Source organism: Aeromonas sp. 25-AL00135, assembly GCF_054052385.1.
The window spans coordinates 1-82,675 of the sequence record NZ_JBSTYQ010000021.1; the positions used below are offsets into that span (position 1 = coordinate 1).

The 82,675-nt window shown below is 57.1% G+C and carries 80 protein-coding genes; 37 read left to right on the forward strand and 43 right to left on the reverse strand.

The window, feature by feature from the left end:
• The coding region (locus ACW5XC_RS17600) for an integrase core domain-containing protein (RefSeq protein ID WP_456516100.1) at positions 1–167 on the forward strand (167 nt) is incomplete at its 5' end.
• A 74-nt stretch (positions 168–241) separates the two neighbouring features.
• Here ACW5XC_RS17600 and ttcA read toward each other — a convergent pair.
• The 11 genes from ttcA to ccoN all read right to left on the reverse strand — a co-directional run bounded on the left by ttcA (position 242) and on the right by ccoN (position 10,485).
• The gene (gene ttcA, locus ACW5XC_RS17605) at positions 242–1,150 is read right to left on the reverse strand and encodes a tRNA 2-thiocytidine(32) synthetase TtcA (RefSeq protein ID WP_005336634.1); all 909 of its coding nucleotides are present in this window, start codon (positions 1,148–1,150) and stop codon (positions 242–244) included.
• 74 nt (positions 1,151–1,224) lie between these two features.
• Positions 1,225–2,172, reverse strand: coding sequence for a universal stress protein UspE (gene uspE, locus ACW5XC_RS17610; RefSeq protein WP_005345417.1), 948 nt, complete (start codon positions 2,170–2,172; stop codon positions 1,225–1,227).
• 151 nt (positions 2,173–2,323) lie between these two features.
• Positions 2,324–3,079, reverse strand: a complete 756-nt coding sequence (locus tag ACW5XC_RS17615) for an FNR family transcription factor (protein ID WP_005351934.1) — start codon at positions 3,077–3,079, stop codon at positions 2,324–2,326.
• A 68-nt stretch (positions 3,080–3,147) separates the two neighbouring features.
• The gene (locus tag ACW5XC_RS17620; RefSeq protein WP_042054997.1) at positions 3,148–3,834 is read right to left on the reverse strand and encodes a sulfite exporter TauE/SafE family protein; all 687 of its coding nucleotides are present in this window, start codon (positions 3,832–3,834) and stop codon (positions 3,148–3,150) included.
• Positions 3,818–4,006, reverse strand: coding sequence for a cbb3-type cytochrome oxidase assembly protein CcoS (ccoS, locus tag ACW5XC_RS17625; RefSeq protein WP_005336630.1), 189 nt, complete (start codon positions 4,004–4,006; stop codon positions 3,818–3,820). The genes ACW5XC_RS17620 and ccoS overlap by 17 nt, the downstream gene beginning before the upstream one ends.
• A gap of 138 nt (positions 4,007–4,144) precedes the next feature.
• A complete protein-coding gene (locus ACW5XC_RS17630) occupies positions 4,145–6,529 on the reverse strand; it encodes a heavy metal translocating P-type ATPase (RefSeq protein ID WP_042054999.1) in 2,385 nt (794 codons plus the stop codon).
• Between the two features lie 86 nt (positions 6,530–6,615).
• A complete protein-coding gene (locus ACW5XC_RS17635; protein ID WP_042055072.1) occupies positions 6,616–7,116 on the reverse strand; it encodes a FixH family protein in 501 nt (166 codons plus the stop codon).
• 140 nt (positions 7,117–7,256) lie between these two features.
• A complete protein-coding gene (ccoP, locus tag ACW5XC_RS17640; RefSeq protein ID WP_005351929.1) occupies positions 7,257–8,240 on the reverse strand; it encodes a cytochrome-c oxidase, cbb3-type subunit III in 984 nt (327 codons plus the stop codon).
• The gene (locus ACW5XC_RS17645; RefSeq protein ID WP_005336620.1) at positions 8,240–8,419 is read right to left on the reverse strand and encodes a CcoQ/FixQ family Cbb3-type cytochrome c oxidase assembly chaperone; all 180 of its coding nucleotides are present in this window, start codon (positions 8,417–8,419) and stop codon (positions 8,240–8,242) included. Before ACW5XC_RS17645 ends, ccoP begins: the two co-directional genes overlap by 1 nt.
• Positions 8,420–8,429: 10 nt before the next feature.
• Positions 8,430–9,044 (reverse strand): cytochrome-c oxidase, cbb3-type subunit II, encoded by a 615-nt coding sequence (gene ccoO / locus ACW5XC_RS17650; RefSeq protein WP_005336618.1) that lies wholly within the window; start codon positions 9,042–9,044, stop codon positions 8,430–8,432.
• Positions 9,045–9,060: 16 nt separating this feature from the next.
• The gene (gene ccoN, locus ACW5XC_RS17655) at positions 9,061–10,485 is read right to left on the reverse strand and encodes a cytochrome-c oxidase, cbb3-type subunit I (protein ID WP_005336616.1); all 1,425 of its coding nucleotides are present in this window, start codon (positions 10,483–10,485) and stop codon (positions 9,061–9,063) included.
• Between the two features lie 281 nt (positions 10,486–10,766).
• On the opposite strand from ccoN, the gene ACW5XC_RS17660 reads away from it, so the two are divergent.
• The 15 genes from ACW5XC_RS17660 to rmf all read left to right on the forward strand — a co-directional run bounded on the left by ACW5XC_RS17660 (position 10,767) and on the right by rmf (position 30,074).
• Positions 10,767–11,237: a hypothetical protein gene (locus tag ACW5XC_RS17660; RefSeq protein WP_042055073.1), complete on the forward strand. Its 471-nt coding sequence runs from the start codon at positions 10,767–10,769 to the stop codon at positions 11,235–11,237.
• A 93-nt stretch (positions 11,238–11,330) separates the two neighbouring features.
• Positions 11,331–11,789: a GAF domain-containing protein gene (locus ACW5XC_RS17665; protein WP_042055000.1), complete on the forward strand. Its 459-nt coding sequence runs from the start codon at positions 11,331–11,333 to the stop codon at positions 11,787–11,789.
• Between the two features lie 102 nt (positions 11,790–11,891).
• Positions 11,892–12,530, forward strand: a complete 639-nt coding sequence (gene proQ / locus ACW5XC_RS17670) for an RNA chaperone ProQ (protein ID WP_042055001.1) — start codon at positions 11,892–11,894, stop codon at positions 12,528–12,530.
• An 8-nt stretch (positions 12,531–12,538) separates the two neighbouring features.
• Positions 12,539–14,554 carry a carboxy terminal-processing peptidase gene (prc, locus tag ACW5XC_RS17675; RefSeq protein ID WP_005351922.1) on the forward strand — a complete coding sequence of 672 codons (2,016 nt, stop codon included), beginning with the start codon at positions 12,539–12,541 and terminating at the stop codon, positions 14,552–14,554.
• 144 nt (positions 14,555–14,698) lie between these two features.
• Positions 14,699–17,323, forward strand: coding sequence for an aminopeptidase N (gene pepN, locus ACW5XC_RS17680; RefSeq protein WP_042055003.1), 2,625 nt, complete (start codon positions 14,699–14,701; stop codon positions 17,321–17,323).
• 70 nt (positions 17,324–17,393) lie between these two features.
• The gene (locus ACW5XC_RS17685; protein WP_033136823.1) at positions 17,394–17,615 is read left to right on the forward strand and encodes a DUF2835 domain-containing protein; all 222 of its coding nucleotides are present in this window, start codon (positions 17,394–17,396) and stop codon (positions 17,613–17,615) included.
• A gap of 278 nt (positions 17,616–17,893) precedes the next feature.
• On the forward strand, positions 17,894–22,732 hold the full coding sequence (locus ACW5XC_RS17690) for an NAD-glutamate dehydrogenase (protein ID WP_042055005.1): 4,839 nt from the start codon (positions 17,894–17,896) through the stop codon (positions 22,730–22,732).
• Between the two features lie 77 nt (positions 22,733–22,809).
• Positions 22,810–23,820 (forward strand): quinone-dependent dihydroorotate dehydrogenase, encoded by a 1,011-nt coding sequence (gene pyrD / locus ACW5XC_RS17695; RefSeq protein WP_005336601.1) that lies wholly within the window; start codon positions 22,810–22,812, stop codon positions 23,818–23,820.
• A gap of 90 nt (positions 23,821–23,910) precedes the next feature.
• Positions 23,911–24,447, forward strand: a complete 537-nt coding sequence (locus tag ACW5XC_RS17700) for a cell division protein ZapC (RefSeq protein ID WP_042055006.1) — start codon at positions 23,911–23,913, stop codon at positions 24,445–24,447.
• A 365-nt stretch (positions 24,448–24,812) separates the two neighbouring features.
• Positions 24,813–25,076 (forward strand): type B 50S ribosomal protein L31, encoded by a 264-nt coding sequence (locus ACW5XC_RS17705; RefSeq protein ID WP_042055007.1) that lies wholly within the window; start codon positions 24,813–24,815, stop codon positions 25,074–25,076.
• Positions 25,077–25,202, forward strand: coding sequence for a type B 50S ribosomal protein L36 (gene ykgO, locus ACW5XC_RS17710; RefSeq protein WP_074042696.1), 126 nt, complete (start codon positions 25,077–25,079; stop codon positions 25,200–25,202).
• A gap of 139 nt (positions 25,203–25,341) precedes the next feature.
• Positions 25,342–27,519, forward strand: coding sequence for a bifunctional 23S rRNA (guanine(2069)-N(7))-methyltransferase RlmK/23S rRNA (guanine(2445)-N(2))-methyltransferase RlmL (rlmKL, locus tag ACW5XC_RS17715; RefSeq protein ID WP_042055009.1), 2,178 nt, complete (start codon positions 25,342–25,344; stop codon positions 27,517–27,519).
• A complete protein-coding gene (locus ACW5XC_RS17720) occupies positions 27,519–27,749 on the forward strand; it encodes a glutaredoxin family protein (protein ID WP_042055011.1) in 231 nt (76 codons plus the stop codon). Before rlmKL ends, ACW5XC_RS17720 begins: the two co-directional genes overlap by 1 nt.
• Before the next feature lie 73 nt (positions 27,750–27,822).
• Entirely contained in the window at positions 27,823–29,736 is a 1,914-nt protein-coding gene (gene uup / locus ACW5XC_RS17725) for an ATP-binding cassette ATPase Uup (RefSeq protein WP_042055013.1), read from the forward strand.
• A 158-nt stretch (positions 29,737–29,894) separates the two neighbouring features.
• Entirely contained in the window at positions 29,895–30,074 is a 180-nt protein-coding gene (gene rmf / locus ACW5XC_RS17730; protein WP_005315693.1) for a ribosome modulation factor, read from the forward strand.
• 84 nt (positions 30,075–30,158) lie between these two features.
• Here rmf and fabA read toward each other — a convergent pair whose 3' ends face one another.
• From fabA to ACW5XC_RS17745, 3 genes are all read right to left on the reverse strand, one after another.
• Positions 30,159–30,719 (reverse strand): 3-hydroxyacyl-[acyl-carrier-protein] dehydratase FabA, encoded by a 561-nt coding sequence (fabA, locus tag ACW5XC_RS17735; RefSeq protein ID WP_005336586.1) that lies wholly within the window; start codon positions 30,717–30,719, stop codon positions 30,159–30,161.
• A gap of 77 nt (positions 30,720–30,796) precedes the next feature.
• Entirely contained in the window at positions 30,797–32,773 is a 1,977-nt protein-coding gene (locus tag ACW5XC_RS17740) for a Lon protease family protein (protein ID WP_042055015.1), read from the reverse strand.
• Between the two features lie 49 nt (positions 32,774–32,822).
• Entirely contained in the window at positions 32,823–33,215 is a 393-nt protein-coding gene (locus tag ACW5XC_RS17745; protein ID WP_042055016.1) for a DUF3693 domain-containing protein, read from the reverse strand.
• 132 nt (positions 33,216–33,347) lie between these two features.
• Here ACW5XC_RS17745 and ACW5XC_RS17750 point away from each other — a divergent pair, with 132 nt between their 5' ends.
• From ACW5XC_RS17750 to ACW5XC_RS17760, 3 genes are read left to right on the forward strand one after another with little or no spacing between them, the layout of a single operon-like run.
• Positions 33,348–33,749 (forward strand): hypothetical protein, encoded by a 402-nt coding sequence (locus tag ACW5XC_RS17750; RefSeq protein ID WP_143182623.1) that lies wholly within the window; start codon positions 33,348–33,350, stop codon positions 33,747–33,749.
• The gene (locus ACW5XC_RS17755; protein ID WP_080771408.1) at positions 33,746–35,923 is read left to right on the forward strand and encodes a replication endonuclease; all 2,178 of its coding nucleotides are present in this window, start codon (positions 33,746–33,748) and stop codon (positions 35,921–35,923) included. Before ACW5XC_RS17750 ends, ACW5XC_RS17755 begins: the two co-directional genes overlap by 4 nt.
• A 42-nt stretch (positions 35,924–35,965) precedes the next feature.
• On the forward strand, positions 35,966–36,277 hold the full coding sequence (locus ACW5XC_RS17760) for a hypothetical protein (RefSeq protein ID WP_042055021.1): 312 nt from the start codon (positions 35,966–35,968) through the stop codon (positions 36,275–36,277).
• Here ACW5XC_RS17760 and ACW5XC_RS17765 read toward each other — a convergent pair.
• Positions 36,274–36,369, reverse strand: coding sequence for a carboxylesterase family protein (locus tag ACW5XC_RS17765; protein WP_143182622.1), 96 nt, complete (start codon positions 36,367–36,369; stop codon positions 36,274–36,276). The genes ACW5XC_RS17760 and ACW5XC_RS17765 overlap by 4 nt on opposite strands.
• Positions 36,370–36,532: 163 nt before the next feature.
• On the opposite strand from ACW5XC_RS17765, the gene ACW5XC_RS17770 reads away from it, so the two are divergent.
• From ACW5XC_RS17770 to ACW5XC_RS17790, 5 genes are all read left to right on the forward strand, one after another.
• Positions 36,533–36,769 (forward strand): hypothetical protein, encoded by a 237-nt coding sequence (locus tag ACW5XC_RS17770; protein WP_042055022.1) that lies wholly within the window; start codon positions 36,533–36,535, stop codon positions 36,767–36,769.
• A gap of 106 nt (positions 36,770–36,875) precedes the next feature.
• Positions 36,876–38,480 (forward strand): methyl-accepting chemotaxis protein, encoded by a 1,605-nt coding sequence (locus tag ACW5XC_RS17775; protein WP_042055025.1) that lies wholly within the window; start codon positions 36,876–36,878, stop codon positions 38,478–38,480.
• A gap of 11 nt (positions 38,481–38,491) precedes the next feature.
• Positions 38,492–38,824 carry a DUF2523 family protein gene (locus ACW5XC_RS17780; protein WP_052451233.1) on the forward strand — a complete coding sequence of 111 codons (333 nt, stop codon included), beginning with the start codon at positions 38,492–38,494 and terminating at the stop codon, positions 38,822–38,824.
• A gap of 42 nt (positions 38,825–38,866) precedes the next feature.
• Entirely contained in the window at positions 38,867–40,003 is a 1,137-nt protein-coding gene (locus tag ACW5XC_RS17785) for a zonular occludens toxin family protein (protein ID WP_052451235.1), read from the forward strand.
• A gap of 308 nt (positions 40,004–40,311) precedes the next feature.
• Positions 40,312–40,887, forward strand: coding sequence for a helix-turn-helix transcriptional regulator (locus ACW5XC_RS17790; protein WP_042055026.1), 576 nt, complete (start codon positions 40,312–40,314; stop codon positions 40,885–40,887).
• A gap of 147 nt (positions 40,888–41,034) precedes the next feature.
• Here the strand turns inward: ACW5XC_RS17790 and ACW5XC_RS17795 are convergent, their stop codons facing one another.
• Positions 41,035–41,235 carry a DUF3653 domain-containing protein gene (locus tag ACW5XC_RS17795; RefSeq protein WP_236317073.1) on the reverse strand — a complete coding sequence of 67 codons (201 nt, stop codon included), beginning with the start codon at positions 41,233–41,235 and terminating at the stop codon, positions 41,035–41,037.
• 259 nt (positions 41,236–41,494) lie between these two features.
• Between ACW5XC_RS17795 and ACW5XC_RS17800 the strand changes: the two genes are divergently transcribed.
• The gene (locus tag ACW5XC_RS17800) at positions 41,495–41,854 is read left to right on the forward strand and encodes a hypothetical protein (protein WP_042055027.1); all 360 of its coding nucleotides are present in this window, start codon (positions 41,495–41,497) and stop codon (positions 41,852–41,854) included.
• Positions 41,855–41,858: 4 nt separating this feature from the next.
• Here ACW5XC_RS17800 and ACW5XC_RS17805 read toward each other — a convergent pair whose 3' ends face one another.
• The 4 genes from ACW5XC_RS17805 to ACW5XC_RS17820 form a co-directional block, all read right to left on the reverse strand.
• Positions 41,859–42,128 (reverse strand): hypothetical protein, encoded by a 270-nt coding sequence (locus ACW5XC_RS17805; protein WP_143182621.1) that lies wholly within the window; start codon positions 42,126–42,128, stop codon positions 41,859–41,861.
• Positions 42,129–42,674: 546 nt separating this feature from the next.
• Positions 42,675–43,124, reverse strand: a complete 450-nt coding sequence (locus ACW5XC_RS17810; RefSeq protein ID WP_236727587.1) for a hypothetical protein — start codon at positions 43,122–43,124, stop codon at positions 42,675–42,677.
• A 262-nt stretch (positions 43,125–43,386) separates the two neighbouring features.
• Positions 43,387–44,664 carry a tyrosine-type recombinase/integrase gene (locus ACW5XC_RS17815; RefSeq protein WP_178378381.1) on the reverse strand — a complete coding sequence of 426 codons (1,278 nt, stop codon included), beginning with the start codon at positions 44,662–44,664 and terminating at the stop codon, positions 43,387–43,389.
• Positions 44,665–44,975: 311 nt separating this feature from the next.
• A complete protein-coding gene (locus tag ACW5XC_RS17820) occupies positions 44,976–45,278 on the reverse strand; it encodes a YebG family protein (protein ID WP_042055032.1) in 303 nt (100 codons plus the stop codon).
• A gap of 170 nt (positions 45,279–45,448) precedes the next feature.
• Here ACW5XC_RS17820 and ACW5XC_RS17825 point away from each other — a divergent pair, with 170 nt between their 5' ends.
• Positions 45,449–46,324 carry an esterase/lipase family protein gene (locus ACW5XC_RS17825; protein ID WP_042055034.1) on the forward strand — a complete coding sequence of 292 codons (876 nt, stop codon included), beginning with the start codon at positions 45,449–45,451 and terminating at the stop codon, positions 46,322–46,324.
• Positions 46,325–46,414: 90 nt separating this feature from the next.
• Here ACW5XC_RS17825 and ACW5XC_RS17830 read toward each other — a convergent pair whose 3' ends face one another.
• Positions 46,415–48,388: an SDR family oxidoreductase gene (locus ACW5XC_RS17830; RefSeq protein ID WP_042055036.1), complete on the reverse strand. Its 1,974-nt coding sequence runs from the start codon at positions 48,386–48,388 to the stop codon at positions 46,415–46,417.
• Between the two features lie 248 nt (positions 48,389–48,636).
• Here ACW5XC_RS17830 and ACW5XC_RS17835 point away from each other — a divergent pair, with 248 nt between their 5' ends.
• The 4 genes from ACW5XC_RS17835 to ACW5XC_RS17850 all read left to right on the forward strand — a co-directional run bounded on the left by ACW5XC_RS17835 (position 48,637) and on the right by ACW5XC_RS17850 (position 51,948).
• Positions 48,637–49,209, forward strand: a complete 573-nt coding sequence (locus ACW5XC_RS17835) for a phasin family protein (protein ID WP_005333118.1) — start codon at positions 48,637–48,639, stop codon at positions 49,207–49,209.
• A 94-nt stretch (positions 49,210–49,303) separates the two neighbouring features.
• On the forward strand, positions 49,304–50,491 hold the full coding sequence (locus tag ACW5XC_RS17840) for a patatin-like phospholipase family protein (protein ID WP_042055038.1): 1,188 nt from the start codon (positions 49,304–49,306) through the stop codon (positions 50,489–50,491).
• 1 nt (position 50,492) lies between these two features.
• Positions 50,493–51,134, forward strand: coding sequence for a TetR/AcrR family transcriptional regulator (locus tag ACW5XC_RS17845; RefSeq protein WP_005345492.1), 642 nt, complete (start codon positions 50,493–50,495; stop codon positions 51,132–51,134).
• Positions 51,135–51,159: 25 nt separating this feature from the next.
• Positions 51,160–51,948: a tetratricopeptide repeat protein gene (locus tag ACW5XC_RS17850; protein WP_042055039.1), complete on the forward strand. Its 789-nt coding sequence runs from the start codon at positions 51,160–51,162 to the stop codon at positions 51,946–51,948.
• A 115-nt stretch (positions 51,949–52,063) separates the two neighbouring features.
• On the opposite strand, the gene ACW5XC_RS17855 is transcribed toward ACW5XC_RS17850, so the two are convergent.
• Together ACW5XC_RS17855 and ACW5XC_RS17860 are read right to left on the reverse strand one after the other, a co-directional pair.
• Complete coding sequence (locus ACW5XC_RS17855) at positions 52,064–53,494, reverse strand: wax ester/triacylglycerol synthase family O-acyltransferase (RefSeq protein WP_042055041.1); 1,431 nt, start codon at positions 53,492–53,494, stop codon at positions 52,064–52,066.
• A 255-nt stretch (positions 53,495–53,749) separates the two neighbouring features.
• Positions 53,750–54,082, reverse strand: a complete 333-nt coding sequence (locus ACW5XC_RS17860) for a polyhydroxyalkanoic acid system family protein (protein WP_042055042.1) — start codon at positions 54,080–54,082, stop codon at positions 53,750–53,752.
• A gap of 259 nt (positions 54,083–54,341) precedes the next feature.
• Between ACW5XC_RS17860 and ACW5XC_RS17865 the strand changes: the two genes are divergently transcribed.
• Entirely contained in the window at positions 54,342–55,070 is a 729-nt protein-coding gene (locus tag ACW5XC_RS17865; protein WP_042055043.1) for an FFLEELY motif protein, read from the forward strand.
• A gap of 99 nt (positions 55,071–55,169) precedes the next feature.
• Here ACW5XC_RS17865 and ACW5XC_RS17870 read toward each other — a convergent pair whose 3' ends face one another.
• Genes ACW5XC_RS17870 through prpB form a run of 3 tightly spaced genes read right to left on the reverse strand, consistent with a single transcriptional unit; the run spans position 55,170 to position 58,651 of the window.
• Positions 55,170–56,615 (reverse strand): bifunctional 2-methylcitrate dehydratase/aconitate hydratase, encoded by a 1,446-nt coding sequence (locus ACW5XC_RS17870; protein ID WP_042055045.1) that lies wholly within the window; start codon positions 56,613–56,615, stop codon positions 55,170–55,172.
• Positions 56,616–56,625: 10 nt separating this feature from the next.
• A complete protein-coding gene (gene prpC / locus ACW5XC_RS17875) occupies positions 56,626–57,753 on the reverse strand; it encodes a bifunctional 2-methylcitrate synthase/citrate synthase (protein ID WP_042055047.1) in 1,128 nt (375 codons plus the stop codon).
• 10 nt (positions 57,754–57,763) lie between these two features.
• Positions 57,764–58,651 (reverse strand): methylisocitrate lyase, encoded by an 888-nt coding sequence (gene prpB, locus ACW5XC_RS17880; protein ID WP_042055048.1) that lies wholly within the window; start codon positions 58,649–58,651, stop codon positions 57,764–57,766.
• Between the two features lie 147 nt (positions 58,652–58,798).
• Between prpB and ACW5XC_RS17885 the strand changes: the two genes are divergently transcribed.
• The 4 genes from ACW5XC_RS17885 to rsmF all read left to right on the forward strand — a co-directional run bounded on the left by ACW5XC_RS17885 (position 58,799) and on the right by rsmF (position 64,194).
• Positions 58,799–59,425 (forward strand): paraquat-inducible protein A, encoded by a 627-nt coding sequence (locus tag ACW5XC_RS17885; protein WP_005345516.1) that lies wholly within the window; start codon positions 58,799–58,801, stop codon positions 59,423–59,425.
• Positions 59,409–60,011, forward strand: a complete 603-nt coding sequence (locus ACW5XC_RS17890) for a paraquat-inducible protein A (protein WP_005333132.1) — start codon at positions 59,409–59,411, stop codon at positions 60,009–60,011. Before ACW5XC_RS17885 ends, ACW5XC_RS17890 begins: the two co-directional genes overlap by 17 nt.
• A gap of 55 nt (positions 60,012–60,066) precedes the next feature.
• Positions 60,067–62,619: an MlaD family protein gene (locus tag ACW5XC_RS17895; protein WP_042055049.1), complete on the forward strand. Its 2,553-nt coding sequence runs from the start codon at positions 60,067–60,069 to the stop codon at positions 62,617–62,619.
• Positions 62,620–62,763: 144 nt separating this feature from the next.
• Positions 62,764–64,194, forward strand: a complete 1,431-nt coding sequence (gene rsmF, locus ACW5XC_RS17900; protein ID WP_042055050.1) for a 16S rRNA (cytosine(1407)-C(5))-methyltransferase RsmF — start codon at positions 62,764–62,766, stop codon at positions 64,192–64,194.
• Positions 64,195–64,420: 226 nt separating this feature from the next.
• On the opposite strand, the gene ACW5XC_RS17905 is transcribed toward rsmF, so the two are convergent.
• The 15 genes from ACW5XC_RS17905 to yceD all read right to left on the reverse strand — a co-directional run bounded on the left by ACW5XC_RS17905 (position 64,421) and on the right by yceD (position 76,605).
• Complete coding sequence (locus tag ACW5XC_RS17905) at positions 64,421–64,693, reverse strand: RepB family protein (protein ID WP_080771409.1); 273 nt, start codon at positions 64,691–64,693, stop codon at positions 64,421–64,423.
• Between the two features lie 174 nt (positions 64,694–64,867).
• The gene (locus tag ACW5XC_RS17910; RefSeq protein ID WP_143182620.1) at positions 64,868–65,896 is read right to left on the reverse strand and encodes a site-specific integrase; all 1,029 of its coding nucleotides are present in this window, start codon (positions 65,894–65,896) and stop codon (positions 64,868–64,870) included.
• A gap of 286 nt (positions 65,897–66,182) precedes the next feature.
• Positions 66,183–66,962: a TatD family hydrolase gene (locus tag ACW5XC_RS17915; RefSeq protein ID WP_042055053.1), complete on the reverse strand. Its 780-nt coding sequence runs from the start codon at positions 66,960–66,962 to the stop codon at positions 66,183–66,185.
• Between the two features lie 25 nt (positions 66,963–66,987).
• Entirely contained in the window at positions 66,988–67,935 is a 948-nt protein-coding gene (gene holB / locus ACW5XC_RS17920; protein ID WP_042055054.1) for a DNA polymerase III subunit delta', read from the reverse strand.
• Positions 67,920–68,561 (reverse strand): dTMP kinase, encoded by a 642-nt coding sequence (gene tmk, locus ACW5XC_RS17925; protein WP_042055055.1) that lies wholly within the window; start codon positions 68,559–68,561, stop codon positions 67,920–67,922. The genes holB and tmk overlap by 16 nt, the downstream gene beginning before the upstream one ends.
• Positions 68,561–69,562 (reverse strand): endolytic transglycosylase MltG, encoded by a 1,002-nt coding sequence (gene mltG / locus ACW5XC_RS17930; protein ID WP_005333156.1) that lies wholly within the window; start codon positions 69,560–69,562, stop codon positions 68,561–68,563. Before mltG ends, tmk begins: the two co-directional genes overlap by 1 nt.
• The gene (gene pabC, locus ACW5XC_RS17935) at positions 69,552–70,358 is read right to left on the reverse strand and encodes an aminodeoxychorismate lyase (protein ID WP_042055060.1); all 807 of its coding nucleotides are present in this window, start codon (positions 70,356–70,358) and stop codon (positions 69,552–69,554) included. The genes mltG and pabC overlap by 11 nt, the downstream gene beginning before the upstream one ends.
• 68 nt (positions 70,359–70,426) lie before the next feature.
• On the reverse strand, positions 70,427–71,668 hold the full coding sequence (fabF, locus tag ACW5XC_RS17940; RefSeq protein WP_005360452.1) for a beta-ketoacyl-ACP synthase II: 1,242 nt from the start codon (positions 71,666–71,668) through the stop codon (positions 70,427–70,429).
• Positions 71,669–71,750: 82 nt separating this feature from the next.
• Positions 71,751–71,987, reverse strand: a complete 237-nt coding sequence (gene acpP, locus ACW5XC_RS17945; protein ID WP_005300909.1) for an acyl carrier protein — start codon at positions 71,985–71,987, stop codon at positions 71,751–71,753.
• Between the two features lie 158 nt (positions 71,988–72,145).
• Positions 72,146–72,880: a 3-oxoacyl-ACP reductase FabG gene (fabG, locus tag ACW5XC_RS17950; RefSeq protein ID WP_005333159.1), complete on the reverse strand. Its 735-nt coding sequence runs from the start codon at positions 72,878–72,880 to the stop codon at positions 72,146–72,148.
• A 13-nt stretch (positions 72,881–72,893) separates the two neighbouring features.
• Entirely contained in the window at positions 72,894–73,829 is a 936-nt protein-coding gene (gene fabD, locus ACW5XC_RS17955) for an ACP S-malonyltransferase (RefSeq protein WP_042055062.1), read from the reverse strand.
• A 71-nt stretch (positions 73,830–73,900) separates the two neighbouring features.
• Positions 73,901–74,860, reverse strand: coding sequence for a beta-ketoacyl-ACP synthase III (locus ACW5XC_RS17960; RefSeq protein ID WP_042055063.1), 960 nt, complete (start codon positions 74,858–74,860; stop codon positions 73,901–73,903).
• Between the two features lie 7 nt (positions 74,861–74,867).
• Positions 74,868–75,887, reverse strand: a complete 1,020-nt coding sequence (gene plsX / locus ACW5XC_RS17965) for a phosphate acyltransferase PlsX (RefSeq protein ID WP_005351844.1) — start codon at positions 75,885–75,887, stop codon at positions 74,868–74,870.
• Positions 75,888–75,896: 9 nt separating this feature from the next.
• Positions 75,897–76,064 carry a 50S ribosomal protein L32 gene (rpmF, locus tag ACW5XC_RS17970; RefSeq protein ID WP_005300935.1) on the reverse strand — a complete coding sequence of 56 codons (168 nt, stop codon included), beginning with the start codon at positions 76,062–76,064 and terminating at the stop codon, positions 75,897–75,899.
• 19 nt (positions 76,065–76,083) lie between these two features.
• Positions 76,084–76,605, reverse strand: coding sequence for a 23S rRNA accumulation protein YceD (gene yceD, locus ACW5XC_RS17975; protein WP_013723766.1), 522 nt, complete (start codon positions 76,603–76,605; stop codon positions 76,084–76,086).
• Positions 76,606–76,723: 118 nt separating this feature from the next.
• Here yceD and ACW5XC_RS17980 point away from each other — a divergent pair, with 118 nt between their 5' ends.
• Positions 76,724–77,305 carry a Maf family protein gene (locus tag ACW5XC_RS17980; protein ID WP_042055065.1) on the forward strand — a complete coding sequence of 194 codons (582 nt, stop codon included), beginning with the start codon at positions 76,724–76,726 and terminating at the stop codon, positions 77,303–77,305.
• A 100-nt stretch (positions 77,306–77,405) separates the two neighbouring features.
• On the opposite strand, the gene ACW5XC_RS17985 is transcribed toward ACW5XC_RS17980, so the two are convergent.
• Positions 77,406–78,068, reverse strand: a complete 663-nt coding sequence (locus ACW5XC_RS17985; protein WP_042055067.1) for an HAD family hydrolase — start codon at positions 78,066–78,068, stop codon at positions 77,406–77,408.
• Positions 78,068–79,012 (reverse strand): 23S rRNA pseudouridine(955/2504/2580) synthase RluC, encoded by a 945-nt coding sequence (gene rluC / locus ACW5XC_RS17990; protein ID WP_005351815.1) that lies wholly within the window; start codon positions 79,010–79,012, stop codon positions 78,068–78,070. Before rluC ends, ACW5XC_RS17985 begins: the two co-directional genes overlap by 1 nt.
• A 413-nt stretch (positions 79,013–79,425) precedes the next feature.
• Here rluC and rne point away from each other — a divergent pair, with 413 nt between their 5' ends.
• Complete coding sequence (gene rne / locus ACW5XC_RS17995; RefSeq protein ID WP_042055070.1) at positions 79,426–82,521, forward strand: ribonuclease E; 3,096 nt, start codon at positions 79,426–79,428, stop codon at positions 82,519–82,521.
• Positions 82,522–82,675: the final 154 nt, after the last annotated feature.

An 82,675-nucleotide genomic window follows, 5' to 3' on the forward strand; every position in this document is an offset into this window, starting at 1 on the left:
CGGAGCGGGTGAACGGGATTTTGAAAGGAGAGTTATTGTTGCAAAGCCCGCAGGATTTGGCGCAAGCGCGGGAGATTGTGCGTGAAGCAGTGGATATTTACAACGCGGAGCGGCCGCATCATGCGTTGAAATACAGACCCCCCGATGCGGTACATAGGGGGTTCTGAGTAGAGAAATGCTAGTTGAAAATGTGTAAACCTATTTCAGGACTAGACATTGGCATTTGCCCTGTGAGCGCGGCTTAGCGCACTTCAATCACATCCAGCATGTCCATCTCGTCGATATCCAGCAGCGGCGCCTTTGGCATCTCGGGCGGATCAAACGCCTTGTCGCCGCCATCTATGATGCCGGAGTCGCGATTGATGCTCTTGAAGTCAAACAGCTTGTGGTCGAGCAGGTGGCTTGGGATCACGTCCTGAATGGCGGTGAACATGGTTTCGATACGACCGGGGAAGCGGCGATCCCAATCCTGCATCATCTGCTTGATGGCCTGACGCTGAAGGTTCTCCTGCGAGCCGCACAGGTTGCACGGAATGATGGGGAAGGCTTTGACGTCGGCGTAGCGGATCAGATCCTTCTCTTTGCAGTAGGCCAGCGGGCGGATCACCACGTTCTTGCCATCGTCGCTCACCAGCTTGGGCGGCATGGACTTGAGCTTGCCACCGTAGAACATGTTGAGGAACAGGGTCTCGAGGATGTCATCGCGATGGTGGCCAAGGGCAATCTTGGTGCAACCCAGCTCCTGGGCGGTGCGGTAGAGAATACCGCGGCGTAGCCGTGAGCAGAGGGAGCAGGTAGTTTTGCCTTCCGGTACCTTCTCCTTGACGATGGAGTAGGTATCTTCCTCGACTATCTTGTACTCGATGCCGAGGGAATCCAGATACTCGGGCAGCACATGCTCGGGGAAGCCGGGCTGCTTCTGATCCAGGTTGACGGCAACCAGATCGAAATGGATGGGGGCGCTGGCTTTGAGGCTCATCAGTATGTCGAGCATACCGAAGCTGTCCTTGCCGCCGGAGAGGCAGACCATGACCTTGTCGCCCTCTTCAATCATGTTGAAGTCGGCAATGGCCTGACCCACGTTGCGCCGCAGGCGCTTCTGCAGTTTGTTAAAACTGTATTTTTCTTTGGCGTTCAGCTCTTCTAGCATGCTCGTAAAACCCGGGACACAAATAAGCGCGTTATTATAGCCATGTCCCGGGGGAGGGCAAGGTGCCAGGCACCTTATGATTGATTGCGACGGCTGTCGACCGGGCAGCTGTAGTCCGCCGGTTTGAGGATCAGGATGTCGCAGGAGAGGCGGTCAATCACATGTTCGGCGGTATTGCCGAGCAAAGCTGCAGAAAGCCCGGTACGGCCGACGCAGCCCATGATCATCAAGGTTGCCTTGAGCTCTTCGGCCATATCTGGCAACACCTCTTCCGGTAGCCCCTCTGCTACCCGGGTCCAGAGATGACCGATCCCGAACTTGTCGGCATGGCTGAGCAGCAGGCTTTCGTGGTGTTTGCGGATAGCTTCGTTGTAGGCGTTGGGATCAAACTCCGGCAGCTCGATGGCCACGTTGACCGGGGTGCCCGGGTAGGTGTTGACCAGATAGAGGTTGGAGCCCAGCAGCTCGGCGATGTCGCTTCCCTCCTGGGTGATCCGTTCATTGAGCAGTTTCTGATCCGGATCGTCGCTTGAGCAGTTGATGGCGGCGATGATGTTGCCGCCCCGTTGCCAGTGACCCTCCTTGACCAGCAGCACCGGACAGGGGCATTTGCGCAGCAGGTGCCAGTCGGTGGGGGTAAAGATGAAGGTTTGCAGGAAGCTGTGATGGTGAGTGGCTTTGACCACCAGATCGTGGCGCTGCTCCAGTACTTCCTGAATGACGCACTCGAAGGGACGATTGTGCCAGACCACCTTCACTTCGCATTCGATCCCCTGTGCCCGATAGGGGGTCAGGATCTCGTCCAGCCACTCACGTCGCTGTGAAATGACGCCGTCGCGCATCTCTTGCCGCTCGTCCACCGAGAGCATGGCGGTCATTTCATACGAGAAGTCATAGATGGTGAGCAGCAGGGTCAGATGGGCGTTTTCGTCCAGCTCGGCGACTTTGACTGCCCGTTCGAGGGCGATTTGACGCTCCTCTTCTGGATTGATAACCACCAGAATATTCTGATATTTGACCATCTTCTCCTCCTTGGAAAAGTCCAATGACAGCAGAATCTTAGCCATTACAGCTTAGCGCAGGAGGAGGGTATGGGGAACGTACCGGATCACATTCCAGAGGAAAGGATCCGGCAGGGAAAGCAGGAGAAAAGCGGGAGGGTAAGCGTAAAAATCAGCCGCAGGGCGGGCGAGTTGCACCGGCCATCATGCCCAGCGCGACCTGATCCAGCACGGTAATGTATTTGCCTTTGACGCTGATGAGACCGGACTTCTGGAAACGGCCGAGCAGACGACTGATGGTCTCGACGGTCAGACCCAGATAGTTGCCAATGTCACCACGGGTCATGGAGAGACGGAACTCCTTGGCGGAGAAACCGCGCTCGGAGAAGCGTACCGACAGATTGTGCAGGAAGGCGGCGAGGCGCTCTTCGGCATTCTTCTTGGAGAGCAGCAGGATCATCTCCTGATCGCCCATGATTTCGCTGCTCATCAGACGCATGATCTGCTGGCGCAGTTTGGGCATCTTGCCGGAGAGATCATCCAGCACTTCAAACGGGATCTCGCACACCATAGCCGTTTCCAGCGCCTGAGCGAAGGAGGGGTGGGCCTGCTTGTTGATGGCATCAAACCCGACCAGATCGCCAGCCAAGTGGAACGCAGTGATCTGCTCATCCCCTTGTTCGGTGATGGTGTAAGACTTGATGGTCCCGGAACGGATGGCATAGAGCGATTTGAACTCATCGCCAGCCTTGAACAGCTCTTCACCCTTCTGGATCGGCTTCTTGCGCTCGATGATGCTGTCCAGCTGATCAAGCTCGTTGTCGTTCAGAGTGAAGGGAATACAGAGCTGACTGATGCTGCAATCCTGGCAATGAATTGCACAGCCACCGCTCTGGATACGTCTGCCAGGTTTCTTTTCCGGGATCATAGGCTCATACGAATAATTGATTTATATCAAACAAGTTTACCATCAACTCATCCGTTTTGGATAGGGTTTCAAAAGGAAGCAATGCCAATCCAGAAGGTATGTACCCCGAACAAAATGAGCAGCAGGGCACCGCCAAGGCGCAAACTGCGCAGGGTGAGCCAGTATCTCAGGCGATCGGCGAGCCCCCCGAGCGCGAACAGGGTGGGCAGGGTGCCGAGACCAAAAAAGAGCATGATGAGCGCCCCGCCACTGGCCGAACCCGCCGCTGCGCTCCAGGTCAGCATGGAGTAAACAAGCCCGCAGGGGAGCCAGCCCCACACCATGCCAAAGGGCAGTGCCTGCACAGGTGAGGTGAAGGGGATAAATTTGCCCGCCAGCGGTTTGATACGGGGCCAAAGTCTGGCGCCGAGCCGCTCCAGCAGCAAGATCCCTTGCCACCAGCCCGCCAGATAAAGGCCAAGCGCAATCATCAATAACGCTGCCACCAAGCGCAATCCGGCGATGGCGTGTTTGCCTGCGCCCAGCTCGCTGGTGGTGGCGAGCAGGCCGCCCACCAGTGCACCTGCAATCACATAGCTCAGGATCCGGCCGAGGTTGTAGTTGAGCAGATAGGCAAGCCGCCCCCAGAAGTGTTGCTTGTTGGCGGGGATCGCCATGGAGAGCGCGGCGGAGACGCCACCGCACATGCCGATACAGTGGGCTGAGCCTGCCAGTCCGACCAGCAGGGCGCCGGCCAGATCAAGGTTGTGGGTCATGGTCAGCAGGCTTTACGGGTTTGTGGGCAGGTTGCTCTTCGTCAAACAGGATGTTGGAACCCTGCCGGTCGAGATCTTCAAACTGCTCGGAGCGAATGGCCCAGAAGAAGACGACCCCGGCGATGATCACAAACAGGATGGCGATGGGGATCAGGACAAAAATTATATTCATGAGAGGTACCTTGGCGTTCATCCTTGGCAAGCGTCCCCTATGGTAACCCTGTTCGGGCAGGGGGCCAGCCGCTATCAGTGAGAAATGTGGCCTGCATCGGAGGCAGGCCACATTTTCAGCTATTTTTCGCCACCAGCCTCATCGGTTGAGGCGCATGGAGTTGGTCACCACGATGAGTGAACTGAGCGACATGCCCGCTGCCGCCAGATAGGGGGGCAGCCAGCCGCAGGCCGCCAGCGGCAGCACCAGCAGGTTGTAACCGATGGACCAGGCGAAGTTCTCGATGATGATCTTGCGGGTACGCATTGCCAGCACTCTGGCCTCGAGCAGGCGGCTCAGGTCATCGGCCAGCAGGATGGCGTCGGCGCTGTTTTTCGCCAGATCGGTGCCACCAGCCATGGCAAACGAGGCGTGAGCGCCAGCCAGTACCGGCGCGTCGTTGATGCCATCGCCCACCATGATGCTGATATCTCCCTGGGCTTCCCGGGCCTTGAGGTAGGCCAGCTTGCCATCGGGCGAGACCCCCTTGACCAGCTCATCCACGCCCAGCTCGCGGGCAATCTCGTCTGCCTGCAGAGAGCTGTCGCCAGTCAGCACGGTAGTTTGCAGACCTGCTGCCTTGAATGCCGCGATCAGAGCCCTGGCATCGGGGCGCAGGGTATCTTCCAGATTGAAGCGGGCCAAGACCTGCTGCTCGTCGGCCAGATAGATAGCCAGACCGCGGCCGCGGTCTTGCGCCGGATCCAGCCCAAGCCAGCGGGCACTGCCGATGCGGTAGCGTACGCCATCCACCAGCGCCGTGATGCCGTGACCGATGACCGGGGTGATCTCGCGGGCGGATGGCAGCACACTGATACTGTCGGTGGGTAGCCGGAAGGCGCGGGCTATGGGGTGCTCGGATTGCGCCTCCATGGCCCGGGCGATGGCGAGGCAGTGCGTCTCGTCCATCTCTGCCAAGGTGGTGGTGTCGGTCAGACTGATTTCCCCTGTGGTCAGGGTACCGGTCTTGTCCATCACGATGCGGTTTGCCTTGGTCAGTACGTCCAGCACATGACCACGGCGCAGCAGAATGCCGTTGCGGGTCAGATTGGCGGTGGCCGAGGTTAGCGCCGTCGGGGTAGCCAGCGACAGGGCACAGGGGCAGGTGGCAACCAGCACGGCGAGGGTGACCCAGAACGCCTGATCCGGTTGATGGAAGTGCCAGAAGGTCCAGACCGCGGCGGCAATGATCAGCAGCACCAGAATAAAGTGGCGCGACAGCTGATCCGCCATCTGGGCGATGGCCGGTTTATCGTCGAGAGCATGATCCTGCAGCCGCATGATCTGGGCGATCCGAGACTCTTCGATGCGGTGGCTGACCCGGATCTGCAGCGGGGCATCCGTGTTGATGGTGCCGGCATAGACCTGATGGCCGGGCTGTTTGAGCAGGGGCAGCTGTTCACCGGTCAGCATGGATTCGTTGAGGCTGGCTTGCCCTTCGACAATGATGCCGTCCGCTGGCAAGGTGGCTCCGGCCAGCACCCGTACCCGATCGCCGACCTGCAAGGTCTTGGCCGCTACCTCATGCTCCCCTTCATCATCGATGCGGGTCGCCATGATGGGCACCAGTCGCGCCAGGTTGGAGCTCGATTCCGACGCCTTGCGTCGGGCCCGCAACTCGAGAAAGCGCCCCAGCAGCAGGAAGAAGACGAACATGGTGATGGAGTCGTAATAGACCTCACCGGTATTGAACACAGTGGCCCACATGGAAGCGATAAAAGCCCCGAACAGCGCCAGCGACACCGACACATCCATCGACAGGTGACCCTGTTTCAGGCTGCGCCAGGCACCCACGTAAAAGGGTTGGGCTGAATAGATCATGATGGGGGTGGAGAGCAGCAGGCTTATCCACTTGAAGTAGACCATGAACTCATCTTCAACGCTGATGAAGAGATCCATGTAGAGGGCCACGGCGCACATCATCACCTGCATTGAACCAAGCCCTGCCAGTGCCAGCCGGAACATATAGCTGCGCACCTCTTTGGCGTAGAGCGCCTCCTGTTGATGGGTCTGGAACGGGTAGGCGCGATAACCGATCTGGGCAAATCCCTTGAGAATGTCACTCAGGGAGAGCTGGTCCGGATCCCACTTGATGCGGGCCCGGTGGGTGGTGGTGTTGACGTTGATGTAGCGCAGGCCCGTCAGTGTCATCAGGTGGCGTTCGATAAGCCAGGCACAGGCGGCGCAGGTGAGCCCTTCAACTGTCAGCTGGATTTCGCGAAGGGTACCGCTGTCGGTGACAAAATCCTGTTGCACTTCTGCCAGATCGTAGTGGGTGAGGGCGGCCAGCTCCTCGGGCACCAGATCGCCCTTGGTGCCGGGAGCGGTGCGGTGATCGTAGTAACTGGCGAGGCCGCACTCCATGATGGTTTCCGCCACCGCCTGACAACCTGGGCAGCACATGGGGCGAACAATTCCCTTTATCTCGAGGGAATAGCCACTATTGGTGGGTACCGGCTCGCCACAGTGAAAACAGGGAGTCATGCGTTATGCCCCCCTGAATGCAGAATGCAAGCAGCAGGGGCGGTGGCGAGAACCGGCTCGCCACAGTGAGAACAGCCGGTCATGGCTTAGCGTCCTTTCGGGTCGAGTTCGACAGTGGCCAGGGTGGGCAGCTGGACGGTCTCTTGCAATCGCCACTCGTGATCAAAGGCATCGACCCGAATGTGCCACTTGCCGACCAGCGGCTTGTCGAAATGGAGGCGATAGGTGCCGCTCGCATCGGCGGTGATCATGTGCTCGCTGTCCTGACCGGCCAAGGTCGGGTGAAACAATGAAAGATAGAGAGCTTGCCCGGCAGGAATATCGCCGCTGATGGGTTTGAGGGTCAGCTCGTTGCCGTCAACCTCCAGCCCAAAGCGGATATTGAGGGCTTCGGAGCGGTCAAACTTGCTCAAGTCCTGATTGATCTCTTTCCCTTGTTTGTAATAGTCCTCGGCCACCAGATTGACCCCATCCTTACTGGCGATGATGGCGGTGGCGATGCTGCCGACCACGGCGGCAGTGGGGAGGGCGATGATAAACCAGGGCCAGAATTGGCGATACCACGGTTTGGATAGAGGTTGGGTCATGATTGCTACTGCCATGAAACGAATGATTAACGTGGAAGATGGTTTTTACGCAACACAAGATAACAAAAAGCCTCGAGGAGTCGAGGCTTTTTGCTGTGTAATCACGTGTTTATCACATGTTACAACGTTATGGGTGAACCTTATTTGGCAGACTGTTGATGAGACAGGCTGTAAACGTAGGAGGCCAGCAGGTGAACCTTGTCCTCACCCAGAATGTCTTTCCAGGCTGGCATCACACCGTGACGACCGTGGGTGATGGTTTGCACCACCACTTCGCGGGAGCCACCGTAGAGCCAAGTGTTGTTGGTCAGATCTGGCGCACCGACGGCAATACCGCCCTTGGCATCGGCCCCGTGGCAAGCTGCGCAGATGGCAAAGCGTGCTTCACCTTTCTTCGCTTCCACCAGGTCGACCTTGCGACCGGAGAGGCTCAGCACATAGGAGGCCACTTCCTGAACGCCATCTTTGCCGAGGATTTCACCCCAGGCCGCCATGATCCCCTGACGACCGCCCATGATGGTGGTCTTGATTTGATCAGGCTGGCCGCCCCATTGCCATTCGCTGTCGGTCAGGTTCGGGAAGCCGCGGCCACCACGGGCATCGGAGCCGTGACACTGGGAGCAGTTCTGCAGGAACAGACGCTGACCCACTTTCAGTGCTTCCGGATCCTTGGCGATCTCGGTGATGGCACGATAGGTTTTGCCATCCGCTTCATAGGTGAGTTCACGGAACTTGGCGCCGTAGATCTCGTCAGCCTTGGCGACCTCGCGGTCATACTCCACCGCGCGACCTTCAGCCTTGGCCGATTCGGTTGCAGCCTTGGACTCTGCCAGCGAGCGCACGTCCTGGTTGGAACTTTGCCAGCCCAGCAGGCCTTTGAAGTTGCCAAGCCCCGGGAAGGCGATCAGATAGACCAGACCGGTGACGATGAAGAAGAGGAACATGTAAGTCCACCACTTCGGCAGCGGGTTGTTGATCTCCTCGATGCCATCGAAGGAGTGACCCATCGATTTGCCTTCTTCAACACCCATCTTGTCCTTGCGGCACCACATCAGCAGCAAGAAGCAGCCGAGGATGGTTCCCAGACTGATGACAGTCACAAAAATGCTAAACAGAGTGCTCATTATTGTTTCGCTCCTGCGTTCTTTTTATCAGCACCGGGTTGCTCATCATCGGCAAAAACCAGATTGGCAGCCTCGTCGAAAGAGGTCTTGCGGCGTTTGCTGTAGGCCCAGACGATGATGCCAATCATGATGGCCATCAACAGCAGGGTGTACAGACCGCGAAATGTGCCGTAGTCCATTTTCGCCTCCTTATTTCAGGGCATGACCCAGTGATTGCAGATAGGCCACCAGCGCATCCAGCTCGGTTTTGCCCTTGACGGCTTCGCCAGCACCCTGAATATCGGCGTCGGTATAGGGCACACCGAAGTGATCGCGGAACAGCGCCAGCTTCTTGGCCGTCATCTCACCGGTCAGCACATTGGTATCAAGCCAGGGGTAGGCGGGCATGTTGGATTCCGGTACCACATCGCGCGGGTTGATCAGGTGAACCTTGTGCCACTCGTCGGAGTAGCGGCCACCAACACGGGCCAGATCCGGACCAGTACGCTTGGAGCCCCACAGGAAGGGGTGCTCCCAGACGCTCTCGCCAGCGACCGAGTAGTGACCGTAACGCTCGGTCTCGGCACGGAACGGACGGATCATCTGGCTGTGGCAGTTGGTGCAGCCTTCACGGATGAAGATGTCGCGCCCTTCCATCTGCAGAGCGGTGTAGGGCTTGAGGCCTTCCACCGGCTCGGTGGTTTGCTTTTGGAAGAACAGCGGAGTGATTTCAACCAGGCCCCCCAGACTGATGGCGAAGATGATGCCGACCACCAGCATGGGAACGCTTTTTTCAAATATTTCGTGACGGTTATTGTTGCTCATGGGTTGACCTCTTCAATCATGCTGGCTGGGCGACAGGTTCCAGAGAACCTTTGGGCGCAGTGATGGTGCGATAGGCGTTGTAAGCCATCAGCAACATGCCGGTGACGAAGAAGCAGCCACCCAGGAAGCGCACGAAATAGAAGGGATAGGATGCCTGCAGTGCTTCAACGAAGCTGTAGGTCAGGGTGCCGTCTTCGTTGACTGCACGCCACATCAGGCCCTGCATCACGCCGGAAATCCACATGGCAACGATGTAGAGCACGGTGCCCACGGTCGCCAGCCAGAAGTGAACGTTGATCAGCTTGACGCTGTACATCCGGCCCTGGCCGAACAGGTTCGGGATCAGGTGATAGACGGCACCGATGGAGACCATGGCAACCCAGCCCAGCGCACCGGAGTGCACGTGACCAACGGTCCAGTCGGTGTAGTGGGAGAGGGCGTTGACGGTTTTGATCGCCATCATCGGGCCTTCGAAGGTCGACATGCCGTAGAAAGAGAGGGAGACGATCAGGAAGCGCAGGATGGGGTCATAACGCAGTTTGTGCCAGGCCCCGGAGAGAGTCATGATGCCGTTGATCATACCGCCCCAGGAGGGTACGAACAGGATCAGGGACATCACCATGCCCAGTGACTGAGCCCAGTCAGGCAGTGCGGTGTAGTGCAGGTGGTGCGGACCGGCCCAGATATAGAGGGAGATCAGCGCCCAGAAGTGCACGATGGAGAGGCGATAGGAGTAAACCGGACGACCGGCCTGCTTGGGCACGAAGTAGTACATCATCCCCAGGAAGCCGGCGGTCAGCAGGAAGCCTACCGCGTTGTGGCCATACCACCACTGCACCATGGCGTCCATGGCGCCGGAGTACATGGAGTAGGACTTCATGCCGGAGAGCGGCACTTCCATGTTGTTGACAATGTGCAGCACCGCAACGGTGATGATGAAGGCGCCGAAGAACCAGTTCGCCACATAGATGTGGGAGGTGGTGCGCTTCATCAGGGTGCCGAAGAAGACGATGGCATAGGCGACCCATACCACAGTGATGGCGATATCAATCGGCCACTCCAGCTCGGCATACTCTTTGGCGGAGGTGTAACCCAGCGGAAGAGAGATGGCGGCAGAGAGAATGATTGCTTGCCAGCCCCAGAAGACGAAGGTTGCCAGCGGGCCACCAAACAGTCTGGTTTGACAGGTGCGCTGCACCACGTAAAACGAGGTGGCCATCAGTGCACTGACGCCGAAGGCGAAGATCACTGCGTTGGTATGAAGGGGCCGCAGACGACTGTAAGTCAGCCACGGGGTCTCGAAGTTGAGGGCAGGCCAGATCAACTGGGCTGCGATCAGTACGCCAACCGACATGCCGACAATTCCCCAGACAATCGTCATGACGGTAAACTGGCGAACAACGGTGTAGTTGTACTCAGGATGGTTAGTTGTATGGCTCATCGTTATATTCCGCTTCCGATGCTGCTGTTGTTTGGTTTTGTATCCGGAGAACCGGACTGGCTTCATCAGCCACCGCCGACCAGTTGTTAACATCTGTTAACGAAAGGAAAAGCAAAAGATGGCTAAATGAAAACTGCATGGGAATGATACTGAACTGACAGGTAAAATAACAGTATAAACAGTGATATATTTGGCTCCGTCGGGTCTCGATATGGCAGTTTTTTACCTTGTTCGAGATCACAAAAAACTATTTTAATTGCATCTTAATCGGGCTGTTTTTGATGAAAGAGAGACTTACCGCACGTAAAGTTTTGCACCTCGTACTGGTATTGGCGCTGTTATTGGCGCTGATGGCCTATCGCACCTGGTTTTCGGCCGATAACAGCGTCTCTGCTGACCAGAAAAAAGATCAGATTTGTGATCTTTCCCACACACCTTGCAGCGCGCTGATTGGTGACAAGCCGCTGACGGTCGCCATCAAGGAATTACCGCTGCGCGCCGAACATGACTTTGCCATCGCTATTACCGGCGGCGATCCGGCCATCAAACCGGTGAAAGCGACACTCGAAGGCAAAGATATGTTTATGGGCACCATTCCGGTGAACTTTGAACAATTTGAACAAATAGACGGACAGTGGCAGGGGGTGACCCAGGTGGGGAGCTGTACGTCACCCGTCATGGTCTGGCTGTTAAATATCGAGTGGAGTAATGGTCAACGCCAGCAATTGGCGCTTTCCGTTGCCCGGGAATAACGGCGCAAGGGGTGGGGAGTGGAAAAAATATTTGAAATTTCCCAGCCAGGCGTTACCTTCCCCAAACCATCAGGGAGTGAAGTTCATTTAATCATGATTGAAAAACAACCGTTTTATCGCACCCTCAACCAGCAGGCCAAGGCGCTGCTGGAGGGGGAAACCGATCTGATTGCCAATCTGGCCAACCTCTCCGCACTGCTTAATCAGGAGCTGGCGGAGATCAACTGGGTCGGTTTTTATCTGTTGCAGGGCGAGACCCTGATATTGGGGCCATTTCAGGGCAAACCGGCCTGCGTGCGGATCCCGGTCGGCCGCGGAGTGTGTGGTACGGCAGTGGCAGAGGGGAAAACCCAGCTCATTGACGATGTCCACCAGTTCGATGGTCACATCGCTTGTGATGGCGCGAGCAACTCGGAAATCGTGATCCCGGTGCGCCGTGGTGGCGAGATCATCGGGGTACTCGATATCGACAGTCCGATTTTTAACCGTTTCGACCAGCAAGACCGGATTGGCCTCGAAGAAACGGTGCAAATTTTGGAAAGCATGCTCTAAGTCATTGCTAGATGGTTCGCAAAAGGCCCCAAGCTCTCTATAATGGGGCCTTTGTTGTGCTCGGGACGTGCCCGTGCGTTTATATGAAAGCCAAGGTTATACATGGAAAACACTGAGAAGCTGAAGAACAGTAAAGAGATCGTTGCCTACCTGGTCGAGAAATTCCCGGCCTGCTTCGTTGCTGAAGGAGAGGCCAAGCCGCTCAAGATTGGCATCTTCCAGGATTTGGCCGAGCGTCTTGCTGACGATGCCAGAGTCTCCAAGACCATGCTGCGTTCCGCACTGCGTCAATACACCTCCAGCTGGCGCTACCTGCACGGTCTCAAAGCTGGCCAGGCTCGCGTTGATCTGGATGGCAACCCGGGCGAGCTGCTGACCGAAGAGCACATCGAGCACGCCAAGCAAGCTCTGAAAGAGAGCAAAGAGCGCGTATTCGCCAGCCGTCGTACCAATACCAAAGAGAAGGATGAGAAGGCCAAGAAGCCCCGTCGTCCTGCTGTGCGCAAAACCGAGAAAGCTGATGTAGCTGCCAAGCCGAAAGCTGCCGCCAAGGCACCGGTCGCTGACACTCCGCTGGTTAAAGTGGATGCCGCTACGCTGAAAGTGGGCCAGGATGTGCGCGTCGTTATGGGTAAATTCCCGGTTCCGGCAACCATCAAGGAAGTAACCAAGGACGATGTACAGGTCCAACTGCAGACCGGCATGATGGTGCGGGTCAAATCAGAGCACTTGGTTCTCTAAGGAGACAAATGTTGAAGCATGGCGTAATTCGTTTTTCCCTCGTTGCCTGTAGCCTGGCGCTTGCCGGGCTTGCACAGGCCATCGAGCCGGTGCTCAAGGAGAGTGATTTGCCTGTGTTGGCTCAAGAGAGCCAACATGCTACGGCCAGCAAGCGAATTACCAATCTGTTTACCCGCTCGCACTACAAACAGTTCAAGCTGGACGATGCCTTTTCCTCCGTGATTTTCGATAAATATCTGGAGAATCTGGACTACAGCCGCAACCTGTTTTTGGCCTCTGATATCAGCCGTTTTGAAAAGTACCGTAACGGTTTTGACACCGACCTCGAAAGAGGCCGTCTGGCACCCGCCTACGAGATGTTCAACCTGAGTCAGCAGCGGCGTTATGAGCGGTTCGAATACGCCCTCAAACTGCTTGATACTCCTTTCGATTTTACCCAGACCGACAACTATGTGTTTGATCGGGAAGGGGCGGCTTGGCCCAAAGATGAAGCAGAGCTCAACGAGCTGTGGCGTCAGCGGGTCAAGTTCGATGCCCTGAGTCTCAAGCTCAGTGGCAAGGAGTGGCCCGAGATCAAGGAGCTGCTTGGCAAGCGTTACAACAACGCCATCAAGCGGATGTCCCAGACCGAGAGCGAAGATGTCTTCCAGCTCTTCATGAACTCCTTCGCTCGCGCCATCGAACCGCACACCAGTTACCTCTCACCGCGCAGTGCCGATCGTTTCAACACCGAGATGAACCTCTCGCTGGAGGGAATTGGTGCCGTGTTGCAGGCGGAAGATGACTTTACCGTCATCCGTTCGCTGGTGCCCGGTGGCCCAGCTGCCAAATCCAACCACCTCAAGCCCGATGACAAGATCACCGGGGTAGGGCAGGAAGATGGCAAGATTGTCGATGTGATCGGCTGGCGTCTTGATGACGTGGTCGAGCTCATCAAGGGGCCCAAGGGGAGCAAGGTCAAGCTGGAGATCCAGCGCGGCAAGGGCGCAACCGCCAAGACCGAGCAGATCGAGCTGACCCGTGACAAGGTTCGCCTTGAAGATCGGGCCGCCAAGTCCAAGGTGATTAACGCCGAAGGCAAGAAGATTGGCGTCATCGAGATCCCGAGTTTTTACGTCAATCTGCACGACGACGTGATCAAGGAGCTCTCCAGCCTGAACAAGAAGAAGATCGATGGCTTGATCATCGATCTGCGCGGTAACGGCGGTGGCGCCCTGACCGAAGCCTCCGCCCTCAGCGGTCTCTTCTTTGCCAGTGGTCCCGTGGTGCAAATTCGTGATCACATGGGCCGAATCACGGTCAATGGCGATGACGATGGCAACGTTTACTACGGCGGCCCCATGTCGGTGATGATCGACCGCTACAGCGCCTCGGCCTCCGAGATCTTCGCTGCCGCCATGCAGGATTATGGCCGCGCCCTGATCCTTGGTGAAAACTCGTTCGGCAAGGGGACGGTGCAGCAGCATCGCAGTCTCGCCAAGGTCTATGACTTCTACGAGCAGCCGCTCGGTCACGTGCAGTACACCATCGCCAAGTTCTACCGGATCGACGGTGGCAGCACCCAGAACAAGGGCGTTGCGCCGGATATCAGCTTCCCGACACCGGTTGCTCCGGAAGAGACGGGCGAAAGCCGTGAGTTCAATGCGTTGCCGTGGGACAAGATTGCCTCCGCCAACTACGAGAAACTCGGCAACTTCGCCAGTGTACTGCCCAAGTTGCAGGCAGCTCACGATGCCCGGATCGCCAAGGATCCCGAGTTTGCCTATGTGATGCAGGACATCGCCGACTACAAGGAGGAGAAAGACAAAAAGTCGGTCTCCCTCAACGAGGCGGAGCGTGTTGCAGAGCAGGCGAAACAGGATGAGAAAGCGCTCAAACGTACCAACGAGCGTCTGGCACGTCTTGGCAAGCCGGCGGTGAAGAGTCTGGATGAACTGCCCGCTGATTTCGAAGCGCCCGATGAGTATCTCATCGAAGCGGCCAATATCACGGCAGATCTGGCCAAGGTCAGCAAACGCAGCTGACAAAGCGACCTGTAATGCACAAGGGCGACTGCGGTCGCCCTTTCTTTTTGTCTGGCATATCTGACGTAATGCAAATTGTTTGACCCCGCCAGTTGGTTGTGACAGCCTCTTTCTCGCCTTTAACAAGCGTGGAAGCAGACAATAATGACCGATCACTCCCAGGCCATGACGGCCAAATATCGCCAGGATTATCAGGCGCCGCTCTACTGGATCGACACCATCGACCTCGATTTCCAACTGCAGGAGCCGCTGACCCAGGTCACCGCCATCACCCGCATTCGTCGCAACGGCGAGCACAATGCGCCGCTCGTCCTCGATGGTGAGCAGCTGACCCTCAAGAGCGTTGCCATCGATGGCATTCCCTGTGACCACTACGAGCAAGGCGAGAGCAGTCTGACCCTGTTCAACCTGCCGGCCGAATGTGTGCTGACCATTGTCACCCTGCTGGATCCGGCCGCCAACACCGCGCTGGAAGGGCTTTACAAGTCAGGTGATGCCTACTGTACACAGTGTGAAGCGGAGGGCTTTCGCCGCATTACCTATTATCTGGACCGCCCCGACATTCTGGCGCGCTACAGCACCCGCATTACCGCCGACAAAGCCCAGTTCCCCTTCCTGCTCTCCAATGGCAACAAGGTCGACAGCGGTGATCTGGATGGCGGCCGTCACTTCGTGCAGTGGCAGGATCCTTTCCCCAAACCCAGCTACCTGTTTGCGCTGGTAGCCGGTGATTTCGATGTGGAGCGCAGCCACTACACCACCAAGAGCGGCCGCAAAGTGGCCCTCGAGATCTTCGTCGACAAGGGCAACCTCGATCGCGCCGGTTTTGCCATGGAGAGCCTCATCAACTCCATGCGTTGGGACGAACAGCGTTTCGGCCTTGAGTATGATCTCGACATCTACATGATCGTCGCGGTGGACTTCTTCAACATGGGCGCCATGGAGAACAAGGGGCTCAACATCTTCAACTCCAAGTTCGTGCTGGCCAATCCGGCCACCGCCACCGACAGCGACTACCACGGTATCGAGAGGGTGATCGGTCACGAATATTTCCACAACTGGACCGGCAACCGCGTCACCTGCCGTGACTGGTTCCAGCTCAGCCTGAAAGAGGGGCTGACAGTGTTCCGGGATCAAGAGTTCTCCTCCGATCTGGGCTCCCGTGGCGTCAACCGCATCAACAACGTGCGTACCGTGCGTGGCCCGCAGTTTGCCGAAGATGCCGGCCCCATGGCGCATCCGATCCGCCCGGATGTGGTGATCGAGATGAACAACTTCTACACCCTGACCGTCTACGAGAAGGGGTCGGAAGTGATCCGCATGATGCACACCCTGCTGGGGGAAGAGGCCTTCCAAGCTGGTATGCGTCTCTACTTCGAGCGTCACGACGGCTCGGCAGCTACTTGTGATGATTTCGTGCAGGCGATGGAGGATGCTTCCGGTGTGGAGCTCGGTCGTTTCCGTCGCTGGTACAGCCAGTCCGGCACCCCCGAGCTGACCGTCACTGACGAGTACGATGCCGCCAGCGGTGTTTACCGTCTGCATGTGAGCCAGCACACCCCGCCGACTCAGGATCAACCGCAGAAGCTGCCGCTGCATATCCCCCTCGATATCGAGCTCTATGACGAGCAGGGTGCCGTCATTGCGCTGCAGTATCAGGGCAAGGCCATCGGCAACGTGCTCGACGTGCTGGAAGCGGAGCAGACCTTCGAATTCGATCAAGTGCCGGTCAAACCGGTTCCTTCTCTGCTTCGGGACTTCTCTGCGCCGGTCAAGCTGCACTATGACTACAGCGACGAAGCGCTCGCCTTCCTGATGCGCTTTGCCCGCAACGAGTTTGCCCGCTGGGATGCGGCCCAGATGCTGATCAACAAGGCGGTCATCGACGGGGTGGCGCGGGTTCAGCACGGGCAGGGGGTTGAGCTCTCCCAGACCCTGCTGGCCGCCTTCGTCGCCATTCTGGACGACAGTGAACTGGATTTGGCCCTCAAGGCGGAGATCCTGGCGCTGCCCGGTGAGGCGACCCTGGCCGAGCTGTTCGAGGTGGCCGATATCGATGCCATCCATCAGGTACGCGACGCGATCCACACCCGTCTTGCCGAGGCCTTTGGTGCGCGCTTGGCGGCAACCTATCAGAGCCTGCGTCTGAATGGTTATCAGGTGGTGCACGCCGACATGGCCAAACGGGCCCTCAAAGGGGTAGTGCTCGGCTATCTGGCGGCACTGGATGCGGAGCATGCCGATGCGCTGGTGCGCGAGCAGTATGCCACTGCCGACAACATGACCGACACCCTGGCGGCACTGCAGGTGGCCAACGGTTATCTGTTGCCATGCCGCGCCGCGCTGCTGGCCGATTTCGAGGGCAAGTGGGCCAAGGATGGACTGGTGCTGGACAACTGGCTGCGGCTGATTGGCAGCAAACCGGCTGCCGATGTGCTGAGTGAAGTGAAACAGGCGATGAATCACCCCACTTTCAGCATTCGCAATCCGAACCGGCTGCGGGCGCTGATCGGCAGCTTCGCCATGAGCAATCAGGTTCAGTTCCATGCGGTGGATGGCAGCGGTTACCGCTTCCTGACCGATCTGCTGATCGATCTCAACGAGGTCAATCCGCAGGTGGCCTCCCGCCTCATTACCCCGCTTATCCAGTTCAAGCGACTGGATGAAACGCGCAAGGCCCTGATCCGCGCCGAGCTGAACCGCCTTGCCAACCTTGAGGGGCTGGCACGGGATCTGTTCGAGAAGGTCAGCAAGGCGCTGCAGCAGTAAGTGTCGACGGGGCAGGGGCGTGAATGCGCCTGCCCCTATTGTGTGATTTGTCGTGTGATCAGGAGCAAGTGTGAAGCAATTTACTTTTCGGCTCTCATTGAGCAGTGACGAGGTGATGCTGATGTATCAGGGGCACGCTAGACGGCTGGTGGTGCGCAGCGAACAGGGATTGACCCTGGAACTTGGCATAGAAAAAATACGCCCCTTTGTCGCCATCAATGGTGTGCATGGCTATTTTCGGCTCAAAACTCAGGACGATTACCGCTTTATCAGCCTCGAACGCATAAATTAACAAAAATCGAACAGATTACCGACTGTTTATCTGCTTCGCGTCACTATCTATCCGGTAAACTGGCACAAAGGTAGTGGGAATTTCTGTATTTTGGGTTATTTACAAAATTTCTCACAGTTTAAGCCGTGATCTGCACCTTGTTTTTAACATCTCGTTAGCACCTTTCCTCGCCTTCCCTTAGCCAAGCCATTACACTTCGCAACAACTCTGCACCAGCGGGTAACCAGGGTGGTTGCCTCTGCGTCGGTGGTTAATGTCGTCCGATAAGGAATATAAAAATGGCATTGAAAGACGCCCCTACCTCAGTTCTGCTCGAAAACGTTCTCAGCTTGATCCATCAGAAGTTGCCCAAAAACAGCGCCTCTCTGGTCGAGCGCTTCGTTGCCAAGTTCTACGGCAACATGGCGAGCTCCGACCTGCACGATCGCAATGACAGCGATCTCTACGGCGCGGCCCTGAGCCTGTGGAATGCCCTCAATCAGCGCAGCGGTACCGATCCCTACATCCGGGTCTACAATCCCGAGCTGACCCGTCACGGCTGGCAATCGCCCCATACCATCGTCGAGGTGATCCTGCAGGACTCCCCCTTCCTAGTCGACTCCATCCGGATGGCGCTTAAACGGCTCAATATCACCGCCCACATGATGCTGCACCAACCGCTGCACCTCATTCGCGGTGCGGATGGCAAGATTGACGCCATTCTGGAACTCGACAACACCGACGGCCAGACCTCGGTTGAAACAGCATTCCTTATCGAGATCGATCACCTCACCAGCGAGGAGCAGATGGCCGCGCTGGCTGCCGAGCTCAACTCGGTGGCCGGTGAAGTGGCGCTTGCCGTGGGCGACTGGCAGCCCATGCTGGCCAAGCTCAATGAGATCATCGACGAACTGCCCAAGCGCAAGCACCCGGTCAGCAAGGAGGAGGTGGCCTCCTGCGTTGCCTTCCTCAAATGGGTGGCTGCCCACAACTTTACCCTGATGGGGTATCGCCGTTACGACGTCAAGGCGGTGGAGGGGGATCACGAGATCCTGCCGCAGGCGAGCTCCAGTCTGGGGCTGATGAAGAACTCCATCAAGGAGGTGGGTCAGCGCCTTGGCAACATGCCGGCCAGCGCCCGTCACGCTGCTCTGAGTTCTGACCTGCTGATCCTCACCAAATCCAACAGCAAGTCCCGGGTGCACCGTCCGGCTTATGTGGATTACATCGGCATCAAGCGCTTTGACGAGCATGGCAAGGTGATCGGGGAAGATCGCTTCATCGGCCTCTACGCCTCTTCCATCTACAACACCAGCGCGACCCAGATCCCGCTCATCAGCCATCGTCTCGAACGCATCATGGCCGCCTCCGGTCACGAGAAGGGCTCCCACGCCTACAAGGCGCTGCTCAACGTGCTGGAAACCTATCCCCGTGACGAGCTGATCCAGGCCCGTGAAGAGGAACTACTGGCTACCGGCCTTGGCGTGCTGGAGATGCAGGAGCGGGACATGTTGCGGCTGTTCGTGCGCCGCGACGTGTACGGCCGTTTCTTCTCCTGCATGGTCTATGTCACCAAGGAGCGCTACAACACGGCGCTGCGGATCAAGACCCAGCAAATTTTGCAGAAATATTTTGGCAGCAATGAAGAGGTGGAGTTCAACGTCTACTTCACCGAAGGCGTGCTGGCGCGGACCCACTACATAGTGCGGGTCAACAACAACAACGTGGATGTGGATGTGAACGAAGTACAGAACAACCTGATTGAAGCGGCCCGCAGCTGGGACGACAGACTCGACTCCGTGCTGCTTTCCCACTATGGCGAGGCTCGTGGCAACGAGCTGCGCCGCCGTTTCAGTACCGCCTTCCCCCGTGCTTACAAGGAAGATGTGTTGCCTGGCTCTGCCGTGGCCGACATCATGGCGCTCGATAACCTGAGCGAAGCCGAGCCGCTGGGCATGCTGTTCTACCGCGCTCAGGAGGAGGAGAACGACCGTCGGGTACGGCTCAAGCTGTTCCATCGCACCGAGCCCATTCACCTCTCCGATGTGCTGCCGATGCTGGAGAACATGGGGCTGCGGGTGATCGGCGAGACCCCGTATCAGGTACGCACTCCGGCTGGCGATCTGTTCTGGATCCTCGACTTCTCCATGTTGCTGCACGGCGAGCAGCCCTTTGATCTGGCCCAGAGCCAGCAGCGCTTCCAGCAGGCGTTTGCCGCCATCTGGAACAAGCAGCTGGAAGATGACGGCTTCAACCGGCTGGTATTGGGGGCGGGACTTACCGGCCGTCAGGTGTCGGTGCTGCGCGCCTATGCCAAATACATGCGCCAGACCGGCGTCTCCTTCAGCCAGTCCTATATCGAAGAGACCCTGACCCGCTACCCGGATATTGCCCAACTGCTGTTTACCCTGTTCGAACAGCGCCTCGATCCTGCCGGCAAGCAAGATGCCAAGGTGCAGGCCAAGCTGCACGAGGAGCTTGCCGCCAAGCTGGATCAGGTGGCCAACCTGGATGACGATCGGATCATTCGTCGCTATGTGGAGATGATCGACGCTACCCTGCGCACCAACTACTACCAGTTGGACAAGGCGGGCAACATCAAGCCCTACATCTCCTTCAAGCTGGCGCCGTCCAGCATCACCGACATGCCGCTGCCGCTGCCCAAGTTCGAAATCTTTGTCTACTCACCGCGGGTGGAAGGGGTGCATCTGCGTTGGGGCAAGGTGGCCCGTGGTGGCTTGCGCTGGTCCGATCGCAAAGAAGACTTCCGCACTGAAGTACTGGGTCTGGTCAAAGCCCAGCAGGTGAAGAACACCGTCATCGTGCCGGTGGGGGCCAAGGGTGGTTTCTACTGCAAGCAGATGCCGGCGGGGGCCCCTCGCGCCGTTATTCAGGAAGAGGGCAAGGCCTGCTATCGCCTGTTTATCCGTGGTCTGCTCGATGTGACCGACAACATCATCGCAGGCGAGGTGATCCCGCCCAAATCCGTGGTGCGCCACGATGAGGATGACTACTACCTGGTGGTCGCCGCCGACAAGGGCACTGCGACCTTCTCCGACATCGCCAACGAAATAAGCCTCGAATACGGCCACTGGCTCGGCGATGCGTTCGCCTCCGGCGGCTCGGTCGGTTACGACCACAAGAAGATGGGCATCACCGCCCGTGGTGCCTGGGAGTCGGTCAAGCGCCACTTCCGCGAGATCGGCGTCAACTGCCAGACCACAGATTTTACCTGCGTCGGGATCGGCGACATGGCCGGCGACGTGTTCGGCAACGGCATGCTGCTCTCCGAGCACACTCGGCTGGTGGGTGCGTTCAACCACATGCACATCTTCGTTGACCCTACTCCGGATGCGGCCAAGAGCTTTGTCGAGCGCCAGCGTCTGTTCGATTTGCCGGGTTCCAGCTGGGATGACTACAACCGCGAGCTGATATCACAAGGGGGCGGCATCTTCCTGCGCTCGGCCAAGTCCATCAAGTTGAGCCCCGAGATGCAGACACTGCTCGGCACTGACAAGGCCAGCATGGCGCCGAACGAGCTGATCAAGGCGCTGCTTTGCCTCAATGTTGATCTGCTGTGGAACGGCGGCATCGGCACCTATGTGAAAAGCGCCCGTGAGAGCGATGGGGAAGTTGGGGATCGCAGCAACGACGCATTGCGAGTCAATGGTCGCGATCTGCGGGCCCGTATCGTGGGCGAGGGGGGCAACCTCGGCTTTACCCAGCTCGGTCGGGTGGAGTACGCCAGTCAGGGCGGTCGCATCAACACCGATTTTACCGACAACGTGGGCGGGGTGGATTGCTCTGATAACGAGGTGAACATCAAGATCCTGCTCAACCAATTGGTGGCGGCAGGGGATCTGACACTCAAGCAGCGCAACCAGATGCTTTATGAGATGACCGACGATGTGGCGCAGATCGTGATCACCAACGCCTATCGCCAGTCCCAGTCTATCTCGGTCACCAGCTTCCGCGGCTCTGAACAACTCAAAGAGCAGCAGCGCTTTATTCAGGGACTGGAGCGGGAAGGCAAGCTCGACCGTGCGTTGGAGTTCCTGCCATCCGATGAGGAGCTTTCCGAGCGGATGGCGGCAGGGCAGGGACTGACCCGCCCCGAACTGGCAGTGCTGGTGGCTTACGGCAAGATGGTGCTGAAAGAGCAGCTCAACTGCCCGGAAGTGACCGACGAGCCCTTCCTCGCTAACATGCTGGTCACCAGCTTCCCGGCCAAGGTGCAGCAGCAGTTTGGTGCACAGCTGGCCGATCACCCGCTACGCGGCGAGATCATCGCTACCCGGGTGGCAAACATGTTGGTCAATGACATGGGGCTCAACTTCGCCAGCCGGATGAAGGACGAGACCGGAGCCTCGGTGGCGGAAGTGGCCTGCTGCTTTGCCATGGCCCGCGAAGTGTTTGGCATGAACCAGCTGTGGCGCGATATCGAAGGGTGCGACAACCTGGTGGATGCCCAGACTCAGCTCGAGCTGATGTTCTACAGCCGCCGCATCGTGCGCCGTGCCACCCGCTGGTTCCTGCGCGCCCGCAATCGCAGCTGGAGCATCAGCGAGAACATCGCCTTCTTCCGTCCGGCGTTCGAGACCTTAGGGAAGCACCTTTACGAGGTGATGGATGAGAGCGAAGTGGCCGAGCATCGTCAGGCTGTTGCCAAGTGGATGGAGAAACAGGTGCCTGAAGCCATTGCCCGTCAGGTCGCCCATATGAGCAGCCTCTTCTCCAGTCTGGATCTGGCGCAGATTGCCGCCGAGCACAAGACCGATATCCTGCGTGCCGCCAATGTTTACTATCGCCTCGGTGCCAAACTGGATCTGCACTGGTTCCTCGACCAGATCAACCATCAGCCGGTCGGCAACCACTGGCAGGCGATGGCGCGAGCCTCCTTCCGCGAAGATCTGGACTGGCAGCAACGCAGTCTCACTTCTGTGGTACTGGAAGGGTGCAAAGATCAGGGAGAATGCGCTACCATACTGGCCGACTGGATTTCGGAGCATGAGCAACTCTTGTCCCGTTGGACCCATATGTTGGCCGACTTCAAGACCACCAGTACCCACGAGTTCGCCAAGTTCTCGGTGGCCTTGCGAGAGTTGAACCTGCTCCAGTTGAATTGTCGGGCACTTTAATTGCCAGATTAAGGCATGACACCGACATTACACCCAAAGCCCCGGCCAGTTGCCGGGGCTTTCTTTAAGGAGCAAAGATGTTGTACCCCATCGCCAGGCATTTCCTGTTCAAACTCAATCCGGAACAGGCTCACGATCTCTCCATGAAATATTTGCCCCGCCTTCTCGGTACGCCACTCGATTGTTTCTTCCGCCAGAATTTGCCGAAACGCCCCGTCACTGTCATGGGGCTTTCTTTTGCCAATCCGGTGGGATTGGCGGCCGGTCTGGATAAAGATGGTGAGTGCATTGACGCGCTGGGCGCCATGGGATTTGGCTTTATCGAGGTCGGTACCGTTACCCCCAGACCCCAGAGCGGCAATGACAAACCGCGTCTGTTCCGGGTTATTCCGGCAGAGGGGATCATCAACCGGATGGGATTCAACAACAAGGGGGTGGATCATCTGGTGGCCAAGGTAAAAGAGGCCAAATATCAGGGGGTCATCGGCATTAATATCGGCAAGAACAAAGATACTCCCATCGAACAGGGCAAGGATGATTACCTGATCTGCATGGACAAGGTTTATGATCATGCCGGTTATATTGCCGTCAATATCTCTTCCCCCAACACCCCGGGTTTGCGTTCGCTGCAATATGGCGAAGCGCTGGATGAATTGCTGGCCGCCCTCAAGGTGCGTCAGCAAGAGCTGGCCGCCCAATATAAAAAGTATGTGCCGCTGGCAGTTAAAATCGCCCCGGATTTAAGCCTTGAAGAAATAGATCAGGTGGCCGCTTCGCTGGTACGTAATGGCATTGATGGGGTTATCGCCACCAATACTACCCTCGAGCGCGAGATGATTTATGACATGCCCCACGCCGGTGAAGCGGGTGGCCTGAGTGGTCGTCCGCTGCAGCACAAGAGTACCGAGGTGATCCGTCATCTGGCCAAGGCGCTCAATGGTGCTCTGCCAATTATCGGGGTGGGTGGTATTGATAGTGCCATGGCCGCCCGTGAAAAATTGGCCGCCGGTGCCAGTCTGGTACAAATTTATAGCGGCTTTATTTATAAAGGGCCGGGGTTGGTCAAAGAGATTGTGACCAATATTTAAGAAATAGATGGCGGAGCCCTTTATTTGACGTTGCTGATTTCCTGCATATGGAATAAAGTCAACTGGTAATTATCAAGTAAGGGCTCCAACATGTTTATCCAACCGACCGATAGCTGGCAATGGCACTATGATGCCCAGAGTGACCGTCTGATGTTGGACCTGTCTGATAACATGTTATTTGCGACCGAGTATAAAGGGCGACAATTGGTGCCCAGCTCGTTTACGACCCAACCTTTTTGTGTCGATGATGCCGCCCTCTATTATCAGTTGATGGATAAAGCAGCCGAACTTGAGTGGAGTATTCCCCATCAGGTTCAGTTGGTGCTTAATGCCATCGCGGTCAGTCGTTTTTATAAACCACTGATGCCGCAAAGCTGGTTTTTTAGTGAACAGCATCCGCAAGTGATCCCGCAAAATGGTGATCTGGTCCTGATGAATACACCCCATGGCAACGGCGAATTTATGGTCATTGAGGCAGGGGATCAGGCTAGCGTTTGTTTGAACCTCACTCCCGATCTGGTATTGACCACCAGTAAAACCTTGCCGCGTTTTGGGGTGATCAAGGTGATGAATAACCGGATGAAAGCGCGTGTTATCGTGACCGAGCAATATCGTCAGGTCAGTTGATATATTTTCATCAATCTTTTTATCTCTGTGATTACACCGCTGCCTGTTTTTACTGTTGTCACCTTCTGATACTTCATTTATCCACGAACATCTTGCCCATTTTGATTGATCTTCATGGTTGTGAGCCAGCCTCTATTGAGGCTTGTTACAGTCACTTGCACCTTGTGTTCTGACCCACGCAGTGTCTTGGTCTTCCGTGCTGCAAACATGGTGCCTTCCTCTTGTTTTGTTCTGCTTGCGTAGTGCCTCCACCTCAGTGTCAACACATCACTCACTGCTGCGATTTTCTTCATACGACATTTTATGCTTGAAACGAGAGCCATTCTCACTTACATTTTGTTATAACATAACAAAATGGAGTTGCCATGAAGTCTCATATTCACCCGGATTATCGTTTGGTGCTGTTCCATGACACGGCGGCAGATGCCTTTTTCCTGGTCGGTTCAACCATCAAGAGCGATCGCCGCTATACGTGGCAAGACGGGAAGGAGTATCCCTATGTGTCGCTCGATGTTTCCAGCCAGTCGCACTCGTTCTATACCGGCAAGCAGAAGCAGGTATCGAGCGAGGGGAGTGTGGCCCGTTTCAACAAGCGCTTTGGCGCATTTTCAAGCAAGAAGGAGTCCTGAATGAAGGTCGTCTGTTCACTCAAATCCGCACGGGCACGTCATCCCGATTGTCAGTTGGTGCGTCGTCGGGGAAAATTGTTCGTGATTTGCAAAAGCAATCCCCGTTTCAAGGCTCGTATGAAGTGATCCGCTAAATGATGTCTGGCCCCATGATCTCGCCATCGGATAGTCATGGGGCCTTTTACCTTTTCGCCACCTATCAATCTGTTTCCATCCTGCTGTTTGCGCCGACTTTTGCATGCTCCAGCCCGCCTGATGAGGTATAATGCGGCACTATTTTTATGGGTTCCCCGTGAGCGTGATGAAAGAATTTTTTGCAACCTGCCCCAAGGGGCTGGAAAACCTGTTGGCCGATGAGCTGACCAATCTTGGCGCAGAGCAGGTCCGTGAGACCGTGGCTGGCGTCCATTTCAAAGGCGAACTGGCGATTGGCTACAAGGCCTGCCTGTGGAGCCGTTTTGCCTCCCGTATTGTGCTGGTGCTCTCCGAATTCCAGATGAACGACGATCTGGATCTCTATCTGGGCGCCCACACCATCCCTTGGGAAGAGCACTTCTCCGGTACCTCTACCATCGCGGTAGACTTTACCGGTACCAACCCTGCCATTCGCAATACCCAATATGGCGCGCTGAAGATCAAGGATGCCATCGTTGACCGCTTCACCAAGCGCGGTCACGTACGTCCTGACGTGGACAAGAAGTCGCCGGATATTCGCATCATGGCGCACCTGGGCAAGGGCAAGGCCAATATCACGCTGGACTTGTCAGGCCCGGCGCTGCATCAGCGTTTCTATCGTCAGGGCACCGGTGAAGCACCGCTCAAAGAGAACCTGGCCTGCGCCATGATTGCCCGTAGTGGCTGGGCCGGTGAGCCCATTATGGACCCCATGTGCGGTTCCGGTACCTTGCTGATTGAAGCGGCCTTTATCGCCGCCGACATGGCGCCGGCGCTGCGCCGCGAGCGCTTCGGTTTCGGTCGCTGGCTGCAGCACGATAGCGAGCTGTGGCAGAGCCTGATGATGGAAGCGCAAGTGCGCGCCAAACGTGGCATGCAGCGTTGCGAAGTAAAACTGTTTGGTTGCGATGCCGACCAGCGTGTGCTGCTCAAAGCCCGGGATAACGCCAAAGCGGCCGGTGTGGCCCACCTCATCACCTTCAAGCAGGCCGATGTCACCAAGCTGGAAAACCCGCTGCCGATGCCGACAGTGGAAGGGGAGGCCCGCCAGGTCGGTATGCTGATCTCCAACCCGCCCTACGGCGAACGTCTTGGCGAATTTCCGGCGCTGCTGGAAGTGCATCAGGCCCTCGGCGATGCCCTGCGTCGCAGCTTCCAGGGTTGGAAAGTCTCCATTCTTTCCGCATCGCCCGAGCTGCTCAGCTGTCTGCGCCTGCGCGCCGACAAGCAATATCGCCTGTTCAACGGCGCCCTCGAGTGTCAGCTGCGCAATTATCAAATCGCACTGGACTCCGTGGCTTCCCAGAAAGAGGTGGCGCAGGACTTTGCCAACCGTCTGCGCAAGAATCTGAAAACCCTCGAGAAGTGGGCCAACAAAGAGGGCATCGATTGCTATCGCATCTACGATGCCGACTTGCCGGAATACAACGCCGCCATCGACCGCTATCAGGACTATCTGGTGGTGCAGGAATATGCCGCGCCCAAAGACATCCCCGCCCAGAAGACCCGTCAGCGTCTGCTCGACATGGTTCAGGCTGCCATCAAGGTGACCGGCATGGATGGCGAGAAGGTGATCCTGAAGGTGCGCGAGCGTCAGGAAGGGAAACAACAGTATCAGAAGCTCTCCGAAGAGCAGCACCGGATGGAAGTGCAGGAGTACGGTGCCCGCCTGTGGGTCAACCTCTACGACTATCTGGATACCGGCCTCTTCCTCGACCATCGTCAGACTCGCCGCATGCTGGGTCAGATGGCGAAGGGCAAGCGCTTCCTGAACCTGTTTGCCTACACCGGCAGTGCCACCGTGCACGCAGGTCTTGGCGGTGCCAGCGAAACCACCACAGTCGACATGTCCCACACCTACCTGAACTGGGCGCAGGACAACATGCGTCTCAACTCGCTGGTGGGCCGTCAGCACAAGTTTGTCCAGGCAGATTGCCTGAAGTGGTTGTCTGAAGCCGATGATCAGTACGACCTCATCTTCATCGATCCGCCCACCTTCTCCAACTCCAAGCGGATGGACGAGAGCTTCGACGTACAGCGCGATCACCTGCTGCTGATGCAGCACCTGAAGCGCCTGCTGGCGGCGGACGGCACTCTGGTCTTCTCCAACAACAAGCGTCACTTCAAGATGGATCTGGCCGGTCTAGAGGCCACTGGTCTCAAGGCCCAGAACATCACCCAGAAGACGCGACCGAAGGATTTCGAACGTAACCAGCACATCCACAACTGCTGGATCATCACTCATGCGCCGGAGCAAGGCGAGGCGTGATGCTGACCCTGTTTCATACCGACGGTTGCCACCTGTGCGAGCAGGCCTGGGCGCTGGTGGAGGAGGCAGGCCTTGCCGCTACCACCTGCCAGCGCGACATCATGGATGATGAGCAGTGGCTTGCCGCCTATCGGGTGCGCATTCCGGTGCTGCGTGACGAGGCAGGCCGCGAGCTCGGCTGGCCCTTCACGCTGGTCGAGCTCAAGGGCTGGGCCGCACGTCAGGGGTGAGAGTGATTTGACGATAAAACGGGGGCAGACCCAGTCTGCTGCCCGTTTTTTTCATATGAAATAAGGAACATACATGGCTCTTTTAACATTGCACGGCGCATGTCTGTCGTTCAGTGATTTCCCGCTGCTCGACAATGCCGAATTGACCATCGAGCGGGGCGAGCGCCTCTGCCTGGTTGGCCGCAACGGGGCGGGCAAGTCCACTCTGATGAAGGTCATTGCCAGCGAATTGCCGCTGGACGACGGGCGTCTGGTGCTGCAGCAAGATTTGAAAGTGACCCGCCTTGAGCAGGATCCGCCTGCTTCCAGCGAGCTGACGGTGTTTGACTATGCCGCCGAAGGGCTGGCAGGGGTGGGGGAGCTGCTCAAGCAGTACCACCACATCTCCATGGAGCTGGCGAGCGATCCGTCAGACGCCAACATTCGCAAGATGAGCGAGTTGCAAGAGCAGCTCGATTATCAGAACGGCTGGCAGTTCGAGACCCGCATCAGTCAGGTGTTGACCCTGCTTGGTCTTGATCCTGACGTGACCCTCGACAGTCTCTCCGGTGGCTGGCTACGCAAGGTGGCGCTGGCCCGTGCATTGGCCTGTGATCCCGATCTGTTGCTGCTCGATGAGCCGACCAACCACCTGGATATCGAGGCCATCAACTGGCTGGAAGATTTCCTCAAGGATTTTCGCGGCGCCATCGTCTTTATCTCTCACGATCGGGAGTTCATCCACAAGCTGGCTACCCGGATCATCGATCTGGATCGCGGCGTGATCACCTCCTGGCCGGGTAACTATGACGAGTACCAGCAGGGCAAAGAGGAGTGGTTACGGGTCGAGGAGCTCAAAAATGCCGAGTTCGACCGCAAGCTGGCCCAGGAAGAGGTGTGGGTGCGTCAGGGTATCAAGGCTCGCCGTACCCGTAACGAAGGCCGGGTGCGCGCCCTCAAGGCGATGCGCATGGAGCGTACCCAGCGTCGTGAACTGCAGGGCAAAGCCAAGCTGCAACTGGACGAGGCGAGCCGCTCCGGCAAGCTGGTATTTGAGGCGGAAGGGCTGGGGCTCGACTTTGGTGATCGCACCCTGTTCGAGGGGCTGGATCTGCAGGTGCTGCGTGGCGACAAGATTGCGCTGGTCGGTCCTAATGGCTGCGGCAAATCGACCCTGATCAAGCTGTTGTTGGGTCAGCTTGAGCCGACCCGTGGCACCGTCAAGGGGGGCACCAATCTGGAAGTGGCCTACTTCGATCAGTACCGCGAGCAGCTCGATCCCGAGCAGACCGTGGTGGACAACGTCGGGGAGGGCAAGCAGGAGGTGATGGTGCGTGGCCGCTCCCGTCATATCCTCGGTTACCTGCAGGACTTCCTGTTCGAGCCCAAGCGGGCCCGTACGCCGGTCAAGGCGCTCTCCGGTGGCGAGAAGAACCGGCTGCTGCTGGCCAAGCTGTTCCTCAAGCCGAGCAACCTGCTGATCCTCGATGAACCGACCAACGACCTCGACGTCGAGACTCTGGAGCTGCTGGAAGAGCTGCTTTCCGACTACCCCGGTACCCTGCTGCTGGTGAGTCACGATCGTCGCTTCATCGACAACACAGTGACCGGCTGCTGGCTGTTTGAGGGGAATGGCCGTATCAGCGATTACGTGGGTGGTTACGCCGATATGATGGCGACCCGCGAACAGCAGAACGCTCAACAACAGGCCAGGAGTGCAGCGGTCAAGGCGCCCGAGCCGGTCGTTGCCGTCGCGCCAGAAGCGCCGAAGAAGAGCAAGAAGCTCTCCTACAAGCTGCAGCTTGAACTGGAAGGGTTGCCCGCTCGTCTCGAACAACTGGAAGCCGAGCTGGATGCGCTGCAAAGCGAGATCAACCAGCCAGGGTTCTTCTCGCTGCCGGCAGATAAAACCCAGCCGAAACTGGATGCGCTCAATGCCGCTGAAGCCGCGCTGGAACAGGCATTTGCTCGCTGGGAAGAGCTGGAAGGACTCAAAAATCAGGAGTAAGTTCCCTGTAATTAAAACTTAATCCAGTTCAGTGCCTTGTGTCACATAGCCCGGTTAGGGTGGAATTTTTTGTTTGACCGAGTGTGCTCGCAGGAGTAAAGATGAAAGCGACCGATGCAGAATTGGTCGCTTTTTTTGTTCCACGAAGAGGGTCGTAGATGATGAAGAGACAGAAGCGGGACCGTCTGGAAAGAGCTCGTGCTCGTGGTTATCAGGCTGGCGTGGTCGGCAAACAGAAAGAAGCGTGTCCGTATCAATGCCTGGATGCCCGAGGGCATTGGCTTGGTGGTTGGCGTGACGCCATGGAAGGGCGGGGCTCAGGCCTCTTCATGAAGTAGCAGGTACTTCATCACTCATTACAAAAGGAAAGGGGCCGTTGTGGCCCCTTTGCGTTAATGCTGTTTTACCACCAATCAGAGAGATCAGAATGCGGTGGTATCTTTGAACAGGCCCACTTTCAGGTCGGTGGCGCTGTAGATCGGACGGCCGTCGACTTCGACCACACCATCAGCAATCCCCATCACCAGCTTGCGGTTGATGACGCGCTTGAAGGTGATCTTGTAGGTCACTTTCTTAGCAGTCGGCAGGATCTGGCCGGTGAATTTCACTTCACCCACGCCCAGAGCACGACCCTTGCCGGGGCCACCTTTCCAGCCCAGGAAGAAGCCAACCAGCTGCCACATGGCGTCCAGACCGAGACAGCCTGGCATCACGGGATCACCCGGGAAGTGGCAATCGAAGAACCAGAGATCCGGAGTAATGTCGAGCTCAGCCAGGATCTCGCCCTTGCCGTGTTCGCCGCCGTTGTCATTGATCTTGACGATGCGGTCCATCATCAACATGTTGGGGGCAGGCAGCTGACTGTTACCCTCACCAAACAGTTCGCCACGGCTGCAAGCCAGCAGCTCTTCACGGGTAAAAGAGTTCTTGCCCTGTTCGCACAGGGAAAGGCGGGCTTCCATGGTGGTATTGTCTACGGTCACGCGGTATTTCCTTCAAATGGGTCAAAGCCGGGCCAATTTAGCTTACAGTTGTTCGCTAAACAACTCCGATCACTTCATCAGCGGCCAAACAGGCGCCCCAGCAGGGATTGCAGCAGTCCGACTTTGGCAGTGGAGCCGTTCAACTCGTCCAACCGCTCCTGAATACGGCCAAACAGGGTATCGGGCATATCAGGCTCACCGGCGACACAGCCAGTCAGCAACTCGATGGCCTCTTCCACATGATCCACCGGGTGGATGTGGAACTGGCCCGCTTCAACCGCTGCAATCACCTCGTCAGAGAGGTTCAGCTGCTGGATGTTGGTGCCCGGCAAAATGATCCCTTGCTTGCCGGTGATGCCGTGGATTTTGCACACCCGGAAGAAGCCTTCAATCTTCTCGTTGACGCCACCAACGGCTTGCACATTGCCAAACTGATCGACCGCACCGGTCACGGCGAAGTGCTGATAGATAGGCTGGCGGGCGAGGGCAGAGAGCAGGGCACACAAGCCGGTCAGTGAGGCACTGTCGCCATCAATTTCGTGGTAAGACTGCTCGAACACCAGATTCGCCGACAGGGGGGAGGGGTTCTCTGCACCAAATTTGTTGGAGAGATAGCCGTGGATAATCATCATCGCCTTGGCGTGGATATGACCGGCCAGCTCCGCTTTGCGCTCGATATCCGCCACATCGCCATCACCAAGGTGTACGGTCGCGGTGAGGCGCACCGGCTCGCCGAAGTCATAAGGGTGACCGGAGACCTGAATGACAGACAGGCCGTTGATCTGGCCAATCTCTTCGCCATCGGTTTGCAGCAGGATCTGGCCGTCGATAACCCCCTGATCGGACTGCTCAACCAGATAGTTGAGGCGGTAATCCTGCTCTTCCAGTGCGCCGCGGATATGCTCGTCAGTGACCACATCAGATTCCAGCTCCCGGGCCAGACTGTCAGCCATCCGCATGATGGCGGAGAGTTGCACTTCGGAGAGCGACAGCCACTCCTGATGGTCACAGAGGCGGCTAGCATGACGACAAAGGGCGGCGAGGGCGGCTGGTGTGAAGTCCAGCAGGCTCCAGCGCTGGCGCAGCCAAGCCAGGTACTGCAGAAATTCCTGCAGATCCTCTTCAATATTCACCTCTGACACCAGATCCGCGCGCAGGAAGATGCGCTCGGACATATCCCGATCCAGCATCTGGAACTCGGCCACGTCGAGTCGGTCACCAACCAGGATCAGCTTGAGCTTGATGGGGGTCGCTTCAGGCGCGAAGAAGGGTGTCAGGGTTTTCCCTTCCTGATAGGCGTTCCAGTCCAGCTCGCCTTTTTGCATGGCATTTTTCAGTTTGAACCAGAGGTGCGGCTGATCCAGCAGCTCATCCAGTTGCAAAATTAGGTAGCCGCCGTTGGCTTCGCGCAGCAAGCCAGGCTCCAACAGGTGCTGGTTGGCATACACAGAGCCTTGCTCGGTCTGGTAGTTGATGGAGCCAAACAGGGTATCCCAGTTGAGATCACGGCCATAAATTACCGGCGCTTCCTGCGCTTCGTGGTGGATCAGCAGGTTGATCAGAATGGGGTGCTGGAATTCCAGACCCAATGCCACGTGAGCCGCCAGATCGGAGAGGAAATCATCGATTTTCGGATCATTGTTCTGCTTGCGCATGATGCGGGTCACGATGCGTTCGGCATCGAGATGGTGGCTCAACAGCTTGAGCAGCTCGCCAACCATTTCGCAAAACTCAACGCCGGTGCCTGGTTGCAGGCGCAGCCAGATAGGCTTGTAGGGGTTGTTCAGATTCTCGGTGTAGCAGAGATCAAACAGGTCACCATCCTTGCCATGGGAGTCGGCAATCAGCGTCTGGCAAACGCCTTCGTAATCTGCGCCGGGGAACCCGTTGAGCAGCATGACCGGACAGTCACCATCAAAACTGGCAAGACGTTTGATGCCGGAAATGGCTCTGGGTTGCAGCGCAGCAAAGGTGATAGGTTCAAGCTCGCTAAGCTTGGGGAACTGTTCAATCGCAAAAGCGGGTTTTAATTGTTCTGATGTTAATTCAGCCACTTAAGACATCCGGTCGAAGATAGGATCAATTGTTGCCATTATACACAGTTCAATAAGTGGTGACAGGAAACAAGATACTTGATTTAACATAATATACATTATGCGCAGTCATAGAAGGCTCTGAATTAAGACTCCCCATCATCACGCAAGCCACGGCCAGAGCGGCCCCCGTGCTTGCGCAATACTTTTTTAGGATCTCGTACCAAGCTGCTTTCATCTCAGGAGTCTTTGCCCTGATTGCGTGAAGCGAAATTACAACTTCTGCTGGGTCTATCCCGATTTCGTTTGCCAGCTTAATCGCAAGCTCATCAGTCACTTGCGCTTTTCCTGTGTTCAAATCGGAAATGTAAGCGGTTGTGAAATTGAGCTCTTCAGCAACTTCGCGGAATTTAGTGAAGTTTTTAGCCCTCATGTAGGCCGCTAAAAGCGTTTTAGAGTCCATATTTCTTTTCCTTTCAATGTTCGCTAGTACGTTAAATATACGTCTTTGCACGTAAGTTGCCTATCTTGCTTATTCCTGTTGCTAGGGATTAACTTCAGCCAAAAGTTAACTACCTAACTTACAGGTGTAGCCATGGAAGCGCAGACCCTACAGCAACAAGTTCCGGTTTACCACGTGTGCCAAGAGTGTAACGGCGCTGGCTGCGCTGCTTGCTCTGACCTGTTGATTCTGGACGGTGATATCCAGCTCGACCCTGATTGGTCTGGTGAACTTCCGCAAGTCCCCCCTTGTGACCTTTGTCCGCAACCTTGCAGCGACGGGGATTCTTGCCGTTATGTTTCTTCCCTGTCGCCGATAAATGGGGTTATCGGCGTCAATGCCTTATCCGGTCGCTGTGACTTCTGCGGTGCTTTTAGTGAATCACTCGATCAACTCAAGTCTGATTCTGATTCCTCAGTTTCAATCAAAATCTGCCCTGCCTGCTATAGCGACTATGTTCGCGGCGGCTGCGACCATTCCGAGCGTGACCAATGATCACCGTCCGCAACGGCACTCTTGGCTCTGCCATGACGTTCACCTCCTATGCCGCCCAGCGCAGCCTTGACGGCTCCCGTTCTGCGGTTGCCGCAAAGCGTAGTCGCTCCCCTGCCCTTGCTGGCCTGCAAGGTGAAGATTACCTGATGGCCCTTCGTAGCTCTCCGGCCTACATGGCCATGCTGCGCGAACAGTGGGCACAAGAGAATGATGTGCAACTTGATGTTGCAAACAAGTGGTGGAAACCGCAAGTCGAGGAACCAGCTCCGGTGCTGCGTTCCTCCCCTACCCCGTTCAGCCCTGAGGCTCAAGCGGACAAATTCGCGGCCCTGCCGATTGGCGGTGCCGAAGATGCCAAACTGCGGGAGCGCGTAATCCTGCGTCACCCTGCTTGCACTGGGTGGTTCACACATGTCTATCAATCGCGTAATGCGCTACTGGGTATACAAGCTGCTAATGCAGCAGCCCTTGAGCTTGATGCTTCTCTTTGCGTACGGGGTGATCTTGGAGAGTTCCGCTTTTCAGCTGACGATGAGTCTGTTGACACTTTCTCCATACGCTTTTCAGAACACGTGGGCCGCCTGGTTGCTACTCGGGCTCATGACGTGGCCCTGTGCCTTGTTCTTGAGCTTGCCCATCACTATGGTCTTTCTCCGGTGGCTACAGTCACCCAGTCGCAGAGGCAAGACCCGTATCCCACGCTTAATCGTTGGGCCGATGCTCAATGGGTTCGTCGTGTCGTACGCCGCGTTTCATCTCGCCGCCTTTATGACGCCGCTCGCCGATTCGGGCTTATCAGCGCAAGACTGGCAGCTTATACGACCGACCTCTCTGTTGCTCGCAGGGCTTTCCGCAGGGCTCGTAATGATGAAACCCTGTCAGCTCTTGTGGCACACAATGCAAAGGATGTGTTCGATGCGGTAAGCATGAAGGACGCCGTAGACGCCAGCGTTAGCAACCCGACCAATCGTCGGGCCGAGCTGATGACCCGCTTGTCCGGCTTCGAGCAGTGCGCCAAAGAGCAACGTCATGTTGCAATCTTCCTCACCTTTACGTGTCCCAGCCGTTTCCACTCGGTACACCGCAATGGCCAGCAGAACCAGAAATGGATCGAGGCGGGCCGCCCGTCCGTCCGTGACGCTCAAGCATGGCTCACCAACTGCTGGAACAACATCCGCAAGCGCGCCGGAGAGGCTGAAATCAAGCCGTACGGTTTCCGGTTCGCCGAGCCCCATCACGATGGTACGCCCCACTGGCACGCCGTGTTGTTCATGACAACCCAACAGGCCAAACAGTACATCGCCATTTGCCGCGCCCAGATGCTGGCCGACTCCGGCAACGAGCCGGGCGCCAAGCAACATCGCTTCAAAGTGGTCTTCATCGACCCTCGCAAGGGTTCCGCTGTGGGCTACTGCTCCAAGTACGTCGCCAAGAACATCGACGGCTTCGCCGTAGGCCTCGACCACGAAGCCGGAAAACGAGCCAAGGCCGTTGACACCGCCGCCCGCGTTGACGCGTGGAAATCCGATAACCGCATCCGCCAGTTCCAACAGATTGGCGGCCCCTCAGTCACTGCATGGCGCGAGTTCCGCACCATCCGCGACGAACTCGATATGGAAGACCCTATGTTCCAACAACTCACCAAAGAGCAGCACTTTGCGCTCGAAAACGTCCGCAAAGCCGCTGACGCGGGAGACTGGGCCGCGTTCTGTTGCGCCATGGGCGGCGTTCAAGTTCGTCGCAACGACCAGACCGTGCGCGTTCACTACGGCATCCCGGAAACCATGAAGCTGCTGTGCGATGAGGACGGCGTTGCCCTGCATACCCCGCGCACCAAGACCCAGTACGGCGACGATGCGCCCGCCCGCGCCATGGGGCTGATGTACGCGAACATCTTCATGCTCACCCGCGCCAAGGAATGGCTCGTGACCTCCAAAGAGAAATGGGAAGCGGCTTGCCGGAAGACCATGGAAGGCGTCCGCGACCAGTTCGAGGTTATGCGCGACGAGAAGGCTTACGCCTACATGGAATACGAAGAGTATGAGGCCCTCCGCCAGATGGCCATTTGTGATTATCAGTCCCGCGCATGGCTCCTCTTTTCCGACGACGAGCGCCTCGCGGGGCCCCCTCTGGGGTGCGAGCCGCTCGGCGGCGGCTTGGACCCGTGTCATTAACTGTCCTGTCTTTACCAAACCAAACAACCGGAGATAACGAATATGGAAATTGTAGGAACCATCCTCGATGCCGACGACATCGTGCTGAGTACCCGTAAGCGCAACGACGTCGATGTGCAAATTGGTACCGTGAAATTCATGACCACCAAGCCCACCGCTGTCATTGAGTTCAGCCTGAGCGAGGAACAGGTCAAGGCCAATTACCACGTCGAGCTGGCCAACATGGTAGGCCGCAAGGTCAACCTTCAGCTCGAATACGTGGACAACAGCTACGCGGGCAACGGCGGTCTGCACAAGACCTTCAACGGCTTCCGCCTGTTCGCCCTCCCCTCACCTGAGAAGAAGGGTAACTAATGCGCTGCGTCCAGGTTACCGCCGAAGGCTTCCTGCAGGCCGTAGATGTGGCGCTTGACCAGTGCCAAGGCGCGTATCTGGTCGAGCAACATGACATAGCGTCCATCGCCGCATGGCTGGATCCCGCGACGGTGGGCTATGGAGCTTTGGGGGCCATTCTGGCCGCCTCTTGTACGGGTGTCATATCTGTGTACTACGCCTCATGGGCATGGGCCAGATTGCGCTCAATCACTGGAATGAGATAAGGAAAGTCACATGAAAAACATCATCCGTAATGCCCCGAAGATGACCATCATCGCCTCCATGCTGTTGGCCGCTGGTGCTGCTCATGCAGCTGGTGAAGGTCTGGATGTAACCGGTGTTCAAACTGCCGTTCTGGCCGCTGTTACTGCCCTGCTCGGGTTCGTGGCCGCTGTCGGTCTGGCCAAGGCGGGTTTGGCGGCGGCCATCTGGGGCTGGCGTAAAATCCAAGGGCTTGCAGGCAGCAAGTAACATCATGTTGCAACCACAAGGGGCGGCGATCGCTGCCCCTTTTTCATTGGAGAGGACGCCATGATTTGGGCTCCCATAATGTTCATCACAGGGTTGGTGCTGGCATATGCGATCATATCGGGAAACAATTCGCGCCATTAACTGGCGCTGGATAACCAAGAAGACCCTCAAGGCATTGATGTACTGCATCAACCCGCTGAATTTCTTTAAGCTCATTCTCCGCCTTTTCAAGTGGGCCATCTATATCGTGTTCGGCGCTATCGCGCTGGGAATGCTCACGCTGGCCATTGGTAATTATGCCCACGCGGCGGAATGGGCTCCTGCCAAACAAGCGACTGTTTACAATGGTCAATGTACGTCTAATTACAACTGGATACCTGGCAATCCATCAATGACATATGATGCCTGCAAGGCTTATGTGTTATCCAAGGTTAAAGAGAGGATTCCTGATGCTGTTATTTGTTCGCAGTCATCAACGCCTAACGCGCAGGGTTCTTTGTATTTTTCAACTACTAATTGGGACGGTTGCACAGGCACTCATGTTTTAAAGGTATTGTCCACTTCCAATAGCTATGTTTGCCCTCCTGACGGAAAGCCCGAGTTCACGTTTGGCCCCAAGGTTACAAGTAACGGCACTGTCTGTGAAAAGAAGCCGCTTCAGTGTTTGCTAGGCTCAGTCAAAGATACCAACGCAATAACAGGCAAAGAGTTTTGCCGCCCCATATGCGAAGGCATAGCGGGTAATACCTATGGTTCACCAGACGAGCCAGTCAGTTATTTCACAAGCAATTTTGGCTCAGTCAAGATTACCTGCTATGGCCAATGTTCGGTTAAGTCGGTAGGCGGTGCTATCAACCCAGGTGGAAACCCTAATATCTGGATGGGTGTCATCCAGTTCACTGGCGAGAACTGCCCCATACAGACCAACGGCAACGCTGAAGATTCATCAACGGCCGGTGTAGATACCCCCGTCACTCCCCCAAGTTCGTCTCAGGCCACTACCGATGCACAGAACCAGCTCCAGAACGCGGCCAGTAGCGCCGTTAGTAACCCCACGTCAGGTGCAACGGGCACGGCCACGCTGAACACGGTCGTGGACAAGATAGCCGAGACCAGCAACAAAGAGATCAAGGCGACCAGCGAGCAGAACGCCGCTATGGGTAAGGTCATTCAGCAGACAGGTAAGGATATACAAGCCTCCATCAAAGAGGCCCAGTTGTCTGCCTCACAGGGCAGCGCAGGGGCCAGCATGGGCCAGATACAGACGGCCAACGCCATCAAGGACGGTAACGCCCAGCTAGGCACCAAGCTTGATGCCATCAAAGACGCTATCGAGAAGGGTGACGAGGGAGAAGGCCAAGAGCCCCTTCCCCCAGGCGATACAAACATCAAGACCGACCCGAACTCAGTGAACCCCAATCCCAACGACTGGGGCCAACGTAACTACGGAACCGTTATGCAACATCATGTTACAGCCATGAACCAGTTGCCGCTGTTCTCGTCCATCGGTGACTTCTTCAAAGTCGATATGGGCGCGGGCACCTGTCCCCAGTTCAGTATCGATGTGCCGGATATTGGCGGCGTAGGCGGTGGAAGTCTGGTGTTTGATGTGTTCTGTAATGCCGACCTGCAAAAGGTATTCGAGATAATCGCGCTGTGCGTGAAGCTATTAGGTCTTTATGCCGCGTTTAGAATTGCCCTGCTGGACTAAGGATACAAGCCATGGAATTGCTTAATTCGTTCAGGAACTGGCTAAAGGATATGATTGAGAGCTTCATCATGTGGGTGGTGAAGTTCTTTCAGGCCATATTCCAGTGGTTTGAGGATATTCTGCTGACCACGCTGGAAAAGATATTGGAGGGGATACGGTTCGTTATATCGAGTATCCCTATGCCGGATTTCTTGCAATACAGCTTGCAGGATCTCTTTAACTACATCCCCTCGGATGTTGTCTACTTCCTGAATATGTCGGGAATATCGCAGGCGTTTTTGTTTATATCAATGGGTGTCGCCTTCCGTTTGGTTCGTAAAGTGGCAACGTTGTTCCAGTGGTAATAACTGCGTGACGCGATTATTTATGTTAAATGGAGTCTTAACATGCTGATATTTCATGAGGGATTGCCGGGCTCCGGTAAAAGCTATGAAGCATTGGTGTCCCATATTATTCCGCGGCTCAAGGACGGCCGCACCGTGGATGCCTATATCGAGGGTCTGAATTTCGAGAAAATAGCCGAGCTGGCCGAGATAACGCTGGAGGAATGCCAAGAGCAGCTCAAGCAGATCACCCGCGAGCAGGTGCCGGCCATCCATGAGCACGTTCGGGATAAAAGCCTGGTCATCATCGATGAGAGTCAGAACTTTTGGCCGTCTGGTCGCCAAAAATTACCTGACCCGATCATCCAATTGATAACAGAACACCGCCACCGTGGCCTTGATATCGTGTTGATGGGTCAGAACCTCAACGACGTCCACAGCATGTGGCGCAACCGTATCGACAAGAAGTTCGTCTTCAAGAAGCTCGATGCCGTAGGCCAAGCCAAACGCTACTCTTGGACGGCCTACAGTGGTTCCCTCAGGGCAGACGGCCAGCGTAGCCGTATCGAGTTTGAGAAGCTCACAGGCGGTATTCGTCAGTATGACTCCAAATACTTCGGCAGCTACGCCAGCACCACCTCAGAAGACAATGAAATGGGGGTCTATGAAGATGACCGGACGAACATCTTCAAGTCCGCCAAGTTCAAGTACGGGCTCCCAATCGCTGCCCTGCTGTTCATCGGTGGCCTCTGGTTCGCCATCGATACCATGCTCAACTTCAACAGCAAGACGGGGGCCGAGGACTTGGCCAAGCAGGAGGCGCAGCAACATGAGGTTGCATCACCCAGTTCACCTGGCCAACCAGCACCAAGGCCGGAGCCGCCCCCGAAACCCAAGATTGATGACTTCTTCACTCAATCCATAGAGGGATACACGCCTGTCCTTGTCTCCTACTCGATGGTTAATGGCAATTTGCTCGACGCATGGGTCGATGTGTGGGACAGCAAAGACAACTCCATCACCCTATGGAAGAAGGCTGAACTCACAGAACTGGGCTGGACTGTCGTCATGAAGTCCTATGGCCTCGTCCTGACCAAAGGCAAAGTGACCATGCTCATCCGTGAGCGCAACACCATACCCACAGCCAAGAAGGATAGTTTGACCTCCAGCGTTGCGGGATCAGTTGAAAAGGCTTTGTAGCAATTCACCCCGTCCAAGTGTGACGCGTCCCTCCAACGCGTCCCTTGGCTTCTCAGCACGATTTCATTTTGCCAGTGGCCGGAGGCCCGCCGCCGCGCGGGCCAGCAGCACTACCGCTGGCGTTTCCCCGCGCTGCGGCGCTCCCCGAGGACACCCTCCCCCAAAATAAATCGCCTCGTGTAGCGTTGCTCCCGCCCGTAGCCAAAACACGGACATTCAAAAAGAAAGTGCAACATGATGTTGCATTTAGGCTAGCTCAAACTATAATCGAAGTATGCAACATGATGTTGCACTAACAAGGAGGAAACATGGACGATTTGAGCTTGAGCGCCGCAGAACTGAAAGACATTCGCGCCCGCCTTGAGTGGTCACAACAGCGCATGGCTGACGAGCTGTCCGTTGCTCGTAACACCGTGGTACGCATGGAGAATGGCCAAATGGCCATAGAGCGCCGCACGGCCTTAGCAGTCAGGTATCTGGCTTGGCATCACGCCATGATCGAGAAGGTATCACGCCAACAGCCAGGGCAACCCGCAACTGCGTCCCCTGCCTCAGAATCTGGTGATCGCCACAAGCAGGTTGATTTGCCTCTTTCCTCCTCTGCGAAGACCGCCACCAGGTCAAACCCTGTTGCTGATGCTTGGGAGGTTTTTTGGGATCTTCGGTGTAGTCGCCAGGGTGTGCACCTGCTTGAGGAGAACTATTTCAAGTTGGCCAAGGCGACTAATACAGATTACTCCTATCTCTTCATGCTCCAGCTTCTTCAGCGCCTTTTCGACCTGCCAGTGCCTTGGAACTCCTGCGCACCAGTTGAGTGGATACAGTTCAAAGCACTCCGCGCCTTCACTGACAAGCTCTACAAAGCCAATCCCCAATGGCACTGATGACCGGACACCAAAGAACAGGGGCGCTAGCCCCTACAAGCCGCCCACTGATGCCGATAGAACTACCCGTCGGTGAGCGGCGGAACACGCCCATCTAGCCCCGAGACTGGATCACCCCCTTCCCTGCTAAACCGGCTTTTAAGGCTCTCAGCGTTCTGAGGTAGGCAAACGCCTCAGCGCCGCGTTGTCTTTCAGCGCCTTGAGGTCTTCACTCCCGAACGACTCGATTATTTCCAGACGCTGGCGGCTAAGATAGGTGCCAGCAGGGGTGATCAGGTGATGCCCGGACATACGCCAGCCATCCCAATAGCGGGTAAAAACGGTTGGCAGCTCCCGTCCAACTGCCATCCTCATGACTCGTTTGCATACAGGCGGTATGGGTTTTCCCTCATCCCATAGTGTGACCTCCGTCACGGAAACAAAACAAAGTTTCGCTGTTTCCTCTGGACTCAAACCACACTCAAACCATCGAAAGATAAAGTTTTTTGTTATATTCCTGCGCATTATTCGCGTACCGCTCGAATCTGACAACATTGTCAGGACGCACGGCATCGGCGGCTTTAACGTAATCATGAATTATGCGCAGTGACGGATGCAGGAGGACTGAATGAAGAGAACTGAGCAATGGAGCCGCTTTGATGTGGCTGACGGCTTGGCCACCGAGGCCGACATGGTTGCCTATCTGCAAGCAGCTCTTGAAGATGGTGATCCGGCGCTGCTGAAAGCTGCGTTGGATGATGTAGAACGTGCTCGCGTAAAACTGAATGGTCAGCCGCGCTACACGCTGGAAGAACTGTTGGCTCAGTGTGACCCCAATGCCACGTCACCAGGTGAAACAGATTGGGGAACCGATGTGGGTTTAGAGCGCCAGGATTATCTGCCGGAGCTACTGGCCAAGGTCGATCCTGACGAAATCGGTTGGGATTGGGATGCATCCGACAAGTCACCGAAATCAACTGAACAATAAAGAATTACTCATCAGGAGCAGCTTCTGACGGATTTTCTTCCTGGTCTGGCCCACGCACTGTGATGACATCCTTGCGCTCAGTCAGGAAATCTGGGGATGCCGGTTTGGTATCAAAAAAACCATTCAAGTCACGTGAATTTGACGGCTCTAATCTAGAACTGCGCTGAGCAAGAGCTGACCGTGCTTCAGACAGGCTGTAAGTGAGCCCCTGTTCTATATCTGCCATGGACAATTCCAGCAGCTGAATCAATGGATCTTTTTGATGTTCGGACATGCCTGACCTTTTCAGCCGATGCCGATAAATAGGGTTATCGGAATCATCGTGAGAGATAACAAGGCTTATTGAAAGCAGTAGCCCGCAGCTTTTCCTTAGCTTAAAGGTTCGGAAATCGATCGGGATCGAGGCTACACACAGACCTCCAGCAATCTGACTGCCCAAAGCAGAAGGACAATATCTGGTTGATTCCCCCTGCAGATGCTCTTGCAGCGATAACAGAATAACACAGTCAACCGCCCTGCCCCACATCACCGAAATGTCCTATTTTGAGACAAGAGTCCACTATTAAATCAATACGTTGTGCGGAATCCCCCTCACTAATTGAACGTTATGTTTGATTTTCACCGTTATAACCATCGCCATTACCGTGAATATTCTTAGAAATATCTGTCCCCTACTTGAGAGGTCTCTCTCTGAAAATATTGATACTCCTTCTTGTAAAACAGCCATAAAAATTCCGACTATCGCGATAGATTCCCCTCCCCTTAATCCTCACGGTTTATTGTTGTGGCTGGCATGATTGCGACTTTTTTGGAAGTCGGGTCAATTCATATTCAAGGCACGTTTGGCGATGGCCAATGTGAGTGGCTGGCAGGTCAAGTAGAGGTTGCTGTTGAACTGCTGCAATATGCGTTTGAGCTCGTTCATATCATCGGGATGGAGGGTTAAGGACCAGAGTGCTCTGGGCTGGCCATGATGGAGGCCATTGGTATAGATAATGGTGCAATCTTCGATACGCAACTCTTTGCAGTGGGCCTCCATCTGCAGGCCCACATCCGAAAACCAGATATGCAGCGTGCCTGAAGAGATAAAGGTGAACTGGGCCATGAGCGACCCTTTGCCAACGATCCTGAAGGTCTTTTCCACCACTGCCACTTGCATACCTGCTCCTTGGTATCTCATTAACATTGATATCAATATCACCAATGATGACTGGATATGCAAGTGTGATAACAAGGCGCTGTTCAATCCGAATATGATTGCTTCCGGCATGTTACTTAGCTTTCGGCATCGGGTGTTCTCGGTGTTTCAGCAAGCAATTTCGTTTTTTGCTTCTCTGCTACGGGATAAATATGTATGCCGCAGATGGCAAGGTACCTGTTCTGAATCATCCTTGTGAGCCAAAAATATTTCCTGAACCGATTGCCATCCAGAGAAGTACAACATTGCCGTGCCAACTTCTATGACACCCCAAACAAGCCATTCTGTGTTCTAAGAGCAGTCAATACAAATCAGGGTCATGTCACGTTGTTCGTTAGTCCTTGTGAATGTTATCTCTCACATATTGGTTCAATCGGTCCAGCGGCTTTTGCTGGGCGCTCTCATGTCGTTCACTATTGCTGGTGTGCAGGTATTTCGAAGTGGTGTCGATGCTGTCATGCCCGGCATCGGCCTGTACATGGGAGAGCGGCCGCCCATGCAGGTTGATGTCATGGGTGATCCCGGTGTGGCGGATCGCATGGGGAGAGAGTTGCCGCATTTCGGCCGCATCCTGGACAAATCCATCCTGCTCTGCCAATTCTGCGCCTTTACCGATGATCACCATGATCAAATCCCGTAACTGGCGAATACCGAGATTGGCGTTTAGCTCGCCCTGCTCGCGGCCGTGGGCTGCCGCTTTATGGCGAACGAACAGTGGCGTCTGTTCATCCGGTGTCGGCAAGGGAGAGAGACCGAGGAAGCGGCGGTAGCGTTCAAGTGCCGCCAACAGTGCTTGGGATACCGCTACGGTACGCCGTTTGCCCCCTTTGCTTTGCGGAATAAAGTAGCCCCACACGCCGGTTTTGCGATCCCGCCTGAACTGCCCCATCACAGGGGTAAAGCCCGGCCGGGCTGCAACCTCAGAGATCCGCAGATAGCAGGCGTACATCAGAATGGTGAGAAAACGGCTGCGCTCGTGTTGCTCCGGATGGTCGTTGGCAAGGGTATCGGCGGCCTGCATCACGTATGACCACTGCAATTCGCTGAAGGCCTGCACCTGATCATCGGCCTCCTGCTGCTGCGGCCGTTTGACCCGCTGCAGTAGCAGAGCGGGATTCCTGTCCATGTACTCCTCCTGGATCAGGAACAGGAAGAAGGCCGACAGGATGGCCAGCTTGGTCTTCATCGCCTGCTCGCTCAGGCGATAGGGCAAGGTGCGGCCCAGCTCCCGCTTGCCGAGAAACGGTCGCCATTGCGGATTGGGCAACCGCTCTCCCCACTCCTTGTCGAGGACAAACTGCGCCACGTTGCGATAGGCGATCAACTCGTCAGGGGGGGACTGACAGTAGTCGAGATAGCGGATCATGATGCGGCGAGTGAGATCTTTCGGGCTGATGGCCGCCTCGCGAAAGCACCAGTGCAAAAAAGTGGTCAGTTCGCTGCGATAGGTTTTGTAATTGTTTTCGCTGTTGCGCTGCTCCAGCAGCCAATCGACCGCCAGTTCGTAAACTAGACCGGCATCGGGTACATCGTTGAGGCTGAGGTTGGCAAGGTACTGATTGACCTGTGGGTTACCGGCCTCCAGATAGATAAGGCTGTCAAACAGCGGCATGGCTGGCGGCAAGGATAATGGTTGTTGAGTCATGGTGTTGCTTGTTGATGCTGAAATGAGTCGATATGAGCCTGTGAGCCGAATTGCTAGAAAAGGGCTCGTGATAGATGAATGTGGCTTCTATTGGGATTTGTATTGCCTCTTGTTGTTGCTGATTAAGTGTCGCTCAGTGATGCACGCTATTTTGTTATGCATTGGATATGCACCGCTGTTAAAAAATTCTCGGGGTAAATAGCCGTAAAAATGCTTTTAAATGCAAATAAAGTGAATGCGGTGAGCTGTTTATCCCGAGAAATAGCAGGTCTGTGCAATCAGGCCACCTGTTTGAGTGGCTTCTCCTTGCGCTTGGCTGCTGGAGTCTCTTCCTCTTTCGTGCCAGCCTGAACCTTGCCGCCACGCAGCAGGGTTTGCAGCACATCGCGCTGCTCTGCCAGGTAGAATGCCAGACTCTCTTGCTGCTCTGGCGCCAGCTCGATCGGGGCGCCAGCCAACAGGGTCATCAACTCGTCGGCCGTATCCAGCAGCTTGTCATAGGCATCGGCCTCTTTTTTGCTGGCAAAGGTCATTTTTTCCACTCCCCCACGAACAACCACATATTTGATTTCGACAGCCATGATGGCCTCCTCTTGGTGATGATGGATAGAGTATATGTATGGATATACAGTATTGCAAATAACCTCACCGGAAAAGAGTTCGCCGGGGTTCAGCGACAAAAGCCGCGTTGGATCAAGTTGTCTCAAAGTGCCATTTGACTTCCACGCCTGACTGGTCGGATCATGGCCTTATGACGATCGTACGACACCTGTTTATCCTGCTGATGGTAGAGGTGCTGCTCCTCGGGAGTATCGCCCACTTGGTCGTGGGACTCCCCTGGCTGCTGACCCTGCTGTTTGTCGTGTTTGCCCTGCTTGGGTTGCGTTGTCTGGTGGTGCTCGGCAGCTGGCTGTTTACCCGCTTCTACCCCTCCCCGGCTATCGGCCCCTGGCGCAGGGTGAAGATGATGGCGCAGGAGATGCTGGCCTACCTCTACACCTTCACCTTGTTGTTACCGTTCGAGCCTTTGCTGATGGCACCCGATCGGCTGCGTCCATGCCAGCGCCCCGTATTGCTGGTGCATGGTTACGGTTGCAGTCGCGGGATCTGGCGCACCCAGCGCGCCCGATTGGAAGCCTCAGGCCATGTGGTCGCCACTATTACCCTGATGCCACCATTTGGTCATATCGATGAGATGGTGCCACTGCTGGCCACCCGGATTGACGATGTGCTGGCGCAGACCGGGGCTGACAAGCTGGTGCTGGTTGGTCACAGTATGGGCGGGCTGGTCTGCCGCGACTATCTGGCTATCCATGGTGGTGGCAAGGTCGCGCGCCTGATCACGCTGGCTACGCCTCATCAGGGCAGTCAGCTGGCCGCCCTTGGGCTTGGGGCCAATGCCCGTGAGATGGAGCCCGGTTCCGGCTGGTTGCAGCGTTTCGCCTCGGTTCCTCTCTGCGTACCCGGCATCTCGGTGCGCACCAGTCACGACAATGTGGTGATGCCGCAGGAGCGGCAACGATTGGCGGGAATGGAAGATATCGAGTTGCCTGCCATTGGCCATCTCTCTCTGCTCTACTCCCGTCGCACGACTGATCTGCTGCTTGATCTGTTGTCCCGAGTCTGACCCTCCTTATTCGTCCTTCAACTGTTATTCCAAATAAAACAGGGGCCTGATTGCTCAGGCCCCTGTTGATCTCTTTATCCCATCATCCGGTTAGAAGTGTATCCCCTTGATCAGGGTCGAGACGGCAACCTGATCGGCGGTGGCTTTGGATTTGTCGCCATCCTTGGGATCGGCAAAGGTGCGGAAGCTGGTGTTCATGATCACCTGGGCGACACGTGGTGCCAGGGCGTGAACCACCTGACCAAACACCCCGAGGCGAGTGGCCAGTCGCACATGCTTGTTGATGATGGTATCGCACACCAGATCGGCCGCCTCTTCCGGCGTCATCATAGGTACCTGCTCATAGACCTTGGTCGGCGCTACCATCGGCGTTTTCACCAGCGGCATATTGATGATGGAGAAGCTGACCCCCTTATCGGCAAACTCGGAGGCGGCGGTACGCACCCAGGCATCGAGGGCCGACTTGGAGGCAACATAGGCGGAGAAGCGCGGCGCATTGGTCAACACCCCGATGGAGGAGATGTTGATGATGTGCCCTTTTTTCTTCTCAATCATGGTGGGCAGCACCCCCATGATCACCTTGAGTGCGCCGAAGTAGTTGAGCTGCATGGTGCGCTCCAGATCGTGGAAGCGATCGAAGGAGTCCTCGATGGAGCGGCGGATGGAGCGGCCGGCATTGTTGACCAGAATATCGACTCCGCCGTGATCGGCCACGATGCGAGCGGTGATCTCCTCGGCCTGCGCCAGATTGGAGAGATCCCCCTGATAGATCTCGATGGTCAGCCCCAGCTCGGCAAACTCGGCTTTAGTCTCGGCAATCTTCTGCTCGTCGCGGGCGATGGTAACGACGTTGGCCCCCGCCCCCGCCAGCTTGCGTGCGGTTGCACGACCAATGCCGGAGGTGGCACCGGTCACCAGCACTACCTTGCCCTCTACCCGACCACGCAAGGAGCGATCGATGAAGAGTTCGGGATCGAGGTGACGCTCCCAGTAGTCCCACAGCCGCCAGGCGTAGCTGTGCAGCGGCGGCACTTCGATACCGGTCCCTTTCAGTACCCGCTGGGTTTCGCGACTGTCGAAACGGGTGGGATAGCTGATAAGGCGGAACACATCCTTGGGCAGACCCAGATCGGCGATGGCGGCATCGCGGATGCGGCGCACCGGCGCCATGGTCATCAGCATGGCGGTCAGGTGGCGGGGAATGAAATTAAAGAGAGAGGCGTTGATGCGGATCGCAGGCTCTGGCGCATGGGCGGCGCGGGAGAAGGTGCTCAGCATGTCGCCAACCCGCATCGGGTTGGGGTCGGTCAGGTGGAAGGTCTTGTTCTCCTCGCCCTCTTGATGGGCGATATGCACCATGGCATCGACCACGAAGTTGACCGGCACGATATTGATGCGCCCGCCCTCAACCCCGATGGCTGGCATCCAGGGCGGCAGCAGACGGCGCAGCTTCTGAATGGTCTTGAAGAAGTAGTAAGGGCCGTCGATCTTGTCCATCTCGCCGGTATTGGAGTCACCGACAACGATCCCCGGTCGATAGACTCGCCACGGAACTGTGCACTCGTTTCGCACAATCCCTTCCGCTTCGTGCTTGGTCTGGAAGTAAGGCATGTCGAGGTGTTCGGCCTCATCGAACATGTCCTCGCGAAACAGACCGTCAAACAGGCCCGCTGCAGCGATGGAGCTGCAGTGGTGGAACTGCCCCGCCCCCAGCCGCTCGGCAAGTTGAACTGCCTGACGGGTCCCTTCGGTGTTGACCTGCTGCTGGATCCCCGCCTTGGCGTTGAGATCATAGATGGCAGCCAGATGGAAGAAGTGGTCGATCTTGCCGATCAACTGCTCCTGCATCTCGACCGATACCCCCAGCAGCGGTTGTGTCATGTCGCCAAAAACCGGGACTGCGCGCGATTCATCCACATTCCAGAATGAGAACAGCTCTGGCAATTTCTCCTGATGAGAGGCGCGCATCAGAAAATAGACGGTACAGTCGGGATGCTGTTGGAATAACTTTTTGATCAATCGACGCCCGATAAAACCACTACCGCCAGTAATGAAATAGTTCATAAAGAGAATCCTGCTACTGATTAGGGTGTTACTAGGTTGTTAGATATATCACGATTCATATGGGAATCTGCAATTTGATTGTCGGTTCGTGAGCAAACCCTAATTTCGGTGGTGTGCCTGTTCCGTTATTAGGTAGAACCCTCTATTTTTTGTCCCTAGACTGAAGTCGAAAAATCAGTAATGCCACAACCCGATTGCAGTTTCGTTGTCGCCATTACATTTAACAGTCGTTATTCAAGGAGAAGATCATGGCTAAGAAATTGAAAGCGCTGGCAGGGTCAGTGACCGACAACCAACTCACCTCCACCATCAAGGAGTCCACCCAGCAGATCTGGTTGGCGGGTCTGGGTGCCTATGCCAAGGCGCAGGAAGAGGGTGGCAAGATCTTTGAAGCCCTGGTGCAGGAAGGGGAAGCATTGCAGGCCAAAACCCGTCAGAGCGCAGATGAGAAGATTGCCGCTGTGACCGACAAGACCGCCAATACCTGGGGTCGTCTGGAGCAGGTGTTTGAAGATCGCGTGGCCCGCGCTGTGGCCAGCCTCGGCATTCCGACCCGCAAGGATATCGACAAGCTCTCCAAGCGCATGGCCGAGCTGACCGATGTAGTCCAGCAACTGCTGGATGCGCAGGAAGAGGAAGCCCCTGCCGCTGAAGCCAAACCGGCTGCCGCCAAAAAGCCCGCTGCCCGCAAGCCTCCGGTAAAGAAGGCGCCGGTAGCCAAGGCTAAAGAGGCCGTGGTTGAGCAGGCCGCCGATCTCCTCTCCGCCGCTGAAGATGCGGTGAAAGAGGTGAAAGCCAAAGCAGAGAGCGTCCTGCCCTGATCCCTCGCGGTGACGGAAGGTGATTGATACCGGCCCATGCCCTGCGCTGGGCCGGTCTTGTCATGGTGAATGTCATGGATAGAGAGGCGACGCTATGAGTACCATCGCAATTGCCCTTGCTGGCGGCGGGCCGCTCGGCGGCATCTACGAGATCGGTGCCTGCGCAGCCCTCTCTGACAGCATCAACGGCCTGCGCCTTGACCATGCCGATATCTATGTCGGCGTCAGTTCGGGGGCCGTGGTGGCATCGGCGCTGGCCAACGGCATCTCGCCGGCTAAGCTGGTGCGGATCCTGCTCAGCGATGATTCGGGGGAGATGTTTGACCCGGCCACCTTGCTGCGCCCCGCCTTTCGTGAATATGCCGACCGCCTGACCTCGATCCCGCCACTGGCGTGGCAGAGCCTGACCTACTATCTGGCGGCGCCCTGGAAGCGCAGCCTGTTTGAATCGCTGCAGGGGCTCTCCAAGGCCATTCCGACCGGACTGTTCGACAACCGCGGGGTGGATCGCACCCTGACCCAGTTTTTCTCTCGTCCCGGCCGCAGCAACGATTTCCGCCAGTTGCGCAGTCGACTGTTTGTGGTAGCCACCGAACTCGACACCGGTCATCCGGTCGCCTTCGGCAGCTCGGGGCTCGATGATGTGCCCATCTCGGCGGCGGTACAGGCGTCAGCCGCCCTGCCCGGTCTCTTTCCGCCCTCCTTGATCAACGGTCGTTACTATGTGGACGGGGCGCTGATCAAGACTCTGCACGCTTCGGTAGCGCTGGAAGAGGGGGCGGATCTGGTGTTCTGCATCAATCCGCTGGTGCCCTATGATGCGGACATGGCCGCCGGTGCGCCGACCAATCTGGTGGACAGCGGTCTGCCGGTGGTGCTGGCCCAGACTTTTCGCGCCATCATCCACTCCCGCATGCATGTGGGGATGGATCGCTACAGACACCAATATCCCGACGCCGATGCCCTGCTGTTTGAGCCCTCTTCTGCCGATGGCGAGATGTTCTTCACCAATGTGTTCAGTTATCGGGATCGTCGTCGCCTCTGCGAGCACGCTTACCAGCATACCCGCCGCGATCTCTGGCAGCGCCGTGACGAGCTTGCGCCGGTGCTGGCCAAGCATGGCCTAGAGCTCAATCTGGCCGCGCTGGCCGATGAAGATCGCACCCTGCTGGCCCCCGGCATTGGCTCGGTCGCCGCCCTCGACAAGTCGCTGGAGCAGTTGCAGCACTGGCTTGCCAAACGCTATCGCCACGGCGTGCGCCGTTCATCACCAAAGGAGTAGCATGGATCGCAAACCCAAACGCCGTACCCGGGAGCGGATCCTGACCACTGCCCTCGCCTGCTTCAATCGACAAGGGGAACCCAGCGTCACCACCTCGGCCATTGCGGCCGAGATGGAGATCAGCCAGGGCAATCTCTACTACCACTTCCACAACAAGGAGGAGATCGTCAACGCCCTGTTCTGCGAATTTGAACAGCAGATGGATCGCCTGCTGGAGGCGGTCAGCACCCCGTCCGATGAGCCAGAAGATATCTGGCTCTTTCTCCACCTGATGTTTGAAGCCATCTGGCAGTACCGTTTCCTCTACTACGATATCGCGACCCTGATGAGTGGTTATCATCAGGTGGAACAGCGCTTTTCCGCCCTGCTGCGCCGCAAGGAGCAGACCGCCATCGCCATTTGCAACCATCTGCAAACGGTCGGGCTGATGGAGGGCACGGCGCAACAGATGCGCACGCTGGCGGCCAATGTGGCGCTGGTGGGCACATTCTGGATCTCTTACCAGCGGGCACTGCACCCCAAGGCGGATGCCGATATCGCCCTCGGCGTCTTTCAGGTGATGCAGCTGGTCGCACCCTATTTGCGGGCCGATGCCCGCGCTCATCTGGGCGCCCTCGCCCACCACTACACCGACAAGGTTTGATTCACATGCTACAGGGAGAACAAGCATGACCACTTCACAACTCGAATTTGTCACCTTCCCCTACGCGGATGCGGCCTATGACTATGCCGGCCAGAAGCTGGCGGACAACTGGGATCGCCTCCATCAGGGGGATGCCGAACCCTGGCCCGAGGATGAACAGGTACAGGATGCCTGGCGGGCCTATCATGCCGGGGATTTTGCCCGGGCCGTCGCCCTTGGCGAAGCGGCCGGTGAGGCGGGCCTCAATGTGGCGAACAAGGCACTGGTGATCCATGCCAGCTATCTGCTGGAAGACAAGTATGCCAAGCGCGCCGCCTTCGAGCGGGCGGCCAGCCATGCCGAGAAGCTGCAAAAACGCCAGCCTGACAATGCCAACGCCTGGTACTTCCACGCTCTGGCCCTCGGTCGCTACAGTCAGGTCATTTCCATCTCCAAGGCCCTCTCGCAAGGAATTGGCGACAAGATCAAGGCAAGCCTTGAGAAGACTCTGGAGCTGGCGCCAGATCACGCCGAGGCCCATATTGCCTTTGGCGCCTGGCACGCGGAGATCGTCGACAAGCTGGGGGCCATGATCGGCGGCCTCACCTATGGCGCCAAGAAGGAGGAGTCCGAGCGTCACTTCAAGGAGGCGCTGGCGCTGATCCCCGAATCGGCTATCGCCCGCATGGAGTACGCCAACGCTCAGGTGATGCTGCACGGCAAGAGCCGCCTGAAAGCTGCAGAAGCCCTCTATGCCGAAGCGGCCGAGTGCGAACCGATGGATGCCATGGAGCGCCTCGATGTGGAAGCGGCGCGGGAAGAGTTGGAGGATTAACCGCCACTCTTGCCACGGATAGATAACAAAACAAGAGGCCAACCCGCGGGTTGGCCTCTTTTATGATGGGGGCTGATCGGTTGGCTACGCCGCCATCAGTCTTTCAAATGCTCGCTCAACCGAGCAGCGCATCCAGTCCGTTGGGGTCAAACAACAGCTCCGGCTCCATCAGCACCAGCAACAGCAGTTGCTCGAACTCCACTGCAAACCGTTCGACCACCCGATCCGGATCCGGAACCAGCTTCTTGTCGGTGATAAGGCCCAGCTGCACCTTGTGATCGTAAGAGAGGATGGAGACGCCGACGCCGATATCCCCCGATTGCGGCACCCAGAACAGTGGTTGGCGTAGTTTTGCACCGGCCAGATAGAGGGTCTGCTGCGGGCCGGGTACATTGGTGATCACTGCACTGGCCTTGGCTGTGAGCAGCTCGACTGCCTGCTGCTGCACCGCATTGGGTGCCATGCCAAGGGCATGTAACAGGTTGAGCACCACCACGGGTTGCAGCGAGGTGCGCAGCGCCTGCATCCGGTCACGTACGGTATAGAGCCGCTGCAACGGGTGTTCAACATCCAGTGGCAAGTCCAGGGCCACCAGCCCGAAGCGGTTGCCAAGTGCCCCCTCATCGTCCGGTGCACGCATATTGACCGGCACCAGGGCGCGGATCTTGACCTTGTTGGCATCATCCCCCTTCTCCTGCAGGTAGTGGCGAAACGCCCCTGCGGTGGCGGCGATCAGCAGATCGTTGACCGAGCAGCCCAGTACCTTGCCCACAGCCTTGATATCCGGCAGATCAATTTGTTCCGACCAGGCCACCCGCTTGGTGCTGGTGGTCTTGCCACGCAGGCGGCAGGGAGAATCATCACCGAGGGTGGCGATATTGCACAGCTCGCTCGCCACATCCCGCCCGGTCTTGAGGTAATCCACCGCCTTGGTGGGATGGGTGACCACTTCGACATATTTGGACCAGAGGCTACCGGTCAGCTTGAGGCCGGCCCGCACCAGACGGCTGCCCTGGTGGCAATCCTCATCATCCTCGTCATCGTTGTCATCCAGTGGCTCCGGTGACGGTGGTCGCGGCGCCCCTTCCGGGGTGTTATCCATCATGGTCAGCATGGCCCGCACCAGCGAGAAGCCGTCGCCCATGGCGTGGTGAATGCGCACCACCAGCGCTTGCCCACCCAGCGACGTGTCGGTCAGGTGCATATCCCACAGGGGGCGCTGGTGGTTGAGCGGCGTCGAGGCGAGATCGGCCACCAGCTTCTCCAGCTCCAGCTTGCCCGCTTCACCCGGCAGGATCACACGCTTGAGGTGCTGATCGAGATCGAAATCGGGATCATGGCGCCAGTAGTAGGAGCCCCCCTCCAGCACGGCCCGCTGATGAAAGCGGGGTTGCACCGAAATGGTATGGCGCAATCCGGCCCGTAGACGCGCTTCATCAAGCTCCCCTTCAAACATCAGGACACCGATGATCTGCATCAGGTTGTTGGGTCTGTCCATGCGTAACCAGGCGGTATCGACGCAGGAGATAAATTCACTCAGTGGCATGGTTGTTTCCCTACAAAATGAATTTACCGAGACGGCAAATTGCTCCTGTCCTCATATCCGGATGAAGACTTGATGCAATAAGAATGACTTTAATGAGTGCCGACTCGAAAATATGAAATAAAGATGAAAGATTACTGGCAAATAGAATCAAGGCCTCGCCGGATAATAAATCTGACAAACCATATGGCTTGCCAACTTATTTCAAACAGCCATCGTTTACAGCTGGTTTATTTAAAACCAGTGCAACGAAGAGTTTCAAACACGTTTGGGGCAAGGTAAGCGATTGTCGACATAATCGAGGATCTCTTGCTCCAGTACGCTGCGTACCGGCAACAGCATCAAACCAAGATGCACTTCCAGTTCCAGGGTATCTTCGTCTAGGGTGAGAGTGCCATGTACCCCTGTGCCGCGAAAACGAAGCTCGGTCTCCTCTTCATCTGCCCATTCGCAATCGAGTTGATAGCTCTCGCTCATGTCCGCAGCGATGGCTTCGGCCGCGATCCGAGCGGCGGCCAATCCCAGCGGATGCTGACGGCTGATCTGGATGGTAGAGAGTGCGCTGCTGCCAGCGAGCGAGTTGAAGAACATGGTCGTTACTCTGGGTCATAAGTTAGTTATTGATATTAAACACATGTTCACAACAAATGAAAGGATGGTTCACATAAATGGGACTCACTTAACAGAGTCGAGAGGGATGCAGGCCATCAGCGGGACATGGCATTTATTCCCTCCCCCGTGCGCGCTACACTTGTCACGGAACGGTCAGCAAAAGCTGCTTGTTTTTCATTCACTTGTATCTTCGTATCACCCAATCCCCATCAATGGGCCCAAGGCCAGAGAGCTGTAGATGACGCATCAAGAACATGCCCACGACGACGATAGCACCCTGGGTCGGCTCTACCGCCAGCTCAAGCGGGTTGCAGCCTTGCGCGAGCAGATGCGTGCCCACCCGGAAGATCAGCAGGCTCGGGATCGGCTACGCCAGTGGCAGGCCGACCGGTTGGGGCGAACCCATCGTGATCTGCTGGAAAGTGACCGCTACGGCCCTGCCGCCGAGTTCTTCCTGACCGACCTCTATGGACCCGGGGATTGCGCCCGCCGCGATGCGGACGTGATGCGGGTGATGCCGACCGCCGAGCGGCTGTTACCTGAGTCCGGCCTCAAGGTGCTGGCCCAAGCGATCGAGCTCGACGCTCTCTCCGAAGAGCTGGACTACCTGATGGTGGTGGCGCTGCGGCGCATTGATGGCATTGATCCCATCACGCCGGACCATTACACCATCGCCTATCGTGCCGTGGGTGAACAGGCGCGCCGGGAACATCAGATTGCGCTGGTGAACGAGCTTGGCATGACGCTGGACAGGCTGGCGAGAAAACCGCTGCTGGGGGCGACCCTCAAGCTGGTGTCAGGTCCCGCCCATCTGGCGGGGCTTGGCGAGCTCTTCTCCTTTGTCGAGCGTGGTTATCAGGTGTGTCATCAGATGGGGCGTGCCAACGAGTTTCTCGAGACCATCGCCAGTCGCGAGACGGCCATCATGACGGCGCTCTTTAACGGCGACAGCCGTGTGCTGGGGTAAGGCTTATCGAGGGATAAGCCGCCAGAATAACAAAGCGGGCCGATGAGCCCGCTTTTCGTTTATCACTGTTTGCCGATATGTTGCCCAATACAAGACCGGTCAGATCACCAGCAGATCCATGAAGGCATGTACCGGGGTGGCGGCAAGGCGCGGCCCATCCTGACAGAGGGCCAGAATGTCGCTGACCCGTTTGGCCGGGAAGCGGGTGGCCAGATTGTGCTGGAATTTCTCCACCAGCAGCGGGATCCCCTCCTCCCGGCGACGGCGATGGCCGACCGGATACTCCACCTCCACCTTGGCGGTGTGAGTTCCGTCCTTGAAGAAGATCTGGATGGCGTTGGCAATGGAGCGCTTGTCCGCCTCCAGATATTCGCGGCTGTAACGCTTGCCCTCCTGCACCACCATCTTGCCGCGTAGCGCGTCGATGCGGGGATCGGCAGCAACATCGTCCTCGTAATCCTCGGCAATGAGGCGACCGAAGATAAGCGGCACCGCCACCATGTACTGCAGGCAGTGATCCCGATCGGCCGGGTTGTTGAGGGCGCCGACCTTGCTGATGATGCGAATAGCCGACTCATGGGTGGTGAGCTCGATACGGTCTATCTCGTCGAGCCTCCCCTTCACCTGCCCATGCAGCTTCATGGCGCACTCCACCGCGGTCTGGGCATGGAACTCGGCGGGATAGGAGATCTTGAACAGCACGTTCTCCATCACATAGCTGCCGTACCCCTGATGCAGGGCGAACTGATTGCCCTTGAACAGCACGTCGTAGAAACCCCATTTTGGCGCGCTCAGTACGCCTGGATAGCCCATCTCGCCGCTCATGGTGATAAGGGCTAGGCGCACCGCGCGAGAGGTGGCATCCCCCGCCGCCCAGCTCTTGCGCGACCCCGCATTGGGGGCATGGCGGTAGGTACGCAGGCTCTGACCATCGACCCAGGCCTGGGAGACCGCATCGATCACCTGATCGCGGGAGCCCCCCAGCATGTGAGTCACCACGGCGGTGCTGGCGACCTTGACCAGCACCACGTGATCGAGACCAACCCGGTTGAAGGAGTTCTCCAGTGCCAGCACACCCTGAATTTCGTGGGCTTTGACCATGGCTACAAGCACATCGGCCATGGTGAGCGGCGCCTTGCCCTCGGCCACGCGAGTACGGGAGAGCCAGTCGGCGGTGGCGAGAATACCGCCCAGATTGTCGGATGGGTGACCCCACTCGGCGGCCAGCCAGGTGTCGTTGTAATCGAGCCAGCGGATGATGGCGCCGATATCCCAGGCCGCCTTGACCGGATCGAGGCAAAGCTGGGTACCGGGCACCCGGGCACCATGGGGTACCAGTGTACCGGGTACGATGGGGCCAAGGTGTTTGGTGCACTCGGGGAAGCGCAGGGCCAGCAGGCCACAGCCGAGCGTATCCATCAGGCAGTAGCGGGCGATGTCGAGAGCCGCAGAGCTGGTAATGGGGTGGTTGCAGACATAATCGGCAATATCTACCAGTACCTGATCGGGCTCGGGTCTGTGGTTGACGTCGACGTTGGCGGACATCGTGATTTCCTTATCGTTGTTGTAGAGAGACAAAGTGACGGGGGGCCGGGCCGACATAATCGGCGCTCGGACGGATGATCCGGTTGTGCTCGCGCTGCTCCATCACGTGGGCGCACCAGCCGGTGACCCGCGAGCAGACGAAGATAGGCGTGAACAGCTTGGTCGGGATCCCCATGTAGTGATAGGCGCTGGCGTGGAAGAAGTCGGCGTTGGGAAAGAGCTCTTTCTCTTCCCACATCACCTTCTCCGCCTCGCAGGAGACGCGATAGAGGCGATCATCACCCACCGCCTCGGCAAGCTTGGCCGACCACTCCTTGATGATGACGTTGCGCGGATCAGAAGTGCGGTAGATGGCGTGGCCAAAGCCCATGATCTTCTCCTTGGCCGCCAGCTTGGCCAGCAGTTCGCGCCTTGCCTGCGCCTCGTCTTGCCAATCTTCAATCATCGCCATGGCCGCCTCGTTGGCACCGCCGTGGAGCGGGCCACGCAAGGTGCCGATGGCGGCGGTGATACAGGAGAACATGTCAGAGAGCGTCGAGGCGCAAACCCGCGCCGCAAAGGTGGAGGCGTTGAACTCATGCTCGGCGTAGAGGATGAGGGAGACATGCATCACCCGACGCTCCAGCTCGCTCGGCGCTTTCTGGTGCAGCAGCGCGAGGAAATGGCCACCGATACACTCTTCATCGGTATCTAGGGCGATGCGAACGCCCTCGTGACTGAACTTGTACCAGTAGATCAGAATGCCCGGAAAGGCGGCCAGCAGCCGATCCGCCACTTCATGCTCATGCTCGAAACCATCTTCCGGCTCCAGATCGCCGAGCATGGAGCAGCCAGTGCGCAGCACATCCATGGGATGGGCATCGGCGGGAATGCGCTCCAGTACCTCCAGCAGCGGCAGGGGCAAGGTGCGCAGGCGACGCAGTTCGCGCTTGTAGGCGTCAAGCTGCTGCTCACCGGGCAATTCCCCCTTGAGCAGCAGATAGGCGACCTCCTCGAACTGAGCGCTGTCGGCCAGCTCCTTGATGTCATAGCCGCGATAGGTAAGACCAGTGCCGCTCTTGCCTACTGTGCAGATACTGGTCTCCCCTGCGCTTTGACCGCGCAGACCGGCCCCGCCCAACGGTTTTTGCTGTCCCATAAGCTGCCTCCTATTCCTTGGCTGTAAACAGACGATCCAGTGTCTGCTCGTAGTGGTGATATCCGAGGAAGTCGTAGAGCGACTCCCGGGTCTGCATGGTCTCCACGACGGCCCGTTGATGGCCATCCTGGCGAATATGGTGATAGACGTTGAGGGCGGCCTGATTGGCTGCGCGGTTGGCACTTAAGGGGTAGAGCACCATGTCGACCCCGTAGGCGGCCAGTTGCTCTTTGTCAAACAGCTCGGTTTTGCCGAACTCGGTCATGTTGGCGAGGATCGGCACTTTGGCCGCCAGCTTGAACTGGTCGTACTGGGCAAGCTCGGTCACCGCTTCGGCGAAGATCATGTCGGCACCGGCGGCCACATAGGCAGCGGTGCGTTCAAGAGCAGACTCCATCCCCTCCACCGCCAGTGCATCGGTGCGGGCCATAATGACGAACTCGCTATTCTCGCGGGCATCCACTGCTGCCTTGATGCGATCGCACATCTCCTCCAGCGTGACCACCGCCTTGTTGGGACGGTGGCCGCAGCGCTTTTGGGCCACCTGATCTTCCATATGGACGGCGGCAACCCCGGCTCGCTCGAACGCGCGAATGGTGCGGGCGATATTGAATGCCCCGCCCCAGCCGGTATCGATATCGACCAACAGCGGCACACGGGTCGCAGCAGTTATCCGTTCGGCATCGATCAGCACGTCGTTGAGGGAGGTCATACCGAGATCCGGCAAGCCGTAGGAGGCATTGGCCACTCCGGCACCTGAAAGATAAATAGCTTGAAAACCGCTGCGCTCGGCCATCAGCGCCATATAGGCATTGATGGTGCCGACGATCTGCAGGGGATGTTCATTGGCAAGGGCGGTGCGAAAGCGCAGGCCTGCCGAGGGGGACAAACTGGACATCATGACTCCTTTCACCTGTCTAGTCTGGCTATCTAATATCACGTTTACGTTAACGTCAACTATACTTTCGTAACATTCTGGCCGCAGGCAAGACAGGAAACCGGTTTTAGGGTAAATTTCACCAATTCCTTCAACAGGTTGAATTGTATGATGGAGCCCGGTTCCGTAATTGTCTGTCCGGCGTGCGACTTGCTGATCCAGCGCAAAGCACTGCCGCTGCGTCGCCATGCCCACTGCCCGCGATGTCATCAACATCTCTATGGCCGTTATGCCTTTCGTCCCTCCCAGTTGATGGCCCTGACCATCACCGGATTTCTGCTGCTGCCCTCCGCCTTTTTTGAACCGCTGATCTATCTGCGGCTGGCTGGGGTCAATACCGACGCCGACCTGCTGCGCGGTATTCTGGTGCTGTTTGGCGAGGGAGAATGGTGGGTGGCCAGCCTGGTGCTCTGGTGCGCCGTGTTGGCGCCAGTGGGATTATTGGCGGGGATCTTTGTGCTGGCTTCGGGTCTGGCCAAACGTTGGCACATTCTTCCCGTCACTTTGAAGCTGGTCGAGGTGTTTCGCCACTGGGCCATGCTGGAGGTCTATATCGTCAGCCTGCTGGTTGCCCTGTTCAAACTGATCGACATCGCCGATGTGCGCCTCGGTGGCGGGTTGCTCAGCCTCGGTATTTTGATGCTGCTCAACATGACCCTGCTGATCCTGTTTGACCCCGCCCCCTACTGGGCGCGGATCCCGTTAAAGGAGCCGGAACATGACCAGCGCCCGTGAGATGGGACTCTGCCGCTGCCATACCTGCGGTCTGCTGGTGCGCTATCAAGCCGGGGCAGTCTGCCCCCGTTGCAGCAGCAAATTGCAGGTGCGCATCCCCCGCTCCCTCGCCTGGTCGTGGGGCTTGCTGGCGCTCGCCACCTTCATGTTGTTGCCTGCCAATCTGTTGCCCATTACCCATTTCTACAACAAGGGGTTACTGCAGTCAGATACCATCTTCAGCGGTATCATGATGCTCTATCGCAGCAAAATGAGCGGGATTGCCACCATAGTCCTCACCGCCAGCATACTGGTACCCGTGGGCAAGATATTGGGGCTGGGCTGGATCTGCTGGCAGTTGCAGCGGGCCAAACCGGTGCGGCGCAAGCGCCAACTGGTGATGTATCGGGTGATCGATTTTATCGGTCGCTGGTCGATGCTGGACTTGTTCGTGATTTCGCTGATGGTGGCACTGGTCGATCGGGGTGTGCTGCTGAGTGTCCGCGCAGGCCCGGGGGCCACCGCCTTTGCCGGTGTGGTGGTGCTGACCATGATGTCGGCCCGCATGCTCGATACCCGTTTACTGTGGGACAAGGCGGCCCGTTAATGATTTCTCTGTTTTTGTCTGATGCGCTGTTTAATCCAGCCAATAAGGAGTCACTATGATCGGGGCTGAACCCGTCATCGAAAAGCGCCGCTGGTTATCGCCGGTCTGGCTGTTACCCCTGATAGCCCTGCTGCTGGCAGGTGGCTTTCTCTATCAGCAGGTATTGAGCCGTGGCCAGCTTATCCAGATCAACTTCGCCCAGGGCAACGGCATCTTGCCGGGTAAAACCCAGGTTCGTTATCAGGGGGTGGCCATCGGCGTGGTGCAAGAGCTGGAGCTGGCTGAAGATGGCCGCAAGATTGCGGTGATGGCCAAGATTGACAGCCGTGCCAGACCGCTGATCCGCAAGGGATCCGACTTCTGGCTGGTGAGCCCCAAGGCGTCGCTCACCGAGATCTCCGGCCTTGATACCCTGGTCTCCGGCAACTACATAAACCTGCAACCGGGGCGTGAAAGCAATCCGCTGGAGGAGACCTTCGATGCACTGGAGGGCCCTCCTCCCGGCTATCAGGCTCAGGGTCGCATGCTGCACCTGACCGCCGATTCGCTGGGGTCGGTGGGGATTGGCGCCAAGCTCTATTTCCGCGGTATCGAGGTGGGCAGCGTCATCAATACGCGCCTGGGTCAGGACAACCAGAACGTCATTCTGGATCTGGTGATCGAGCCGCGTTTCGAACATCTGGTCAAAGCCGATACCCGCTTCTGGAACATCAGTGGCATCAAGGGCTCCTTCAGTCTGGCTGGCGTCAGCGTGGAGACCGGCAGCCTCACCTCCATTCTGAGCGGCGGCATTGCCTTTGACTCGCCCAAAGATTCACCGGAGCCGGAGAAGGGACAGACTTTCGTCCTCTATAAAGGGCTGGCGGAAGCAGCGCGCGGTGCGCGTATCGACATTGCGGCTGGTGATCTCCCGGTCAAGGAGGGGATGCCCATCCTCTATGAGGGGATCGAGATCGGTCGTATCGACCCCATTCGCCTCACCGACAAAGGCCGTGTGGTCACAGCGCTGATCAACCCGGAGCAGGCTTATCGCATTACCGACAAGAGTCAACTGGTGTGGGAGAGCGTCTCCCTCTCCGCGACCGGCGTGCAGCATGCAGATCGCCTGCTCTCCGGCCCGGCCATTCGCCTCGACTATGTAGCGGGCAAACCGGTACAGAAGATGACCCTGACCGATCGCGCGCCCCAGAGCGGCACCAAGGTGACGCTGCAGGCTGACGATCTGGCGGGGCTCAATCAGGATGCACCTGTCTGGTACAAGGGATTGCAGGTGGGCCGTATCAGCCAGCTCACCCTGGATGCGCGCGGCAATGCCAGCGTCGAGCTGGTGATGGCGCCGAACTATGGTCATCTGCTCAACCGTGCCCGCTTCTATCGCGCCACCCCGTTGCAGATCGATGCCGATCTGAGCGGCATCAAAGTAGAAACCAGTCCGGCCAGTGCCTGGTTGGGGGGCGGGATCAAGCTGGTACAAGCCAGCAGTGGCGAGCGGATTAACCGTCTCTACCCGAGTCAGGAGCTGGCACTGCTCGGCACCCGTAATGCCAAGCCCCAGCGCTGGTTGCTCAAGGCAGATCAGGCCGATGGCATCGGCATTGGATCGCCTGTGCTCTATCTGGGGCTGGAAGCGGGCAAGGTCAAGCAGCTGCGCGCCGCCAAAGAGGGGGTCGAGATCGAGCTAGAAATTGATGGCGTCTATGCTCCCCTCCTCGCCCAGCAACCCCAGTTTTGGAAAAAACCGGCCATCGACACCAAGGTGCGGGTCGATGGGGTGCAGGTCAAGGTGGGCAACCTCGGTACCCTGCTGCGCGGCGCCATCGAGTTCGACTGGCTGGCCAATGGCCGCAGCAGCCATCAACTGTTCGATTCCAGGGAGCAAGCCAAGGCCAAGGTGCGCCAGCTGTCACTGGTAGCAGATAGCAATCCGGGGCTCGGGATTGGCAGCCCGATCCGCTATCGTGGGGTCGATATCGGCAAAATTGAAGAGATCGAGTTGGAGCCGTCTCTGGGTCAGGTGATCTTCAAGGCCGAACTCGATGGCCACTATGCCGAGCGTTTCCTGCAGTCCGGCGCCCGCTTTACTCTGGTGCAGGCCAAGCTGGGGCTGGGCGGTGTCGCTCACCTCGATACCCTGATCAAGGGGGCGTTTGTAGAAGCACAACCCGGTAAAGGCGCTGGCAAAGATCGTTTCCCTTTGAGTCAGACCGGTCCTCTGGGTCTGGCCCTGACCCTCAAGAGCCCCTCCGTCAATGGCCTGAGCGTCGGTAGCCCGCTGCTGTTTCGCAAGATGGTGGTGGGCAGTGTCACCAAGGTGGCGCTGACTCGGGATGGTAGCGAGGTGGTGATCGACGTTAACGTCGATCAGGAGTATGCCCATTTGGTGCGGGCCAACTCCCGTTTCTGGAATGTCTCCGGGGTCAAGGCGGATATCGGCCTGACTGGCGGCACCATCGAAGTGGAGACGGTGCAGAGTCTGTTGGCCGGCGGCATTGCTTTCAATACGCCGGAGAGAGAAATGGGGTCAACCGTCAGAGCGGGCCACAGCTATCCGCTCTACGGCAAGGCCGAGAAAGAGTGGTTGGAGTGGAGCCCGCGCATCCAGCCCTGATCTCTTCACTTTGTATCTCATCCAAGCCCGGCACAGTGCCGGGCTTTTTTATATTCCGGTGCTTGTTGATAGGGTTCAGATTCAGAATATTCTTAGCCTTGTGGTAGGATATCGCCCCTCTTTTTCGGTCAACGAGACGGCACAGTGCACGACAACACCTTCCTTCCCGATTACTTTTTACGCCACATTGCGGCCATCATGCCGGCCCATCTCTCGATGGATGAGTTTGTGGCCAGTTGTCGACGTCCGCTGCGCCGCAGCATTCGGGTCAACACCTTGAAGATCGCCGTCTCGGATTTCGTCGCCCTGATGGAGCCACTGGGTTGGCAGCTTGACCCTGTCCCCTGGTGTGATACCGGCTTCTGGCTCACCCGCAGCGATGAAACTGTCCCACTTGGCAACACCGCCGAGCACTTGAGCGGGCTCTTCTACATTCAGGAAGCGAGCTCCATGCTGCCGGTGACGGCACTCTTTGCCAGCGACAAGATCAAAGCGGATGGCATGTTGCTGGATGCGGCGGCGGCCCCCGGCTCCAAGACCACCCAGATAGCCGCCTTGATGAACAATCAGGGGATGTTGGTTGCCAACGAGTTTTCCAGCAGCCGGTTGAAAGTGCTCAGCGCCAATATCCAGCGCTGCGGTGTGACCAATGTGGGCATGACCCATTTTGATGCCAAGGTATTTGGCCAGTGGTTGCCGGAGACCTTCGATGCCATCCTGCTCGATGCCCCCTGCTCCGGTGAAGGGACGGTGCGCAAGGATGAAGATGCGCTGCGCAACTGGAGCATCGAGAGCATCGACGAGATTGCGGCGGTGCAACAAGGATTACTGGAGAGCGCCTTCCATGCTTTGAAACCGGGTGGCGTACTGGTCTACTCCACCTGTACCTTGAGTGAGCAGGAGAATCAGGCTGTCTGCCAATCCCTGCTGGACAAGTTTGGCGATGCCTTGAGTTTTGACTCGTTGGCTGACCTGTTCCCTCATGCAGAGCAAGCTTGTACATCCGAAGGATACCTGCACGTTTGGCCCCAAATCTTCGACAGTGAAGGCTTTTTCGTCGCCAGATTGCGCAAGCATCACTCGGTGCCCAACACCATGTTCAAGCCGGGCAAGCTGGGTAAATTCCCTTTTGCGCCGCTTCCTGCCAAAGAGGCGGAACCCATATTGCGCGAGATCGAAGCCAACTTCGGGGTGGCACCGCAGGGTCAGCTGTTTGGCCGCAATGACGAGATCTGGCTCTTCCCCCAGCGGTTTGATCAGGTGCAGGGCAAGTTGCGTTTCGATCGCATCGGCATCAAGTTGGCCGAAACCTTCAAGAAAGGTTATCGCCTCACTCATGAGTGGGCACTGGCCTATGGCGATAAAGCGAGCAAGGGCGTGGTCGAGCTGGATAGCGCCAATGCGCGGGAATTCATGATGGGACGGGACGTCTGGCCAGAGCAGGATGCTGGCGCTGGCGAGGTGATCGTCCGCTATCAGGGGCATACCCTGGGCATGGGGAAATGGGTGGGGAGTCGGGTCAAGAATGCCCTCCCCCGTGAGTTGGTGCGTGACAACAATCTGTTCAATGCGTAGTGGGCCTTTCGGTGCATCAGCACTTGAACGAGTCTGAAATACCCACACTCTGGTTGAACTTTTCTTCGGATCTTGAAAAGCCTTGAGCCTTGTCTAAGCTTAAGGCAATCCGAACACCAGTTAGCGCACGGCTCTGCAAGGAGCCAATTCCCCTATGCCAGGTACAAGGAATTCGTACCTGGCTTTTTTTATCTCTTCACGTATCGCTGTTACTTCACTTTTGTGTCTATCCAACAGTCTCTTCGACCTGTATGGCGACTCTGTTTTCAAACGGAGGTTCTCTACCCAGCTCATGTTGGTAGAGCAGATCGATCGCCTGCTCGATAAGTGATGCCTGACTGTCTTCGAGATGAAGACCCAGAGCGGCCAATCGCTCTGCGTGGCGATTGCTGATCCAGCATTGCAGCCGGGTATGGGTCTCCTGCTTGCGTTTTACATGTTGGCGCTGCCGCTCGGCATTGTTTTGGGGACCCGCCTCTTGCACTTCACGCCCTGTCATTTCTTGGCTCATATGTCCTTGCGATGTTCCATTTCCGGGTTTGTTATCTCTCATGACATGCCATTATAAATTGGAAGGTGGCCCTTCCCTCTTGGGCTGTTGGCTTGCGAGACAAATATATCATCAGATCAACAAGATATCATTTAACATAAAAAATGAAGTGACGCAGTTATGTCAAAGCAAACCATCTAGGGCATGATCGGAGAACTTATGGGCGTCATCGAAGTACTCCTGCAGGGTTCGCATATCCTTGTGGCGCGTTACCTCGATGATCTTGTTCATCGGCTTGCCGGCAGTCACCGCCGAGGTGATAAATCCGCGCCGCAGGCTATGACCACTGACATAAAGATCGTCAATGGTTTGGCCGGTTCGGCGCTTGATCATCAGATTGATGCCCTGGGGGCCGAGTGGTTCGGCCATCAATTGGCCCCAGCGGTTCATGCGCCGAAATAGCGGCCCCTCGCTGATCCGGCTTTTGTGTAGCCACTTTTGCAGTGCCGACACAGGACAATATTGCTTGCCCGGGATCAGGGCTATCTCGGTTTCATGCAGCTGATGCTTGCTCGGTTTGAGGCGAAGGCGGATCCCCTGCCCCACAAAATCGAGATCGCTCACCTCAATTCGGGCTGCTTCCGAGCGGCGCAAGGCGCCACTGAACATCAAGAGCAGCAGGGTGTGATCACGCAAGCCAGCCAGATCACCGGTGTCGATGCCATCCAGCACCTGGGTCAATGGTTGCAGCGTCAGGGCGCCGGTTTTGCGCTTGCGGTTATCCCCCAACCTGACAATACCGCGCATCATCTCCTTGATTTCGGGATGTTCGGTGGGCATGGGGTGAATGCCTTTCTGCTTGAAGGCATAACGGATCCCGGCAAGCCGTCTCACCAAGGTTGCCGGTTTACGAGGTTCACCATTGCGCAGCTTCCCTTTTCCCTCCTCTTTATCCAGCCATACCCAGTCGGCCAATACGCCGTCAGCCTGATCAGCGAGAAAGTTCATGATGTCGTGATGGGTCGTTTGCAGCGGATCAAGCCCGTGTAATTGGCACCAGAAGACAAAAATACGGGTATCCGCCTGATAGGCATTGAGGGTGGAATCCGCTTTTGCACTGCGCAAAAAGCGGCGTGCCCGACTATTTAACTGCGCATCGAAAACAGTCTGCAGTGACTGATGAGACGGATTGGACAAGGTTGGATATGCCACGGAACTCTATGATTCATATGAAGTTTGATAGGATCTTACAGGATCCTTCCCATACATCAAGTATCGATAATGAATATTATCGATACTTAGAACATCTTGTTTTAATACCCTTTGACCACGCTGAATAAAGGAAACATAGGAATATCATTCAACCCAGTTTGGCAGAAACGAAAAAGTAAAATTGGCAGGAAGAAGTGAGAGATAACGTAGCTCGGCGTTGATATTCACGTGGGTAATCAGCTTGGTATTTGAAATATAAAAAGCCCCGAATAGCGGGGCTTGGGGATTATTTTTTCGCCAGCTTGAATAGTTCAAAGAAATTCCAGCTGGTGGCTTCTGCCAATTCATTAAGCGGAATATGACGCAGATCGGCAATAAACTGCGCAACGTCTCGCACAAAGGCGGGTTCGTTCTCCCTCCCCCGATGCGGCACGGGGGCAAGATAGGGCGAGTCGGTTTCGACCAGCAATCTGTCGAGGGGAAGTACCTTGACCACCTCTTGCAGTGCAGACGCATTTTTGAAGGTGGCGATCCCGGAGATGGAGATATAGAACCCCATCGCCATCGCGGCTTGCGCCATCTCGAGAGACTCGGTGAAACAGTGCAGCACACCGCCAACCTGATCAGCGCCCTCTTCACGCATGATCTGCAAGGTATCTTGTTGAGCATCGCGAGTGTGGATGATCAGCGGCTTGTTCAGCGCGCGAGCAACCCGGATATGTTCGCGGAAAGAGGCTTGCTGAACTTCCTTATTCTCGGGCGAGTAAAAGTAATCGAGACCGGTCTCACCGATGGCCACCACACGTGGATCGGCAGCTTGCTTGAGCAGCAACTCGGCATCGACACCGGGTTCCTGATTGAGCGGATGTACCCCGCAAGAGGCAAACACCTGGGGATAGGGAGCGATCGCCTCGAGCATGGTCGGGAACTGTGCCTGAGTCACACTGACACAGAGAAAATATCCCACGTCCAGTTTCGCGGCCTTGGCAAGTACATCGGCCATGCTGGTCTGCTTGCTGCCATAGCTGAGGCGATCGAGATGACAGTGGGAATCAACGAGTAACATATACAACCTTTCTGCTTGTCGGTACTTATAACCAGCGACTGAGCCAGTTCATCAAATGGATGGTGGGATTGGAGAGCTGCCCCGGCTGGCAAGCGGCCTTGAGGGCAACCAGACCTTGTTCTGCTTCCAGCAATTTTTCGCTGGAGTGCTGCTCCGCCAACCGCTGACTCAAGATTGCCAGATCCGGCATTGCCAGCTGATGGTGACCACATCCGGCCTGGGTTTTCAGGGCATCGCACAAAAAGAGCTGCAACCAGTGCAACCTGACCTGCGTCTCCTGACCAAGCTGGCTGCACAGTGCTGTCGCCTTGACCGGACTTTGACTCAGGGCGACAAACTGTTCCAGCAATTCCCGGCGAGTCCCGTCCTGTTGCTGCTCGATATAGTCGAGTACCCGCAGCGGGGCCCCCTGACAGATCCGCACCTGAGCCAGAGTGGCCTGATGGCCCTGCTCGGCCAACCAGCGTACTGTTTCCCCTTCCGCAGGCAATTGACAGACATGTTTGTGACAGCGACTAAGAATGGTGGGAAGCAACCGGGAAACCTGGGAAGCGATCAGCAACAGCAAGCTGTCGCCGGCCGGCTCTTCCAGGGTTTTCAGCAGGGCATTGGCTGCCGATTCGGTCATCCGTTCCGCATCAGGAATGATCACCACCTTGCCACGGCCGAGCTGGGCAGAGCCCTGCAGCCGGGTGCAGATCTCGCGAATGGCCTCGACCCCGATGGTCTTGCTGTCGCGAGTTATGGTGCCGAGATCCGGGTGGTTGCCCTTGTCAAACAGTTGGCAAGAGTGGCACTGACCGCACGGCTCTCCGCGATCCGGTTGCTGGCAAAGGTGCAAACGCGCCAGCCGCTCGGCAAGTTGTTCCTTGCCAAGACCGGGATCGCCCAGCAACAACCAGGCGTGGCCGAGACGACCGGACTGGGCCGTCTGGCTCAGGGCATGCCAGTCAGGGATCAGCCAGGGATACATAGCGGTTCGTTCGACAGATAGTGATCCAATACACACTCGATGGCAGCTTTGACCTGTTCCGGCGTTTGCGCCGCATCGATCACCACAATGGAATCATCCGTGGCGGCCAGTTCGAGATAACGAGTTCGGGTACGCTCGAAGAAGCTCAGTTGCTCCAGTTCGATGCGATCCAGCTCGCCGCGATGGCGAGCACGCTGCAAGCCAAGGGCAGGATCGATATCGAGATAGAGGGTGAGATCCGGCTTGAAATTGCCAAGCACCGCCTGCTTGATGGCACCGATAAGCTGGGCATCGATACCACGGCCGCCACCCTGATAGGCCTGGGAGGAGAGATCGTGGCGATCCCCCACCACCCAGACACCGTCGGCCAGTGCGGGTTTGATGCGGGTCTCCACCAGTTGTACCCGGGAGGCATACATCAGCAGCAATTCCGCCTCGATGGTGAGGCGCTCGTCGTGCACCTCTTTGACGATGGCCCGCATCCGCTCGGCCAACGGCGTACCACCCGGCTCGCGGGTGCACTCGATCCGGTTGATGCCGTGGCGCTGCAGATAGTCGGTCACATAACGAACAGCCGAGCTCTTCCCTGCCCCTTCCAATCCTTCGATCACAATAAATTTAGACATTAGGGTTTCTTCAATATGTATTCGCGAACCGCCCGATTGTGTTCATCGAGGGTCTTGGAGAAATAGTGGGCACCGCCCCCCTTGGCGACAAAGTAGAGATAGTCGGTCGATTTGGGGTTGAGCGCTGCTTCGATGGAGGCCTTGCCCGGCATGGCGATGGGCGTGGGCGGCAGACCGTCGATCACATAAGTGTTGTAGGGATTCTTGTCGGTCAGATCACTGCGGCGAATGTTGCCGTCGTAGCGATCCTTCACCCCGTAAATGACGGTGGGATCGGTTTGCAACTTCATGCCCAGACGCAGACGGTTGACGAATACGGAGGCGATCTGCGCCCGCTCGTCCGGCTGGCCAGTCTCTTTCTCGATGATGGAAGCCATGATCAACGCCTCATAGGGCGTTTTGTAAGGCAGGTTGGCCTGACGTTTCTCCCAGCTCTGCTGCAGGAAAGTCTCCATATCCTGATGGGCGCGACGCAGGATCGAGAGATCGCTGGCATGGGTGGTATAAGCGTAGGTTTCCGGCAGGAACCACCCCTCCAGCTTGCCATTCTCGATGCCGAGCTCCTGCGCCAAGTCGGCTTCGGATTGCTCAACAGTCAATCGCTCAAGGTATGGGGCGCTGGAGAGCTGCTTCTGCCAATCCTCGAAACGGGAACCTTCGACGAAGGTGAGGCTGAAGTGAAACTCCTTACCCGATGCGAACAGAGAGAGGGTCTCCTTGAGGGGGGCACCTTCCTTGATTTCGTAGGTGCCCGATTTGATGGCCACCAGTTCGGGATGGCTACGCAGCCAGAGCCGCACCGCCCAGGGGCTGGTTTCCCCCTCACCCAGTTCGGCGATCAGGCGCGCCGCATGGGCGCCCTTCTCCACCGTAAAGAGCCGGGTCGGCCCCTTGTTGGTGAGCGTCTCTACCTGTTGCCATTTGTAATGTACATAGCCCCCGGCAGCGGCAACCGTCAGTGCCGCCCCCGCGAGCAGGGTGTAAAGCCGATTAAACTTCAATGACCAAACGCTCCTGTAAACGGCGACTCAATACCGCTGGGGGATAATGAATATCCTCGATGCCATTGACCGGCACGACCCCCATCAGGGTATTGGTGAGCCACACCTCTTCCGCCTGCCATAGTGACTCCAGCGGAGCCTCTACCACACGCAACTCAATACTCATCTGTTTCAACATCGCCATCACCTGGCGACGCATGATGCCATCGACACCACCGCGGGCGAGATCGGGCGTAAACACCGTCTTGCCCCGACGCCAAAACAGATTGGCACTGACCCCTTCAATCAGAAAACCGCGACTGTTAAGCACTATCCCTTCGACTGCATTTCGGCTGACAAGTTCGCTTTTCAGCAATACCTGCTCCAGACGATTCAAGGTTTTAAGCCCGGCCAGCATAGGCGCATCACCGATCCGCTGGTGGCACACCACCATCTCGATCCCCTCCTGTTGCCACTGGCCATAGTGAGTGGGAAATGGCGCCAGACTAACTATCCGGGTCGTGTGCTGACATCCGCTGCCGTCATAGCCCCGCCCCCCCTCGCCGCGGGTCAGGATCACCTTGGCCACGCATTGTGGCTGGTCGGCCACCATCTCTTCAACCTCCCGAGTCAGGAGATCCCAGTCCGGTTCAACCAATCCCAGCCGGTTGTTGGCCAGCTGCAACCGTGCCAGATGGGCAGGCCACTGCAACACGCGACCCTCCCTGACCGCCATGGTGGTGAAATGACCGTCACCATAAACCAGCCCCCGATCATGGGCCGAGATGGTATCAAGCTTCATGCCATTGATAAGCAAAGGGATCCCTCCGATAAAAAAGGCCCGATACCGGCAGTATCGGGCCTGTGTCTTTGCCCTGCGGCAAATTATACGCGTTTGAAGATCAGTGAGCCATTGGTGCCGCCAAAACCAAATGAGTTGGAAAGGGCGTACTCGAAGCTGCCAGGCTTGGCCACATGGGGCACCAGATCCAGGTCACACTCATCATCCGGGTTGTCCAGGTTGATGGTGGGCGGAGCCACCTGATCACGCAGGGCCAACACAGTGATGATCGCCTCGATGGCACCGGCGGCGCCCAACAGGTGACCGGTCATGGACTTGGTGGAGCTGACCATCAGGGATTTGGCGTGCTCACCAAACACCGACTTCATGCCACGCAGTTCAGCCACATCACCCAGCGGGGTGGAGGTGCCGTGCGCGTTGATGTAACCAATCTGCTCGGGGGCAATGCCGGCATCCTTGATAGCATTTTTCATGGCGCGAGCACCACCGTTGCCATCTGCAGGAGGCGCAGTCATGTGGTACGCGTCACCGCTCATGCCAAAACCGACCAGCTCGGCATAGATCTTGGCGCCACGGGCCTTGGCGTGTTCGTACTCTTCCAGCACCAGTACACCGGCACCGTCACCCAGCACAAAACCGTCGCGATCCTTATCCCACGGACGGCTCGCTTTTTGCGGCTCGTCGTTGCGGTTGGAGAGTGCCTTGGCGGCAGCAAAACCACCCATCCCCATCGCGGTGGAGGCTTTCTCGGCACCACCGGCGACCATCACATCGGCATCACCGTAAGCGATCATCCGGCCAGCCATGCCGATGGCATGGGTACCAGTGGTACAGGCGGTGGTCACGGCGATGTTCGGCCCTTGCAGACCTTTCATGATTGAGAGATGACCGGACACCATATTGATGATGGTGGACGGAACGAAGAAGGGACTGATCTTGCGCGGGCCACCGTTGACCAAGCTTTCGTGGTTCTGTTCAATCAGACCCAGACCGCCGATACCGGAGCCAATCGCCACGCCGACACGTTCGGCATTCTCTTCATTGATGGTCAGGCCGGAATCATCCAGCGCCTGCATACCGGCCGCGATGCCGTATTGAATGAAGAGATCCATCTTGCGAGCGTCTTTACGGTTGATACCGTACTGCTCGGGATCGAAATCCTTGACCAGACCTGCGAAGCGGGTTGCAAACTCGCTGGCATCAAAGTGTTCGATAAGGGAAATGCCGCTCTGCCCGTTGAGCAGTGCTTGCCAGCTGGATTCGGCAGTGTTACCCACCGGGGAAAGCATCCCCAAGCCGGTCACCACGACTCTGCGTTTTGACACTGAGGTAGTCTCCGAGAGGTGTTTTGAAAAGGAACAAATACAAAAGAAGCGGCCCTTGGGCCGCTTCTTTCAGAACAGGAACTTATTCCTGATTAGCGGTGATGTAGTCGATAGCCGCTTGAACAGTGGTGATCTTCTCGGCTTCTTCATCAGGAATTTCGGTATCGAATTCTTCTTCCAGCGCCATTACCAGTTCAACGGTATCCAAAGAGTCAGCGCCCAGGTCGTCGACGAAGGAGGCAGCGTTCTTAACGTCTTCCTCTTTAACACCCAGTTGTTCGATGATGATTTTCTTTACGCGTTCTTCGATGTTGCTCATGACCTGAATTTTCCTTTAAAAATACGCTATTTGCGTCTGGTTGGGGTAGTTTATTCAATTGACGTGAGTTTGCAAGTAGCTTGCCGCTGGTCAAACCACGAAATGTGCCAAACTTCGGCGTACTATCGCAAATTTGAACAGATCTTACGACAAATTGATTACACCATGTACATCCCGCCATTAACATGCAGGGTTTCGCCGGTGATATAGGCTGCTTCATCAGAAGCCAAGAATACCACAGCTGCGGCAATTTCTTTTGGATCACCCAAACGGGCGGCAGGCACCTGACTCATGATGCCGGCACGTTGATCGTCATTCAGGGCACGGGTCATGTCGGTTTCGATGAAACCGGGAGCAACCGCGTTCACTGTGATACCACGGGATGCCACTTCCCGCGCCAACGATTTGGTAAAACCAACCAGACCGGCCTTGGCGGCAGCATAGTTGACCTGACCGGCATTGCCCATGGTTCCCACCACGGAGCCAATGCTGATGATGCGACCGTGACGTTTCTTCATCATGGCACGCAACACCGGTTTGCTCAGACGGTAAAGCGAGGTCAGATTGGTATCGATGATCTCGTTCCACTCGTCATCTTTCATCCGCATCAACAGGTTGTCACGGGTGATACCCGCGTTGTTGATCAGGATGTCGATGTCGCCAAAGCGCGCCTTGATGGCGGCGAAGACGGCTTCGATGGATTCCTGGCTGGTCACGTTCAGTGCCATGCCGCAACCATTCTCGCCCAGATAGGCGCTGATCGCCTCGGCACCGCTCTCGCTGGTCGCCGTACCGACCACTTTCGCGCCACGGGCCACGAATGTTTCGGCAATCGCACGGCCGATACCACGACTGGCACCGGTCACCAACACAACCTTATCGGTAAAGCTCATCACTTGCTCCTGTTTACTTGATCTGGGCCAGCGCCTGCTCGAAAGAGGCGGCATCGTTGGCGTGAATACCTTCCACGCGCTTGTCGATGCGCTTGGCGAGCCCGGTCAACACTTTGCCCGGTCCCATCTCGATCTCGAGGGTAACGCCCTCATTGGCCATCCGCTCGACAGTCTCGGTCCAACGAACCGGGCTGAACAGCTGACGTACCAGCGCTTGCTTGATGGCGGCCGGATCCTGTTCACAGGATACGTCGACATTATTGATGACCGCGATGGTTGGAACCTTGATCTCGATCCCGTCCAGCGCAGCTGCCAGTTTTTCTGCGGCAGGTTTCATCAGCGCACAGTGAGACGGCACGGAGACCGGCAGCGGCAGCGCACGCTTGGCGCCCGACTCTTTCATCAGCACGTTGGCGCGCTCAACGGCCTCTTTGTGACCGGCGATAACCACTTGGCCTGGGGAGTTGAAGTTGACCGGAGAGACCACCTGCCCTTGTGCCGCTTTTTCGCAGTTGGCGGCGATGGATTCGTTATCCAGACCGATGATGGCCGCCATGGCGCCGGTGCCTTCCGGTACCGCTTCCTGCATGGCCAGACCACGCAGCTCGACCAGTTTGACCGCATCGGCAAAATCGAGTGCGCCGCAGCAAACCAGCGCGGAGTACTCACCCAGGCTGTGACCCGCCATCATGGCAGGAGTTGCCCCACCCTGCTGTTGCCACAGGCGCCACAGGGCGACAGAGGCAGTCAGCAGCGCAGGCTGGGTGCGCCAGGTTTTGTTCAGATCTTCAACCGGACCATCCATCACCAGGGCAAACAGGTCATAACCCAGCACCTGGCTCGCCTCGGCGAAGGTTTCCTTGATCACGGCATGTTGTTCGGCCAGCTCGGCCAGCATGCCAACGGACTGGGAACCTTGTCCCGGGAAGGCAATGGCAAATTGGGTCATCATTGATTCCTTTTAGATAAGACAAAAATGAAATCGGTGACGGGATGATGGGCGCACCATCCCGCCGAAGATCAGAGGCGAACCAGCGCCGAGCCCCAGGCAAAACCGCCGCCGAAGGCCTCCAGCAGTACCAGCTGACCCGGTTTGATCCGGCCATCCCGCACCCCTTCGTCAAAGGCGACCGGAACGGAAGCGGCAGAGGTATTGCCGTGCTTGTCGAGGGTCAGTACCACGTTATCGAGGCTCATACCCAACTTCTTGGCGGTGGCGCTGATGATGCGGAAGTTGGCTTGATGCGGCACCAGCCAGTCCAGCTCGCTCGGTTCAATACCGGCAGCTGCCAACGTTTCGGTGACGATCTCGCTCAGACGGGTGACCGCGACCTTGAAGACATCGTTGCCCTTCATATACATGTAGGCTTCGAGCTCGGCACCCGGCATGCCGCGGCGAGGGTGCGGCAGCTTGAGCAGCTCGCCATAACGGCCATCGGCATGAAGATGGGTAGAGAGGATGCCCGGCGTCTCGCTGGCACCGACAATCACAGCCCCTGCCCCGTCACCAAACAGGATGATGGTGCCGCGATCTTGCGGATCGCACATGCGGGAGAGCACATCGGCCCCGACAACCAGCACATGGCGGGCGGCGCCGGATTTGACGAACTGATCGGCAATGGAGAGCGCGTAGGTGAAACCTGCGCAGGCTGCAGCCACGTCAAAGGCAGGAATGCCCGGTACGCCGAGCAGCCCCTGCAGCTCGCAGGCAGCAGCCGGGAAGGCATTTTCAGCACTGGTGGTCGCCAGCACTATCATATCGAGATCGGCAGCGGTCAGACCTGCTGCATCCAGGGCACGCAGGGCGGCCTGGTAAGAGAGGGTGGCAACGGTCTCGTCAGCCCCGGCAATACGGCGCTCACGGATACCGGTGCGTTCCACGATCCACTCATCACTGGTCTCAACCATCTGCTCGAGATCGGCGTTGGTACGCACTGAACTAGGCAGGTAGCTGCCAGTACCCAGAATTTTGCTATGCATAGAGTTCTTATAGATCCCTGTCAGAGAAGACAGCTTCAAGGCGATCTGCTATTTGCAGTGGAAGTTGATGTTTGGCCTCTTGTGCGGCCAGCAGGATCGCATTACACAGAGCGCGCCGTTCGGCCCGCCCATGACTTTTTACCACAATGCCGCGCAATCCTAACAGACTTGCTCCGTTATACTGGTCGGGGTTCAGGTAAGAAAAACGCCGTTTGAACATAAATCCGGCGATCCGGCCAAGAAAAGTGCGTTTCTTGCGGGGATATCCGGCCAGCTGGGCCATCATCCGCACCACCCCTTCTGCCGTCTTGAGGGCGACATTGCCGACAAAACCGTCGCAGACGATCACGTCGCTGTCGCCGCTGAAGATGCGATCCCCTTCTACAAACCCGACATAATTGAGCGCGTGGCACTGACGCAACAATTCGGCGCTGTGGCGCACCAGATCGTTGCCCTTGATCTCCTCCTCGCCGATGTTGAGCAAGGCAACACGGGGGGATGCAATGCCTTCTACCTTTTCGGCCACGACGGAGCCCATCACCGCAAACTGCAGCAAGGTATCCGCATCGCAACTGACGTTGGCGCCTAGATCCAGCATCACGGTGCGTTTGCCACTCAATGTCGGCAACGCCTTGATGAGGGCGGGTCTGTCTACCCCGGGCAGGGATTTGAGCACGCACTTGGCCATCGCCATCAACGCACCGGTATTGCCGGCACTGACGCAGGCATCGGCCTCACCGGCTTTCACCAGATTGAGTACCACCCGCATGGAGGAGTCTTTCAGAGTACGCAACGCCACGATCGGTTTATCGCCCATGCCAACCACCTGGGATGCATGCACGAAACGAACGCGGGGATGATTCAGCAAGCCATGTTGCTGCAGCAAAGAAGAGGTCTGGTGCTGGTCGCCGACCAGGATCAGTTTTAGCTGGGGTAAAAGAGACAGTGCCTGCACGGCGGCAGGCACTGTTTCCGAGGGGCCAATATCTCCCCCCATGATGTCTAGCGCGACAGTTTGCGTAGACAAAGGCAATCCTTAAGCGATTACCTTTTTACCGCGGTAGAAACCATCGGCAGTCACGTGGTGACGACGATGAATTTCGCCACTGGTCTGATCAACAGTCAGGGCAGCGGTGGTCAGCGCATCGTGGGAACGACGCATGCCACGCTTGGCACGGGTTTTACGGTTCTGTTGTACGGCCATTGTAGGCTAACTCCTAAATTCACTTACGTTTAAGCTCTTCAAGAACTGCAAAGGGATTCGGCCGCTCATCAGCAGGTTCGATTTCACCCCAGGTCATCTCCATGTTTCCTCTCGGGCATGCATCCAGAGAATGCATTGCGACTTGAGGCAACGAGAGGATGAGCTCATCCTCCAGGATTTGATGAAGATCTATCTCGCCGTTTTCGTCCAACTCAATGGGCTCATAAGCTTCCGGCAGTTCTTCCTCGTTTGTTCTTTCGAACAGCGGAGTGTAGATAAATTCAGCTTCACAGAGGTGTTCGAATGTCTCTCCACAACGTTGGCAAACCAGGTCAACCTTGGCATGGGCAGTGCCTTTCATAACGGTCAACTTCTGGACATCTTTGCCAAAGTGCAGTGATACATCGATATCACTCTGCAAGCCAGCGGTTGATTCCTCCAGCCTGGGCATCTGCGACTTTTCCACTATCCCGATGTAATCGAGTAGCTTCAAGGCACTACGGACTGGATCAACCTTAACGGGCAACTTCACCTTTTGCATAGGGCGCGAATAATATAGGTCCAACAACTGATAGTCAAAGGAAAAAGTCCTTACCGCCGATGATTTTAACGTCACAAGTCCCTAGAATGCCGGTACTTGCTTTCATCGGTACCTGATTATGCCACAGAATCTGATCCTCGCCTCAACTTCTCGCTATCGCAAAGCCCTGCTGGATAAGCTCGGCCTCCCCTTTGAATGTGCCGCCCCCGATGTGGATGAGCAACCGCTGGCTGGCGAATCCGCCGAGGCGCTGGTGACAAGACTGGCTCGTGCCAAGGCTGATGCCATCGCCGGGCAACGTGATCACGGCTTGATCATCGGATCTGATCAGGTGTGTGTCTGCGATAATCACATCCTCGGCAAACCGGGCACCATCGACAATGCCATCGCCCAGCTGATGGCGGCTCAAGGTCGCAGCGTCACCTTCTACACCGGCCTGTGCGTGGTAAATGCCGCAACCGGTGAGGCTCATCAACTGGTGGAGCCTTTCACCGTCCATTTTCGCAACCTCGATGAAGCCGCCATTCGCCGCTATGTAGAGGCTGAACTGCCCCTCGATTGTGCGGGCAGTTTCAAATGCGAAGGGATGGGGATCGTGCTGTTCAAGGGGCTGGAAGGGCGCGATCCTAACGCCTTGATCGGTCTGCCGCTGATCGGCCTGATCGAGCTGCTGGAGCGCCACGGTATTGCCCTGCCCTGATCGCGGACGAATAGATAAGCTAGATCGAGCATATAAAAAGCCCGGTCAATAGACCGGGCTTCTGTTATCAATCAGATCGACGTCTCTTAAAGAGAGGCGTCTATAACAGCCCGCGAAGAGCCGCCATAGAATCCACTACCGCCACTGGCCCGTGACGACTGAGGGCATCGCGGCTATCTACACCCCAAGTAACGCCGATGCGCGGCATGGCAATTGCCTCGGCCATCGCCATATCGTGAACAGAGTCGCCGATCATTACTGCCTGCCGGGGTGACAGCCCCAGCTCGTCCAGGATCTGCTCAAGCATCAGCGGATCAGGCTTGGAGCGGGCCTCATCGGCCCCTCGGCTAGCCACAAACAACGGGCGTAGCCCGGTTTCATCCAATACCCGATCCAGCCCGCGGCGTGATTTCCCGGTCGCGACGGCCAGTTGCAGCCCTCGTGACTGCCAGTCATGCAGCAACTCCCCAGCCCCGGCAAACAACGGGCTGGGGGTGGCATCGTGCAGATAGTGATGACGATAGCGATCGATGAGTGCGGCAATCTGGCGCTCACCGCTGGTGGCGCCACTGCCACTGCATAAGGGGAACAGACGGGACATGGCGACATCGAGGCTCAATCCGATAATCTGCCGGATCTGGGACGGTGCAGGTACCGCCAGCTCACAATCTCTGGCGGCCCCTTGCACACAGGCAACAATCCGGCCTACCGAATCCATCAGGGTGCCGTCCCAATCGAAAATGGCGAGCCGGATATCCTGCATCAGCGTGGCAAGCCGTTGAGGAAGTTGTCGAGTTCAGGTGCCAGCGGTGCTTCTACCTGCATCTCGCGACCATCGGCCGGATGGGTGAAGCTGAGCTTCCAGGCATGCAAAAAGAGCCGTTTTAGCCCTTGGCTGCGCATTTTCTCGTCAAACGCCGCTTCACCGTACTTATCGTCACAGGCGATCGGGTGACCGGCATGTAGGGTGTGCACGCGGATCTGGTGAGTTCGGCCTGTGATGGGGCTGCACTCGACCAGAGTCGCTTCGGCAAATTGACGCACTATGCGGAACCGGGTTTCGGAGGGCTTGCCATCGGCGCTGACCCGCACTACACGTTCACCTGACTGCAGATCGTTTTTGCGCAGCGGGGCATTGACCACCTTGACGTGAGCCTGCCATTTGCCGCGCACCAGCGCCAGATACTGCTTGCGCATGGTCTTGACCCGCAACTGCTCATGCAGGCTGCGCAGGGCGCTGCGTTTCTTGGCAACCAGTAATACACCAGAGGTGTCGCGATCCAGTCGATGAACCAATTCGAGGAAGCGGGCTTCCGGCCGCAGGGCGCGCAGCCCTTCAATCACGCCAAAGCTCAGACCGCTGCCACCGTGTACTGCCATGCCGGAGGGCTTGTTCAGCACGATCATGGCATCGTCTTCGAACAGGATCTGGCTCTCCAGACGCTGGATAACTCCGAGGTTGGCTGAAGGCAGCTCATTTTTCTCTGCAACGCGCACGGGGGGAACCCGCACCTCGTCACCTGCGCAGAGTTTGTACTCCGGTTTGATGCGCTTTTTGTTTACCCGCACTTCGCCTTTGCGAAGGATGCGATAGATCAGGCTCTTGGGGACGCCCTTTAGCTGAGTCTTGAGAAAATTGTCGATGCGCTGCCCGTCATGCTCAGCTTCGATGGTGAGCAGCTGCACTTGTTGTTGTATCTGTGTCATGGCGCGGATTTTAACACTGCCAGCGCCCCTTGGCTGCATGGTTTGTTGAAAAATGGCGCCTTGCTATAAAAGAGGTTTAAATGGGATAATAAACAAGGTTTTGTCATTGTGTTCAAGCCTTGTACTAAGTGGCCAAAAAGTATGCCACCCAATCCCGAAACACCGTGTATACAAGAACATGACGGTTCCCGGGTGCGAGGTACAACGCATGGAGAACACAAACATCACCGTTTATTTGTCTCCATTTCGGCATCCTTATTCATTCCTTCTCGAGAAGTGATGACCAGAACGCCCTTAGTTTGCGCCTCATGCATACCCCAACCGGGAGGTTGCCCCAGTATGCTGAAGACCCGAGGCCGGCGCTGGCAGGACCCAGATGGAGGAAATCAAAATGACACAATAATGAGAACTCAATGAAAAGAATGCTTATCAACGCAACTCAAGAAGAGGAGTTGCGCGTAGCGCTGGTTGACGGACAACAGCTCTACGATTTGGATATTGAAAGTCCGGGACACGAGCAGAAGAAAGCGAACATTTACAAGGGTAAAATCACCCGCGTAGAACCCAGCCTTGAAGCTGCTTTTGTCGACTACGGCGCCGAGCGCCACGGTTTCCTGCCGTTGAAGGAGATCGCCCGCAATTACTTCCCCTCCGGTTACTCCTATCAGGGTCGTCCCAACATCAAAGAAGTGGTCCGCGAAGGTCAGGAAGTTATCGTCCAGATCGACAAGGAAGAGCGTGGCACCAAGGGTGCAGCCCTCACCACCTTTATCAGCCTGGCAGGTAGCTACCTGGTACTGATGCCCAACAACCCCCGTGCCGGTGGAATCTCCCGCCGCATCGAGGGTGATGAGCGGACTGAACTGAAAGAAGCACTGAGCGGATTGACCGTGCCGGAAGGCATGGGCCTGATCGTGCGCACCGCCGGTGTGGGCAAGTCGCCAGAAGAGCTAGAGTGGGATTTGAACGTTCTGCTCAACCACTGGGACTCCATCCACAAGGCCTCCCAGGAGCGCGCCGCGCCGGTGCTGATCCACCAGGAAAGCAACGTCATCGTGCGTGCCATCCGTGACTATCTGCGTCGCGATGTGGGCGAGATCCTGATCGACAATCCGGTGATTTTCGAACGCGCCAAGGCCCATATCGAGCTGGTACGTCCCGATTTCCTCAACCGCGTGAAGCTGTACAAGGGTGAAGTTGCCCTGTTCAACCACTTCCAGATTGAGAGCCAGATCGAATCTGCCTTCCAGCGTGAAGTGCGCCTCCCCTCCGGCGGCAGCATCGTTATCGATCCGACCGAAGCACTGACCTCCATCGATATCAACTCCTCCCGCGCCACCAAGGGCGGCGATATCGAAGAGACTGCGCTGCAAACCAACCTGGAAGCCGCCGACGAAATTGCCCGTCAATTGCGTCTGCGCGACTTGGGTGGCCTGATCGTAATCGACTTCATCGACATGACCCCGGTTCGCCATCAGCGCGAAGTGGAAAACCGTCTGCGTGAAGCGGTTCATCAGGATCGGGCCCGCATCCAGCTGGGCCGGATCTCCCGTTTCGGTCTGCTGGAGATGTCTCGCCAGCGTCTGCGCCCCTCCCTCAATGAATCCAGCAGCCATATCTGCCCCCGTTGCCAGGGTCAAGGCGTGATCCGTGACAACGAATCTCTCGCCCTGTCCATCCTGCGTCTCATCGAAGAAGAGGCGATGAAGGACAACACCGAGCAGGTTCACGGTCAGGTGCCGGTTGATGTGGCCGCATATCTGCTTAACGAGAAGCGTGCCGCCATCGCCAGTCTGGAACAGCGCAATGATGTGCGTGTTTACATCATTCCGAACCAGCATCTGGAAACCCCGCACTACGAAGTGACTCGCATTCGTCAGAACGAGATCCCGGAAGCGGCCAGCTACGAGCTGAAAACCGAGATTGCCAAGCCGGTCTACCAACCGAAGCAAGCTCAGGTGATCGAGCGTGAGCAACCGCTGCTGCAAGGCTTTGCCCAGCCGACTCAACCCGCGCCAGTTGCAGCACAGCAGCAGACAGCCCCGGCCGTTGCCGCTGCACCTGCCGAAGCAGGTTTCTTCAGCAAACTGATCAAAGGCATTACCGGCCTGTTCAGCAGCGATGCAGCCCCTGCCGACGTAAAAGCGTCCGCCGAGAAACCTGCTGCTCGTGAAGCACGCAAGGATGAAGGTCAACGTCACCAGCGCGAAGAAGGTCGTGGCCGTGGTCAGCGTCCTCGTCGTGACGACAATCGTGGCAACCGCAACAATGCGGAAGCTGGCGAGAAGCGTGAAGGCGGCAACCGCGAAGGTGGTGAAAACCGCAATCGCCGTCCGCGTAAAGAGCGCGAGCCGCGTCAGGAGCGTGAAGCTCGTGGTGAGGTGCGCAGCGAACAGCGCATGGAACGTGAACCCCGTCAGGAGCGCGAGCCTCGCGAACCGCGTCAGGAACGTGCGCCACGTCCTGCCCGTGAACCTCGTGCTCCCCGTGAGCCGCGCGCCGAAGTCGTTGTTGACGCGGTAGACGCCGTTGATGCAGCTGCCGCCCAGCCACGTCAGGAAAAAGAGCAGAAAGTGGCCGAGCGCCGCGAACGTCGCCAACTGCGCAAGCAGATCCGCGTCGATGTCGCCGCTGCTGACACCCCTGCCCTGCCGGTTGACGAAGTACCAACGCAAGCTGAAGTGATCGATGCTACCGTGGGTAACGAGCAGGAAGAGCAGAGTGAAGGCCAGCGCCGTTCACGCCGTACTCCGCGCAGCCAGCGCATCGAAGGCCAACGCCGCAAGCGCATCAACGAAGATGCCCGCAGCCAACGTGACGAAGAACAGCAAGATACCACCACTCTGACCACCGCAGCCCAGGCAGATATTGCCAAAGCGCAGGTTGAAGAACCGGTAGTGCCTGTTGTTACCATCCCGAGCGCTGAAGCCGTCGCTGCTGCCCTGCAAGCCTCTGCGGCACTGACCGAGCATGTGGTTGTCGAAGCCGTTGCTGAAGAAGCTGCCGAGCAGGCTGCTGCCCAGGTTGAAGCAACTCAAACCGATGTGACCGCTAGCCCGGTTGTTGCAGCTGTCGCAGAAGTCGTGGTTGCAGCAGAGCCGGAAGTTGCCGTTGTCGCAGCTCCGGCTGTCGACATGGCTGCCACTGAAGTCGTTGAAACTGCTCAGGTTGTTGAAGAAGCCCCTGCTGTCAGCACTCCTGTCGTGGAAGCTGAACCGGCTGCAGTCGAAATGCCAGTTGCTGTTGTCGAAGCCCCGGCACCTGTCGCTGCCGTTGCGGTGGAAGAGACTCCGGTCGTTACCAAACAGGTATCTCACGGTGCCGGCCTGCTGGCTCGTGCCCGCAAAGCATCCGCGCCGATGGCAACCCCTGCCGAAGCCCCTGCCCTGCCTGCTCGTGAGCCGGTTAACTACCCGCCGCTGGTACGCAACGAAGTGAGCACATCAGGTCGTCATGGTGGCAGCACTGCCGCCGTCAACGTGGCCACCTGCCCGGCCGGTCGCCCCTAAGCAACCCGCGTTGACCCCCTAAACAAAAGCCACACCAACCGGTGTGGCTTTTTTATTTCTCGGGTCCCGTCCTGAATATGGTTTACACCTTTCCCCCCAATAAATGGAGAACCCGATGGGACAAGGTGTGAAACGGACACAGCGCGATTACTCG

Excerpts from the sequence above, each read along its gene's own strand:
- ttcA (WP_005336634.1), bottom strand. The coding sequence starts at position 1,150 with ATGCTAGAAGAGCTGAACGCCAAAGAAAAATACAGTTTTAACAAACTG.
- uspE (WP_005345417.1), bottom strand. The coding sequence starts at position 2,172 with ATGGTCAAATATCAGAATATTCTGGTGGTTATCAATCCAGAAGAGGAG.
- ACW5XC_RS17615 (WP_005351934.1), bottom strand. The coding sequence starts at position 3,079 with ATGATCCCGGAAAAGAAACCTGGCAGACGTATCCAGAGCGGTGGCTGT.
- ACW5XC_RS17620 (WP_042054997.1), bottom strand. The coding sequence starts at position 3,834 with ATGACCCACAACCTTGATCTGGCCGGCGCCCTGCTGGTCGGACTGGCA.
- ccoS (WP_005336630.1), bottom strand. The coding sequence starts at position 4,006 with ATGAATATAATTTTTGTCCTGATCCCCATCGCCATCCTGTTTGTGATC.
- ACW5XC_RS17630 (WP_042054999.1), bottom strand. The coding sequence starts at position 6,529 with ATGACTCCCTGTTTTCACTGTGGCGAGCCGGTACCCACCAATAGTGGC.
- ACW5XC_RS17635 (WP_042055072.1), bottom strand. The coding sequence starts at position 7,116 with ATGACCCAACCTCTATCCAAACCGTGGTATCGCCAATTCTGGCCCTGG.
- ccoP (WP_005351929.1), bottom strand. The coding sequence starts at position 8,240 with ATGAGCACTCTGTTTAGCATTTTTGTGACTGTCATCAGTCTGGGAACC.
- ACW5XC_RS17645 (WP_005336620.1), bottom strand. The coding sequence starts at position 8,419 with ATGGACTACGGCACATTTCGCGGTCTGTACACCCTGCTGTTGATGGCC.
- ccoO (WP_005336618.1), bottom strand. The coding sequence starts at position 9,044 with ATGAGCAACAATAACCGTCACGAAATATTTGAAAAAAGCGTTCCCATG.
- ccoN (WP_005336616.1), bottom strand. The coding sequence starts at position 10,485 with ATGAGCCATACAACTAACCATCCTGAGTACAACTACACCGTTGTTCGC.
- ACW5XC_RS17660 (WP_042055073.1), top strand. The coding sequence starts at position 10,767 with ATGAAAGAGAGACTTACCGCACGTAAAGTTTTGCACCTCGTACTGGTA.
- ACW5XC_RS17665 (WP_042055000.1), top strand. The coding sequence starts at position 11,331 with ATGATTGAAAAACAACCGTTTTATCGCACCCTCAACCAGCAGGCCAAG.
- proQ (WP_042055001.1), top strand. The coding sequence starts at position 11,892 with ATGGAAAACACTGAGAAGCTGAAGAACAGTAAAGAGATCGTTGCCTAC.
- prc (WP_005351922.1), top strand. The coding sequence starts at position 12,539 with ATGTTGAAGCATGGCGTAATTCGTTTTTCCCTCGTTGCCTGTAGCCTG.
- pepN (WP_042055003.1), top strand. The coding sequence starts at position 14,699 with ATGACCGATCACTCCCAGGCCATGACGGCCAAATATCGCCAGGATTAT.
- ACW5XC_RS17690 (WP_042055005.1), top strand. The coding sequence starts at position 17,894 with ATGGCATTGAAAGACGCCCCTACCTCAGTTCTGCTCGAAAACGTTCTC.
- pyrD (WP_005336601.1), top strand. The coding sequence starts at position 22,810 with ATGTTGTACCCCATCGCCAGGCATTTCCTGTTCAAACTCAATCCGGAA.
- ACW5XC_RS17700 (WP_042055006.1), top strand. The coding sequence starts at position 23,911 with ATGTTTATCCAACCGACCGATAGCTGGCAATGGCACTATGATGCCCAG.
- ACW5XC_RS17705 (WP_042055007.1), top strand. The coding sequence starts at position 24,813 with ATGAAGTCTCATATTCACCCGGATTATCGTTTGGTGCTGTTCCATGAC.
- ykgO (WP_074042696.1), top strand. The coding sequence starts at position 25,077 with ATGAAGGTCGTCTGTTCACTCAAATCCGCACGGGCACGTCATCCCGAT.
- rlmKL (WP_042055009.1), top strand. The coding sequence starts at position 25,342 with ATGCGGCACTATTTTTATGGGTTCCCCGTGAGCGTGATGAAAGAATTT.
- ACW5XC_RS17720 (WP_042055011.1), top strand. The coding sequence starts at position 27,519 with ATGCTGACCCTGTTTCATACCGACGGTTGCCACCTGTGCGAGCAGGCC.
- uup (WP_042055013.1), top strand. The coding sequence starts at position 27,823 with ATGGCTCTTTTAACATTGCACGGCGCATGTCTGTCGTTCAGTGATTTC.
- rmf (WP_005315693.1), top strand. The coding sequence starts at position 29,895 with ATGATGAAGAGACAGAAGCGGGACCGTCTGGAAAGAGCTCGTGCTCGT.
- ACW5XC_RS17745 (WP_042055016.1), bottom strand. The coding sequence starts at position 33,215 with ATGGACTCTAAAACGCTTTTAGCGGCCTACATGAGGGCTAAAAACTTC.
- ACW5XC_RS17750 (WP_143182623.1), top strand. The coding sequence starts at position 33,348 with ATGGAAGCGCAGACCCTACAGCAACAAGTTCCGGTTTACCACGTGTGC.
- ACW5XC_RS17755 (WP_080771408.1), top strand. The coding sequence starts at position 33,746 with ATGATCACCGTCCGCAACGGCACTCTTGGCTCTGCCATGACGTTCACC.
- ACW5XC_RS17760 (WP_042055021.1), top strand. The coding sequence starts at position 35,966 with ATGGAAATTGTAGGAACCATCCTCGATGCCGACGACATCGTGCTGAGT.
- ACW5XC_RS17765 (WP_143182622.1), bottom strand. The coding sequence starts at position 36,369 with ATGTTGCTCGACCAGATACGCGCCTTGGCACTGGTCAAGCGCCACATC.
- ACW5XC_RS17770 (WP_042055022.1), top strand. The coding sequence starts at position 36,533 with ATGAAAAACATCATCCGTAATGCCCCGAAGATGACCATCATCGCCTCC.
- ACW5XC_RS17775 (WP_042055025.1), top strand. The coding sequence starts at position 36,876 with ATGCGATCATATCGGGAAACAATTCGCGCCATTAACTGGCGCTGGATA.
- ACW5XC_RS17780 (WP_052451233.1), top strand. The coding sequence starts at position 38,492 with ATGGAATTGCTTAATTCGTTCAGGAACTGGCTAAAGGATATGATTGAG.
- ACW5XC_RS17785 (WP_052451235.1), top strand. The coding sequence starts at position 38,867 with ATGCTGATATTTCATGAGGGATTGCCGGGCTCCGGTAAAAGCTATGAA.
- ACW5XC_RS17790 (WP_042055026.1), top strand. The coding sequence starts at position 40,312 with ATGGACGATTTGAGCTTGAGCGCCGCAGAACTGAAAGACATTCGCGCC.
- ACW5XC_RS17795 (WP_236317073.1), bottom strand. The coding sequence starts at position 41,235 with ATGGCAGTTGGACGGGAGCTGCCAACCGTTTTTACCCGCTATTGGGAT.
- ACW5XC_RS17800 (WP_042055027.1), top strand. The coding sequence starts at position 41,495 with ATGAAGAGAACTGAGCAATGGAGCCGCTTTGATGTGGCTGACGGCTTG.
- ACW5XC_RS17805 (WP_143182621.1), bottom strand. The coding sequence starts at position 42,128 with ATGTCCGAACATCAAAAAGATCCATTGATTCAGCTGCTGGAATTGTCC.
- ACW5XC_RS17810 (WP_236727587.1), bottom strand. The coding sequence starts at position 43,124 with ATGCCGGAAGCAATCATATTCGGATTGAACAGCGCCTTGTTATCACAC.
- ACW5XC_RS17815 (WP_178378381.1), bottom strand. The coding sequence starts at position 44,664 with ATGCCGCTGTTTGACAGCCTTATCTATCTGGAGGCCGGTAACCCACAG.
- ACW5XC_RS17820 (WP_042055032.1), bottom strand. The coding sequence starts at position 45,278 with ATGGCTGTCGAAATCAAATATGTGGTTGTTCGTGGGGGAGTGGAAAAA.
- ACW5XC_RS17825 (WP_042055034.1), top strand. The coding sequence starts at position 45,449 with ATGACGATCGTACGACACCTGTTTATCCTGCTGATGGTAGAGGTGCTG.
- ACW5XC_RS17830 (WP_042055036.1), bottom strand. The coding sequence starts at position 48,388 with ATGAACTATTTCATTACTGGCGGTAGTGGTTTTATCGGGCGTCGATTG.
- ACW5XC_RS17835 (WP_005333118.1), top strand. The coding sequence starts at position 48,637 with ATGGCTAAGAAATTGAAAGCGCTGGCAGGGTCAGTGACCGACAACCAA.
- ACW5XC_RS17840 (WP_042055038.1), top strand. The coding sequence starts at position 49,304 with ATGAGTACCATCGCAATTGCCCTTGCTGGCGGCGGGCCGCTCGGCGGC.
- ACW5XC_RS17845 (WP_005345492.1), top strand. The coding sequence starts at position 50,493 with ATGGATCGCAAACCCAAACGCCGTACCCGGGAGCGGATCCTGACCACT.
- ACW5XC_RS17850 (WP_042055039.1), top strand. The coding sequence starts at position 51,160 with ATGACCACTTCACAACTCGAATTTGTCACCTTCCCCTACGCGGATGCG.
- ACW5XC_RS17855 (WP_042055041.1), bottom strand. The coding sequence starts at position 53,494 with ATGCCACTGAGTGAATTTATCTCCTGCGTCGATACCGCCTGGTTACGC.
- ACW5XC_RS17860 (WP_042055042.1), bottom strand. The coding sequence starts at position 54,082 with ATGTTCTTCAACTCGCTCGCTGGCAGCAGCGCACTCTCTACCATCCAG.
- ACW5XC_RS17865 (WP_042055043.1), top strand. The coding sequence starts at position 54,342 with ATGACGCATCAAGAACATGCCCACGACGACGATAGCACCCTGGGTCGG.
- ACW5XC_RS17870 (WP_042055045.1), bottom strand. The coding sequence starts at position 56,615 with ATGTCCGCCAACGTCGACGTCAACCACAGACCCGAGCCCGATCAGGTA.
- prpC (WP_042055047.1), bottom strand. The coding sequence starts at position 57,753 with ATGGGACAGCAAAAACCGTTGGGCGGGGCCGGTCTGCGCGGTCAAAGC.
- prpB (WP_042055048.1), bottom strand. The coding sequence starts at position 58,651 with ATGTCCAGTTTGTCCCCCTCGGCAGGCCTGCGCTTTCGCACCGCCCTT.
- ACW5XC_RS17885 (WP_005345516.1), top strand. The coding sequence starts at position 58,799 with ATGATGGAGCCCGGTTCCGTAATTGTCTGTCCGGCGTGCGACTTGCTG.
- ACW5XC_RS17890 (WP_005333132.1), top strand. The coding sequence starts at position 59,409 with ATGACCAGCGCCCGTGAGATGGGACTCTGCCGCTGCCATACCTGCGGT.
- ACW5XC_RS17895 (WP_042055049.1), top strand. The coding sequence starts at position 60,067 with ATGATCGGGGCTGAACCCGTCATCGAAAAGCGCCGCTGGTTATCGCCG.
- ACW5XC_RS17905 (WP_080771409.1), bottom strand. The coding sequence starts at position 64,693 with ATGACAGGGCGTGAAGTGCAAGAGGCGGGTCCCCAAAACAATGCCGAG.
- ACW5XC_RS17915 (WP_042055053.1), bottom strand. The coding sequence starts at position 66,962 with ATGTTACTCGTTGATTCCCACTGTCATCTCGATCGCCTCAGCTATGGC.
- holB (WP_042055054.1), bottom strand. The coding sequence starts at position 67,935 with ATGTATCCCTGGCTGATCCCTGACTGGCATGCCCTGAGCCAGACGGCC.
- tmk (WP_042055055.1), bottom strand. The coding sequence starts at position 68,561 with ATGTCTAAATTTATTGTGATCGAAGGATTGGAAGGGGCAGGGAAGAGC.
- acpP (WP_005300909.1), bottom strand. The coding sequence starts at position 71,987 with ATGAGCAACATCGAAGAACGCGTAAAGAAAATCATCATCGAACAACTG.
- fabG (WP_005333159.1), bottom strand. The coding sequence starts at position 72,880 with ATGAGCTTTACCGATAAGGTTGTGTTGGTGACCGGTGCCAGTCGTGGT.
- fabD (WP_042055062.1), bottom strand. The coding sequence starts at position 73,829 with ATGACCCAATTTGCCATTGCCTTCCCGGGACAAGGTTCCCAGTCCGTT.
- ACW5XC_RS17960 (WP_042055063.1), bottom strand. The coding sequence starts at position 74,860 with ATGCATAGCAAAATTCTGGGTACTGGCAGCTACCTGCCTAGTTCAGTG.
- rpmF (WP_005300935.1), bottom strand. The coding sequence starts at position 76,064 with ATGGCCGTACAACAGAACCGTAAAACCCGTGCCAAGCGTGGCATGCGT.
- yceD (WP_013723766.1), bottom strand. The coding sequence starts at position 76,605 with ATGCAAAAGGTGAAGTTGCCCGTTAAGGTTGATCCAGTCCGTAGTGCC.
- ACW5XC_RS17980 (WP_042055065.1), top strand. The coding sequence starts at position 76,724 with ATGCCACAGAATCTGATCCTCGCCTCAACTTCTCGCTATCGCAAAGCC.
- ACW5XC_RS17985 (WP_042055067.1), bottom strand. The coding sequence starts at position 78,068 with ATGCAGGATATCCGGCTCGCCATTTTCGATTGGGACGGCACCCTGATG.
- rluC (WP_005351815.1), bottom strand. The coding sequence starts at position 79,012 with ATGACACAGATACAACAACAAGTGCAGCTGCTCACCATCGAAGCTGAG.
- rne (WP_042055070.1), top strand. The coding sequence starts at position 79,426 with ATGAAAAGAATGCTTATCAACGCAACTCAAGAAGAGGAGTTGCGCGTA.